We start from the raw sequence: 112,973 nt of genomic DNA, 5'->3' as shown, positions 1-112,973 counted from the left end.
AGTTCTTCAGCCTGAACGCCTCGTTCCATGAAATGCTGGCGCGCTTCTCGGGCAACCGCTACATCCTGCAGGCGGTGCAGCAGCAGAACCAGTTGCGCCGCCTGGAGGAACACGCCGCGTTCTACCGCGACGCGCGCTTCGTCAATTCCAGCAACGAGCACCTGCGGATCATCGAGGCTCTTGAAGCCGGCGACCAGGAATGGGCCTCGCAGCTCATGCGCCGCCACCTGAAGACCTCGCAGCAGCAATCCTGATCCGCGCCGCCGCCACGCGGCGACTTTCCCTGCCTTTGCCTCGCCATGCCCATTGACCGGGGTCGCTTTCTCGCGCCCATCGGCCTGGGAGGGTTTTGCCTTGAATTGTATTTTTATTCTTATTAATACAAAATAGGCGAACCCCAACTCCTCCCGACAGGACGCCCATGACCTCGCCCGCCCCCGCCACGCCGATCAACGCCGATGCCTTCTGGATGCCGTTCACCGCCAACCGGCGCTACAAGCGCGACCCGCTGCTGTTCAGCGCGGCCGAGGGCATGCACTACATCCGCCCGGACGGCCGTCGCGTGCTGGACGGCATCGCGGGCCTGTGGTGCGTCAACGCCGGCCATCGCCGGCCCGAAATCGTCGAGGCCATCGCGCGCACCGCCTACGAGCTGGACTACGCGCCGTCGTTCCAGATGAGCCATCCGCTGGCGTTCGAGCTGGCCGAAAAGCTGTGCGAGGAGGCGCCCGCCGGGTTTTCCAATGTATTTTTTTCCAACTCCGGATCCGAGGCCGTCGATACCGCCCTCAAGATCGCGCTGGGCTATCACCGCGCGCGCGGCGAAGGCCAGCGCGTGCGCCTGATCGGTCGCGAGCGGTCGTATCACGGCGTGGGGTTCGGCGGCCTGTCGGTCTCGGGCATCGGCGGCCATCGCAAGCCGTTCGGCAACCTGCTGCCCTACGTCGACCACCTGCCGCATACCTATGACCGCGAGCGCATGGCCTACACCCGCGGCCAACCCGACTGGGGCGCGCACCTGGCCGACGTGCTCGAACGCATCGTCGCGCTGCACGACGCCTCCACTATCGCCGCCGTCATCGTCGAACCGGTGGCCGGCTCGACCGGCCTGCTGGTGCCGCCGCGCGGCTATCTGCAGAAACTGCGGCAGATCTGCGACGCGCACGGCATCCTGCTGATCTTCGACGAGGTGATCTGCGCCTTCGGCCGCATCGACGGCGCCTTCGCTTCGACGCATTTCGGCGTCACGCCCGACCTCATCACCAGCGCCAAGGGGCTGACCAACGGCGCCATTCCGATGGGCGCGACGCTGGTGCGCCAGCATGTCTACGACGCCTTCATGCAGGGACCGGACAGCGCCATCGAGCTGGCCCACGGCTACACCTACTCGGGCCACCCGGTGGCCTGCGCGGCCGGGTTGGCGATGCTGGACATCTGCCGCCGCGACGGCCTGTTCCAGCGCAGCCGCGACCTATGGCGCTATTGGGAAGACGCGGCCCACGGCCTGAAGGGCCTGCCGCACGTGCTGGACATCCGCAACATCGGCCTGCTGGCCGCGATCGAACTGGCGCCGCTCGCGGGCAAGCCGGGGCAGCGCGGCTATGCCGTGCACCAGGCCTGCCTGGAACGCGGCTGCCTGATCCGCTCGGCGGGCGACACCATGCTGCTGTCGCCGCCGCTCATCATCGAGCCCGCGCAGATCGACGAGCTGTTCTCCGCGCTGGCTGAGGCGCTGCGCGCCGCGGACTGACGCGCCGCGTCGGCCTCATGTCGGCGTGGCCGGCCCCATGCGGGCCGGCCATGCCGCAGCCGCTCACCCCAGGTGGCGAGCGACGGCCTCGACCACCCGGCGCACGTCGGCGCTCGACACGTCCAGGTGCGTCACCAGGCGCGTCGGGCCGCCATAGACCGCGCGCATCAGGATGCCGTCGGCCGCCAGCGCGGCGGTCAGCGCCTCGCAACGCGCCGGCTCGAATTCCGCGAACACCATGTTGGTGTCCTGGCTCAAGACCGTCACGCCAGCAATGCCGCGCAGGCCGTCGGCCAGCAGGCGCGCGTTGGCGTGGTCTTCGGCCAGGCGCTCGACGTTGTGCTCCAGCGCATACAGGCAGGCCGCGGCCAGCACGCCCGACTGGCGCAGGCCGCCGCCCAGCACCTTGCGCCAGCGGCGCGCGCGGGCGATCAACTCGGCGCTGCCCACCAGCACCGAACCGACCGGCGCGCCCAGGCCCTTGGAAAAGCAGATCGACACGGAATCGAACGGCTGGCACATCTCGGCCAGCGGCTTGCCGCTGGCGACGGCGGCGTTGAACACGCGCGCGCCGTCCAGGTGCGTGGCCAGGCCTTGGCCGCGGGCCCAGTCGGTCGCGGCGCGCACGTAGTCCGCCGGGATCAGCTTGCCGTGGAAGGTGTTCTCCAGCGCCAGCAGGCGGGTGCGGGCGAAGTGCGGATCGCCTTCGGGCTTGACCGCCGCCGCCAGCTTTTCCAGCGGCAGCGAGCCATCCTCGGCGTGTTCAATGGGTTGGGGCTGGATGCTGGCCAGCACCGCCGCGCCGCCGCCCTCGTACTTGTAGGTGTGGGCTTGCTGGCCCACCAGGTACTCGTCGCCGCGCTCGCAATGGGCCATCAGGCCGGCCAGGTTGCTCTGCGTGCCCGACGGGAAGAACAGGCCCGCGGCCTTGCCCGCGCGCTCGGCGACCGCCTGCTGCAACTGGATGACGGTGGGGTCGTCGCCCATCACGTCATCGCCCAGCGGCGCGCTGACCATGGCCTGCAACATGGCCGGGGACGGCCGGGTGACGGTATCACTGCGCAAATCGATCATGAAGCTTCCTTGAAGGAAAACGGAATCCGGTAAGCGGGCCGGTCAGCCCGCGCGCGCGGCGGGCGCCGCGCGGCTCACGACAAAAATACCGGCGAGGATCAGGGCCATGCCGCCCAGCTCGACCGGCGACGGGCGTTCGGACAGCACCGCCCAGGCCATCAGCATCGCCACCACCGGCACGCCCAGGCTCGACAGGCCCGCGATGGAGGCCGGCACGCGCCGCACCACCTGCAGCCACAACAACCAGCCGGCGGCGGTGGCGATCAGCACGATATAGGTCATGCCGGTCCACAGCTGCCAGCCCCATTGCGGCGCGATCTGCGGCACCAGCCAGGCCACCGGCGTCATCACCAGGCCGCCGAACAGCATCTGCCAGGCGGTGAACGTCATCACGTCGGGCGCGTGGCGCTCGAACATGCGCTTGGACAGCACCGTGCCCACGCCCCAGCACAGGCCGCTGCCCAGCCCCAGCAGCACCGGCCGCATTTCGCCCACGCCATGCCAGGGTTCGATGAACAGCACCAGGCCGATCGCGGCCAGGCCAATGCCGATGCCATGGCGCGCCGTCGGCCGCTCGCCCAGCAGGCCCCAGGCGAACAGCACCACCCAGAACGGCATGGTGTAGGCCATCAATGACACCTTGCCGACGCCGCCGGACACGAGCGCCGTCTGCACGAAGCCCTGGAAGCCCGCGGTCTGGGTCAGGCCGATCAGCAGGGTCAGCTTCCAGGGCGGCAGGGCCAGCGGCCGCCGGGTCGCGGCCGCCAGCGCGAACAGCACCAGCGCGCCGGTCACGTAGCGCAACGCCACGAAATCGAAGGGGCCGATGTAGGGCACGATCAGCTTCATCGCGATCCAGCTGCCCGCCCAGACGACGATGGTGCTGAACATCAGGGCAAGCCCTGCGCGATCGAAACTGCTGCGGCTCACGGCGGCGTCTCCGGTGGAAGTGGGAAAGGAAAAACGACGATGCCCATGCCGGCAAACCGGCATGGGCATCTCGCATTATGCTCCCGTCGGGCCGGGAACCGTCCACGCCGTCCGCATGACGGACGGCGCGCGCCGCATTACAACGGCTTGGACAGCTGTTCCAGGATCGCGGGGTTTTCCAGCGTCGACACGTCCTGCGTCACTTCCTCGCCCTTGGCCACCACGCGCAGCAGGCGGCGCATGATCTTGCCGGAACGGGTCTTGGGCAGGTTGTCGCCGAAGCGGATGTCCTTGGGCTTGGCGATCGGGCCGATCTCCTTGGCGACCCAGTCGCGCAGCGTCTTGGCGATGGCCTGCGCTTCGGCGCCTTCGGGACGGGCGCTCTTGAGCACCACGAAGGCCACCACGGCCTCGCCGGTGGTGTCGTCGGGACGGCCGACCACGGCGGCCTCGGCCACCAGTTCGTGCGCGACCAGCGCCGATTCCACTTCCATCGTGCCCAGGCGGTGGCCCGACACGTTGAGCACGTCGTCGATGCGGCCCATGATCCAGAAGTAGCCATCCGCGTCACGCTGCGCGCCGTCGCCGGCCAGGTAGTAACCGCGCAGTTCCGGCGGGAAGTAGCTCTTCTTGAAGCGTTCCGGGTCGCCCCAGATGTTGCGGATCATCGCGGGCCACGGACGCTTGATCACCAGGAAACCGCCGTTGCCCTGGTCGACGTCGCCGCCGGTCTCATCGACGATGGCGGCGGCGATGCCCGGCAGCGGCAGCGTGCACGAACCCGGCTTGGTCGGCGTGGCGCCCGGCAGCGGCGTGATCATGTGGCCGCCGGTCTCGGTCTGCCACCAGGTATCGACGATCGGGCAGCGCTCGCGGCCGATGTTCTTGTGGTACCAGATCCAGGCCTCGGGGTTGATGGGCTCGCCCACCGTGCCGATGATGCGCAGGCTGTCCAGGTCGTACTTGGACGGATGGGTCTCGGGCGCCGCCTCGGCGGCCTTGATCAGCGAGCGGATCGCGGTCGGCGCGGTGTAGAAGGTGGTGACCTTGTGGCGCGCGATCATGTCCCAGAAGCGGCCGGCGTTGGGGAACGTCGGCACGCCCTCGAACACCACCTGCGTCAGGCCGGCGGCCAGCGGGCCGTAGGTGATGTACGTGTGGCCGGTGACCCAGCCCACGTCGGCCGTGCACCAGTAGACGTCGTCCTTGCGCGCGTCGAAGGTCCACTTGACCGTCAGCAGCGCCCACAGCAGGTAGCCGGCGGACGAGTGCTGCACGCCCTTGGGCTTGCCGGTGGAACCCGAGGTGTACAGGATGAACAGCGGGTGCTCGGCGTTGACCGGCACCGGTTCGCAGGTGTCGGCCTGGCCGGCCTCGACGTCGTGCATCCAGAGGTCGCGGCCTTCGTTCCAGGCGACCTTGCCGCCGGTGCGGCGATAGACGATGACGTGCTTGATGGCTTCGCAGCCGCCCATGGCGATGGCTTCTTCCACCGCCGGCTTGAGCGGGATGGTCTTGCCGCCGCGCACCTGCTCGTCGGCGGTGATGACCAGCGAGGCGCCGACGTCGACGATGCGCTCCTGCAGGCTCTTGGCCGAGAAGCCGCCGAACACCACCGAGTGCGTCACGCCCAGGCGCGCGCAGGCCTGCATGGCCACCACGGCTTCGATCGACATGGGCATGTAGATGATGGCGCGGTCGCCCTTCTTGTAGCCCAGCTTGGCGATGCCATTGGCGAAGCGGCACACGCGCGCCAGCAGTTCGCGGTAGGTGACCTTGTCGACCTTGCCATCATCGGTTTCGAAGATGATGGCGGTCTTGTCGGCGTTGCCGTTGGTCAGGTGCACGTCCAGGCAGTTGGCCGAGACGTTCAGTTCGCCGTCGCCGAACCAGCGGTAGAACGGCGCGTTGGATTCGTCCAGCACCTCGGTGAACGGCTTGGTCCACTGCAGGTTGTCGCGGGCCTGGCCGGCCCAGAAACCGTCGAAGTCCTTCTCGACCTGCGCGCACAGCGCGTTGTACGCGTCCATGCTGGGAATCGCGGCGCCCTTCGCCGCGCGCTCCGGCGGCGGGAAGACCCGGGTTTCCACCAGTACGGACTCAATAGCATTCGACATGATCTTGTCTCCAATCTGTGATTCTGTTGTTGATGCCGTTTTTATCTAACTGCCCACTCGCAACCGTATCGCCACGCTCTTACGGGCACCTTACGCAAAATACGGGCCATAAGCCCGTATTCCGCAAGAACGTGCGCCAATCGTGGCGGCAACGGCATCGACAACTGACAGCGCAATACGCAACCCGCCGGCCTTCGCCCGCCGGCAGGCGGCGCGGCGATGGTCGGGACTTCATAAGAATATCAGTTGCCACGGCCGCACGCGCCCTTACGCCGTGCGGCGCGCCAGGCCGCGCGCCATGTCCACGCGCGACAGCAGGATCAGGCCGCCGACGAAGAACAGCCCGGTCACCAGGATCGCCAGGCGATGGTTGCCGTGCGTGGCCCAGGTCACCAGGCCATAGGTCAGCGGGCCGATGACCGCCGCCAGTTGCACCGCGAAGGTCCAGAGCGAGAAGAATTCCGCCAGGCGTCCGGCCGGCGCCAGCGCGCCGGTCATGGCGCGGCCCGCGCTCTGGGTCGTGCCCATGCACAGTCCGGCCAGCGTCGCGGCCACCCAGAACACCGGCGCGGTCACGGCCGCATAGGCCACCAGCACCATCAGGATCCAGCCACACAGCGTGATCGCCAGCGCCGGCTTGTGGCCGATGCGGTCCTGCACGTAGCCGAACGAGAACGCGCCCGCCGCCGCGCCGATGTTCACGGTGAACACCAGCAGCATGATCTGCGGCGTGGTGAAGCCCATGACCTCGGAGGCATACACCGCCGCCAGCGTGATCACGACCGAGATGCCCGCCTGATAGCAGGCGATGCACATCAGCAGCCGGCGGAACTCGGGAAAATGCTGGCCGGTCTCGCGCCAGGCGTAGGCCAGCCGCTTGAGCATGGCCAGCGTCTCCTGCGCCTTGCCGGAAGGCCGGGCGCGCTCGCGCAACAGGAAGAACGACGGTAGCGCCGCCAGCGCGAACACCGCGCAGGTCACCAGGATGACGCGCGGCACGAAATGTTCGGCATCGAGCCCGTCGGCCTCGGCCAGCTTCACCACCACCAGCGACAGGCCCAGCGTCAGCATGCCGCCGCAATAACCGAAGCTCCAGCCCCAGCCCGACACCCGGCCCAGCGCCGACGGCTTGGCCAGTTCGGGCAGGAACGCCGCCACCACGGACTCGCCGACGCAATAGCAATAGTTGGACACGACGATGGCGGCCAGCGCCAGCCAGACGTCGCCCGGCCCGGCCTGCGTCAGAACCAGGGTGGCGGCCACGCAGCCGATGGTGCTGGTATAGAGCAGCCGCCGCTTGCCGGCGCGGGCGTCGGCGCGCGCGCCCAGCGTGGGCATCGTCAGCATGATGAGCAGATAGGACAGCGACAGCGCCGCGGTCCAGGCCAGCGTGGCCCACGGCGCGCGGCCGCCGACCACGCCGACGAAATAGGTGCTGAACACCGCCGTGAGGATCACGGTGGTGTAGCCGGAATTGGCGAAGTCGTACATGGCCCAGGCCCAGACTTCGCGTTTGGCCACGCCGGGGTTCAGCGGACTCCTGTCCGCCTCCCCGCCGGCGGACGCGGCGGCGCCTTCGGGCGCCGGCCGCGGCGTTTCCTGGCTCACAGGCCCAGCGCGGCGATGCCAGCCTGGGCGATCTGGGCGTCCTCGGTGGACTTCACGCCCGACACGCCGACCGCGCCGACCACCTGGCCGTTGACCGTGATCGGCACGCCGCCTTCCAGCATGCCTTCGATCAGCGGGGCCGACAGGAAGGAGTAGCGGCCATTGTTGATGATTTCCTCGTAGACGCGCGATTCACGGCGGCCCAGGGCCGCGGTCTTGGCCTTGGCCGGCGCGATGTGCGAGGAAATGGGCGCAGCGTCGTCCAGGCGCAGCATGCCCAGCAGGTGGCCGCCATCGTCCGACACGGCGATGGTGACGGCCCACTTGTTCTGCAGGGCGTGTGCTTCGGCCGCGGCCAGGATTTTCTTGACGTCTTCGGCGTTCAGCACGGGTTTGGTGTTCATTGCAGCGACTCCTTGATCTGTTCCAGGGCGGTGGGATCCTCGATGGTGGTCAGGTCGCCGGGATCGCGGCCTTCGCATACCGCGACGATCGCGCGGCGCAACACCTTGCCGGAACGGGTCTTGGGCAGCGCGCCCACGAACCGGATCCGGGCGGGTCGCGCCACCGCTCCCAGCTGATCTTCCACCAGCCGCATGATATCCGCTTCCAGCTGTTTTGCGCCTTCCGGCGTTTCCGCCGCGGCCGGATTCTTCAGCACCGCGAACGCCATCGCCACCTGGCCCTTGAGCGCGTCCGCCACCCCCACCACCGCGCATTCGGCGATGCCATTGTGGCTGTTGACGGACTCTTCGATCTCGCGCGTGCCCAGGCGGTGGCCGGCGACGTTGATGACGTCGTCGGTGCGCCCCAGGATGAACCAGTATCCGTCCGCGTCGACCAATCCCCAGTCGAAGGTGGAATACACCTGGCGGCCGGGAATCGAGGTGAAGTAAGTCTGCACGAAGCGCTCGTCGTCGCCCCAGATGGTCGACATGGCGCCCGGCGGCAGCGGCGGCACGATGGCCACCACGCCCTTCTGGTCCGCCCCCAGGTCCTCGCCGCTGGATTCGCTGACGATGCGCGCATCGAAGCCGTAGACCGGGAACGACGGGCTGCCGAAACGGGTCGGCACCTTTTCGACGCCGGGCTGGGCCGACAGGATCGGCCAGCCGGATTCGGTCTGCCAGTAGTTGTCGATGATGGGCTTGCCCAGCCCCTCCGAGATCCAGTGCGCGGTCGGCTCGTCCAGCGGTTCGCCGGCCAGGTATACCGCCCGCAGCGTGGACAGGTCGTGCTTCCTGAGCAAAGCCGGATCCTGGCGCTTGAGCACCCGCACCGCGGTCGGCGCCGAAAACAGCGTGTTGACGCCGAACTGCTCCACCAGCTTCCACAGGATGGCGCCGTCCGGGCGCACCGGCGTGCCCTCGTACAGTACCGTGGCCTGCCCGCCGATCAGCGGGCCATACACAATATAGGAGTGCCCCACCACCCAGCCGATGTCGCTGGTGCAGAAGAACGTATCGCCGGCCTTGCCGTTGAACAGGTATTCCATCGACGACGCCAGCGCCACCGCGTAGCCGCCGGTGTCGCGCTGCACGCCCTTGGGCTTGCCGGTGGTGCCGGACGTGTACAGGATGTAGCTGGGCTCGGACGATTCCAGCCAGGCCACCGGCACGTGGACGCCGCGCTGCGCCGCGCGCAGGGTGGCGTAGTCCAGGTCGCGGCCGGCGACCGGCTCGAACGGCGCCAGGCCGCGGTCGAACACCACCACCGAGGCCGGCGGCGTCTTGCACAACGCCAGCGCCCGGTCCAGCAGCGGCTTGTAGGGCACCACCTTGCCGCCGCGCGAGCCGCCGTCGGTGCACACCACCACCTTGGGCGCGGCATCGTCGATGCGCTGCGCCAGGTTGACCGAGGCGAAGCCGCCGAACACCACCGAATGCACCGCGCCAATGCGGGCGCAGGCCAGCATGGTGAAGACCGCCTCGGGCACCATCGGCATGTACAGCAGCACCCGGTCGCCGCGCCCCACGCCCAGGTCCTGCAGCATGGCGGCGGCCGCGTTCACTTCGTCATAGACGTCCTGGCGGGTGTAGACGCGCTCGCGCTCGACTTCGGTCGATACCCAGATCAGGGCCGGCTTGTCGGCCTGGGTCGGCAGCCAGCGGTCCACGGCGTTGTAACAGAGGTTGGTCCTGCCGCCCACGAACCATTTGGCGAAGGGCGGCCGGGAAAAATCCAGGACTGACTCGAACGGCGTCTCCCAGTGCACCCTGCCCGCCTCTTCGCGCCAGAAGGCGTCGCGGTCGTGCACCGAGCGGTAATGGAAATCCCTGGTTTTTTGCATTTTTGTCTCCTGTTATTGTGCATACGCCGTATGGCTGATTGCTTTCTTTTCGAATCCTTTGGTCATTCTGGTGGGCAAACCTTGCATGAGGCTTGCCGCAGGTCAAAAAATTCTGCCACGCGTCTACGCCGCACGGGCGCCGGACTGGTTACAGTAACGAACCAGTCTTAAAAGTTTGGTAGAATCCCCGCGAAGTTGTAGACAACATATCTGTTGGTTCGCTGCTTGATTCCCGCTATTCAGGTGTTTTTTAGCGTTTTTGACGCTTTATTTCCTGGAATGCGCGAAACAAGACGCAACCATCCCCAGGCGAATGCATCGACACTCCAAAAGCGCGCGACTGAATTCATCCTCTGGCCAGGCAAACCGCGGTCTGCGTTTGCTGGCGCTGGCGGCGTGCGTCGCGGGTCTGGCGGGTTGTGCGAACACCTCTCAAAAATCCACCGCCTATACGTCCGAGATCGATCCCTACGAGACGGAATGGGTCGCCACCGCCGATGATCCCATCGGCATGCTGGTGGTACAGAAATTCAAGCGCGACCGCCAGCGCAACCACAGCGAAGTCAGCAGCGACAACGCCATGGTCAGCGAAGCCCTGAACTACCTGGGCATCCGCTATCGCTTCGGCGGCAACTCCCCCGATACCGGTTTCGATTGCAGCGGCCTGGTGGCCTACACCGCCGAACGTTCGCTGGGCCTGAAGCTGCCCCGCAACGCCGCCGAAATCGCGCAGCAGGGCATTTCCGTCGCCAAGAACGAGCTCAAGGCCGGCGACCTGGTCTTCTTCAACACCCTGGGCCGCCGCTACTCCCACGTGGGCATCTACCTGGGCGACGACCGCTTCGTGCACTCGCCCAGCGCGGGCGGCGTGGTGCGGGTCGAAAACATGACCATGGCCTACTGGAGCAAGCGCTACAACGGCGCCCGCCGCCTGGACAACGGCCTGGTGGCCAGCGCCCGCGCGGCCAACTGACCTCCCGCAGTGTGACGCGCCGGCCGCGATGCGGCCATCCTCCAAACGGCGCGATCGTCACACGCAATCGGACACGGACAGCAAAACGCCGCCGGACTATCCAGTCCGGCGGCGTTTTTCATTCCTCTTCGCGGCCCTGGGGCCGCAGGCCGTTTCGGCCTCCCCAGTTTTCAGTGTTGGCGGCGGCGTGGCACGGCGGTGTCAGTGGACCGCGGCGCCCCGGCTGCACAGGCCGCACTGCTGCAGGGCCTGCTGCATGCTGCACACCGAACGGCGACAAGCCACGACGCGGATGCCACCGCGCTGCGCCGCGTTGCGGAAGGTCTTCATGACGTTGTGGCCCAGGAAATCGGTCAGCAAAATGACCAGCTGGGTGCCCGAGGGCAGTTGCAACGTCTTCTTCTGATGCGAGGGATCACGGCCACTGATGTGGTGCGTGATCGAGATGTTGTGTCCTTTAAGCAGATCCGGAATGTTGCCGAGCCTGTCGGCGCCCACTACCACTGCACTCAATCCTGCCGTCATGTTTAACCTCACTGGGTCGTTGAGACTGGATGTAATGATAATGATTCCTATTTTTTAGTCAACTCAAATGAGATCAGTTCTTATTTAATATTTTTTATGAGCTTATGGAAAGGGATAGCGAGACACCCTGCGCGCGCCCTTCCCCGCCCCCGTGCCTCCAGAAAAAAAGCGGCTCCCCGCCAGGGGAACCGCTTCCTCTCGTCCGACTGCGACGGCGCTCGTCATGGGCCCGCCTACTTCGGCGTTCCCTGCACGGCCTCGGTCACGACCGCGCGCGTCAGGGACGGCGCCAGCATCTCCAGGAACGTGTAGACGTAGTCGCGCAGGAACACGCCGGCCTTCACGCCGACGCGGGTGGTATGGGTGCCGAACAGGTGCCCCACCGGCAGGCCCACCAGGCTCGAATCGCGCCGCGGATCGTAGGCCACGCCGGCGATGATGCCGATGCCCAGTCCGACGTCGACGTAGGTCTTGATCACGTCGGCGTCGATGGCTTCCAGGACGATGTCCGGATGGATGCCCTGGTTGGCGAAGACCTCGTCGATCGTGCTGCGGCCGGTGAAGGCGCGGTCATAGGTCACGATGGGGTATTCCGCCAGCTGCGCCAGCGACAGGCGCTTGGCGGCGCTGGAGGTCAGCTCGGCCAGCGGGTGGTCGGGCCGCACCACCACGGTGTGCTCCCAGGCGTACACGGGCAGCGTCGCCAGGCCGGGCGTCAGGGCCAGCGACTCGGTCGCCAGGGCCAGGTCGGCCTGCTCGTGCAGCACCATTTCGGCCAGCTGCGCGGGGCTGCCTTCGGCCAGCGACAGGTGCACCTTGGGGAATTGCTTGCGGAACGCCGGGATCACGCGCGGCAGCAGGTAGCGCGCCTGGGTGTGGGTGCAGGCGATCACCAGGCCGCCCTCGTCGCGGCGGGCGAATTCGTCGCTGACCTTCTTGAGGTTGTCGACTTCGCGCATGATGCGGTCGATCACCTGCGACACGGCCAGGCCGGGCTTGGTCAGGCCCTTGATGCGTTTGCCATGGCGTTCGAAGATCTTGATCCCGAGTTCGTCCTCGAACTCGATGATGGCCTTGGACACGCCCGGCTGGGAGGTATAGAGCATCCGGGCGGCTTCGGTCAGGTTGAAGTCGCGCCGGATGGTTTCGCGCACGAAACGAAATTGCTGCAGGTTCATGAATTGGCCCCTGATAGACGGGCCAATTATAAGTAATAAGGACACCTTGTTATATGACTTATTTGTATAAGCTTAGGACAAGGCGTCCCTCTTTCAGCGCATCGAGATCGTGGTGTTCACGGTCTTGGCATGGGCCGACCAGCGCGCCGTGACGGTCTTGGTCTGCGTCCAGAACTGCACCGCCTGCTTGCCGTTGGGACCCAGGTCGCCCAGCTTGGAGCCGCGCGAGCCGGTGAAGCTGAACCACGCCACCGGCACCGGGATCGGCACGTTGATGCCGACCTGGCCGACGTCGATGTTGTTCTGGAAGTAGCGCGCCGCGCCGCCGTCCTGCGTGAACAGGGCGACGCCGTTGCCGTTGGGGTTGCGGTTGATGAACTCCACCGCCTCTTCCAGCGTTTCCGCGCCCACCACGCACAGCACCGGGCCGAAGATTTCCTCGGTGTAGATGGTCATGTTCTCGGTCACGCCGTCGAACACGGTCGGGCCGACGAAGTTGCCCTGCTCGAAGCCCGAGACCTTCAGGTTGCGGCCGTCCAGCAGCAGCTTGGCGCCTTCGTCCACGCCCTTCTGGATCAGGCTTTCGACGCGCTTCTTGGCGTTCGGCGAGACCAGCGGGCCCAGGTCGGCGGCGCGGTCCATGCCCGAATTGACCTTGAGCTTCTTGGCGCGCTCGACGAAATCGGGCAGCCAGTTGCGGGCTTCGCCCACCAGCACGGCCACCGACGAGGCCATGCAGCGTTGGCCGGCGGCGCCGAACGCGGCGCCCAGCAGCTGGTTCAGCGCCACGTCCGGATCGGCGTCCGGCAGGATCACGCAGTGGTTCTTGGCGCCCATCATCGACTGGCAGCGCTTGCCGGCGGCCGAGGCGCGGTTGTAGATCTCGGTGCCGACGCGGGTCGAACCGATGAACGACACCGCCTTGATGTCGGGATGCTCGCACAGGCCGTTGGCCGTTTCCGGGCCGCCATGCACCACGTTCAGCACGCCCGGCGGCAGGCCGGCTTCCAGCGCCAGCTGGGCCAGGAACAGCGACGAGGTCGGATCCTGCTCGGACGGCTTGAGCACGAAGGTATTGCCGCAGGCCACCGCGATCGGGAACATGAAGCACGGCAGCATCACCGGGAAGTTGAACGCGGTGATGCCCGCGCACACGCCCAGCGGCTGGATCAGGGTGTAGACGTCGATGCCGGAGGCGGCGTTCTCGGCGTATTCGCCCAACTGCAGATTGGCGATCGAGCAGGCGTGCTCGACCACTTCCAGGCCGCGGCCGACTTCGCCTTCGGCGTCCGGCAGGGTCTTGCCATGCTCGCGGGTGATCATCTCGGCCAGCTTGCCGGTGTTGGCGCGCAGCAGTTCCTGGAACTTGAGCATGACGCGCATGCGCAGGCCCTGGCCGCTGTTGCGCCAGGTCTTGAAGGCCTCCTTGGAATTGGCGATGGCCTCGTCCAGTTCGTCGCGCGTGGCGAACGGCACCTTGGCCACGACCTCCTGGGTGGCGGGGTTGATCACGTCGCGCCATTCGGTGGTCTTGGACTGCACGAGCTTGCCGCCGATCAATAGCGGAACGCGGGGGACTTCACTCATTTGATGCTCCTCACACTGCATAGTCGATGCGGATGGAATCCGCGTTCTTGGATCTCGCGCGCGCGCCGCCGGGCTCCGCCGGCGGCGCACCGCGCCTTACTTCTGCACCAGCGGGCAGGCCGAATCGGCCAGCGGCTGGAAGGCCTCGGCCGCCGGGATGGTGGCCACCAGCTTGGAATAGTCCCAACCGCCCTTGGATTCGGACGGCTTCTTCACTTCATACAGGTACATGTCGTGGATCACGCGGCCATCGGGCCGGATCGAGGCGTTGCGCATGATCGGATCCTTGATCGGCAGCTCGCGCATCTTGTCGGCCACCACCTTGCCGTCGGTGCTGCCCGAGGCCGCCACCGAACGCAGGTAGTGCAGCACGCTCGAATACACGCCGGCCTGCGTCATGGTCGGCTTCAGGCCGCGGAAGGCCTTCTCGAAGCGCGTCGACCACTGCCGCGTGGCGTCGTCGTAGTCCCAGTAGAAGCCGTCCACGTACGACAGGCCCTGGGCGCTTTCGAGCCCCAGCGCGCGCAGGTCGGACAGGAAGATCAGCAGCGACACCAGGCGCTGGCCGCCGGCCACGATGCCGAACTCGCGCGCCTGCTTGACCGCGTTGACCGTGTCCTGGCCGCCGTTGGCCAGCGCCACCACCTGCGCCTTGGAGCTTTGCGCCTGCAACAGGTACGAAGCGAAGTCCGGCGCGTTGAGCGGATGACGCACGCTGCCGGCGACGGTGCCGCCCAGCGCCTTGACCGCCTTGGCCGTGTCGGCCTCGAGCGAATGGCCGAAGGCGTAGTCGACGGTGATGAAATACCAGGACTTGCCGCCCGCCTTGACCGTGGCCTTGGCGCCGCCGGCGGACTGCGAATAGGTATCGAACATCCAGTGGAAGCCGACCGGCGAGCATTCCTTGTTGGTCAGCGCCGTGGTGGCCGGGCCGGAGAACATCACGACCTTGTTCTTTTCGCGCGCGATGCCCTGCACCGCCAGCGCCACCGCGGAATTGGTCAGGTCGGCGATGGCGGTGACGCCGTCGCGGTCGAACCACTCGCGCGCCTTGGCCGCGCCCACGTCGGCCTTGTTCTGGTTGTCGGCCGACACCAGCTCGATCTTCATGCCCTTGCACTCGGCCGCCAGGCAGTCATCGATGGCCAATTGCGCCGCCGCCACCGAACCGGGTCCGCCCATGCCGGCATAGGTGCCCGACATGTCCGTCAGGATGCCGATCTTCACTGGCGGCTTATCCGCCGCGTACGCCTGACCCACCAGCGCTGCGCCCAGACACAAGCCTGCGGCCAGCCCGCGTGCGTGCAATTCCATGGATTTGTCTCCTGAGTGTTATGCGTTATGGCGCCGTCTTCGCGGCCCGCGGCTCCTGGAGCATTCCCCCAGGGCTGCCGACCCAGTGTAGATGTGTGAAAATCAACAAGCAACACCAGAAATGCACATTCCTTGTGCATCAATGCACAAGCCTGTCGGGAGCGAAAAACGTGCTGGATTGGGACAGTCTGCGGTATTTCCTGGAGGTCGCGCGGACCCAGCGCGTCAGCGCCGCGGCGCGCAGGCTCGGGGTCGAGCACACCACGGTGTCGCGCCGCATCCGCGCGCTCGAAACAGAGCTGGACACGCTGCTGTTCGAGAAATCGCGCAGCGCCGGCTTCGTGCTGACCGAGGACGGCCAGCGCCTGTTCGTGCATGCGGAGCAGATGGAAAGCACGGTGCACAGCGCCCGCGAGACGCTGTCGGGGATCGGGCAGGCGCTGTCCGGCCACCTGCGCATCGGCGCCACCGAGGGCTTCGGCAGCTACGTGCTGACGCCGCTGGCGGCCGACTTCCAGCGGCGCTATCCGCACATCACGCTGGACATCCTGCCGGTGCCGCGCTTCGTCAGCCTGTCCAAGCGCGAGGCCGACCTGGCCATCACGATCGAGCGCCCCCAGCGCGGCCCCTACGTGTGCAGCAAGCTGTGCGACTACACGCTGCGCCTGTATGGCACGCCCGAGTACCTGGCGCGCCATCCGCCGATCCGCGGCCGCGCCGACCTGGCGGGCCACAGCTTCATCGGCTATGTCGACGAACTGCTGTTCAGCGAGCGGCTGCGCTACCTGGAAGACCTGCTGCCGGCCAGCCGGGTGGTGTTGCGCAGCACCAGCGTGGTGGCGCAGTACCACGCGGCGCTGCAGGGCCAGTCGCTGGCCATCCTGCCCTGCTTCATCGCGGCGCAGGACCCGCGGCTCAAGCCGGTGCTGGAAAAGGAAGTGGAGATCACGCGCTCGTTCTGGATGTACTGCCACGAGGACCTGCGCAAGCTCAAGCGCGTGACGGTGCTGTGGGAGTTCATCCGCAAGTCGGTGCTGAAGAATGCCGACCTCTTGGCCGGCAAGCGCGGGACGATGAAATACCTGCCCTGAAGACGGCGGTGGCGGCGCGGTCAGGCGCCGCCGGGGGCCGGAGCCAGAGGCCCGGCTCACCTATCCCGCGCCCCTGGATCGGGCGCGGGCCGGGCCGCTAGCTGTTCTTGGGCGCCTTGACGCGCAGGCGGCGCATCAGCAGGAATGCCGTGAAGGCGGCCACCACCAGGTGGATCGCCACGGTGCCGACGCCGAAACTGAGCTTGCCGTTGGAAATCCAGGCGCGCGACAGGTTGATCAGGTTCATGTACAGCAGGCCCACCAGGCCGGCGATCAGCAGGTCGCCGGAACGGCCCAGGCGCGGGTTGACGGCGCCCAGCGGGATCGCCAGCAACGCCAGGTTCAGCGCGGCCAGCGGCAGCGAGACGCGCCACATCACCTGCGACCAGCTGCTGGTGGTGTTGTCGGCCATCAGCTGCGGCGTGGTGCGCGCCTTGGCCGAGCGTTCGGCGGCGGCGCGCGCGGACGCGACCGGGTCGTCGCCGCCCTTGCTTTCCAGGCGCAGGCCGTATTTCTCGAAGTGCACCAGGCGGATCTCGGGCGTGCCCGGCTTCAGGTCGTAGCGATGCCCCTCGCCCAGCACCAGGAAGCGGTCGCCGTTGGGCAGGGTTTCGCTGTGGGCGCTGCTGGCGGTCAGCACGCTGAGCCATTCCGGCCCGGTTTCGCGCGCGAACACGTTGCCCAGTTCGTCGGTCGGCTTGGCCGGATCCTCGGCGAAGAACACGCGGTTGCCGCCCGCCGATTCCGCGAACTGGCCGGCCGTGACCTTGGACAGGTCGGAGCGCTGCTCGAAGCGTTCGTGGTATTCGCCGATCTGGCGATAGGCCCAGGGCGCGGCCACCAGCGTCAGGCCGGCCACCGCGATGGCCACGGGAATGGCGACGCGCAGCACCGGCTTGAGCCAGTCCGCCAGCGACAAGCCGCTGGCGAACCAGACCACCATCTCGGATTCCCGGTAATTGCGCGTGACGGTGGTGAGCACCGCGATGAAGACCGACACCGCCAGGATGGTCGGCAGCGCCGTGATGGTGGACAGCGCGGCCAGCACGAGCACGACGTCCGCCCCGATGTTGCCGCCCGCCGCTTCACCGAGCAGGCGCACCAGCAGCACGCTGAGCCATACGATGAGCAACGTGGAAAAGACAACGCCAGCGTGACTGGTGATCTCGCTGACGACAGAGCGTTTGAATAGAGACATGGGAGAATATGCGGGATAATCGACCGCATCATACAGACGCACACGGGAAACCCTCATGGAATTTAGCACACAGACCACTGCTTCCCTGCACCAGATCAAAACCGCCGCCCTGGCGGTCGGGGTCTTCGCCGACGGCGTGTTGAGCCCCGCCGCCGACCTGATCGACCGTGCCGCCAACGGCGCCGTGCGCGCCGTCACCAAGACCGAATTCCGCGGCCGCGCCGGCAGCACGCTGGTGCTGCGCGCGTTGCCGGGCGTCGCGGCCCAACGCGTGGTCCTGGTGGGCCTGGGCAAGCAGGATGAATACTCGGCCCGCGCCCACGCCTCGGCCGAACAGGCCTTCGCCGCCGCCTGCGTCTCGGCCCAGCTGACCGAAGGCGTGTCGACCCTGGCCGCCAACCCGATCGCCGACGTGGCCATCATCGCCCGCGCCCGCAGCGCCGCCATCGCGGCCGGCAGCGCCACCTATCACTACGACGCCAGCTTCGGCAAGCCCGACCGCGACGCCCGCCCCAAGCTCAAGAAGATCGTCCAGATCGTCGAGCGCGCCGACGCCGCGCAGGCCCAGAAGGGCCTGCGCGAAGGCGCCGCCATCGCCAACGGCATGGAACTGACCCGCACCCTGGGCAACCTGCCGGGCAACCTCTGCACCCCCACCTACCTGGGCGAGACCGCCAAGCGCCTCGCGCGCGAATACAAGTCGCTCAAGGTCGAGGTCATGGACCGCAAGCAGGTCGAGGCCCTCGGCATGGGCTCGTTCCTGTCGGTGGCGCGCGGCTCCGAGGAAGCGCTGCGCTTCATCGTCCTGCGCCATGCCGGCAAGCCGGCCAAGAAGGGCGCCAAGGCGTCCGACGGCCCCATCGTGCTGGTCGGCAAGGGCATCACCTTCGACGCCGGCGGCATCTCGCTCAAGCCCGCCGCCACCATGGACGAAATGAAGTACGACATGTGCGGCGCCGCCAGCGTGCTCGGTTCGTTCCGCGCCCTGGCCGAACTGGAACTGCCGCTGGACGTGATCGGCCTGATCCCGGCCTGCGAAAACCTGCCGAGCGGCAAGGCCAACAAGCCGGGCGACGTGGTCACCAGCATGGCCGGCCTGACCATCGAGATCCTCAACACCGACGCCGAAGGCCGCCTGGTGCTGTGCGACGCGCTGACCTACGCCGAGCGCTTCAAGCCCTCCGCCGTCATCGACATCGCCACCCTGACCGGCGCTTGCGTGGTGGCCCTGGGCCACGTCAACACCGGCCTGTTCAGCAAGGACGACGCGCTGGCCGAGGCCCTCTCGTCGGCCGGCCGCCAGGCCCTGGACACCGCCTGGCGCATGCCGATGGACGATGCCTACCAGGACCAGCTCAAGTCCAACTTCGCCGACCTGGCCAACATCGGCGGCCCCCCGGCCGGCGCCGTCACGGCCGCCTGCTTCCTGTCGCGCTTCACCAAGTCGTACCGCTGGGCCCACCTGGACATCGCCGGCACGGCCTGGAAGAGCGGCAAGGACAAGGGCGCCACGGGCCGTCCCGTGCCGCTGCTGATGCAGTTCCTGCTGGACCAGGCTTGAACGGCCGCCCACGGACCCCGGCATGACGCGCATCGACTTCGCCTTTGGCGCGCCCGACCGCTTGCGCATGGCCTGCCAGGTCGTGCGCAAGCGCTACCTGGCGGGCCAGCGGCTGGTGGTGTATTGCCGCGAGGGTTCGCGCCTGGCGCAGTTCGACCGCATGCTGTGGGCCTTCGACGACACCTCGTTCGTGCCGCACGTCCTGGCCAATGACCCGCTGGCGGCCGAGACGCCCGTCGTCCTGACCGCCGGCGATCCGCAACAGGCCGCGCAGGCCGCCGGGGACGGCCCGAACCCGCCCTGGCTGCTCAATCTCGACGACGACTGCCCGCCGGGCTTCGAGACCTTCGAACGGCTGCTCGAGATCGTCTCGGACGATCCCGAGGACAAGCAGGCCGCGCGCCAGCGCTGGCGCGTCTACCAGGGCGCCGGCCACACGCCGCAAAGCCACGACCTGAGCCAACGGCAGCCAGGCGCCTGATCGCCCTCCCCGCATCCCGCGCCGCCCCCCCCCCCTGGCGGCGCCATCCAGACCCTCGGGAGCCTCCATGCCCCACCGCCCCTCCGACCCCGGCATCCCCACCCTGACCCAGCGGGCCGAACCCACGCTGTCCCCGTCCGCGCCGCTGCCGGACGCGCCGCTGCTGACCGAGGTGGCGCAGGACGATGCGCCGGCCTTTGCCGACGACGCCTTTCCGCTGCTGACGGACGTCGCGCAGGACGACGACGTCCCGCTGCTGACCGAGACCGCCGATGCCGTCGCCGTGCCGCCGTCTGCCGCCGTGGCGGTTAGCGGCGCCCGGGAGGACGCCATCCCCCCGGTGGAGGCTGTCGCCCCGGCCGCGGCCGACGCATCGCCGCAAGCCTCGGTGCTGGCGGCCCGCCTGCAGGCGGAGGTCGAGCAGGTCATGCGCCAGGCCCTGGCCGACGCCATCGAACAGATCCAGGCCCGCATGGACGAGGAACTGCCGCGTATCGTGGCGCGCGTGCTGCAGGACGTCAGGCCCGGTTGAAACCGGCTTGACCATCCCCATAACAGGGTCATGCCTGCCCACCCTGCGCGCTAATTCTTCCGAAAACTAGATTCTTCAGGGAACTGTAAGGTATCCTTGGCATCTAAGCCTTCTAGGCAAATCAATTTCTGCCGTACACAGGAGTCCTCCATGAACGAATATCGTCCGTCCCCCTTTAACCGTTCTGGCACCCTCGCCGGCGCGCCGGGCGAGGTCGTGCGCAACAAAGTGCTGCGCAACACCTATTGGCTCCTGGCGCTCTCGCTGATCCCGACCGTGCTGGGCGCGGCCGTCGGCCTGTACACCGGCATCAACCGCGTCATGGGCGCCAGCCCGGGCCTGTCCGCCATCGTGTTCCTGGTGGGCGCCTTCGGCATGATGTTCGCCATCGAGAAGAACAAGAACAACTCGCTGGGCGTGGTCCTGCTGCTCGTCTTCACGTTCTTCATGGGCGTGATGCTGTCGCGCCTGCTCGGCTTCGTGATGGGCTTCAGCAACGGCTCGCAGCTGGTCATGACGGCGTTCGGCGGCACCGCGATCGTGTTCGGCACGATGGCCACGCTGGCCACCACCATCAAGCGCGACCTGTCCGGCCTGCAGAAATTCCTGTTCATCGGCGCGGTCGTGATCCTGGTGGCGGCCCTGGCCAACATCTTCCTGCAGCTGCCCGCGCTGATGCTGACCATCTCGGTGCTGGCCATCGTGATCTTCTCGGCGTTCATGCTGGTCGACCTGCAGCGCGTCGTGAACGGCGGTGAAACCAACTACGTGTCCGCCACGCTGGCCATCTACCTGGACGTCTACAACGTCTTCTCGAACCTGCTGATGCTGCTGGGCATCTTCGGCGGCAACCGCGAGTAAACGCGCACCGCTGTTACTGTCACAAGGGCCTGCATGAACAATGCAGGCCCTTTTTCATTGGAGCCAGCCATGCCCGACCGCCGCCGATTCCTGCAAGCCGCCGCCTGCGCCCCGCTGCTGGCCCAACCGTGGACCGCGAGCGCCCTGACCACCCGGCAGCCGATGCTGGCGCGCACCATCTGGTCTTCGGGCGAAATGCTGCCGGTGGTCGGGCTGGGCACGGCCGACACCTTCAACGTGTCGCCGTCCGACGCCGCCGCGATGGCGCCCCTGGCGCAGGTCGTGGATGCGCTGCTGGACGGCCGCGGCTCGCTGATCGACACCGCCCCCAGCTACGGCCAGGCCGAGGCCGTCACCGGCGCGCTGCTGGCGCGCGAACCGAACCGGCGTCCGCAGGTGTTCCTGGCCACCAAGATCAGCGTCCAGGGCCACGAGGCGGCCATGCGCCAGATCGAGCAGTCGCGCCGCGCGCTGCGCACCGACAAACTCGACCTGATCCAGGTCCACAACCTGATCGACACCCGCAACCAGCTGGCGCTGCTGCGCGACCTCAAGCGGCAAGGGCAGACGCGCTATATCGGCATCACCCACTACACCGATGCGGCCCATGACGAACTGACCGAGCTGGTCGAGCGCGAAAAGCCCGATTTCGTGCAGATCAACCTGTCGGTGGGCGCGCGCAACGCCGAAAAGCGCCTGCTGCCAGCCTGCCAGGCCAATGGGGTGGCGGTCCTGATCAACCGTCCGTTCCAGGACGGCGCGCTGTTCCGCCAGGTCAGGGACCGGCCGCTGCCCGGCCTGGCCGCCGACATCGGCTGCACCTCGTGGGCACAGCTGTTCCTGAAATTCATCATCGGCCACCCGGCCGTGACCGCGGTCATCCCCGCCACCTCCAAGCCGGCCAACATGGTGGACAACGCGCGGGCCGGCTTCGGCCAACAACCGGACGCGGCCCTGCGCGAGCGCATCGCCGCCCTGCTGGGCTGACGCCATGCCCGCCGCCGGCACCTGGCGCCAGCGGGCGGCGCAAGCGCTGGGGATCCAGCCCGGCGAACTGGTCGCGGGCGCCTGCGGCTTCGCCTTCTTCTTTTTCCTGTTCTGCGGCTATTTCATGCTGCGGCCGATCCGCGAGACCCTGGGCATCCAGGCCGGCGTCGACCAGCTGCAATGGCTGTTCACCGCCACCTTCCTCGCCATGCTGGCGGTGGTGCCGCTGTTCGGCTGGCTGTCGGCCCGGGTGCCGCGCGCGACGCTGGTGACTTGGGCCTACACGGTGTTCGCCGCCACCATGGCCGGCTACGCGGCGCTGTTCCACTGGCAACCCGATGGCGTCTGGGCGGCGCGCAGCTTCTACGTGTGGCTGTCGGTCTTCAATCTGTTCGTGGTGTCGCTCGGCTGGAGCCTGATGGCCGACGTCTTCCGCATGGAGTCGGCCAAGCGCCTGTTCGCCTTCATTGCCGCCGGCGCCAGCGCCGGCGGCCTGTGCGGCCCCTTGCTGGGCGGCCTGTTGGCGGGCACGCTCGGCGCGGCGGGCCTGCTGCTGCTGTCGGCGTTGCTGTTGACGGCCACGCTGCCGCTCAAGCGCTGGCTGCTGCGCTGGCGCGCCGCGACCCGCCCCGAGGCCGAGACCGCCGAACTGGCGCGTCCGATCCCGGGCGCCATGCTGGCGGGGCTGTCGCGCGTGTTCCAGTCGCCCTACCTGCTGGGCATCGCCGTGCTGGTGCTGCTGCTGGCCACCCTCAGCACCTTCCTGTACATGGAGCAGGCGCGGCTGGTGGCCGATACCTTCCCGGACAAGGCGCAGCGCATCCGCGTCTTCGCCACACTGGACTTCATCGTGCAGGCCCTTGCGCTGCTGTCGCAGCTGTTCCTGACCGGCCGCGTCGCCGCCTGGCTGGGCGTGCGCTTCCTGATGGCGGCGGTGCCGCTGGCAATGGCGCTGGCGTTCCTGGCGCTGGCGGCCTATCCGGTGTTCGCGGTGCTTGCGGTAGCCATGATCCTGCGGCGCGCCGGCGAATACGCCCTGGTCAAGCCGGGACGCGAGATGCTGTTCACTGCGGTCCCGCCCGAGGACAAGTACAAGACCAAGAACGCCATCGACACGGTGGTCTATCGCGCCGGCGACGCGGCCAGCGGCTGGGTCAAGGCCGGGGTCGATGCGCTGGGCCACGTCGTGGCGCTGATCGCCCTGCTGGGCGCGCTGTGCGCGCTGGCGGCGGCGGCGCTCGGCTACGGACTGGGGCGCAAGGCCGACCGGCAGGCGCCGCCCCAGCCTTAGCTTTCACCGAACAACCATCTTAGAAAACCAAACGGATTCCCGACGCGGCCGCCGCACAATAGCGCAGCCCTCAACGTTCCGGGAATCGTCATGAAACGCTCCGCCAGCCTTGCCGCCCTGTTGCTCTGCCTGACCGCGCAGCCCGCGCTGGCCGAATACCCGGAACGGGCGATCACGATGATCGTGCCCGCCGCCGCCGGCGGCAACGCCGACATCACCGCCCGGCTCGTCGGCCAGGAAATGAGCCGCGTGCTGGGCCAGCCGGTGGTCATCGAAAACCGCGTCGGCGCCGGCGGCCGCATCGGCACCCAGGCGCTGGTGCGCGCGGCGGCCGACGGCTACACCATCGGCTACGCGCATGTCGGCACGCTGGTGCTGCACCGCTACCTCTTCAAGCAGCAGCTCTACGACCTGGACCGCGACATCACGCCGATCGGGCTGGTGGCCGAAACCCCCAACGTCATCGTCGTCAACGCCGCCTCGCCCTATCGCGACCTGAAGAGCTTCATCGACGCCAGCCGCGCCCAGCCTGACCGCCTGACCATGACATCGGCCGATCCCGGCACCACCAGCGAAGTCGGCGTCAAGCTGTTCATCGCCCAGACCGGCGCGGCGGTGCGGCAGATTCCCTACAAGGCCACCGCGGCGCAACTGGCGGACCTGCTGGGCGGCCACGTCGATTCGATGATGGAGAACCTGCCGCCCCTGATCGGCAACCTGAAGGATGGCCGCCTGCGCGCGCTGGCGGTCACCACCAAGGCCCGCGCCGCCTCCAACCCGGACGTGCCGACGGTGGCCGAGCAAGGCTATCCCGACTACGAGCAATCGGCCTGGAGCGCGCTGGTGGCGCCGGCCGGCACGCCGCCCGCCGTCATCGCGCGCCTGAACGCGGCGATGAATGCCGCGCTGCGCGCCGAGCCAATTGCCCGCGAGCTGCGCAGCCGCTCCCAGGAACCGCTCGGCGGCACGCCCGCCGACGTCCAGACCCAGATTCAGAAGGAACTGCCCAAATGGGAACACCTCATCAAGGCCGCCGGCACCACGCTGGATTGACGCCCCATCGCCCGCAACCGGAAGGCACGCCATGATCAAGGTGAGCCGCGAAGACTTCACCTGCGCCGCGGCGACCAACGCCTCGGCCTATCGGCGCGTCACCATCCCGGTGCTGAAGATCGAGGCCGGGCCCGGCCCGGCCGTGGCGCTGATGGCCGGCGTGCATGGCGACGAATGGGAAGGCCAGGCGGCCATCCTGCAACTCTGGCAGTTGCTGCCGGGCGTCCTGCAGCGCGGCACGGTCTACCTGCTGCCCGCCGCCAACGCCGAGGCCTCGCTGGCCGGCACCCGCCTGTCGCCCTCCGACGGCGGCAACCTGAACCGCGCCTTTCTCGGCGCGCCAGCGCGCGGCTATACCGAAAGCGTGGCCGCCGCCCTGGAGGCCCGGCTGCTGCCGCGCATCCAGGCGCTGGTGGACGTCCACAGCGGCGGCGCGTCGCTGCGCTACCTGCCGTCGTCGGTCATCACCCGCTACGGCGACGACGCCTATGACGAACGGCTGCCGGCGCTGGCCCGCGCCTTCGGCATGCCGCATTGCGTGTTCTTCCGAGGCGGCGAATCCGGTTCCATGCCCGCCGCCGCCAGCCGCCTGGGCGTGCTGCGGCTGAGCGCGGAAATCGGCGGCGGCGGCGAAACCTCCCGCGCGCTGGTGGAACGCTGCCGCGACGGCCTGCTCGGCTGCCTGGCGCAGCTGGGCCTGCTGGCCGCCGCCGCGCCGCGCCAACCGGCCCCGTCGCTGCACGACCTGGACGCGCCCGCCGCCACCCTGCGCGGCCGCGAGCCCGGCGTGTTCATTCCCGCCGTCGACCTCGGCCAGACCGTGACCGCCGGCCAGACCATCGGCCAGCTCATCGAACCCGCTCGCCCCGACCTGCCGGCGCGCGCCCTCGCCAGCCCGCAGGCCGGCACCGTCGTCTGCCTGCGCGCCATCGCCCGCAGCGACGACGGCGACTGCCTGCTGCAGGTGGCGCCCGCCCTTCCCCTGGACTCCCTTGCCTCGTTGTACTGACCCATGCAGATGAATCCCCGCTTGTCCGGCCTGCGCTGCATCCGCTGCGACAGCCACCTGCCGCCCGCCGACTATCCCGAAGGCTGCCCGCACTGCCTGGAGGCCGGCCATCCCGCGACGCTGGAATGCCAGTACGACGCGATGCCCGGCGACGTGATCGACCTGCCCGTGCTGGACGCCGTCACGCTCGGCGAAGGCGCCACGCCCTGCCTGGAGGCGCCCGCGCTGGCGCAAACCGAAGGCGTCGGCCGGCTCTGGCTGAAATGCGAAAGCGCCAATCCCACCGGCAGCCACAAGGACCGCATGGCCGCGCAACTGGTGTCGCGCGCCCGGCTGGCCGGCGCCACGCGCGTGGCCGCGGCCTCCAGCGGCAACGCCGGCGTCTCGCTGGCCGCTTACTGCGCCGCCGCCGGCCTGCAGGCCGACATCGCCATCACCCGCAACTGTCCGCCATTGCAGCGCGAAGCCATGCAGCGCTTTGGCGCCCGCCTGACCGCGTTCGACGACAGCCTGGGCCGCTGGCCCCACGTCGCCGACCTGTGCCGCAACCAGGGCGCCTTCGCCGGCACCAACTACCTCAATCCGCCGGTTGGCACGCACGCCTACGGCGTCGAGGGCTACAAGCCCATCGCGCGGGAATTGTTCGACCACAGCGGCCTGCCCACCGACATCGTCGTGCCGACCGCGCGCGGCGACCTGCTGTGGGGCATCTTGCTGGGTTGGCAGCAATTGCTGCGCGCCGGCCGCATCCCGCGCCTGCCGCGGCTGCATGCGGTGGAACCGTACGCCCGGCTGTCGCGGGCGCGCGGCGCGGGCGATGCGCGCGGCTTGTGGGAAGGCACGACCGACCAGTACTCGATCGCCGGCGGCACGGTCACGCTGCAATCGCTGGAGGCGCTGGCGCGCTCGGGCGGTTCGCCGGTCGAGGTCACCGATGCCGCCGCCGCCCAGGCGCAACAGCGCCTGGAACGCCTCGGGCTGGCCACGGAGCTGTCATCGGCCGCCGCGCTGGCGGCGGTCACGCGGCTGCGTAGAGCGGGCCAGCTGGATGCGGAATCATCGGTGGTGCTGATCCTGACGGCGGACGGCCGCCGCGGCTAACGCCTGCTCGCACGGAAAGGAACCCGGCCCAAGGCAAGAGGCAAGACAACGACAGCCCGAGGCGCGCCCGTCAGCCGCGCTTGACGCCGTAGCGCTCCACCAACGGCGCCAACGCGGCGCGCAGGCAGGTCGCCCAGTACTTGCCGGCCTCCGACAGCGGCCGGCTGCCATGCAGGATCATGTGGCATTCGAAATGCACCGGCGCCGCCAGCGGCCGGTGGCACAACCCGGCGGCTTCCAGTCCCACCGCGGTGGCGGGATTGGCGATGCCGACGCCATGGCCCGCCAGCGCCAGCTGGCACACCGTGCTCGAATACGGCGTCTCGATCGCGACGCGCAGGCTGAGGCCGGCCTGCAGCACCAGCGCGTCAAGCCGCAGGCGCGAGGCATCCTCGGCGTTCAGGGCGATCACGTCCACTTCGGCCAGTTGCGCCAGGCCGACCTGCTCCAGGCGCGCCAGCGGATGGCCCTCGGGAAATACCGTCACGGCTCGCAGGCTGGCCAGGCGGTGGCCGCGCAGGCCCTCCAGTTCCGACTCGTCGGCCACGGCGGCCAGATCGAGTTCGCCCGACACCACCATGTCGCGCAGCGTGTTCGAATCCCGGATCTGCAGATACAGCGGCGTGTCCGGATAACGCTCGCGAAAGCGCGCGATGGTGCCGCTGACGACCGCCCCGCTGTAGGCGTGGATGCAGCCGATGCGCAGGCGCGGCTGGGCGGCGCCGCGGATCGCGCGGATCTTGCGGCCCAGGCTTTCCAGGCCGACGTTCAGGCGACGGATTTCCTCGTACAGCAGCGTGGCCTCGGGCGTGCGCTGCATGCGCTGGCGCACGCGTTCGAACAGTCGCAATTCGATGCTGGCCTCGAGCGCGGCCAGCGTGGCGCTGACGGTGGCCGGCGACACGTCGAGCCGTCGGGCCGCGGCGGTCACGCTTTCCGTTTCATAGACGGTGCGGAAGGTCTCGACCTGTTTGAGCGTGAAGGTCATGGCCGGACGCGCCGCGGCTTCAGATGCGCTGCAGGTCCATCAGCACCCGGCGCGTGGCCAGGGGCCGGCCCGCCAGGTTCTCGGCCAGGCGTTCGCGCAGGTCGCGGCGCAGCGCCGGCTCGATGACGGGATCGTCGAAGTCGGGTTCGGCCTCGTCCACGCCGTAGCCGGTTTCGCGCAGCAGCGTCCACTCGAAGCGGCGCAGGGCGCCGGCCGCGCGCGTGCCGCCCGACAACTGCTGCAGCGCCATGTCATAGGCATCGAACAGCAGCGGATGGGCGTCTTCGCGCGGCAGCAGCCGCAGCAGCAGTTCATTCATGTACCACGCCGACATCAGCGCGGTGCCGCTCAGGGCGCGCACGCCCATGATCTCGGCGCGGGTCAGGGTCTTGACCTCGCCGTTGCCGGTCCAGGACAGCAGCAGCGGCTGGAACGCCGACAGCACCGGACGCAGCACGGAATACGGGCGCTTGGCGCCCTTGGCGACCATGGCGACACAGCCGTGGTCACGGGAGAAAGTCTGAACGATGAGGGACGTCTCGCGCCACGCCGTGGCGTGGAGCATGTATCCCGGGCGATCCTGGACGCGAGGCGCCCGTCTACTCATAGCCCAGGTCGCGCAGCGCACTCTCGCGGTCGGACCAGCCCTTGCGCACCTTGATGTAGATCTCCAGGTGCACCGGCTTGTCCAGCAGCTTGGCGATGTCCTGCCGCGCCTCGGAGGCGATGCGCTTCATGTGCATGCCGCCGGTGCCCAGCAGGATGGGCTTGTGGCTGTCGCGCTCCACCACGACGCAGGCGGCGATGCGCGCGCCCTTGTCGGTCTCTTCCCACTGCTCGATCACGACCGTACAGCCGTAGGGCAGTTCATCGCCCACCAGGCGGAAGATCTTCTCGCGCACCAGCTCGGCGGCGATGAAGCGCATCGGCCGGTCGGTCAGGGTGTCTTCCTCGAACATCGGCTCGCCTTCCGGCAGGCGCGCCGCGATTTCCTGCAGCAGCTGGTCGAGCTGCTGGTTCTTGGTGGCGCTGACCGGCACCACGGCGCCGAACGGATGCAGCGCCATGATCTTCGAGACGAAGGCGAACAGCTCGTCGCGGTTCTTGAGCGCGTCGATCTTGCTGACGACCAGGATGGTGCGTTCCGGCGCCGGCAGCAGCGGCAGCAGCTTGGCGTCGCCCTCCGACCACTTGCCGGCCTCGACCACATGCACCACCACGTCGACGTCGGCCAGCGCCTGCGTCACGACGCGATTCATCATGCGGTTCATGGCGCCGCCGTGGCGCGTCTGGAAGCCGGGCGTATCGACGAACACGAACTGCTCGTGGTCGCGCGTCAGCACCCCATGGATGCGGTGGCGCGTGGTCTGCGCCTTGCGCGACACGATGGAAATCTTGGAACCGATCAGCGCGTTCGTCAGCGTGGACTTGCCCACATTGGGGCGGCCGACGATGGCCACGAAACCGGTACGGAAAGGGGTATCGCTCATTTAGTCTCTTGGGACACTGCCACGGGCAGCGACAACTGCGCGGTCTTGCGCGCCTTGCCCGACTTGCGGGCGGCCTTGGACGCCGGGCTGATGGCCTGCGCCGCCTCCAGCGCCAGCTTGGCGGCCGACTGCTCGGCCGCGCGGCGGCTGGCGCCGGGCGCGTTCACCTTGATCTCCAGCGCCGGAATGGCGCATTCGACCTCGAACTGCTGGCTGTGGGCGGCGCCGTGCGTGGCCACCACGGTGTACACGGGCAAGGCCAGCTTGCGGCCTTGCAGGAATTCCTGCAGCAAGGTCTTGGCGTCCTTGCCCAGGGTCTTGGGATCGACCGAGGCCAGCACCGGCTGGTACTGGCGCACGATCACGCGACGGGCGGCGTCGAAGCCGGCGTCCAGGAACACGGCGCCGAACAGGGCTTCGACCGTGTCGGCCAGGATCGACGGACGGCGGAAACCGCCGCTCTTCAATTCGCCTTCGCCCAGGCGCAGGTATTGGGACAGCTCCAGGCGCTGGGCGATATCCGCCAGCGAGGCCTGCTTGACCAGGTTGGCGCGCAGGCGCGACAGGTCGCCCTCGTCGATTTTCGCGTAACGCTCGAACAGCATCGCCGCGACGACAAAGTTGAGCACGGAATCCCCGAGGAATTCCAGGCGCTCGTTGTGGCGCGCACCATGGCTGCGATGGGTCAACGCCTGTTCAAGCAGTGCTGAATCACTGAAGTGGTGATCCAGCCGGTTTTCTAGCGTGGCTAGCGACATAATCAGTGGAACCGGCCGATGCGGCTGAGATCGCTGAAATTCATCCAGATGAAGAAGGCCTTCCCGACGATATTGGATTCCGGCACGAAACCCCAGTATCGGCTGTCGGCGCTGTTATCCCGATTATCGCCCATGGCGAAGTATTGCCCCTCGGGTACTTTGCAGCGTACCCCATCGCGGGAATATTGGCAGTTCCCGAGGTTGGGAAATTGGTACTGCGGACGATATTCCTGCGGCCGGCCTTCATCCAACAGGATATTGTGGCTAACTTCGCCCAATTTCTCTTTATATTGTGCGATATACGAGACACGGTCGGGTTCGAAATAGTCGCCGGCGCGCTCATGCGGCACCAATTGACCGTTCACGTACAGTTTTTTGTCGATGTAGGCGATTTCATCACCGGGCAGGCCGACCACGCGCTTGATGTAGTCGACGTCCGGATCCACGGGATAGCGGAACACGAACACATCGCCGCGCTGCGGCTCGCCGATCCCGACGACCTTCTTGTCGATCACCGGCAGGCGCAGGCCATAGCTGAACTTGTTCACCAGGATCAGATCGCCGGATTGCAGCGTCGGCAGCATCGAGCCCGACGGAATGCGGAACGGCTCCACCACGAACGAGCGCAGCACGAACACGAACAGGATCACCGGGAAGAAGCTGACCGCGTATTCGATCCACCACGGCACGCGACGGGCCTTGTCGCCGGCCTCGCGGCGCAGGCGCTCGGCTTCTTGCGCGTCTCCGACCAGCGCCGCGTCGTACTGCGCCATCGCCTCTTGCGCCCGACGCTCGCGGCCGCGTCGCAATACGGCCAGATCGAGCGCCCAGATAATGCCGGTCAGCACCAGCAGAACAAACAGGATCAGGGCAAAGTTCCAACTCATCAGCTAACCGCCTTCTTTGGTTCTATTTGTCTTCCACTTGCAGGATGGCCAGGAAGGCCTCTTGCGGAATTTCCACCGTGCCGACCTGCTTCATGCGCTTCTTGCCGGCCTTCTGCTTTTCCAGCAGCTTCTTCTTGCGCGAGATGTCGCCGCCGTAGCACTTGGCCAGCACGTTCTTGCGCAACGCCTTGACGTTCTCGCGGGCGATGATTTCGGCGCCGATGGCGGCCTGGATCACCACGTCGAACATCTGGCGCGGAATCAGGCCGCGCATGCGCGTCACGACGTCGCGGGCGCGATGGCGGGCGTTGCTGCGGTGAACGATCACGGCCAGCGCGTCGACGCGGTCGTTGTTGATCAGCAGGTCCACGCGCACCACGTCGGCCGAACGGTACTCGAGGAACTCGTAGTCCATCGAGGCGTAGCCGCGCGACACCGACTTGAGCTTGTCGAAGAAGTCCAGCACGATCTCGGCCAGCGGGATCTCGTACACCAGGTGCACCTGGCGGCCGTGATAGCTCATGTTGATCTGCACGCCGCGCTTGTTGTTGCACAGCGTCATCACGGGACCGACGTAGTCCTGCGGCATGAACAGCGTGACCTTCACGATCGGCTCGCGAATGTCGGCGATCTTGCCGATCTCGGGCATGCGCGACGGGCTTTCGACGGTGATCACCGAGCCATCGCGCTGCTCGACTTCGTACACCACCGACGGCGCGGTGGTGATGATGTCCATGTCGAACTCGCGCTCCAGGCGCTCCTGCACGATCTCCATGTGCAGCAGGCCGAGGAAGCCGCAGCGAAAGCCGAAGCCCAACGCCTGCGACACTTCGGGTTCGAACATCAGCGCGGCGTCGTTCAGCTTGAGCTTCTCGAGCGAATCGCGCAGCTGGTCGTATTCGGAGCTTTCGACCGGGTACAGGCCGGCGAACACCTGCGGCTTCACTTCCTTGAAGCCAGGCAGCGGCGCGGCGGCAGGCTTGTTCGCCAGCGTCACGGTGTCGCCGACCTTGGCGTCTTCGAGCTGCTTGATGCCGGCGATGATGAAGCCCACCTCGCCCGCCGACAGGTGCGGACGCTGCTGCGACTTGGGCGTGAACACGCCGGTCTGCTCGCACAGGTGGGTGGCGCCGGAGGCCATCAGCAGGATCTTGTCCTTGGGCTTGAGCACGCCGTTGACGATGCGCACCAGCATGACCACGCCAACGTAGTTGTCGAACCACGAGTCGATGATCAGCGCCTGCAGCGGCGCGTCGGGGTCGCCCTTGGGCTGCGGCACGCGCGCGACGATGGACTCGAGGATCTCGTCGATGCCCATGCCGGTCTTGGCGCTGGCCAGCACCGCGTGCGAGGCGTCGATGCCGATGACGTCCTCAACTTCCTGGCGCGCGCCTTCGGGATCGGCCTGCGGCAGGTCCATCTTGTTCAGCACCGGCAGCACTTCCACGCCCAGCTCGATGGCGGTGTAGCAGTTGGCCACGGTCTGGGCCTCGACGCCCTGCGAGGCGTCGACCACCAGCAGCGCGCCTTCGCAGGCCGACAGCGAGCGGCTGACTTCGTACGAGAAGTCGACGTGCCCCGGGGTGTCGATCAGGTTCAGGTTGTAGACCTTGCCGTCCTGCGCCTTGTAGTGCAGGGCCGCCGTCTGGGCCTTGATGGTAATGCCGCGCTCGCGCTCGATCTCCATGGAGTCGAGCACCTGGGCCGACATTTCGCGATCCGCCAATCCGCCGCAGCGCTGGATCAGGCGATCGGCCAGGGTCGATTTGCCGTGATCGATGTGGGCAATGATGGAGAAGTTGCGAATATGCTGCATGCTTGAATTTAAAAGGGACGGAACATTCGGCAAACTGCCGGAAGACGCCGCCACCAGGGTAGGCACGGCTGACGGGTTAGGGCCACTCGGCCGGAACGCCTGCCGCCGGGCCACGCTTGCGGCGGGCTGCGGGCGGCATCTGGCGGGGGTCCGGGCAAAAACGAGGGGGCGCCAGGCGCCCCCTCTTGCGGCAACCAGCCATTTTAGCCGGTCTTGGGCCTTATTTGCTTGCGGGCACCGCCACCCACTGGGTCTGCTCGCCACGACGCACCAGCAGGCCGACCGCGCGGCCCTTGTCCAGCTTGCCGACCAGCTCGGCGAACTGCTTGGCGCCAGTGACGTCGGTGTCGTTCAGGGCCAACACAATGTCGCCTTCCTGCAGGCCGGCCTTGGCCGCGGCGCCTTCGGCGACCTTGACCTGCACGCCGCCCTTGATGCGCAGCTTCTTCTGCACGTCGGCGGGCACGTCGATCACGCCCAGGCCCAGCGCGTTGGTGACTTCCGGCGCCGGCGGCGTACCCTTCTTGCCCGGGGCGGCCTTGTCGACCGGAATCTCGCCGACCTTGACCGACAGGGTCATCTTCTTGCCCTTGCGCCACACTTCCATGTCGGCGCGCGTGCCCGGCTTGGTTTCGCCGACGATGCGCGGCAGATCGGACCAGCGCTTGATCGGTTCCTTGTTGAAGGTCAGGATCACGTCGCCGGGCTGCACGCCCGCCTGTTCGGCCGGACCGTCCGCCTCGACGCTGCTGACCAGCGCGCCTTCGGCCTTGGGCAGGCCGATGGCCTCGGCCACGTCCTTGCCGACTTCGCCGATCTGCACGCCGACGCGGCCGCGCGTGACCTTGCCGGTGGCGCGCAACTGGTCGACCACCCGCATCGCTTCGTCGATCGGGATGGCCAGCGAGATGCCCATGAAGCCGCCGCTGCGCGAGATGATCTGGGAGTTGATGCCCACGACCTCGCCCGCCAGGTTGATCAGCGGACCGCCCGAGTTGCCCGGGTTGACCGCCACGTCCGTCTGGATGAACGGCAGGTATTCACCGGTATCGCGGCCGATGGCGCTGACGATGCCCGAGGTCACGGTGGAATCCAGGCCGAACGGCGAGCCGATCGCCAGCACCCACTGGCCCTTCTTCAGTTTCTTGGGATCGCCGATCACCAGCGGCGTCATGTCCTTGGCTTCGATCTTGATCAGCGCCACGTCGGTGCGCTCGTCGGTGCCGATGACCTTGGCCTTGAACTCGCGGCCGTCAGTGAGGGTGACATAGATGTCGGTTGCATCGCTGACCACGTGATTGTTGGTCATGATGTAGCCGTCATCCGAGATGAAGAAGCCCGAGCCCACGCCGCGCGGCACGGTGCGCTCTTCGGGCTGCTGCGGCTGCGGACGCTGGCGCGGATTGGGCGACTGCTGGCCCGGCGGCTGGAAATCGGGGCCGAAGAACCAGCGGAACAGCTCCGCCGGGTCGTTGCCGCCCGGACCCACGCCACGGATCGGCACGGTGGCGGTGGTGCGGATGTTGACGACCGCCGGGTCGGCTTTTTCAATGATGCCGGTGAAGTCAGGCAACGCCACCGTCGGCGTGGGCGTTTCGGCCGCGGGGGTCTGCGCCTGCGAGACGGGCGCGAAGGCGGCCGACATCAAGAGCCCCGCCGTCGCGGCCGCCAGGAAGCGGCGCAGGCCGGGGTTCGACACCATCATTGCTTTCATAGATTGCTCCGAAATCACTTCTTGCCGCAGAGGCCGCTCACTGCTTGGAGCCGGCCGCCGGAGCGTTCGCCACGGGTACGTATTCAGTCGCTTCCGCCAATTGTTCCAGCGTCGCCACGGGCACTTCGCCCACGGCCGTCAGCCAGTAATCGGCGATGCGGGTGCCATAGACGGTAATCGATCCACGCTGCGCCGCGCCAGGGGGCGGATGATGGCCGCGCTGGCTGTCGTAGGGTTCGATGAACACCGAGATGGCCGCCAGGCCATCGGACAGCACCATCTGGTTGACCGTCGCGCCGCGCCCCATCGAGCGCGCCACCTGCATGACCACCGTGAATCCCTTGGGCGCCGGAATGCGCCATCCCAGGGCCCCCAGGTCGACCGTCTTCATGGAGGGCTCGAGCACCTTCCAGTCGCGCGTGTTCCAGCGCGACGACAGCGACTTGGGATCGACCTCGGCGCCCAGGCGCAGCGAGGTGAACGACACCTGCTCGACCACGCCGCGGGCGGCGTTGAGGGTCTGGGCCTTCAGCAGGAGATTGGTTTCGACGTCGGCACAGAGGCGATAGCCATAGCGCAACTTGTCCAGCGGCTCGATAGTGATCAGGCGGCATTCACGCCCGGCGACGCGGTGCAGCGCCGACTCGGTGCGGATCTTGTAGTGCTCGGTCAGGTTGGCCGGGTCGCCCAGCAGCAGGCCGGGAAAGCGGTCGCCGCGGCGACGCTCGATCAGGACCGTCTTGCGCTCGGGGATCAGGCACTGCACGTCTTCGTTGTGCCGCAGGTATTCGCGCGGCTGCCCGTCCAGGATCTCGAGACGCTCGCGCTCGCCGGTGCCGTCCAGGACGTGCACCAGGCGCGACGACTGGATCATCTCGCCCTGTTGATACATGAACACGCCGGCGTAGTCCTGCTTGCGCGCGGCCTGCTGGATGCGCGAAAGCAGTTGCACCACGTCATCGCCCTGCTGGGCGGGGGCGGCGTCGGCGGCGCGCGCGGGATCATGCGCGGCCAGGAATGCGGTCAGGAGCGTAGCGGCGAACCAGCCGGCGCGGTGGGCTTGCCACGAGGCAGCCCGTCCCAGCACCGGCCAACGGGTCGGAAGCACCAGGGCCATCAGCGCCCCGCCCCGACGTCGAACGACACCTGACGGACCGCGCTGGGGCCGGCCATCTGGCGATGGGCCTCCAGGTAGTCGCTCAGGCCCGACGTATCGGCGTTGCCGCTCAGGCTGGCGTCGGCCAGCACGCGCGTCTCGGTGCCGGGGGAACCGCCCGCCAGATACGGCTGGGCGACCCAGGCCACCGTGGCGACCGCGGCCGCCACCGCCAAGCCGGACAGGCCCAGGCGCAGCGGCGAACGGCGCCGCGGCGCGGCCACGATCGGCAGTTCGGCATCCAGCGCCCGCGACAGGCGGGCGTGGAAGTTCGCGCTGGGCGTCAGCGCCAGGTCGGTGTTGCGCAGGGCATCACCGATCAGATGATAGGTATCCCAGGTCTGTCGCCCTTCGCGGGTCAACAGGCCGGAGAGAATATCGTCGGTTTCTTCCCCGTCCATCCAGGCGGAAACGGATTCCTCCCAGGCGGCTTCGGAAGAAACGACGGACTTGGCTGCTGTAGTCTGCATGACTGCCACTCCTTACCAGCGACGCTCGGCATCGGTGCCAAGCAATGGGCGCAACTTGGTCGCGATGGCTTCTCGCGCACGGAAAATGCGGGAGCGCACCGTACCAATGGGGCAGTCCATGCTCTGGGCGATGTCTTCGTAACTCATACCTTCGATTTCACGCAGGACGATTGCGGTGCGCAATTCCTCGGGCAATTCCTCGATGGCCGCGTTCACCGTCTCGGCGATCTCGCGGCTGGCAACCATGGACTCCGGCGTGCTTATATCGGTTAGGTTGTCGGTTTCGTTAAAAGTTTCACCGTCTTCCGTTTCTATCGCGTTGGGCGCGCTCGGCCTGCGCCCCTGGGAGGCGAGCCAATTGCGGGCCGTATTGATGGCGATACGATACAACCAGGTGTAGAACGCGCTCTCGCCCCGGAACTGGGGCAAGGCCCGGTAGGCCTTGATGAACGCTTCCTGGGCCACGTCCTCGATCTCGGCGGGGTCGCGGATCATGCGGGCCAGCAGACGGAGAATCTTGCGCTGGTACTTGAGCACCAGCAGGTCGAAGGCCTTCTTGTCGCCCCGCTGGACGCGCGCGACAAGCTCGGCGTCGACTTCGCGCTCGCTCATGTGGCCTCCCGCAGGCGGACCGTCGGGGGCGTTCGCCGCGCCGCGCCGGCCAGCAGGCACAGGCGCCGCCAGTCGTCGGATCGCAACGTCGGTTGCCAGACGGTGAAAGTTACATTGTGGTCGTTAAAGGCCATACTCCCGGGGGGCAAGGGCTGCAGGGTGAGCGAAAGCCACGCCGGTCCGCGTCGCTGTTGCACCAGCGCCGCATCCCGCCAACCGCCCGGCAGGCGCACCTGCCAGCGGCCGCCACCGGCCGCCGTGCGCAGGGCCGATACCGGGGACAGGCTGCGACGGGTCGAGTGTAACAGCCCCGCCGCCAGCGCCAATGACATCAGCACGGCGCCGGCCGTCCAGGCCGTGCCGTGCCAGGAGGCGGCGGTGACGAGGCTGGCAGCCGCGGCGGCCAGCCCCAGGCCCGGCAACGCCACGACGCCGCGTGGCCGCAGGACGGGCACGCGAAACGTCCAGCGCCCCTGGCCCGGGCCTTCCAAATCAGACCCGGCGAACGGCCATCGAGCCGTTGGTGCCGCCGAAGCCGAACGAGTTGGACAGGCCGACGTCGATCTTCATCTGCCGCGCCTCGTTGGCGCAGTAGTCCAGGTCGCATTCCGGATCCTGGTTGAAGATGTTGATGGTCGGGGGCGAGACCTGGTTGTAGACCGCCAGGGTCGTGAACACCGCCTCGATCCCGCCAGCCGCGCCCAGCAGGTGGCCGGTCATGGACTTGGTCGAGTTCACCACCAGCTTCTTGGCATGGTCGCCGAACGCCAGCTTGAGCGCGTCGCTCTCGTTCTTGTCGCCCAGGGGCGTCGAGGTGCCGTGCGCGTTGACGTACTGGATGTCTTCCAGGTTCAGGCCGCCGTTGCGCAGCGCGTTGACGATGCCGCGGCGCGGGCCGTCCTTGTCGGGAGCCGTGATGTGATGCGCGTCGGAGCTCATGCCGTAGCCGGCGAACTCGCCATAGATGCGCGCGCCGCGCTTCTTGGCGTGTTCGTATTCTTCCAGCACCAGCACGCCGGCGCCCTCGCCCAGCACGAAGCCGTCGCGGTCGCGGTCCCAGGGACGCGAAGCCGTCTGAGGATCATCGTTGCGGGTCGACAGCGCGCGCATCGCGGCGAAACCGCCGATGCCCAGCGGCGACACGGTCGACTCGGCGCCGCCGGCCAGCATGACGTCGGCATCGCCGTACTCGATCAGGCGGGCCGCGTCGCCGATGCAGTGCAGGCCCGTGGTGCAGGCCGACACGACGGCGTAGCTGGGACCCTTCATGCCATAGGCGATGGACAGGTGGCCGGAGATCAGGTTGATCAGCGAACCCGGCACGAAGAACGGCGAGATCCGGCGCGGACCCTTGGCCATGTATTCGACCTGGGTTTCCTCGATGCGCGGCAGGCCGCCGATGCCCGAGCCAACGATCACGCCGATGCGCTCGGCGTTGGCTTCGGTGACTTCAAGGCCGCTGTCGCGCCAGGCCTGCATCCCGGCGGCCAGGCCGTAATGGATGAAGGTATCCATCTGGCGGGCTTCTTTGCTCGAGATATAGGCGCTGACGTCGAAGTCCTTGACTTCGCCGGCAATGTGCGTGGTGATGGCCGAGGGATCGAAACGGGAGATGCGGCTGATGCCAGAACGTCCGTTGACGATATTGTCCCAAGCGGTGGTCAGGTCGTTGCCAACGGGCGAAACGATACCAAGGCCAGTGATGACGACACGTCGCTTCACGGATGACTCCTCAAACAGACAAAAGAAAGGCGGTTTTCGGGATGCACTGCGCGTGCGGAACACGCAATAGCGGGATGGGCGTCAATGCCCTTCCCGCGCGTGGACCACACGGCAAATTCCTGAAACCGCCCCGGTTCCCGGCTGGCCCCGGACGTGGGGCAACCGGAAGGATATAGGCTGAGCTTACTGCTTACCGTTCGAATTGATGTAATCAATCGCTTGTTGCACGGTCGTGATCTTTTCGGCCTCTTCGTCGGGGATCTCGGTCTCGAATTCGTCTTCGAGCGCCATGACCAGTTCGACCATGTCGAGCGAATCGGCACCGAGGTCGTCAAGGAAGGAGGATTCGTTCTTGATCTCGGCTTCGTTCACGCCAAGTTGTTCAGCGACGATCTTCTTGACGCGCTGTTCGATGCTTTCCATGCAGATCTCCAAATGGGAAAAATCCCGCGAATTATAGCCAAGCGCAGAGTACTGCAAACGCCAGGCCGTGACAAAAATAACACCGCGCACTTTGATCTGTCGCCCGCCGGGCGCAGGAAAACCGGTGTGCGGCGTTTCCGGATGAACCGCGCGTTGCCGTGCCGGTATCCCGGCGCGAGCGCGCGTTTCGTGACTTATTGCATGTACATCCCGCCGTTGACGTGCAGGGTGGTGCCGGTAATGTAACCCGCCTGCGGCCCGGACAAAAAGGCCACCGCATGGGCGATGTCCGTGGGCGAACCCAGCCGGCCCAGCGGAATCTGCTGCAGCAGCGCGGCGGTCTGGTTCTCGCCCAGCGCGCGCGTCATGTCGGTATCGATGAAGCCCGGCGCGACGCAATTGACGGTGATGTTGCGGCTGCCCAGCTCGCGCGCCAGGGCGCGCGACATGCCGGCGACGCCAGCCTTGGCGGCGGCGTAGTTGGCCTGGCCGGCATTGCCGCTGGAACCCACCACGGAGGTGACGTTGATGATGCGTCCCCAACGGGCCTTCATCATGTTGCGCAGCACGGCGCGCGACAGGCGAAAGACCGATGCCAGGTTGGTGTCGATGACGGCGGACCAGTCGTCGTCTTTCATGCGCATTGCCAGCGTATCGCGGGTGATGCCTGCGTTATTGACGAGGATGTGCGGACCGCCGCCTTCCTTGCCGAGCGCGTCGATGAGCGCGTCGCAGGCTTCGGCGTTGGTCACGTCCAGCACCACGCCACGGCCGCCGAACGGCGCCAGCGCTTCGGTGATGGCGGCGGCGCCGGATTCGGAGGTGGCGGTGCCGACGACCACCGCGCCACGCGCGGCCAGTTCCTGGGCGATGGCGCGGCCGATGCCGCGCGTCGCGCCGGTGACCAGGGCGATCTTGCCCTGCAGTTCGATCGAGGTGTTTTCCATGGTCTTAATTTCCGTTGACCGCGGCCAGCGCGGCCTCAAGCGAGGCCGGATCCGTGATGGCCAGGCCGGTGAGCTCGGGGTCGATGCGTTTGGTCAGGCCGGTCAGCACCTTGCCGGGACCGCACTCGATGACGTGGGTCACGCCCTGCGCCTTCATGGCGCGCAGCGTTTCGACCCAACGCACAGGATGCCATGCCTGGCGCACCAGCGCATCCCGGATTGCCCCGGGTTCCACCGGCGAGGCGACATCGACGTTGTTGATGACCGGCACCTGGGGCGCCGAGACCGTCACCGCGGCCAGCGCGCCGGCCAGCACATCGGCGGCGGGCTTGAGCAGGCTGGAGTGGAACGGCGCGGACACCGGCAGCAGCAGCGCGCGCTTGGCGCCCGCGGCCTTGGCCAGTTCGCAGGCGCGCTCGACCGCGCCCTTGTGGCCGGCGATCACGACTTGCGCCGGCGCGTTGTAGTTGACGGCTTCGACCACTTCGCCCTGGGCCGCGGCGGCGCAAGCGGCGCGCACGGCATCATCGTCCAGGCCGAGAATGGCGGCCATGGCGCCAGTGCCGACGGGCACCGCGGCCTGCATGGCGTCGGCGCGCACGCGCACCAGGCGCACCGCGTCTTCCAGCGCCAGCGAGCCGGCGGCCGTCAGCGCGGCGTATTCGCCCAGGCTGTGGCCGGCGACGACATCGGGATTGCGGCCGCCCGCCGCGCGCCAGGCCGCGAAGAACGCGGCACCGGCCGTCAGCATGGCGGGTTGGGTGTTGGTGGTCAGGTTGAGCTGTTCGATCGGGCCCTGCGCGATCAGCGCGCCCAGGTCCTGGCCCAGCGCCTGCGAGGCGCGCGCCACGGTATCGGTCACGGCGGCGACGTCGGCCCAGGCATCCAGCATGCCGACTGCCTGCGAACCCTGGCCAGGAAAGACAAAAGCGATTTTCATGTTCGACCGTGTGGAGTGATTCTGAGTCTGTGGAATGTCGGGCGCGACATCCGGGCGGGCGCGGCGATCCGCGTCCCGGCCGGACACGCCCTTACATGCGGGCCAGTACCGAACCCCAGGTGAATCCGCCGCCCACGCCCTGCATCAGCACGAGCTGGCCCGGCTTGACGCGGCCATCGCGGCGCGCGGCGTCAAGCGCCAACGGCACGCTGGCAGCGGAGGTATTGGCATGGCTGTCGACGGTGATGACCACCTTCTCGACCGGCACGGCAAGCTTGCGCGCCAGGAAATTCAGGATGCGGACGTTGGCCTGGTGCGGCACCAGCCAATCGACTTCGCTGATATCGACGCCGGCTTCGGCGCAGGTATCGCGGGCGGAGCGGTCCAGCACCGTGACGGCCTGCTTGAACACGGCCTGGCCGTCCATGCGCAGGAACGGATCGCCGGTGACGTCGCCATAGGCCACGTTGCCCGCGGCGCTGAGGATCTTCATCTGGCTGCCGTCGGCATGCAGCTGGGCGGCCAGGATGCCGGGCTTGTCGGAAGCCTTGAGCACCACCGCGCCGGCGCCGTCGCCGAACAGCACGCAGGTGCTGCGGTCGTTCCAGTCGAGGATGCGCGAGAACACTTCGGCGCCGATCACCAGGGCGCAACGCGCGCGGCCGGCACGGATGAAGCTGTCGGCGGTGGTCAGGGCATAGACGAAGCCGCTGCACACGGCCTGCACGTCGAAGGCCGCGGAGCCCTTGGCGCCCAGGTTGGCCTGCACCAGGCAGGCGGTGCTGGGAAACACGAAGTCGGGCGTGGACGTGGCCAGCACGATCAGGTCGACCTCGGAGGCGTCGACACCCGCGTCGGCCAGCGCGCGGCGCGAGGCCTCGGTCGCCAGCTGGCTGGTGGTAACGCCGCGCTCGGCCAGGTGGCGCTGGCGGATGCCCGTGCGCTCGACGATCCACTCGTCGGAGGTGGCGATATCGCGCGTCGCCAGTTCCGCAGCCAGGGCGTCATTCGAAACCACGCGTTCCGGCAGGAAGCTGCCGGTGCCCGCGATCACGGAATATTTCATTGCGGTATCCATCAAGCGGTGTCTCCAGCCGCGCCCGGCTCGAGCGCCGGAGCACCCGAGGCAGACTGGACGCGCTGGTTGAGCTGCGCGACCGTCTGTGCGGTGCGCTCCAGCAGTTTACTCACGACGGCTTCGCGCGCCCGTTGCAGCGCGAAGCCGAAGGCGTAGACATCAGCCGAGCCGTGGCTCTTGATGACCACGCCACGCAGGCCCAGCAACGCCGCGCCGTTGTAGCGGCGGTTGTCGACTCGGTTGCGCAAGCGGTTCAGCACCGGCTTGGCCAGGGCGCCGGCCAGCAGCGTGATCAGGTTGCGTTTGAACTCTTCGCGGATGACGCTGGACAACATCTTGGCCAGGCCTTCCACGGACTTGAGCACGACGTTGCCGACGAAACCGTCGCAGACGACGACGTCGACCGTGCCCTTGAAGATGTCATTGCCTTCCACGTTGCCGTAGAAGTTCAGGGGACTGGCGCGCAGAAGCTCGGCGGCTTCCTTGACGACCTCGTTGCCCTTGATGACCTCTTCGCCGATGTTGAGCAAGCCCACGGTGGGGTTGTCGCGATGGTCCACCGCCTGCGACAGCGCGGCGCCCATGATGGCGAATTGCAGCAGGTGCTCGGCCGTGCAGTCCACATTCGCGCCGAGGTCCAGCACCGTGGTGGCGCGGCCCGTCTGGTTCGGTATGGACGTGGCGATCGCGGGCCGGTCGATGCCGTCCAGCGTCTTGAGCACATAGCGTGAAATGGCCATCCACGCGCCGGTGTTGCCCGCGGAAACGCAGGCGTCGGCGTTCCCGTCCTTGACGGACTGGGCGGCCAGGCGCATGGAGGAGTCTTTTTTGCGGCGCAGGGCGACCTCGACCGGGTCGTCCATGGTGACGACTTCGGAAGCCGCCACGATCTCGAAGCGATCACGCTCGACGCCGCGGTGCTCGGAGAGCGCCGCTTCGATGGCGTCGGGAAGCCCGACCAGCAATAGCCGGGTATCCGGAAATTGCCGGGCGAACTCGATCGCAGCCGGAATCGTGACGGGCAGACCGAAGTCTCCGCCCATACAGTCTATGGCGATGCGTATCACGGGTGCCAGGTATCAGCGCTCAGCCGAATTGGTCCGAGTACGAGTTCGGCCCGGGGGCCTTATTCGTCGGCCTTGGTCTTCAGGACCTTGCGGCCACGGTAGAAGCCGTTGGGGCTGATGTGGTGACGCAGGTGCGTTTCGCCCGTGGTCGGTTCGATAGCCGTCGACGGATTCACCAGAAAATCGTGCGAGCGGTGCATACCGCGCTTGGACGGGGACTTCTTGTTTTGTTGAACAGCCATGATGACTCCTAGAAACGGGGCGCATTGTACGCGATGCGGCCCGATGTTGATCTCAATCTTTGTGCTTCAGTTGTTCCAGCACCGCAAACGGCGACGGACGCTTGACAACGGGCTCTTGGGGAGCTTCGTTGTCCTTGGCCTGCGCGCCCGGGCATACATCATGCTTGGGCACATACGGAACGCTCAGAATGAGCTCATCTTCGATCTGGGCCAACAGATCGAAATGATGCGAACCCACCACCTTTTCAGGCTGGTTGGACACAAAACCTTCTCCTGCGTTTCCTGCTTCCTCGCCGTCCTCATCCTCGTCGTCGATACCCGCGGCGTGATCGCCGGAGGCAAAGCCGTCGTCGAGGTCGGCTTCGGACTTGACCAGTTGCAGCAGGACCTCGCTGTCCACCGGATAGGCGAACGGCTCATTGCACCGCTGACACACCACGACCGGATTCGCCTGCACATGAATGCGCAGGAGCGGCTGACCCAGCAGCAGCCCGGCCCTGCCCATCTCGCCGCGCACGGACCACGTCACGAGGCCGGCCTCACCCGCCGGTTGCTCGGGAAGTCCGTCAACCGCGCGCGTCAACCGCACAAGAGGTATGGTGCCTTGCGCTTCCTTGCCCGAATGGGCGAATGCGAATGCGTCGATGGGCTTGATGTTCTGTCCTTTCGCACGAGGCCGCCGGGCATGCGCATTCGCGCACAACCTGCTCATCCCGTGCATTCGCGGCCATCCCAGGGCGTCAAACCGATGACTGACGCGGGGTTGCGCCCCGCCCCTTAAGTGGGGGTTGCGCCCCGCCCAAAAGTCATGCTGCCCTGCAAAAATGCCGCAAAACGTTAGATAATACTGTGACTTAAGTCCCAGCGTCAAATATCGCATGCCCTCACAACCCAGCCTGATCCTCGCTTCCAGCTCGCGCTACCGCAAAGAACTGCTCAGCCGCCTGCGCCTGCCCTTTACCGCCATTTCGCCGGATGTGGACGAAACGCCACAACCGGGCGAATCCCCCGAGGCGCTGGCGCTGCGCCTGTCGGTCGCCAAGGCCATGGTGGTGGCGTCCGCGCACCCGGGCAGCATCGTGATCGGCTCGGACCAGGTGGCGACCGTGGACGGCCAGCCCATCGGCAAGCCCGGCGATTTTACGCGCGCCCAGGCGCAATTGCGGGCACTTTCCGGGCAGATCGTGGAATTTCACAGCGCGTTGGCGGTCACGGACGGCCAACGGGTGGAGAAAGCCGACATCGTCACGCGCTGCCGTTTCCGGCGCCTGTCCGACCACGCCATCGACGCCTATCTGCGCGCCGAGGAACCCTACGATACCGCAGGCAGCGCCAAGGCGGAAAGCCTGGGCATCGCCCTGATGGAAAGCATCCAGAGCGACGATCCGACCGCCATCATCGGCCTGCCGCTGATCGCCCTGACCACCATGCTGGCCGGGTTCGGACTCGACCCGCTGGCGGCGCCGGGAGCGCCCGCATGAGCGGCTCGCTGCACCTGATCCCCGTCGGGCTGGGCGAGGCCGCCCCGGAAAGCTGGCTGCCCGCCGACGCACGCGCCCGGGCCGGCAGCCTGGACACCTATATCGCCGAGAACGCCAAGACGGCGCGCGCCTTCCTCAAGCAGGTGGGCACCACCCGGCCGCTGCAGGAAATCACCATCCACACACTCAGCGACAAGACCGACGCCGCCGAGATCGGCGCCTGGCTCGAGCCGGTGCGCCGTGGCGCCGACATCGGCCTGGTATCCGAAGCCGGCTGCCCGGCGGTCGCCGACCCCGGCGCCAAGGTGGTGGACGCCGCCCACCGGCTCGGCATCACCGTCAAGCCCTGGGTCGGCCCCTCTTCCATCCTGCTGGGCCTGATGGCCAGCGGCCTGGACGGCCAGCGCTTCGCCTTCCACGGCTACGCGCCCGTGGACGCCGGCGAACGCGCCAGGCAGCTCAAGGCCTGGGAACAGCACTCCGCCCGCCACAACCAGACGCAGTTGCTGATCGAGACCCCCTACCGCAACGCCGCCATGTTCGCGACGCTGCTGGCCAGCCTGAAGGGCGACACCAAGCTGTGCGTGGCCCGCGCGCTGACCACCGCCGACGAATGGATCGCCACGCGCACCATCGCCGACTGGAAAAAGCAGCCCGCGCCGCAGCTGGACAAGATGCCCACCCTGTTCCTGTACCTGGCGCGCTGACCATGATCCGATTTGCCGCAGTATTCCTGGCCCTCGCGGCCCTGGCCGGGTGCGCCCAGCGCGGCCCCGCGGGCCTGGACCTGGACACCTCGGTCACCGCGGTCAGCCAGAGCAGCCGGGTGCGTTTCGTCGTGGTGCACTACACCTCGACCGACGACGCCGTGTCGATGAAGCTGCTGTCGCAGGGCAAGGTCAGCGCCCACTACCTGATCGACACCTCCGGCCGCGCCCACCGGCTGGTCGACGAGACCCGCGCCGCCTGGCACGCCGGCGAAAGCGCCTGGTATGGCCTGAACGCCATGAACAGCACCTCGATCGGCATCGAGATCGTCAACCCGGGCTGGACCGATGGCACCGACGGCAAGCCGCAGTGGCATGCCTACGGCGACCGGCAAATCCGCGCCCTGACCCTCCTGCTGCGCGACGTCATCCAGCGCAACGGCATCACGCCCGAGAACGTGGTCGGCCACAGCGACATCGCGCCCCAGCGCAAGGTAGACCCGGGCCCGCTGTTCCCCTGGAAGCAACTGGCCGCGGCCGGCATCGGCCGCTGGTACGACGAAGCCGGCGCCGCCGCGCACCTGGCGCGCCTGCAGGCGCAGGGCACGCCCGAGGTCGCCTGGTTCCAGCAACAGCTGCAGCGGCTGGGCTACACCACGCCGCGGAACGGCACGCTGGATCGCGCCACCATCAATGTGCTGGCGGCGTTCCAGATGCACTACCGCCCCGCCCTGCACGATGGCCAGCCGGACGCCGAGACCGCGGCGATCATGCTGGCCATGCTGTAACCGGACGGCGCGCGCCGCTCACCCGGGGCGGCGGCGCCACCAGGCGGCCAGCCGCCAGCCCAGCAGCAGCGCCAGCACCGCGGCATACAGGATCGGCTGCGACAGGTCGTTCTTGCCGGCCTTGTGCCACCAGTAGTGCAGCACCGCCAGCAGGCCGATCAGGTAGATGGCGCGGTGCAGTTGCTGCCAGCGCCTGCCCATCTTGCGCATGGCCCACTGGGTGGAGGTGGCCGCCAGCGCCGCCATCAGCACGAAGGCGGCGAAGCCCACGGTGATGAAGGGCCGTTCGCCGATGTCCTGCAGCATGGCGGCCGGATCGAAGCCGCGGTCCCACCAGACCCAGGCCATGAAATGCATGGCGCCATAGAAAAACGCGAACAGGCCGCACATGCGGCGCAGGCGCACCAGCGCCGGCTGGCCGGTCAGGCGCCGCAGCGGCGTGATCGCCAGCGTCACGAGCAGGCACACCAGCGTCCAGGTGCCCGACGAGCGCGTCAGGAATTCCACCGGATTGGCGGTCAGACCGTTGGTGAAGCCCAGCCAGACCCAGCGCGCGAACGGCGCCAGGCCCAGCAGGAACAGCCAGGGCTTGACGCGTCCGACCGCGCGCGCCGACCACTGCGGCTTGCGCGGCGCGGCCACGGCGACGCCATCAGCCACGGGCGGCTTCAATAGTTGGCCTTCAGGTCCATGCCCTGGTAGAGCGACGCGACCTGATCGGCATAACCGTTGAACATCAAGGTCTTGCGCTTGGGCGTGAACAGGCCGTCCTCGCCGATGCGGCGCTCGGTGGCCTGGCTCCAGCGCGGATGCGGCACGGTCGGATTGACGTTGGCATAGAAGCCGTATTCCTGCGGCGCGGCCTTGATCCACGAGGACACCGGCTGCTTTTCCACCAGGCGGATCTTGACCAGCGACTTGCCCGACTTGAAGCCATACTTCCAGGGCACGGCCAGCCGCAGCGGCGCGCCGTTCTGGTTGGGCAGCACCTTGCCGTAGACGCCGAACACCAGCATGGCCAGCGGGTGCATGGCTTCGTCGATGCGCAGGCCCTCGACATAGGGCCAGTCGAGGATGGCGGCGCGCACGCCCGGCATGTTCTCGCGCTGCACGGCGGTGACGAATTCCACGTACTTGGCATTGCCGGTGGGCTCGACCTGCTTGAGCAGCGCCGACAGCGAATAGCCGACCCACGGGATGACCATGGACCAGCCCTCGACGCAGCGCAGCCGGTAGACGCGCTCTTCCATGGGCGCCAGCTTGAGCAGCTCGTCGATATCGAAGGTGCGCGGCTTGCCGACTTCGCCCTCGACGCTGACCGTCCAGGGGCGGGTCTGCAGTTTGCCGGCGTTGGACGCGGGCTCGCCCTTGTCGACGCCGAATTCGTAGTAGTTGTTGTACGACGTGATATCAGCGAAGGACGTCTGCTTGTCCATGACGCTGAGCGCGGCGTTGGACTGGCCCGCCAGGGCGCCAGCGCCCGCGCCCTGGGCGAAGGCGGAGCGTGCCGCCCAGCCCGGCAGCCCCAGCCCCGCCGCCGCCACGCTGGCGCGCAGGATCAGGTCGCGGCGCGACCGCCAGACGGCCTCGGTCGTGATGTCGGACGGAACGATGTCATCGGGCTTGCGTATCAACATGGGAATCTCCTGGGGGCCGGCGCGTGGATCCGCATCGCGACGACGCCCACGCCTGAACGGTAGACGTTTCGCGACCCCATGATATTCCGCCGGCCGCGCCGGCGGCGATCAGCAATAGACCGCCTCGCCACCTCGGCGTTCCCGGCGAGGCCAGCGCCCCGGCCGTCAGGCGGCGGCCGCCAGGGTCCGGCTGAGCAGCCAGTCGCGCACCAGCGGCACGCTGTCCAGCACCGCCTGCGGGCCACAACCCTCGAGTTCCTTCAGGGTGTGCGCGCCGTAGGTCACGCCCAGGCCGTGCACGCCGGCGTTGGTGGCCATCTGCAGGTCGTGGGAGGTGTCGCCCACCATCACCACGCGGGCCGGAGCGACGTCCAGTTCGGTCATCAGTTCGTGCAGCATGGCCGGATGCGGCTTGCTGAAGGTCTCGTCGGCGGTGCGGGTGGCGTCGAACATGGGGCCCAGGCCGGTCGCGGCCAGGGCGCGGGTCAGGCCGACCCGGCTCTTGCCGGTGGCGACGGCCAGGCGCACATCGCGCTCGGCCAGGGCCGTCAGCAGCTCGGGGATCCCGTCGAACAGGCGCAGCTCGGGGTCGCGCAGCAGGTAATGGGTGCGGTAGCGCTCAAGAAAGCGCGGCAGCATCGCCTGGGTCAGCTGCGGCACGGCGCGGCGCAGTGCGCTTTCCAGCGACAGCCCGATCACCCAGCTGGCGTCGGAGGCCGACGGCACGGGCAGCTCCAGGTCACGACAGGCGCCCTGGATGGCGGCCACGATGCTGTGCGTGGAATCCATCAGGGTTCCGTCCCAGTCAAAAACGACCAGCGAATACGACATATCAGACCGACTCCAGTTGTTTCAGTATTTTCCGGCAAGCGGGCGGCAATTCGGCCGTCAGCGTCATCGGCTCGCCCGTCAGCGGATGATTCAGGGTCAATTGATGCGCATGCAGGAACATGCGGCCAAAGCCCATGCGCGAGAACTCGGCGCGGACCTCGTCGTGGCCGTACTTGTCGTCGCCCACGATGGGAAAGCCGCTGGCCGCCAGGTGCACGCGGATCTGGTGGGTGCGTCCGGTGCGCAGTTCGGCGTCCACCAGGCTATAGCGGCCGAAGCGCTGCTTGAGCGTGATGATGGTGTGGGCGGTCTGGCCGTCGGGATCGACCTTGACGCGGCGCTCGCCGGACTGGGTGGTCCACTTGGACAGCGACAGCTTGATGTGCTGGCGATCGTTGACCCAATCGCCCTCGACCAGCGCGTAATAGTGCTTGTCGCTGCGCCCCTCGCGCAGCATGGCGTGCAGGGCCAGCAACGCGCTGCGTTTCTTGGCGACCATCAGCAGGCCGGAGGTCTCGCGGTCGAGCCGGTGCACCAGCTCCAGGAACTTGGCCTCGGGGCGGGCGGCGCGCAGTTGCTCGATCACGCCGAAGGACACCCCGCTGCCGCCGTGGACCGCCACGCCGGCGGGCTTGTCCACCACCAGCATCGCGTCGTCCTCGAACACCACCGGGAATTCGGCGGCCGGCACCGGCTTGGGCTTGCCCGGGTCGGGCAGGCGCAGCGGCGGAATGCGGACCATATCGCCTTCCGCGACCCGATAGTCGACCGAGATGCGTCCCTTGTTTACCCGGACCTCGCCGCCACGGATGGCCTTGTAGATGTGGGTTTTGGGGACGCCCTTGCACAGGCGCATCAGGTAATTATCCAGGCGCTGGCCGGCGTGTTCGGCGCCCACTTCGACCATGCGGACGGAGGGGGTGGCCATAGGGGAGGAAGTTTCTTTGCGCATTGCGGAAAGCGACATATAATCGGGACAGCCTTAAGGGGCTGAATCAGCCGCTGGCGTAGAGATGCAACTCAAGTACGCAACTCCGTCGAGCGCGTGGGCCGCCATTGTACTGCCTGCTCATTCAACCCCTGGGTCATTTGGTCGCCGGCGCAACCGCGCCCTGCCGGATAGTGGTGTGGCATTCATTTTGCCCGCTGTCCCAGCAGGTCCGTTGCCTGCCGCAAGCGGCTTGAAGCACTGCAAGAATCGTCGCATATTTAAAGCACCAGCTGCGCGTCGGCAACCAATCCGGCCGCAACTGCCGTTCACAGCACATTTCCGTCAAACCACATTCAGTGAAGCTGACCCTCCTGCTGAAAGAACCCCGTGCCCCACGGCACGACGTGCCCGCCTGACCCGCGGCGGATACGCCTGGGCGCCGCCCAGGTACGGTCCGCATCTTCTTGCCCGCTTCAGCCGCAGCCCGAGTGGCCCGAGGTCACGCGCCGATATCGGCGCGTCATGACAACGGAGAAACCCTCTCATGAAGCGCATGCTGTTCAATGCGACGCACCAGGAAGAATTACGCGTCGCTATCGTCGATGGGCAAAAACTCATCGACCTCGACATCGAGACTGCCGGCCGCGAACAACGCAAAGGCAACATCTACAAAGGTGTCATCACCCGGATCGAACCCGGCCTCGAAGCCTGCTTCGTCAACTACGGCGAAGACCGCCACGGCTTTCTTCCCTTCAAGGAAGTTGCGCGCAGCTTCTTCAAGGAAGGCGTCGACGTCCGCACCGCCCGCATCCAGGACGCCCTGCGCGAAGGCCAGGAACTGATCGTCCAGGTTGAAAAGGAAGAGCGCGGCAACAAGGGCGCCGCCCTGACCACGTTCATCTCGCTGGCCGGCCGCTACCTGGTCCTGATGCCCAACAACCCCCGTGGCGGTGGCGTTTCGCGCCGCGTCGAGGGCGAGGACCGCCAGGAACTGCGCGACACGATGGAGCAGCTCGAGCTGCCCCAGGGCATGAGCATCATCGCCCGCACCGCCGGCATCGGCCGCAACGTCGAAGAACTGCAATGGGACTTGTCGTACCTGTTGCAGCTCTGGACCGCCATCGACGGCGCCGCGCGCGACAACTCCGCGCCCATCCTGATCTATCTGGAATCGAGCCTGGTCATCCGCGCCATCCGCGATTACTTCTCGCCCGAGATCGGCGAGATCCTGATCGACACTGACGAGATCGCCGACCAGGCCACCGCGTTCATGAGCGTGGTGATGCCGGACAACGTCCAGCGCGTGAAGCGCTACCGCGACGACATCCCGCTGTTCTCGCGCTTCCAGATCGAACACCAGATCGAAACGGCCTACTCGCGCACGGTCACGCTGCCCTCGGGCGGCGCCATCGTCATCGATCACACCGAAGCGCTGGTGTCCGTGGACGTCAACTCGGCCCGCTCGACCCGCGGCGCCGACATCGAGGAAACCGCCCTGCGGACCAACTCGGAAGCCGCCGACGAAGTGGCCCGCCAGCTGCGCTTGCGCGACCTGGGCGGCCTGATCGTCATCGACTTCATCGACATGGAAGACAGCAAGAACCAGCGCGCCGTCGAACAGCGCCTGCGTGATGCCCTCCATTTCGACCGCGCCCGCGTCCAGATGGGCAAGATCTCGCGCTTCGGCCTGATGGAACTGTCGCGCCAGCGCCTGCGTCCGGCCCTGAACGAAGGCTCGCACATCACCTGCCCGCGCTGCAACGGCACCGGCGTGATCCGCGACGCCGAATCCAGCGCCCTGCACGTCCTGCGCCTGCTGCAGGAAGAAGCCATGAAGGAAAACACCGCGGCGGTCCACGCCCAGGTGCCGGTCGACGTGGCGACCTACCTGCTGAACGAAAAGCGCGCCGACATCACCAAGATGGAAGCCCGCCTGAAGGTCAACCTGGTGCTGATCCCCAACAAGCACCTGGAAACGCCGCACCACCACATCGAGCGCCTGCGCCACGACGATCCGCGCCTGGAAGAAGTGAAGACCAGCTTCGAGCTGGTCGAGGCGCCCGCCACGGACGCTCCGTGGCAGCCGCGCGAAAACGAGATCAAGGCCCGTCCGGAAGCGCTGGTCAAGGGCATCACGCCCTCGCAGCCGGCTCCCGTGTCGACCCCTGCCCCGGCGCCCGCTCCCGCGGCCGCGCCGGCGCAGTCGGGCGGCCCCGGCCTGCTCAAGCGCCTGTTCGGCTGGCTGACCGGCAACGCCGAGCCCGCCAAGGCCGCGCCCGCCGCCCAGGAAGAGGCTGGCGCCAAGCGCGCCGCGTCGCCGGCACGCGGCAAGGGCCGCGGCGGCCACGACGGCCAGGAACGCCGCGGCGAACGCCACGGTTCCGACCGCAACCGCAATCGTCGCGGTGAGTCCCGCGCCGAAGGCGCCGAGGGCAGCGAAGGCGGCCGTCCGCACATCCGTGGCAACCGCCGCCCCGAAGGCGAACGCGGAGAACGCCAGGAACGCGGCGAGCGTCACAACCGCAACGAGCGTGGCGACCGCGATCAGGCCGTCCAGGCCGCGCAGGCCTCGAACCGTCCCGACATCGCTCCGGAAGCCGGTGGCGATGACGCCGGCGCCGGCCGCAATCGCCGTCGCGGCCGTGGCCGCAACCGCCGCGAGGAAGGCCAGGCCGACGCGCCGATGAGCGATCAGGAAAGCATGGTGGCCGCACTGGCCCAGACGGTCGCCACGGCGCTGCCTGAAGCCAAGCTTCCCGCCGCCGACGCCACGGCCGAGCAGGCCGATGCCGCCGAACAGACCGCCGATGGCGTGCCCGCCGCGGAAGGCGCCGAAGCCGGCGCCGATCCGGAGCGCAAGCGCCGCCGCCGCCGCAGCCGTCGTGGCCGCCGCAGCCCGGACGAAGCCGGCCTGGCTGGCAGCGACGAGCTGCAGGAAGATGGCATCGACGACGACGCCGGCGAACCGGCCTCGGACGAGACCGCCGCGCCCGCGCCGGTGGCCGCCGCTCCGGTGACGCCGCAAGCCGAGACGGCACCGGTCGAGGCGCAAGCCCCGGCCCAGCCGGTCGAAGCCGCCCCGGTGCAGGCCGCGCCGGTTCAAGCCGAGCAAGCCCCCGCTCCGGTGGCCGAGCCCGTGGTTGAACCGCAGCCCGTGCAAGCCTTCGCGCCCGAAGTGACCGCGCCGGTGGCCGTCGAGCCCGCCAGCCAGGTCTCCGAGCCCGCCGCGCCCGTCACGGCGCCGGTGGAAGCCGCCGCGGCCGAACCGGTCGTCGAACCCGTCGTGACGGCCGCCCCGGCCACGCCGGCCGAACCGGTTGCCGCGCCGGCGCCCGCTCCGGCTCCGGTGGCCGCGCCCGTGGCCGCCACCCCGGCCAGCGCCCAGCCCATCGTGGTGCCGGCAACGGCCCCCTCGGCCAAGGCCCAGGCCCTGCACGAGGTGGTCAACGCCGCCGGCCTGCAGTGGGTTGAAACCGACCCCGAGCGCCACGCGCAAACGCAGCTGCGCATCGCCGCCGCACACACGCCGGTGCGTCTGGGCCGCGAGCGCAAGCCGGTGGCCCAAGTCTCGAACGAACCCCTGGTTCAGGTCGAAACCCGCCACTAAGCCGCCCGCGCGGACAAAAAGCCCCCATCGCTCGATGGGGGCTTTTTTTATTCCCGCCCGCGGCGTCGCGAACGGCTTTCCAGGGACGAAAAAAAACCCTCGTCGCCGAGGGTTCTTTCATCAGGCCGGATCGCGCAGCGATCAGAACTGGTACGTGTAGGTCAGCTGCACCATGTCCAGGCCCGGGTTCGGGCGCTTGATGCTGGCGTTGGAGAAGTGCGAGTAGCGTACGCCGATGCGGTTGTTCGGCGTCAGCAGGAAGCCCAGGCCGACGTGGTCGCCGAACTGGAAGGCGGTGCTGATGTTCTCGTCGGCGAAGCGGGTGCGCGAGAACACGGTGGCGCCGATACCGGCTTCGAGGTAGAAGCGCTCGCCAGTCCACCAGCGGAACATCGGGATGGCGTTCAATTGCCAGACGCTGCTCGGCGAACGATCGCCGTCGGCCCACCAGTACGACGCGCCGAATTCGGGCGTCAGGTCGAGGCGGCCCCAGTTGCCACCGAACTGGTACGTCCAGATCGACGGGGTTTCGTAGTTCAGCGTCAGGCGCTGATAGTGGTCACCGATACCGTAGTGCAGGCTCACGCCGCCCTGGGTGCCTTGGGAGGATTGCGCGCTAGCGATGGTAGCGCCACAGGCCAGGGCCAGACCGACAAGGCGGACGAGCATTTTCTTCTTAGTCGACTGCATTGGGAGCAACTCCGTATTTTGTTGGGACGAACACCCGGCAAAAATCACGAGTGACATCCAGTACTACAGAACATAGCAAAAACCGGGCCAGAAGGCTCGCAATATGTCGCAATAAGGCAACACAATCGATGGAAAACACTGTTCCGCACGACAGACGAAATGGTGTGGTCACCCTTTGGCCGCCGCGCCTGTGAAAACGCCGCCGGCCCAACGGCGCGGCGGCGTCTTCGCGAGCCCGCCCCGGAAGGCGCGGGCCAGCATGTGGATGGCGATCAGGCGGCGGTGACGACATCGGCCGGCTGGTTGGTCAGCAGCGCCAGCAGGCGGGCGATTTCCTCGCGCAGCTGGCGGCGATCCACGACCATGTCGATGGCGCCCTTCTGCAGCAGGAACTCGGCGCGCTGGAAGCCTTCGGGCAGCTTCTCGCGCACGGTCTGTTCGATCACGCGCGGACCGGCGAAGCCGATCAGGGCCTTCGGCTCGGCGATGACCACGTCGCCCATGAAGGCGAAGCTGGCGGACACGCCGCCCATGGTGGGATCGGTCAGCACGCTGATGAACGGCAGGCCGGCCGCCGACAGGCGCGTCAGCATGGCGTTGGTCTTGGCCATCTGCATCAGCGACAGCAGGCTTTCCTGCATGCGCGCGCCACCCGAGGCGGCCACGCAGATGAAGGGCGTCTTGTTCTCGAGGGCGGCCTGGGCGCCGCGCGCGAAGCGCTCGCCGACCACCGAGCCCATGGAACCGCCCATGAACTCGAATTCGAAGCAGGCCAGCGTGGCAGGCACGCCGCGGATGGAACCGCTGACCACCACCAGCGCGTCGGTCTCGCCCGTCTGCTTGACGGCTTCGGCCAGGCGCTCGGGGTACTTGCGGGTGTCCTTGAACTTCAGCGTATCCACCGACCGCGTCGACTGGCCGATCTCGACCCGGCCTTCGAGGTCGAGCAGCGACTCGATGCGGGCGCGGGCGCCGATGCGCATATGGTGGTCGCACTTGGGGCAAACGTGCAGGTTGGCCGCGAGATCTTCGCTGTACAGCACCGTTTCGCACGACGGGCATTTCACCCACAGGCCTTCAGGCACGCGGCGGGCGCCGCTGTCGCTGGTCTTGTTGATGCGAGGCGGCAGGAGTTTTTCGATCCAGCTCATTGTTTGTTCATCCCGTAAGGAGGTCGCGCCAGGCCGCTCAGGCCGACGCGCTTTGTCGTTTTACTTGGTCCAGCGCCTGCCGGATGGTGTGCAGCCAGCCGCTGGCGGCGGCGACTGCGGCGTCGGTTTGCTGGGCGGCGGGGGCGTTCGCCACCGCCTGCTCCATGGTTTCAATCAGTTTGCTGCCGATGACGACCGCGTCGGCCACGGCGGCCACGCGCTGCGCGCTGTCGGCGTCGCGGATGCCGAAGCCCACGCCAACCGGAATGTCGCGCACGTGGCGGCGGATCACGGCCACGCGTTCCGCCACATCGTCGGTGTTGAGCGAGCCGGCGCCCGTCACGCCCTTGAGCGACACATAGTAGACGTAGCCGCGGGCCACCTTGGCCACGGCCTGGATGCGGTCCTCGGTGGAGGTCGGCGCCAAGAGGAAGATCGGGGCGATGCCGTGGCGGCCGAGGGTCTCGGCGAACTCGACGACCTCTTCGGGCGGATAGTCGACCACCAGGACGCCATCGACGCCGGCGGCTTCGGCGCGGCGGGCGAATTCAGCCTGGCCCATGCGCTCGATCGGGTTGGCATAGCCCATCAGCACCACGGGCGTGGCCGTGTCGCGCTGGCGGAATTCGGTGACCAGTTCAAGCACGCGGCTCAGGCCCACGCCCTGGGCGATGGCACGGTCGGCGGCGCGCTGGATCACCGGGCCGTCGGCCATGGGATCGGAGAACGGCACGCCCAGTTCCAGGACGTCGGCGCCGGCTTCGACCAGCGCGTGCATCAGGGGCACGGTGGCGGCGGGCGAAGGATCGCCGGCCGCGATGTAGGGGATCAGCGCCGCGGCGCGGCCGGATTCGGCGGTGCGCGCAAAGGCGGCGGCGATGCGATCGGAGCGGGATGTCGTCATATCAGAGTTCGATACCGGCGCGTTCGGCGACGGTATGCATGTCCTTGTCGCCACGGCCCGACAGATTGACCAGGATGACCGCGTCGCGCGGCAGCGTGGCGGCCATCTTCACGGCCTGGGCGATGGCGTGGGAGGATTCCAGCGCCGGCATGATGCCTTCGATGCGGCAGCAGTCGTGGAACGCCTTGAGGGCTTCATCGTCGGTGATGCCGACATACTCGGCGCGGCCGGAGTCCTTGAGCCAGGCATGCTCGGGGCCGACGCCGGGATAGTCCAGCCCGGCCGAGACCGAGTGGGTTTCCTGGACCTGGCCGTCGGCGTCCTGCATGACGTAGGTGCGGTTGCCGTGCAGCACGCCGACCTGGCCGGCGGCCAGCGACGCGGCGTGCTTGCCGCTGTCCATGCCCTCGCCGGCGGCTTCGACGCCGATCAGGCGCACGTTCTCGTACGGAATGTAGGGATGGAAGATGCCCATGGCGTTGGAACCGCCGCCGACCGCGGCCACGACGTAGTCGGGCTGGCGGCCGATGGCCTCGGGCATCTGCGTCAGGCATTCATTGCCGATGACGGTCTGGAAATCACGCACCATGCGCGGATAGGGGTCGGGACCCGCCACCGTGCCGATGATGTAGAAGGTGTTCTCGATGTTGGTGACCCAGTCGCGCATGGCTTCGTTGAGCGCGTCCTTCAGGGTGCGCGAGCCGGACGTGACCGGCACCACCGTGGCGCCCAGCAGCTTCATGCGGTAGACGTTGGAGGCCTGGCGGCGGACGTCTTCGCTGCCCATGTAGACCACGCATTCCATGCCGTAGCGGGCGGCCACCGTGGCCGAGGCCACGCCGTGCTGGCCGGCGCCGGTCTCGGCGATGACGCGCGGCTTGCCCATGCGCTTGGCCAGCAGGGCCTGGCCGATGCAGTTGTTGACCTTGTGCGCGCCGGTGTGGTTCAGGTCTTCGCGCTTGAACCAGATCTGGGCGCCGCCCAGCAGTTCCGACCAGCGACGGGCGTGATAGACCGGGCTGGGACGGCCGACGAAATGCTTGAGTTCGTAGTTGAACTCTTCCAGGAAGGCGGGATCGGTACGGTAGTGGTCATAGGCGGCGCGCAGCTCGTCGAGCGCGTGCATCAGCGTTTCCGCCACGAAAACACCGCCATAAGGGCCGAAATGGCCCTGGGCATCCGGAAAATCGTAAGGTTTCACCAAGCATCTCCCCCGGTATCGCGGCCAACCTCTGCCGGCCGCAAATCCGGTTTGCAACCCGTCATTTTACCTGACGCCGGCCACGGCGGGGGTTGCACCCCGCCCTGGCCGGGCGTCCTCGGGCGGGCGCCCCGGCCAGTTGCCTCAGAGCGACTGGCCCATGCGGCGCAGGAAGGTTTCGCAGGCGGCCAGCTGGTCCAGCGCGACGAATTCGTCGGGCTTGTGCGCCTGCTCGATGTGGCCGGGGCCGCAGACCACGGTGGGGATGCCGATGCCCTGGAACAGGCCGGCCTCGGTGCCATAGGCCACCTTGCGGGTGGCGCGGTCTTCGGTCAGGGCGCGCACCAGCTGGGTGATGGCGGCTTCCTCGGAGGCTTCCAGGGCGGGCGCGGCGGCGCCGGTCTCGATCTCGATGCTGGCGCCGTCGAATTCGGCCTTCATGCGCGGCAGGAGCTCATCACGCACGTATTTTTCGACTTCGGCCTGGATCTGGTCGGGTTGCATGCCCGGCAGATTGCGGAATTCATAGGTGAATTCGCACAGCTCGGGGATGGTGTTGACCGCGATGCCGCCCCGGATCTGGTTGGTCGTCATGGTCGAGAACGGCACGTCGTAGAACTGGTCGTACGGGCCGTTGGCCTTGAAGCTGTCGGCCAGGTCGCGAATGCGGCAGATCAGGCGGGCGGCGTATTCGATGGCGTTGCAGCCGCGCGGGGTCAGCGACGAGTGGGCCGCCTTGCCGTGCACCTTGCAGCGGAACAGGTTGATGCCCTTGTGCGCCACCACCACCTGCATGCCGGTGGGTTCGCCCACCACGCAGCCCTCGGGGCGGATGCCGCGTTCGAGCAGGTCGGCCAGCATGTAAGGAGCGCCGGCGCAGCCGACTTCCTCGTCGTAGGAGAACGCCAGGTGGATCGGCTTCTTGCGCGGCATGGCCAGGAATTCCGGCACCAGCGCCAGCGAACCGGCAATGAAACCCTTCATGTCGCAACTGCCGCGGCCGTACAGCAGGCCGTCTTTTTCGACCAGCTTGAACGGATCGGTGCTCCAGTCCTGGCCGTCGACCGGCACCACGTCGGTGTGGCCCGACAGGACGATGCCGCCCTGCTGGTTGCCGTCCTGCGCCGGCAGGGTGGCGAAGAGATTGGCCTTGGTGCGCTCGGGATTGTGCGCCAGCCATGCCTCGACGCCCTGGCCCTTGAGCCAGTCACGGACGGTCTCGATGAGGGCAAGATTGGAATTTCGGCTGGTGGTGTCGAAACCGACCAGCGTCTCCAGCCAGGTGCGCGCGTTCATGTAGCAACTCTCTCGGGGAAAAGAGTGAGTGTAAAGCCAGGACGCGTCCGCGTCGCGCGGCCGCGGGCTGGCACGCGGCGGACACAGGCCTAGAATGACGCCATTCCAGCCCTAAACCCCCAAGGAGAATCCGTGCAGCACAAAGCAGTTCCCACGCGCAACATCGTGGCGGCAGTCATCGGCAATGCCCTCGAATGGTATGACTTCCTGGTGTTCGCGTTCATGACGCCGATCATCTCGAAATTGTTCTTCCCCACCGATCCCAGCGTTCCCGGCAGCGAACTGAACGCCATCCTGATGACCACGGCGATCTTCGGCGTCGGATTCTTCATGCGCCCCGTGGGCGGCATCATCCTGGGCCTGTACGGCGACAAGAAGGGCCGCAAGGCCGCGATGGTGATGGTGACCTCGCTGATGGCGGTGTCCATCGCCCTGATCACCGTGGCGCCGACGTATCACGCGGCCGGCATCCTGGCCCCGATCTTCATCCTCATCGCGCGGCTGCTGCAGGGCTTCTCGGCCGGCGGCGAATTCGGCACCTCGACCGCCCTGCTGATCGAGATGGCGCCCAACGGCAGGCGCGGCTTCTACGGATCGTGGCAGATGGCCGGGCAGATGCTGGCGCTGCTGCTGGGCGCGGCCTGCGGCACGCTGATCACCGAGTTCTTCACGCAAGAGCAGATCGCGGCCTGGGCCTGGCGCCTGCCGTTCGCCTTCGGCCTGGTGATTGTGCCGATCGCCATCTATATCCGCCGCAACATCGACGAAACCGACGCCTTCAAGCAGATGAAGGAAGACGAGCGCCAGGCCGCCGCGCGCGGCGAGGTGCAGCGCCTGAGTCTGGGCGAGATGGTGCGCGCCCACACGCGTGAGACCTTGATCGGCGTGGGCCTGGTGGTGACGGCGACGGTGTCGATCTATATCACCTTCACCTACCTGGTGACCTACTCGACCCAGATCCTGAAGCTGCCGCTGAACCAGACCTTCCTGGTGCAGATGGCGGGCGCCGCGCTGATGGTGCTGCTGACGCCGTTCATGGGCGCCTGGTCCGACCGCATCGGCCGCCGCCCGCTCGTGATCGGCTCGCTGATCGGCTATCTGCTGGTGCTGTACCCGCTGTATCACTGGCTGTCGGACGCGCCGTCGATCGGCCGCCTGCTGACCGTGCAGATCGTGGTGTGCTTGTTCGTGTCGGCCTTCTTCGGCGTTTTCAGCACCGTCATGGCGGAGCTGTTCCCGGCGCGGGTGCGCTCGGTGGGCCTGTCGCTGGCCTATAACGTGGCGGTGATGATCTTCGGCGGTTTCGCCCAGTTCATCGTGACCTGGCTGATCAAGACCACGGGTTCGCCGATGGCGCCGGCCTACTACGTGATGTTCGGCGTGGCGCTGGGCCTGGTGGCGTCGTTCTTCATGCGTGAACGCGCCCACGAGAACCTGGATCACTGAGATCCGCCGGCATGACCCCGGGCCGCGATGGCCCGGGCAGCCGCTTGCGCGGTTCTGGCCCGCCCCGGCTAGCGGCGCGCCGCCGACGACACGCCCGGCACCTCGGCCAGCGCATCCAGCGCGCGCGCCAGCGACTCGCCGCCGCGCACTTCCACCGTGAACACCATGTGGGCCAGCGACTGCCGGCTCTGCGTGTTCACGCCCACCACGTTCAGGCGCAGGCGCGCGAATACTTCGGACAGGTCGCGCAGCAGGCCGGAGCGGTCGTGCGCGCGCACGCTGATGTCGACCGGGTAGAACGTGTCGGCCGGGGTCTCGCCCCAGGCCACCTCGATCACCCGTTCGGGCTCGCGCGCGGCCAGCGCCAGATAGCTGTGGCAGTCGCTGCGGTGGATCGACACGCCGCGCCCGCGCGTGACGAAGCCGGCGATGGCATCGGGCGGCGCCGGACGGCAGCAGCGCGCCAGCTGCGTCAGCAGCGAGCCCACCCCCACCACCAGCACCCCGCTCTTGCCGCTTTTCTCGGCGCTGCCGGCGCTGGCGTGGCGCAAGGCCGCCGGCTGCGGCTCGACGGCCGGCCCGGGCTGCTGGAACACGGCATCGATCTGCCGCAGGCTGAATTCTTCCTTGGCCGCGGCCACATACAGGTCGTCGGCGCGGGCGAACCCGAGGTTCTGCGCCAGCTGTTCGAGATTGACGGCGGTCTTGCCGAGCCGCTGCAATTCCTTTTCGACCAGCGCCTGGCCTTGCGTGATGCGCTGCTGCAGTTCGATGGCGTTGAACCACATGCGCACCTTGGCGCGGGCCCGCGGGCTGGCCAGGAAACCCAATTGCGGGTTGAGCCAGTCGCGCGACGGCCCGCCCGACTTGGCCGAGATGATCTCGACCGTCTGGCCGGTGGCCAGGCGCGTCTGCAACGGCACCATCTGGCCGTCGACGCGCGCGCCGCGGCAACGATGGCCCAGATCGGTGTGCAGGTGATAGGCGAAGTCGACCGGCGTGGCGCCGGCTGGCAGTTCGATCACGCGGGCCTGCGGCGTCAGCACGTAGATGCGTTCGTCCGTCGGCGCGGGCGTGACGGCGGCCTGGCGGCTCTTGCCTGGGCCGGATTTGGCGGCGGGCTTGGCCGCGTCCGGCTTGTCGGCGGCGGGCTCATCGCCCGCCTCGACGTCGCTGTTCCAGGCCAGCAGCTGGCGCATCCAGGCCAGCTGCCGGTCGTATTCGCTGGAGGCGGCCACCTGCCCGCCCTTGGCGCCGGCCTCCTTGTAGCGCCAGTGCGCGGCCATGCCGTATTCGGCGAACTGGTGCATCTCGCGGGTGCGGATCTGCACCTCGAACGGGCGGCCGTCATCGTCGGCCACCACGGTATGCAGCGAACGGTAGCCGTTGGGCTTGGGCCGCGAGATGTAATCGTCGAACTCGTCGGACAGCGGCGTCCACATCTCGTGGACCATGCCCAGCGCCGTGTAGCAGGCGCGCACGTCGTCGACGATGATGCGCAACGCGCGCAGGTCGTACATCTGCGCGAAGTCGAGGCGCTTGACGCGCATCTTGTTCCAGATGCTGTAGATGTGCTTGGGCCGGCCGCTGACCTCGGCCTCGATGCCATGCTTGGCCAGCGCCGTCTGCAGGCGCTCGATGGCGCCGGCGATGAAGGCTTCGCGCTCGACCCGCTTTTCCTCGAGCAGGCGGGCGATCTGCTTGTAGCGGTCGGGCTCCAGGAAGCGGAACGCCAGGTCTTCCATTTCCCACTTGATCTGCCAGATGCCCAGGCGGTTGGCCAGCGGCGCGTACAGGTCGAGGGTCTCGCGGGCGAAGTCGGTCGAACAGGGGGTCTTGCTTTCGGCGTGCCAGCGCAGGGTCCGCAGGCGCGAGGCCAGGCGCATCAGCACGATGCGCAGGTCGGCCGCCATGGCCAGCAGCATCTTGCGCTGCATTTCCTTCTGCGAGCCAGTTTCCGCCACCGCGTCACTGGCCTGCCGCGCCACCACGCCCAGCCGCAGCAGGGCCCGGGTGCCCTGCACCAGGCGCGCGACCTCGGCGCCGAAGGCCGTGGCGACCGGGTCGTTGCGCAGCGCGGGCGCCGGCACGGTCAGGTCGGTCGGCAAGGCGGCCAGCAGGGCCGCGGCGCGCGTGGCCGCATCGGTATGCAGGCCCGCCAGGATCCGCGCCACGCCGGCGCCGTGCGAGGCCAGCGGTTCGCCCGTCAGGGCCTGCTGGCCCTCGAAGCGGGGAACCGACCAGGCCACCGCCTGGTCGATAAGCGCAAGGCCGTCGGCGTCGAGCCCCGCCCCCGCCTCCTGTCGCCAGGAAGCGTCGAAAGGCGAAGGCGCATCAGGAACGGGCGGGGCGGACATCGCGGGAGTATTGCGGTTACGGTAATCGAGGATTCCGACACTCTACACTAGGAATCAACGCTGAAAACCCTGGTGAACGCCAGGCACATATACAAGGAACCCAAGCTTATGTTGCGCTGGCTCAAGGGCCGGGGTGTGCGCGCCGCCGAGGTGGCGCAGATGCAGGCCCGGATCGCGCCTGAACTCTGGCGGCAGGTGCTGGACGCCCACCCCTTCCTGGCGGCGCTGGACGCCGACGAAACCGCGCAGTTGCTGGCGCGCTCGGCCTGGCTGCTGGCCAGCAAGACCATCAACGGCGCCCGCGGCCTGGAGGTCACCGACTTCATGCGGCTGTCGATCGCCGCCCAGGCCAGCCTGCCGATCCTGAACCTGACGCCCACGCTGTACGAGGGCTGGGACGAGATCATCGTGTACCCCGCGGGCTTTCGCATCCCGCGCAAGCAGATGGACGAGGACGGCGTGATGCATGAATACCTGGAAGACGCCGCCGGCGAGGCCTGGGAAGGCGGCCCGCTGGTGCTGTCCTGGGAGGACACGCAGCTGTCCGAAGGCGGCTTCAACGTGGTCATCCACGAGTTCGCGCACAAGCTCGACCTGCAATCCGGCCTGGCCGACGGCATGCCGTCGCTGGCGGCCCACGGCGACCTCAAGCCGCGCGAGTGGCGCCGCATCCTGGACGACAACCTGGACCGCTTCATCGCCGCGGTGGACGCGGTCGAAGCCGCCATTCCGCATGACGTCGATCCCGAAAGCGCCGAGGCCGACGCCTGGTACGGCCGCCTGCCGCTCGACCCTTACGCCGCCACCGACGAGGCCGAGTTCTTCGCCGTCAGCTCCGAGCACTTCTTCGTCGATCCCTACCCGATGGCCGAGGCCCTGCCGGAATGGTTCGGCCTGCTGCGCGCCTATTACCGTCAGGATCCCCTGGCGCGCTACGCATGAAACGGCTGCTGATCGTGTGGCATTCCCGCACCGGCGCGGCCCGCCAGATGGCCGAGGCCGCCGCCCGGGGCGCGGCCGCGGCGGCGGCGCTGCTGGAACAGCCGGACGACTTGGTGGTGACGCTGCGCCGCGCCGCGCACGCCAGCGTGGACGAGGTGCTGGCCAGCGATGGCTTCCTGTTCTGCGCGCCGGAGAATCTGGCCAGCCTGAGCGGCGAAATGAAGGAGTTCTTCGACCGCTGCTATTACGGCGCGCTCGACCGCATCCCCGGCCGCCCCTACGCCTGCCTGGTCAGCGCCGGCAGCGACGGCGCCGGCGCGGCGCGCCAGGTGGAGCGCATCTGCACCGGCTGGCGCCTGCGCGCCGTGGCCCCGGCCCTGATCGTCAACCTGGGCGCGCAGACGCCGCAACAGATCGCCGCCCCCAAGACCGTGGCCCCGTCCGAGCTGGCGCGCTGCGAGGAGGCCGGCGGCCTGCTGGCGGGCCTGCTGCTGACGGCGGCTTGACGCGGGCGTGCCGCCTGCAGCCGGTCAGCGCGGGCCTCGCAGAGCCCCCCAGGACCGGCAATCCTTCCCCGCGCTCACGGCGCCGCAGCGCCACGCAAGGGATGCCCGGAAACAAAAAAGCCCTCCGACCGAGAGGGCTTTTTTCATCGTGCGGACGCGCCGATCAGGCGACGGCGGCGGTGACGACGATCTCGACCTTGAAGTCGGGGTTGGCCAGGCGGGCTTCGACGGTGGCGCGCGGGGGCGAGTTGCCGTCGGCGACCCAGGCGTCCCAGGCCTTGTTCATGCCGTCGAATTCCTTCATGTTGGCCACGTAGATCTGGGCCATCAGGATCTTGGTCTTGTCGGTGCCGGCTTCGGCCAGCAGGCGGTCGATGGTGGCGAGCACTTGCTCGGTCTGGCCGGTGATGTCCAGCGTGGAATCGTCCGGCACCTGGCCCGCCAGGTACGCGACGCCGTTGTAGACGGCCATGTCCGACAGGCGCTTGGCGACGTGGAAGCGCTTGATGCTGCTCATGAATATTCCCCTAATGACGAGTTGCGGGTTGAACGATGCGAAGAATGGCGAACTAAGAATGGCGAACTTTACCCTGCCCGGGGCCGGGCCCGCTAGGCGGGCGGCAGCTGGAACACCTGGCGCAGATAGGCCAGGTAGGCCGGATCGTCGCACATGGTCTTCTCGGGCGCGTCGGACACCTTGGCCACCGGCTGGCCGTTGCAGCGGACCATCTTCATGACGATCTGCAGCGGTTCGTGGCCCAGGTCGTTGGTCAGGTTGGTGCCGATGCCGAACGAGACCTTGCAGCGCCCGGCGAACTGGCGCGCCAGCTCGATGGCGCGCGGGAAGGTCAGCGAATCGGAGAACACCAGCGTCTTGGCGCGCGGGTCGACGCGGTTCTTGCGGTAGTGCTCGAGCAGCCGCTCGCCCCAGATGAAGGGATCGCCCGAGTCGTGCCGCGCGCCGTCGAACAGCTTGCAGAAATACATGTCGAAGTCGCGCAGGAAGGCGTCCATGCCATAGACGTCCGACAGCGCGATGCCCAGGTCGCCGCGGTATTCCTTGGCCCACACTTCCAGCGCGAACACCTGCGAATCGCGCAGCCGCGGGCCCAGCGCCTGGCAGGCCTGCAGGTATTCGTGGCCCATGGTGCCCAGCGGCAGCACCTCGTGCTGCTTGGCCAGCAGCACGTTGCTGGTGCCGGCGAAGTGCGGCCCCATCTGGGCCTTCATGGTCGAGACGATCTCTTCGTGCCAGACCTTGGAGAAGCGGCGGCGGGTGCCGTATTCGGCCACGCGGAAATCGGCCAGCGCCGGATCGTCCAGCACCAGGTGCATCTTCGATTGCAGGCGCTTGCGGCCCTCGGCCCAGTCCGGGTTCTTGCGCGTGTTGCGGAAGTAGACCTCGTTGACGATGGCCAGCACCGGGATCTCGAACAGGATGGTGTGCAGCCAGGGGCCCTTGACCTCGATGCTGATCTCGCCCGGTCCCTCGCCCTCTTCGATGCTGATGCAGCGCTCGGGCAGGTGGAACAGTTCGAGGAAATCGACGAAGTCGCTTTTGATGAAACGCAAGCCGCCCAGATATTTAAGTTCGTCCTCGGTGAAGCGCAGCTGGCACAGCTGGTGCACTTCTTCGCGGATCTCATCCAGGTACGGGCGCAGATCGATGCCCCGCGTACGGCACTTGTAACGGTATTCGACCTGGGCGGCGGGGAACTGATGCAGCACCACCTGCATCATGCTGAATTTGTACAGGTCGGTGTCGAGCAGCGAGGTGATTATCATGATTACGCGTATCGTTTCGCGACACCATAGCATAGCGGGGCTGCCCAAACCCCCGATGCGCCACGATGTCAACAGGGTATTGGCGGCGGATCGGCGCCGCATTGGGTAAAATTGGCGCAACAAGACACACATGCCGCCTGCCCGGAGTTCCTGAGAATGACCCACGTAGTCACCGAAAACTGTATCAAGTGCAAGTACACCGATTGCGTCGACGTATGCCCGGTGGACTGTTTTCGTGAGGGTCCGAACTTCCTGGTGATCGACCCCGACGAGTGCATCGACTGCGCCGTGTGCATCCCCGAATGCCCGGCCAACGCCATTTACGCCGAGGAAGACGTGCCGCAGGACCAGCTCAACTTCATCGCCCTGAACGCCGAGCTCTCGCCCGAGTTCGCCAGCATCAGCCGCGCCAAGAAGCCGCTGCCCGACGCCGACGACTGGAACGGCAAGCAGGACAAGCTGCAATACCTGGAAAAATAATCCGCGTGCGCGGGGCCGCCCCGGCCTCGCGACGCGCGATGCCCCGATGACCGACGATTCCAAATACACGCGCCAGACCGTTACCCACGTCCATACCTGGGTGCCCGACAAGCTGTTCTCGGTGCGCGTCACGCGCGACGACGCGTATGCCTTCCAGCCGGGCCAGTTCGCCCGGGTCGGTCTGCCTGGCGCCGAGGATCCCGCTGGCCCGCCCACGCTGTGGCGCGCCTACTCGATGGTCTCGGCGCCGCACCAGCCCTGGCTGGAGTTCTATTCCATCGTGGTCCCCGAGGGCCTGTTCAGCCCGCGCATGGCGCGGCTGCAGCCCGGTGATGCGCTCTACGTCGAAAAGGCCCCCTACGGCTTCCTGACGCTGGAACGCTTCGCGCCCGGCGGCGACCTCTGGCTGCTGGCCTCCGGCACCGGCCTGTCGGCCTACCTGTCGATCCTGCGCGATCCGGCCGTCTGGCGCGCCTATCGCCGCATCGTGCTGGTGCACGGCGTGCGCACCGCGGCGGAGCTGGCCTACCGCGAGGAAATCGAGGGCTGGCGCAATGATCCGTCCCTGGCCGACCTGTTCGCGGCCGACCCCGACAAGCTGACGTACCTGCCGATCGCCACCCGCGAGGCCTTGCCCGGCATGCCGCAGGCGCGCCTGACCACCTTGCTCGCCGACGGCGGACTGGAACGCCTGGCGGGCCTGCCGCTGGACCCGGAGCAAGCCAAGATCATGCTCTGCGGCAATCCGGACATGCTGGCCGATGCCCGCAAGTTGCTGGGCGAACGCGGCTTCAAGCCGGGCCGCCGCGGCATCCCCGGCAACCTGGCGGTGGAAAACTACTGGTGAGTCCCAGCCCCGTCCGGATCGGCCCCTGGCCCGTCCGGCCTAGGGCGGAAATCCCCCTTTTTATGCCGCCGGCACCCCTTGATTCCGCCCTAAACTGGTGCGCAAGGGATGACGGGTCGCATTTTCGCAACACAAAATCCGGTTTTCGGGCGCTTTCGTCAGACAAATTGGAAATACCGTTACTCCCCGGCGCAATAATCGGGGCACACGCACGACCCAGAAGGACTTCCCCAAATGCTGTACCAATTGCACGAAATGCAGCGCGCCTTCCTGACTCCGTTCGCTGCTTTCACGGATGCCGGTTCCCAGCTGTTCTCCAGCCCCTATAGCCCCCTCGCCTACACCCCGATCTCGCGCCAGATGGCCGCGGGATACGAGCTGATGACGCGCATCGGCAAGGAATACCAGAAACCCGCCTGGAACCTGCCCGCCACGGACATCAACGGCAAGTCGGTCCGGGTCACCGAATCGGTCGTGCTGGACAAGCCCTTCTGCCGCCTGGTGCACTTCCACCGCGACGTGCGCCAAGCGCCGCAGGACGATCCCAAGGTCCTGCTGGTGGCGCCGCTGTCGGGCCACCACGCCACCCTGCTGCGCGACACCGTGCGCGCCCTGCTGCCGGGCCACGACGTCTACGTCACGGACTGGATCGACGCCCGCATGGTGCCGCTGTCGGCCGGCCCGTTCCACCTGAACGACTACGTGCGCTACGTGCAGGACTTCATCCGCCACCTGGGGCCGGACGTGCACGTGATCTCGGTCTGCCAGCCCACCGTGCCGGTGCTGGCCGCCGTGTCGCTGATGGCCTCGGCCAACGATCCCCGCCAGCCGCGCAGCATGGTCATGATGGGCGGCCCGATCGATCCGCGCCAGTCGCCCACGCAGGTGAACCGCCTGGCCACCACCAAGCCCTATTCGTGGTTCGAGAACCAGGTCATCCATCCGGTGCCGCCGCGCTATCCGGGGTCGGGCCGCAAGGTCTACCCGGGCTTCCTGCAGCACGCCGGCTTCATGGCCATGAACCCCGATCGCCACATGAAGTCGCACTACGACTTCTACCTGGACCTGCTGCGCGGCGACGACAGCGACGCCGAGGCCCATCGCCGCTTCTACGACGAATACAACGCCGTGCTGGACATGCCGGCCGAGTTCTACCTGGACACGATCCGCATGGTGTTCCAGGAATTCGCGCTGCCCGGCGGCACCTGGGAAGTCGACGGCCAGCTGGTGCGTCCGGCCGACATCAAGAAGGTGGCGCTGTTCACCATCGAGGGCGAGCTGGACGATATTTCCGGCCAGGGCCAGACGCGCGCGGCCATCAAGCTGTGCAAGAACATCCCGGCCGACCGCAAGATGCATTACACCGCGCCCAACTGCGGCCACTACGGGATTTTCTCGGGCCGCCGCTGGCGCGAAATGATCTGTCCTAAAATCGCGGAATTCATCCGCCAGTCGGCCTAGGGCGATCCGTCCTTTCCGAACCGTAGTCCACGGGGCCCGAGCGGCCCCGTTTGTTTTCCCGCCCGCGCGGCCACGCCCGGTTTCGCGCCCGCGCGGCGCCTTACGTTTTTCACTGTTCGCCATGTCCTGTCGTTCACTCGCCGACCGCGTCGACGCCCTGCTGCCCCAGACGCAGTGCACCAAGTGCGGCTATGACGGCTGCCGGCCCTATGCCGACGCCATCGCCGCCGGCGACGCCCCCATCAACCGCTGCCCGCCGGGCGGCGACGAAGGCATCGCCTCGCTCGCCGCCCTGTTGCAGACGCCCGCCCTGCCGCTCGACCTGAGCCGCGGCGAGCCCGGCCCGCTGCTGGTGGCCCGCATCGACGAGGCGCACTGCATCGGCTGCACGCTGTGCATCCAGGCCTGTCCGGTCGACGCCATCGTCGGCGCCAACAAGCACATGCATACCGTGCTGGCCGACTGGTGCACCGGCTGCGACCTGTGCGTGGCGCCCTGTCCGGTGGACTGCATCCAGATGGTGCCCGCCGGCCGCGCCTGGAGCGCCGAGGACGCCGCGGCCGGCCGCCAGCGCCATCGCCGCCACCAGGCGCGCATGGAGCGCCTGGCCGCCGACAACACGCGCCTGATGGCGCCCGAACCCGCGGCCGTGGCCACGCCCGCCGCCACCGCCACGGACGACGCGCAGAACGACGACCGCAAGCGCGCCGCCATTGAATCCGCGCTGGCCCGTGCCCGCGCCCGTCGCAACACCCCGCGCCCATGAACGCCGCCAAACGCCGAGAGATCTTCGCCCGCCTGCAGGCGGCCAATCCGCATCCGACCACCGAGCTCGAATACGACACGCCGTTCCAGCTGCTGATCGCGGTGCTGCTGTCGGCCCAGGCCACCGACAAGTCCGTCAACATCGCCACCCGCAAGTTCTTTCCCGACTACGGCACGCCGCAGGCGCTGCTGGCGCTGGGCGAGGAAGGCCTGGCCGACTACATCAAGACCATTGGCCTGTATCGCACCAAGGCCAAGAACGCGATCGCCACCTGCCGCCTGCTGATCGAGCAGCACGGCGGCGAAGTGCCGCAAACGCGCGAGGCGCTGGAAGCGCTGCCGGGCGTGGGCCGCAAGACCGCCAACGTGGTGTTGAACACCGCCTTCGGCCAACCCACGATGGCGGTTGACACGCACATCTTCCGCGTCTCCAACCGCACCGGCCTCGCCCCCGGCAAGAACGTGCTGGAAGTCGAGCTCAAGCTCGAGAAATTCGTGCCGCGCGAATATATGCAGGATGCGCACCACTGGCTGATCCTGCAGGGCCGCTACGTGTGCGTGGCGCGCAAACCGAAATGCCCGCAATGCGGTATTTCCGATCTCTGCGAATACAAAGACAAGACCCCGGCCTGAAGCGCTTGTCGCGCACCGCGATATAACCGTGGCGGCAACTCGCGCATCGGCAAAACCGGGTTTTCCCCGATGCCCGCGGCGATGACGAATTGATGACGATCAATACGAATTTGCTGCAACGCATTTTGCACTCGCACGGCGCGCCAACCCAATGGCAATGCGAATTGTCCGCTATCCGACAATTCACCTTGCCGCACCGCAAAACCTATGACAAACCCTCATGGAATTTTGATGGAGAGGTGCGCATACTCGCCGGCAACTCTTATAGAAAACCGTGGAATTTCCATCGTTTTCAAAACCCCGCGGGGGCCTGGCCCATAACGCCAGGCAGGGTCCATATAAATACAACGCCGGTGCAGCGGACATGGACGACACGATCCTGGAGACAAAAGGCCTCACCAAGGAATTCCGCGGTTTTGTCGCGGTCAATGGGGTCGATTTGCGTATCAAGCGAGGCGAGATTCATGCCTTGATCGGGCCGAACGGCGCGGGCAAGACGACATGCTTCAACCTGCTGACCAAGTTTCTCGCTCCCACCTCGGGAAGCATCAAGTTCAACGGCATCGACATCACCGGCGAGCGCCCGGCGCAGATCGCGCGGCGCGGGGTGATCCGTTCGTTCCAGATCTCGGCGGTGTTCCCTCACCTGACCGTGCTTGAGAACGTGCGCATCGGCCTGCAGCGCAAGACCGGACTGTCGTTCCATTTCTGGCAGAGCACCAAGCGCCTGGCCGCGCTCGACGAGCCGGCCCGCGCGCTGCTGGAGCAGGTCGACCTGGGCGCGTTCGCCAACGAGACCACCGTGAATCTGCCTTACGGCCGCAAGCGCGCGCTCGAGATCGCCACCACGCTGGCGATGGAGCCCGAGCTGATGCTGCTGGACGAACCGACGCAAGGCATGGGCCACGAAGACGTGGACCGCGTCACGCAGCTCATCAAGCGCGTCAGCGCCGGCCGCACCATCCTGATGGTCGAGCACAACATGAACGTCGTGTCCTCCATCGCCAACACCATCACCGTGCTGGCGCGCGGCGCCGTGCTGGCGGAGGGTTCCTACGCCGAAGTGTCCCGCCATCCCGCCGTGATGCAAGCCTACATGGGCACCACTGACGGCGAACTGCAAGGAGCGCACGCATGAGCACCCCGGCACTGGAAATCTCGGGCCTGCAGGCCTGGTACGGGGAATCGCATATCCTGCATGGCGTGGATATGCGCGTGGGGCAAGGCGAGGTCGTCACGCTGCTGGGCCGCAATGGCGCCGGCCGCACCACCACGCTGCGCGCCATCCTCGGCCTGACCGGCTCGCGCAAGGGCTCGGTGCGCATCCATGGCACCGAAGCCATCGATCTGCCGACCTACAAGATCGCCCACCTGGGCGTGGGCTACTGCCCCGAGGAACGCGGCATCTTCGCCAGCCTGTCGTGCGAAGAGAACCTGCTGCTGCCCCCGGTGGTCGGCTCGCTCGGCGGCGGCATGTCGCTGGCCGAGATCTACGACATGTTCCCCAACCTGCTGGAACGCCGCCATTCGCCCGGCACGCGCCTGTCGGGTGGCGAGCAACAGATGCTGGCGGTGGCGCGCATCCTGCGCACCGGCGCCAACCTGCTGCTGCTCGACGAAATCTCGGAGGGCCTGGCGCCCGTCATCGTGCAGGCCCTGGCCCGCATGATCACCGCGCTCAAGCAGCGCGGCTACACCATCGTCATGGTGGAACAGAATTTCCGCTTCGCCGCGCCGCTGGCCGATCGCTTCTACGTCATGGAGCACGGCCAGATCGTCGAGCATTTCGAAGCGTCGGAACTTTCAGAAAAACAGGACACGCTCAACGAATTGCTGGGCGTCTAAAACAACCTGTCACCCGCCGGTTTCCCGGCATCCCATATACCAAAGGGAAGAGGAGTCATCCCATGAAGCTGCACACCATCACTGCTGCACTGGCCATGGCGGGCCTGGGATTTGCCGGGGCACCCGCCCAGGCACAAGGCATCTCCGACGATGTCATCCGCATCGGCTTCATCACCGACATGTCGGGCGTGTATTCCGACATCGACGGCAAGGCCGGCCTGGAAGCGATCCGCATGGCGATCGAGGACTTCGGCGGCAACGTCAACGGCAAGAAGATCGAAGTGCTGTCGGCCGACCACCAGAACAAGGCGGACGTGGCCTCGGCCCGCGCCCGCGAGTGGTTCGACCAGCAGAAGGTCGACGTGATCATCGGCGGCACCAACTCCGCCACCAGCCTGGCGATGGCCGCCGTCGCGGCGGAAAAGAAGAAGCCCTTCATCGCCATCGGCGCGGGCGCTTCCGACCTGACCAACGCCCAGTGTTCGCCCTATACCGTGCACTACGCCTACGACACCGTGGCGCTGGCGCGCGGCACCGGTTCGGCGGTGGTGAAGGACGGCGGCAAGAGCTGGTTCTTCCTGACGGCCGACTACGCCTTCGGCCACGCGCTCGAGCGCGACACGATGGCGGTGGTCAAGGCCGCCGGCGGCGAGGTCAAGGGCCAGGTGCGCGCACCGCTGGGCGCTTCCGACTTCTCGTCGTTCCTGCTGCAGGCGCAATCGTCCAAGGCGCAGATCCTGGGCCTGGCGAACGCGGGCGGCGACACCATCAACTCGATCAAGGCCGCCAACGAATTCGGCGTCACCAAGACGATGAAGATGGCCGGCCTGCTGGTGTTCATCAACGACGTGCACTCGCTCGGCCTGGAAGCCACCCAGGGCATGTACCTGACCGACGGCTGGTACTGGGATCAATCCGACGCCTCGCGCGCCTGGGCCAAGAAATTCGAAGCCAAGGTCGGCCGCAAGCCCTCCATGCTGCAGGCCGGCGACTACTCGTCGGTCACGTTCTACCTGAACGGCGTGAAGGCCACCGGCACCGATGACGCCGACGCGCTCATGAAGTGGATGAAGTCGAACAAGATCAACGACTTCTTCACCCAGGGCGGCTACGTGCGCGAAGACGGCCGCATGATCCATGACATGTACCTGATGCAGGTGAAAACGCCGGCCGAATCGAAGGCCCCGTGGGACTACTACAAGGTCGTCGCCACGCTGCCGGGCGACGAGGTCTACACCAAGCTGTCCGAGTCGACCTGCAAGCTGGTCAAGAAGTAATTTCCGTCGATGCGACCCCTTGATGCGATCTGGCCCGCGCGGCCAGGTCGCATCTTGAATTTGCCCGCTTCCCTTCGTACGCGCAGGATTTTCACAAGATGACTGATATTTTCGGCATCCCCATACAGGCCTTGTTCGGCCAGTTGCTGCTGGGACTGGTCAACGGTTCGTTCTACGCCATGCTGTCGCTCGGCCTGGCGGTTATCTTCGGACTGCTGAACGTCATCAACTTCGCGCACGGCGCGCTTTACATGCTGGGCGCCTTCGTCGCCTGGATGGGGCTGTCGTACCTGGGGTTGAATTACTGGGTCATGCTGATCCTGGCGCCGCTGGTCGTCGGGCTGTTCGGCATCCTCATCGAGAAACTGCTGCTCAAGCACCTGTACAAGCTCGACCACCTCTATGGGTTGCTGCTGACCTTCGGCCTGACGCTGCTCATCGAGGGCCTGTTCCGCAGCTTCTACGGCGTGTCGGGCCAGCCCTATCCCACGCCCGAGGCGCTGCGCGGCGCCACCAACCTGGGCTTCATGGTGCTGCCGAACTACCGCGGCTGGGTGGTGGCGGCATCGGTGGTGGTGTGCCTGGCGACCTGGTTCGTGATCGAGCGCACCCGCCTGGGCGCGCTGCTGCGCGCCGGCACCGAGAACCCGCGGCTGGTCGAGGCCTTCGGCGTCAACGTGCCGCGCATGATCACGCTGACCTACGGCTTCGGCGTGGCGCTGGCCGGCTTCGCCGGCGTGCTGGCGGCGCCGGTGCTGCAGATCTCGCCGTTGATGGGCTCCAACCTCATCATCGTGGTATTCGCGGTGGTCGTGATCGGCGGCATGGGGTCCATCATGGGCGCCATCGTCACCGGACTGGGCCTGGGCGTGATCGAAGGCCTGACGAAGGTGTTCTGGCCCGAGGCGTCCAGCACGGTCGTCTTCATCATCATGGCCATTGTCCTGTTGCTGCGCCCGGCCGGGCTGTTCGGAAAAGAGAAATGAATCGTCAATTCCTGGGCTATGCCGTCCTGGCCGTCGTGGTGGCCATTCTTCCTTTCGTCGGGGTGTATCCGATCTTCGCCATGAAGATCATGTGCTATGCCCTGTTCGCCTGCGCCTTCAACCTGCTGCTGGGCTTCACCGGCCTGCTGTCGTTCGGCCACGCCGCCTTCCTCGGCAGCGCCGCGTACGCGGCCGGTCACGCGCTCAAGGTATGGGGCGTGCCGACCGAGATCGGCCTGCTGTTCGGCGTCGCGGTGGCCGCGCTGCTGGGCCTGGCGATGGGCGCGCTGGCGATCCGCCGCAGCGGCATCTACTTCGCCATGATCACGCTGGCGCTGGCGCAGATGGTGTTCTTCTTCTTCCTGCAGGCCAAGTTCACCGGCGGCGAGGACGGGCTGCAGAGCGTGCCGCGCGGCACGCTGCTGGGGATCATCGACCTGTCCAAGGACCTGAACCTGTACTACCTGGTGATGGGCGTGTTCATCATCGGCTACTTCATCATCTGGCGCACGGTGCACTCGCCGTTCGGCCAAGTGCTGCAGGCGCTGCGCGAGAACGAGCCGCGCGCGATCTCGCTGGGCTACGACGTCGACCGCTTCAAGCTGCTGGCCTTCGTGCTGTCGGCCGCCATCGCCGGCCTGGCGGGCGCCACCAAGACGCTGGTGTTCGTGTCGGCCACGCTGTCCGACGCGACCTGGCAGATGTCGGGCCTGGTGATCCTGATGACGCTGATCGGCGGGCTCGGCACGCTGACCGGGCCGATCCTCGGCGCCTTCATCGTGGTGCTGCTGGAGAACAAGGTGGGCGACTTCGGCCAGATGATGGCCAACCTGACCGGCGTCGACTGGTTCCTGCGCCTGGGCGAATCGGTCACCATCGTGATCGGCCTGATCTTCGTGATCTGCGTGCTGGCGTTCCGCCGCGGCATCGTCGGCGAGATCGGCGCGTTGATCGAGAAGCGGCGCGCGGCGCGCGCCTGATGCGCGCGGCCGCCGGCCGCGTCGCCTGCCTGACCCTCGGGGCCGCTGAACGCGGCCCCGATTGCATGGCGCCTTTACAATGACCGGCACGCAATCAGAAAGGTGCTCCATCATGCGCATGAAGCCTTTGCTCGCCGGCGCCCTGGCGCTGACCGCCGCCCTGCTCGCGCCCGCCGCGGCCCATGCTGCCAAGCCGGTCTGCGAAGTCGACCGCCCGGTCCGTTTCAGCGGCCTGAACTGGGAATCCAATCTGGTGCTGGCCGGCATCGAGCGCTACGTGATGGAACACGGCTACGGCTGCAAGACCAGCGTCGAGATCGGCGAGACGCTGCCCATGCTGGCCGCCCTGCAGCGCGGCGACGTCGACGTCACGCCCGAAGTGTGGCCGGGACAGATCGAGGTGGCCTGGAAGAAGGCCCTGGCCAGCGGCCGCGTGCAGGGCCTGGGCCACGTCTACGACGCCGGCGAAGGCTGGTACGTGCCGCGCTATACCGTGCAACGCCATCCCGACCTGAAGTCGGCGGCGGACCTGGCGCGCTTCAAGGAAGTCTTCGCCGACCCGGAAGACCCGGGCCGCGGCCGCATCTACGGCTGCCCCGCGGGCTGGGCCTGCGGCACGCTGAACGACAACCTGCTGCGCGCGCTCGACCTGGACCGCGACTACAGCCTGTTCGCGCCGGGTTCCGGCGCGGCGCAGAAGGCCGCCATCCTGTCGGCCTACAAGCGCAAGCGCGACATCGTCTTCTACTACTGGACCCCCACCGCGCTGGTCGGCGCGCTCGACCTGGTCAAGCTGGAACTGCCGGCCTTCGACCAGACCGCCTATACCTGCCTGACCGATCCCAAGTGCGCCAAGCCCGTGGCCACCGAATTCAAGCCCAACCCCGTGGTCACCGGCGTCAACAGCGCCTTCGCCAAGGACGCGCCGCAGCTGGCCGCGTTCCTGGCCAAACTCACCATTCCCAGCGACGCCATCGATGCCACGCTGGGCTGGCTGGAGACCGAAGGCAAGGAACCCGAGGAGGCGGCGCGCTACTTCCTCAAGCAATACGGCCCGGTCTGGCGGCAATGGATGCCGGCCGACGCGGCCGAACGGGTGCAGGCGGCGCTCGACAAGGAGTGAGGCGGTCCGCGCCTCATGTATCCTGACGTTTCGGCGCCGCTGACGCGCCCACCCGATACCCCCGAAGGAAACCCATCATGGACGCCCTGTTCTGGCACAACGGTCACTGGACCCCCGAAAACCCCAAACTGCTCGGCCCCGCCGACCACGCCTTCTGGATGGCCAGCATGGTCTTCGACGGCGCGCGCGCGTTCCGCGGCCTGACGCCCGACCTCGACCTGCACTGCCAGCGCGTGGTGCGCTCGGCCGAAAAGATGCTGATGAAGCCGCAGATCACGTGGCAGGAAATCCAGTCGCTGTGCCTGCAGGCCGTGGCCAAGTTCCCCGAGGGCAGCGAGCTCTACATCAAGCCGATGTTCTTCTGCGCCGACGGCTTCCTGCTGCCCGACGCCGACAAGACCCAGTTCGTGCTGCACGTCTTCAAGGTGCCGATGCCGGGCGAACAGGGCTTTGCCGCCTGCTTCTCCAGCTTCGCGCGTTCGTGGCCCAACATGGCGCCGACCGACGCCAAGGCCTCGTGCCTGTATCCCAACGGCCAGCGCGCCATCCGCGAAGCCATGGACAAGGGCTTCGACAACGCCATCATGCTGGACGGCGCCGGCAACGTCGCCGAGTTCGCCTCCAGCAACCTGTGGATCGCCAAGGACGGCGTGGTCTCGACCCCGGTCGACAACGGCACCTTCCTGAACGGCATCACGCGCCGCCGCGTGCTGGCGCTGCTCAAGGCCGATGGCGTGGACGTGCAGGAACGCAGCCTGACGCGCGCCGACATCGAGGCCGCCGACGAAGTGTTCTCGTCCGGCAACTACGGCAAGGTGGTGCACGTGAACCGCGTCGAGGACCGCGCGCTGGAATACGGCCCGCTGGCGCGCCGCGCCCACAAGCTGTACATGGACTACGCCGAAAGCACCCGCAAGCAATAACCCCCGCGGCCGCGGCGCGGCGGACCGCGCCGCCCGCCCCGGGCGGCGCCGCATGACAAGGAAGATTCCGCATGCATTCCCGACGCGAGTTCCTGCGTAGTGGCGCCGCGATCGCCGGCGCCGGCAGCGCCCTGGCGCTGCTCCCGGCCTCCATCCGCCGCGCGCTGGCGATTCCCGCCAACCGCCGCAAGGGCACCCTCGAGGACGTCGAGCACATCGTCATCTTCATGCAGGAAAACCGTTCGTTCGACCATTACTTCGGCGGCCTGGCCGGGGTACGCGGCTTCGGCGACCGCTTTCCCATCCCGGTGCCCGCCAGCCCCGATTTCGAACGCCGCACGGTCTGGGCGCAGTACAACGGCCGCCCCGATGAAGGCGCGCCGCGCAGCGTGCTGCCATTCCGGCTCGACACGCGCGAGGCCTATGAAGCCATGCGCGTGGCCAGCACCCCGCACACCTGGTCCAACGCCCAGGACGCCTGGGACGCCGGCCGCATGGGCCAATGGCCGGCCGCCAAGAAGAACCATTCGATGGCGTACTACACCGAGGCGGACATGCCTTTCCAGTACGCCATGGCGCGCGCCTTCACCGTGTGCGACGCCTACCACTGCTCGTTCACCGGCGGCACCAACGCCAACCGCCTGTTCGTCTGGAGCGGCACCAACGACGGCCTGGGCCGCGGCCACGGCCCGGCGCTGGGCAATACCTACAACAAGCTGGGGGGCGGCGATCCGGCCGGCGCCTACACCTGGACCACCTATCCCGAACGCCTGGAGCGCGCCGGCATCCGCTGGCGCATCTACCAGGACATGGCGGACAACTACTCGCTCAACCCGACCGCCGGCTTCAAGGCCTACCGCGACGCCTTCCACGGCCTGCCCGGCTCGCTGGCCGCGCTCAAGGACAAGGCGCTGACCACCCGCGGTCTGGACCTGCTGCGCCAGGACGTGCTCGACGGCACCCTGCCGCAGGTGTCGTGGATCTGCGCCACCAAGGCCGGCTCCGAGCATCCCAGCCCCTCCAGCCCGGCGCAGGGCGCCGACTACACCGCTCGCGTGCTGGACGCGCTGACCGCCAATCCCGAGGTCTGGAGCAAGACCGTGCTGCTGCTGATGTTCGACGAGAACGACGGCTTCTTCGACCACATGCCGCCGCCCGCCCCGCCCTCGCGCGGCCGCGATGGCCGGCTGGCGGGCACGTCGACCGTGGACACCGCGGGCGAATACCACGAGCTCGTCACCGGCGCCGAGAAGGACGACACGGCCGCGCACCTGCACGGCGTCTACGGCCTGGGACCGCGCGTGCCGATGTACGTGCTGTCGCCCTGGACCAAGGGCGGCTGGGTCAATTCGGAAGTGTTCGACCACACCTCGGTGCTGCGCTTCGTCGAGCGCCGCTTCGGCGTCGCCGAGCCCAACATTTCGCCCTGGCGCCGCGCGGTCTGCGGCGACCTGACCTCGATCTTCGATTTCGCCACGCCCGACCAGGCCGACCTGACGCGCGGCCTGCCGGCCACCGCCGCGCGCGCGGCCCAGGCCGCCGCCCTGCCCGGCACCATCACGCCGCCCGCGCCCGAACGGCCCGCGCTGGCGCGACAGCAGCCCGGCACCCGGCCATCGCGCGCGCTGCCCTACGCGCTGTCGGTGCAGGCCCGCGCCGGCCACGACAGCATCGCGCTGCGCATGGACAACACCGGCGCGGCCGGCGCCGTGCTGCACGTGTACGACCGCCTGCGCCTGGAGGACGGCCCACGCCGCTATACCCTCGAGTCGGGCAAGCATCTGGAAGACAGCTGGCCAGTGGCGGGCAACGACGGCCGCTACGATCTGTGGGTCCTCGGCCCCAACGGCTTCCATCGCCACGTGGCCGGCCGGCTGCACGCCGACGCCGCGCCCCTGTCGGTCGAGGCCGCCTGCGATCCCGCCGGGCCGACCTTGCGCCTGAAGCTGCACAACCCGGGCGCGCTGGCGCGCGGCTTCCAGGTCGAGGCCAACGCCTATGGCCACGCCGGCCATCACGAACCGGCGCTGGAAGCGGGCGTCAGCGCCACCCTGGCCTGGGACCTGGCAGCCAGCGGCGGCTGGTACGACTTCAGCGTGCGCGCCGACGACGCGCCCGGCTTCATCCGCCGCGTGGCCGGACGCATCGAGACCGGCGCCCCCTCCACCTCCGACCCCGCGATGGGCCAGGAATTGATTCTGCATTGGACGCTACCGGCATGAAACCGCCCGCCCCCTACGAGAACGCCGTGACCTTCCAGTTCGGTGATTCGCCCGAACTGGCCGATGAACTGCTGGCATTGGTGTTGTCGGGCGCCAAGACCGCGACCTGCGGCGCGCTGCGCGACTTCGACGAGAAGGAACCGGTGCCCGGGCCGGGCCGGCGCGACGTGGTGCTGGACGGCCGCGGCCGCCCGGCCTGCGCCATCGAGACGCTCAGCATCGTGATCCAGCGTTTCGACGAAGTGGACGAAGCCTTTGCCTTGGCCGAGGGCGAAGGCCCCTACGACGTCTGGCGCTCGGAGCACATCGCCTATTTCGACCGCAATGGCGGCTATGCGCCGGACCTGCTGCTGGTGTGCGAGCGCTTCCGCGTGGTCGAGGTGTTCGAACGCGAGGCGGGCTGAGGCGCCCGCCTCGCGGCGTGGATCAGGCCTCGGCCTGCTCCGCGCCCTTGCCCAGGCCGAGATAGCTCTCGATCACCTTGGGATCGCCGGCCAGCTCGCGCGCCGGGCCGTGCAAGATGACTTCGCCGGTTTCGAGCACGTAGCCGTAGTCGGCCACTTGCAGCGCCGCGCGCGCATTCTGTTCCACCAGCAGGATCGCCACGCCGGTTTCGCGCAGGCGCGCGATGATGTGGAAGATCTCGCGCACGATGCGCGGCGCCAGGCCCAGGCTGGGCTCGTCCAGCATCAGCAGCGCCGGCTTGGCCATCAGCGCGCGGCCGACCGCCAGCATCTGGCGCTCGCCGCCCGACAGCGTGCCGGCCTGCTGGGCGCGGCGCTCACGCAGGCGCGGGAACAGGTCGAAGACTTCGTTGAGCGTGTCGCGCCAGCCGCTTTCACGGGCGCGGTAGCGGCGGAAACCGCCCAGCAGCAGGTTGTCTTCCACCGACATGCTGCCGAACAGCTCGCGCCGTTCGGGCACCAGCGACATGCCGGCGGCGACGCGGCGCTCGACCGGCCAGCTCGACACATCGGTGCCGGCGTACTGCACGGAGCCGGCCGCGTGGCCGGTCTGGGGCAACGCGCCCATCATGGCGTTCAGCATGGTCGACTTGCCGGCGCCGTTGGCGCCGATCACGGTGACGATGCTGCCGGCCGGAACCGTCAGCGTGGCGCCGGCCAGCGCGCCGACCTTGCCGTAGCGGGCCGACAGGTTGGTGACTTCGAGAACGGGCTTGGACGTCGTCATTGCACGCCTCCCGCGGACACCGGCTTGGCCTGGTCGGCTTCGGGCAGGTCGTCGTCGATGCCGCCCAGGTAGGCTTCCAGCACCGCCGGGTTCTGTTGCACTTCGGCCGGCACGCCTTCGGCCAGCTTGGTGCCGAAATCCATCACCACCAGGTGGTTGGTCAGGCGCATCACAAAATCCATGTCGTGTTCAACCAGCAGAATGCTCATGCCCTCGGCGCGCAGCTGTTCCAGCACGCGGGCCAGGTCTTGCTTTTCCTTGTAGCGCAGGCCGGCGGCCGGCTCGTCCAGCAACAGCAGCACCGGATCGCTGGCCAGGGCCCGCGCGATTTCCAGGATGCGTTGCTGGCCCAGCGCCAGGTTGCCGGCCTGTTCGTACAGGTATTCGCCCAGGCCGACGCGCTTGATCTGCTCGGCGGCCTCGTGCAGCAGCTGCGCCTCGCGCGCCCGGTCGGTGTGCAAGGCGCCCGCCCACACGCCCACGTCGGAGCGCAGGTGCGCGCCCAGCGCGACGTTTTCCAGCACCGTCATGCCCGGCAGCAGTTGCACGTGCTGGAAGGTGCGGCCCACGCCCAGCTTGGCGATCTCGCGCGCCGAGCGGCTGTCGATGCGCTCGCCCATGAACGTGACCTGGCCGCGCGTCACCGGCAGCACGCCGCTGATCAGGTTGAAGGTGGTGCTCTTGCCGGCGCCGTTGGGGCCGATCAGGCCCATGATCTCGCCGGAGCGGACCTTGAAGCTGATGTCGTTGACGGCGACCAGGCCGCCGAATTCCTTGCGGATGGCGTCCACTTCCAGCACCACCTGCCCGGCCTGCGGCCGCGCGCGCAGCGGCAACGCCGGCGCCGGCTTGGGCGGCGCCAGGTTGCGGCGCGAACCGTCGGCGCCGGTGAGGCTGCCCCACCAGCCCGCCAGGATCGGCCAGAGGCCGTTGCGGGCGTATTGCAGCATCAGGATCAGCAGCACGCCGAAGACGATCATCTCGAAGTTGGCGTTGGTGTCCAGCAGCTTGGGCAGCAGGTTCTGCAGCTGGTCCTTCAGCACCAGGATGACGCTGGAGCCGAGCAGCGCGCCCCAGACGTAGCCGGCGCCGCCGACCACGGCCATGAACAGGTACTCGATGCCGTAGTTGATGCCGAACGGGCTGGGGCTGACGGCGCGCTGCATGTGCGCGTAGAGCCAGCCCGAGACGCAGGCCAGCAGCGCCGCCCAGACGAAGATCACGACCTTGTACGCCGCAGTGTTCACGCCCATCGACTCGGCCATGCCGGCGCCGCTCTTGAGCGCGCGGATGGCGCGGCCCGGACGCGAGTTCAGCAGGTTGCGGGTGGCCCACAGCGCCAGCAGCACGAATACCCAGATCAGGTAATAGATGTGGCGGCCGCTGGCCAGCGACATGCCAAAGAGGCTGATGGGCTCGATGCCGGCGATGCCGTCATGCTTGCCCAGCCAGTCCAGGTTGCCGAACAGGAAGTACAGCGACAGGCCCCAGGCGATGGTGCCCAGCGGCAGGTAGTGGCCCGACAGGCGCAGCGTGATCGCGCCCAGCAGGTAGGCCACCACGGCGGTCAGGATCAGGCCGGCGGGCAGCGCCAGCCACGGCGACACGTCGTATTGCGTGGTCAGGTAGGCGGTGGTGTACGCGCCCAGGCCGACGAACGCGGCCTGGCCGAACGAGGTCAGGCCGCCGACGCCGGTCAGCAGCACCAGCCCCAGCACCACCAGGCTGGCCAGCCCGATGTAGTTCAGTTGCGTCACCCAGAACTCGGGCGTGACCGGCAGCAGCGGCAGCCCCGCCAGGACGACGATGAAGAGGACAAGCAGAATGCGGTTCATGGCGTTTATTCCTCTTCGTCCACGTGATGGGTGCTGAACGAACGCCAGACCAGAACCGGGATAATCAAGGTGAAGACGATCACTTCCTTGTAGGCGCTGGCCCAGAAGGACGAGAACGATTCCAGCACGCCCACCAGCAGCGAGCCGGCGGCCGCCACGGGGTAGCTGGCCAGGCCACCGATGATGGCGCCGACGAAGCCCTTCAGGCCGATCAGGAAGCCGGTGTCGTAGTAGACCGTGGTGATGGGCGCGATCAGCATGCCGGACATGGCGCCGATGGCGGTGGCCAGCGTGAAGGTCAGGCTGCCTGACATGGTGGTGCTGATGCCGACCAGGCGCGCTCCGCGGCGGTTGACAGCGGTGGCGCGCAACGCGCGGCCGTACAGCGTCTTGCCGAAGAACAGCCACAGCGCGATGATCAGCAGCGCGCAGGTCGCGACCACGAACAGGCTCTGCGCCGACCAGGTGGTGAAGCCCAGGTCAACCTGGCCGCTCACGAACGCGGGCGTGCGCCAGCCTTCGGCGCCGAAGAACACCAGGGCCAGGCCGGTCAGCGCGAAGTGCACCGCCACCGACACGATCAGCAGCACCAGCACGGTGGCCTCGGCCAGCGGCTGGTAGACGATGCGATAGACCATCGGGCCCATCGGGATCACCAGCAGCAGCGTCAACAGCATGTTGAGCCACAGGGAATTGCCGGCCGCGGTGTAGGTGACCGTCAGCCACAGCAGCGCGAGCGGCAGGACGAGACAGGTCAGCACGGCCTTGGGCAGGCCTGCCGCGCTGCGGGTCCGCAGCGCGCGCAGCAGTTCAAGCGCCAGGCAGACGACGCCCAGCAGCGGCAGGAGATAGGCGGTGCCGGGCACCTTGCCGTCCACCAGCATCGCGAGCGTCAGGGCGCCGAACGCCACGAACTCGCCCTGGGGAATGAAAATGACGCGCGTAACGGCGAATACCAGCACCAGCGCCATGCCCAGCAGGGCATAGATGGCGCCGTTGACGATACCGTCTTGCAGCAGAATCAGCGCAATTGAGGAATCCATCTAACAACCTTATTGATTCTTGGTGTTCCGACCCCGCCCGGAACACTGATACGACACACCGGCCGGAGAGGCCGGTGCGAAGCATTGCTCGGGCACCACGAAAGGTGCCCGTGGATCGGGCAATCCAGGGGAATTACAGGCCGGGCTGGTAGACCCACTTGCCGCCTTCCACCTTGACGATGACGCGCGAACGCTCGTCGAAACCGGCGTGGTCGGTCGGCGACATGTTGAACACGCCTTGCGACGCGGGCAGGTCCTTGATGTTTTCCAGGGCGTCGCGCATGGCGGCGCGGAATTCCGGCGTGCCGGGCTTGGCGCCGGACTTCAGGGCCACGGGCAGCGCGGCCACGACCAATTGGCCGGCATCCCACATGTGGCCGCCGAAGGTGTTGGTCGAACCGGCGCCGTTGGCCTTCTCGTAGGTCTCGACGTAGGCCAGGGCCGACTTCTTGACCGGGTTGCTGTCGGGCAGCTGGGCGGCGACCAGCAGCGGGCCGGCCGGCAGGTACATGCCGTCGCAGTCCTTGCCGCAGACGCGCAGCACGTCGTTGTTGGCGGCGCCGTGGGTCTGGTAGATGGTGCCGCCGTAGTTGCGGGCCTTCAGTTCCTTTTGCGGCAGCGCGGACGGGGTGCCGGCGCCGGCGATCAGGATGGCGTCGGGCTTGGCGCCGATCAGCTTGAGCACCTGGCCCGTCACGCTGGTGTCGGTGCGGCTGTACTTTTCGATGGAGACGATCTCGATGCCCTTGGCCTTGGCGGCCTTCTGCATCACGTCCAGCCAGCCGTCGCCGTAGGCGTCGGCAAAGCCGATGAAGCCCAGCGTCTTGACCTTGGACTTGGCCATGGCGTCAGCCAGCGCGCCGGCCATCAGGGCGTCGTTCTGCGGGGTCTTGAAGACCCAGCGGCGCTTGTCGTCCACGGGCTCGACGATCTTGGCGCTGGCGGCCACGCTGATCATCGGCACCTTGGCTTCGGCGGCCACGTCCACCATGGCCAGCGAGCCCGGCGTGACCGACGTGCCGATCAGCACGTCGACCTTGTCGTCGGACGCCAGCTTGCGCGAGTTCTTGACGGCTTGGGTCGTGTCGGTGGCGTCGTCCAGGACGATCCACTCGATCTTCTGGCCGGCCACTTCCTTGGGCAGCAGCGCAACGGTGTTGCGCTCGGGGATACCCAGCGACGCGGCGGGGCCGGTGCTGGACACCGTCACACCCACCTTGACCTGGGCGCTGGCCAGCAGCGGCAGGGTCAGGGCAACGGCGGCGGCGGCCGCGGACAAGCCGAAGTGCTTGCGCATGTTTTGTCTCCTGTGGTGGCTCTTTTTTTGCCCCGGACGAGGCGGAAGCGAGCCTAGTTAAAGTTATACAGAAAAAAATATTATAGGGTTAAAACAGTATCAGATGACTTCGCGCAACTACGGTAAATCCCTGACGTGCTACAGAAACCACAATTCAGCAAACGCATTCGTTAATGGCGAACTTGTACTTGAAAGGCTCGCGGGCGTCAGTTGGGGGATTCCCTTGGACCACGGCCGCCCGCGCGGCGTTCACCGCCCGCGCATCGGCCAGACCCGCTCGACCCGCGTCGCCACCCATGCCGCCAGCGCGGCCTTGATCAGGTCGCCCGGCACGAACACCGCCACCGCCATGGTGGCCTTGGCCAACCCCATCTTGGTGACCGTCGCCAGCCACGGCACGCCGAACGCATAGACCACCACGATGCCGCCCACGACGCAGGCGATGGCGCAGCCAGCCAGTTGGCCGCCGAATCCCGCCGCCCTGCCCGCCAGGCGCCGCGCCAGCCAGCCGGTCACGAATGCGCCCGCCACCAGTCCGACCAGGAAACCGCCGGTCGGCCCGAAGAACGCCCCGAGACCACCGCGTCCGCCAGGCAGCACCGGCAGGCCGATGGCCGCCAGCGCCAGGTACAGCAGGCAGGCCAGCGCGCCGCGGCCCGGCCCGAGCATGGCGCCGGCCAGCATGGCGCCCAGCGTCTGCAGCGTGATCGGCACCGGAATGCCCGGCAGCGGAATCGGCGGAATCAGGCTCAGCACCACGATCAGCGCGGCGAACAGCGCCACCAGCACAGTGTTATTGGATTTCATTGCAATGCCCTTTCTATCTAGTGGGACGGAAGAATCTGGGATGGGGTCGACATGTCACAGGCTGCGGGCGTCGATGGCCTCGGCCACTTCCTGCGCCCGCTTCAGCGTCAGCACCACCAGCGGCACGATCAGCGCCACCGGATTGGCGCCCAGCCCTCGGGCCGCCTGGGCCTCGCGGATCTCGTGGAAATTGCGCCAGATCTCGGGCACGAAGCGCAGCGCCAGCGCCAATGCCAGCGAGACCTTGCCGGCGTCCAGCAGGCCGATGCGCTGCAACGGCATCAGCACCCGTTCGCACACGGCGATCAGGTCGGAACTGCGGGTCGACAGCGTCACCGCCAGCGCCAGCCCGACCATCGCGGCGATGCGCAAGAGTACCGCCAGCGCCTCGCGCCAGCCCTGGAACCAGGCCGTGAACGCGCCAACCGCCAGCAGCACCCAGACCAGGCCGCGCACCTGGCGCCAGACGCCGCCGGGCGTGGCGCCGGCGCACCACAGCAGCAGGCCGGCCACCGCGCAGGCGCCCGCCAGGATGGCGGGATCGCGCACCAGGAACAGCCCGGCGCCGGCCGCGGCCAGCGCCAGCAGCTTCAGGCCGGCGGGCAGCCGGTGCAGCGGCGAGTCGCCGGGAATATATAGGGGCTCGATCACGCGCAGTGATTCCGGTACCAGCGCAGCGCGGCGGCCGGCTGGTCGTCGGCGGCGATGGCGCCATCCTGGATCACCAGCACCCGCTCGAAGTCTTCCAGCAGCGCCAGGTCGTGGCTGACCACGATGGCGTCCTGCGGCATGGCGGCGATGGCGTCGCGCACCCGGTTGCGGTTGCGCAGGTCCAGCTGGGTGGTAGGCTCGTCGAACACCACCAGCCCCGGCCGCATCACCAGCACCGCCGCCAGCGCCACCAGTTGGCGCTCGCCGCCGGACAGGGTGTGGCTGGTGCGGTCCGCCAGGTGCGCCACGCCCAGGGCGGCCAGTTCGGCCTCGATGCGGGCCTCGCGCTGCGCGCGGTCGGGCTCCAGGTGCTTCAGGCCGAACGCCAGGTCCTCGCGCACGATCGGAAAGACGATCTGGTTCTCGGGGTTCTGGAACACGAAGCCGACCTGGCGGCGCACCGCCTTCAGTTCATGCCGGGTGTCCAGGCCGCCGACGCGCACGCTGCCGGAAGTCGGCAGCACCAGGCCGTTGACCAGCCGCGCCAGCGTGCTCTTGCCGGCGCCGTTGGGGCCGACGATGCCGACCCGGCGCCCGGCCAGCGCCACGCTCACCCCGCGCAACACTGTGGTCTGGGGCGTCGCTACAATCGCCTGGTCAAACTCGATTAACATGGGGCGGGATTATGCCCGAACCATTTCGGGCATCGGGACTCCACGAGCTGATATGGACAAAGTACGCAAAACCGACGCCGAATGGCGGGCCCAGCTGTCCCCGGAAGAATACGTCGTCACCCGCCAAAAGGGTACCGAACGCGCGTTCACCGGGCGCTACTGGAATACCTTCACCCCGGGCATTTACCGCTGCGTGGGCTGTGGCACGGCGCTGTTCGCGTCGGACACCAAGTTCGACGCCGGCTGTGGCTGGCCCAGCTATTTCCAGGCGCTCGACCCGGAACTGGTGCGCGAGGAACGCGACACCACCCACGGCATGGTGCGCACCGAAGTACTGTGCAATGTCTGTGACGCGCACCTGGGGCACGTCTTCCCCGACGGCCCCGAGCCCACCGGCCTGCGCTATTGCATCAATTCCCTGTCGATGACGTTCGAACCCATAGAAGAATGAAGAAGTTCCTGTTCGACCTCTTTCCGCTGTTCCTTTTCTTCCTGGCCTACCGGTTCACGGACATCTTCGTGGCCACCGGCGTGGCCATGGCGGCGGCCGTGCTGCAGATCGTCTGGCTCAAGGCCACCGGCCGCCCGACCGAGGCCATGCACTGGATCAACCTGACCGTGATCCTGGTGTTCGGCGGCGCCACCATCTGGCTGCACAGCGACGTCTTCATCAAATGGAAGCCGACGGTGCTGTACTGGCTGTTCGGCGGCGCCCTGGTGTTCGCCCGCCTGCTGTTCGGCCGCAACCTGATCCGCCGCCTGATGGAAAAGCAGATCCAGCTGCCGGACGCGGCCTGGGACAAGCTCAACCTGATCTGGGCCGGCTTCTTCCTGTTCGCCGGCGCCATCAATCTCTACGTGGCGTTTTCGGGGCATTTCACCGAATCCCAGTGGGTCAGCTTCAAGGCCTTCGGCCTGATGGGCCTGATGATCGTCTTCGTCATCGGCCAGTCCCTCTGGCTGGGCAAGCATATCCAGGCCGACGACAACACCCCGCCCAAGGCCTGAGGCCGCGGCGCCGGGGCCCCTCTCCCCCACGGCGCGCCTGCCGGCGCGCCGGAACTTTACGATCGACCTCATGTCAGAGACCACCGACCGCATCACCCTGATCCGGGAGCGCCTGGCCGTCCTGGAACCGGTTTCCCTGGACATCCAGGACGACTCGCATTTGCATGCCGGTCATGAAGGCAGTAAAAACGGCGCCGGCCATTATCGCGTCCATATCGTGGCGTCCTGTTTCGCAGGGCTGTCCGCCGTGGCGCGCCATAGGCTGGTGTATCATCATCTGCAAGATTTGATCCCCTATCCGATTCATGCGCTTGCGCTAGACGCCCAGGCTCCCAAATAGAAAGTAAAAGGATATTCATGAAACGCATCGTCATGCTGGCCGCCGCCTGCGTCATCGCCGTGCCCGCTTTCGCCCAGAACGTTGCCACCGTCAACGGCAAAGCCATTCCGCAGAAGAGCCTGGATCAATTCGTCAAGCTGCTGGTCAGCCAGGGCGCCACCGATTCGCCCCAGCTGCGCGAACAGGTCAAGCAGGAAATGATCAACCGCCAGGTCTTCGTGCAAGCCGCCGAATCCGGCGGCATCGCCAAGCAGGCCGACGTCCAGACCGAAATCGAACTGGCCCGCCAAGGCATCCTGGTCCGCGCCCTGATGGCCGACTACCTGGCCAAGCACCCGGTGTCGGACGCCAAGGTCACCGCCGAGTACGACAAGATCAAGAAAGAACAGGCCGGCAAGATGGAATACAAGGTCCGTCACATCCTGGTCGAAGACGAAAAGACCGCCAACGACCTGCTGGCCCAGCTCAAGAGCAACAAGGGCAAGTTCGACGACCTGGCCAAGAAGAACTCGAAGGACCCCGGCAGCGCCGAAAAGGGTGGCGACCTGGGTTGGGCGCCTCCCACCAACTACGTCCAGCCGTTCGCCCAGGCCGTGACCCAGCTCAAGAAGGGCCAACTGGTCGACAAGCCGGTGCAGACCCAGTTCGGCTGGCACATCATCATGGTCGACGACACCCGCCCGGTGGAATTCCCGCCGCTGGACCAGGTCCGTCCGCAACTGGAAGAAATGCTGCGCCAGCAAACCCTGGCCGACTACCAGAAGGAACTGCGCGAAAAGGCCAAGATCCAGTAAATCTGGCGTCTTCCCGCGAAAAACTGCCCGCCCTGCGCGGGCAGTTTTTTTTCGCCCGCGCAGGACGCCATGGCAGGACGACGGGCACACCCGCAACGAAGGCAGCCATGCCGGAAATGAAAACAGGCCGCGCGCCTGGAGGCGGGCGGCCTGTTCGACGGGCCTGGGAGCGACGGACCGGCTGACGCGGCCCCGGCGCGATCAGGACGCGCCCAGCAACGCCTTCAGCGCATCCTCGTCCAGCACCGTCACGCCCAGTTCCTGCGCCTTGGTGAGCTTGCTGCCGGCGTCTTCGCCCGCCACCAGATAGGCGGTCTTCTTGGACACCGAGCCGCTGACCTTGCCGCCCGCGGCTTGGATGCGCATGGAGGCTTCCTCGCGCGTCCAGTTGGGCAGCGTGCCCGTCAGCACGAACGTCTTGCCGGCCAGCGTGGTGTCCTGCGGCACGGCTTCGGCCACCGGATGCACGCCCTGCGCCTTGAGCTGGTCGATCACGTCGCGGTTGTGCTGCTCGGCGAAGAAGCGGCGGATCGAGCCCGCCACCACCGGCCCCACGTCGGGCACCGAGGACAGCGCGTCCTCGTCGGCGTCCATGATGGCCTCGATGCTGCCGAAATGCCGCGCGACGTCGCGCGCAGTGGTCTCGCCCACGTGGCGGATGCCCAGCGCGAACAGCAGGCGCCCCAGCGCCGGCACCCGCGCCTTGTCGATGGCCTCGACCAGGTTGTCGGCCGACTTCTGGCCCATGCGGTCCAGCCCCACCAGCTCGAGCGGACGCAGGCTGAACAGGTCGGCCAGCGACTTGACGCGGCCGCTGTCGACCAGTTGCTCCACCAGCTTCTCGCCCAGGCCCTCGATGTCGAGCGCCTTGCGGCTGGCGGCATGCCACAGCGTCTGCTTGCGCTGCGCGGCGCAGAACAGGCCGCCGGTGCAGCGGGCGATGGTTTCGTCTTCCAGGCGCTCGATCGCCGAGCCGCAGACCGGACAGGCCTTGGGCATGACGAACTCGCGCGCGTCGGCGGGGCGCTGATCCAGCACCGCGCCCACCACCTCCGGGATCACGTCGCCGGCGCGGCGCACGATGACCGTATCGCCGATGCGCACGTCCTTGCGGCGGATCTCGTCCTCGTTGTGCAGGGTGGCGTTGGTGACCGTCACGCCGCCCACGAACACCGGCTTGAGCCGGGCCACCGGGGTGATCGCGCCGGTGCGGCCGACCTGCACCTCGATGTCCAGCAGCGTGGTGGTGGCCTCTTCGGCCGGGAATTTGTGCGCCAGGGCGAAGCGCGGCGCGCGCGCCACGAAGCCCAGCAGCTTCTGCGCCGGCAGCGAATCCACCTTGTAGACCACGCCGTCGATGTCGTAGGGCAGGTCGGGGCGCAAGGCGCCGACCTTGGCGTAGAAGGCCATCAGGCCCTCGGCGCCGGTGGCCCGGTGGTTGTGCTTGACGTTGACTGGCAGGCCCAGCGCGGCCAGCCAGTCGAGCATGGCGCCATGCGATTTCTCGGGCAGGGTCGCGGCGGCGGCATCGGTCGCGCCGGCCGGGGCCTCATCGAACAGCCCGCTCTGGGCGCCCGGCAGGCCCTGCACCTCGCCCCAGCCATAGGCGAAAAAGCGCAGCGGCCGCTTGGCGGTGATGCGCGGGTCGAGCTGGCGCAGGCTGCCGGCGGCGGCGTTGCGCGGATTGACGAAGACCTTCTCGTCGCGCTTGGCCTGGGCGGCGTTGAGCTTCTCGAAATCGGCGCGGTTCATCAGCACCTCGCCGCGCACCTCCAGCACTTTGGGCGCCGGGCCGGTCAGCTGCAGCGGGATCGCCTTGATCGTGCGGATGTTGGAGGTGACGTCCTCGCCCGTCTGGCCGTCGCCGCGGGTGGCGGCCTGGACCAGCCGGCCGTCCTCGTAGCGCAGGCTGATCGCCAGGCCGTCGAGCTTGAGTTCACAGAAATATTCGGCTTGCTGCGCCGGACCCAGCAGGCCTGCGCCGCGCAGCGTGTCGGTGACGCGGCGGTCGAACGCCACCACGTCTTCTTCGTCGAAGGCGTTGCCCAGCGACAGCATCGGCACCGCATGGCGCACGCTGCCGAAGGCCGACACCGGCGCCGCCCCCACCCGCTGGGTCGGGGACTCGGGCGTGACCAGTTCTGGATGGGCGGCTTCCAGGTCCTGCAGCTCGCGCATCATGCGGTCGTACTCGGCATCCGAGATCGACGGGTCGTCGTAGACGTAATAGCGGACGTTGTGCTGCTCGATTTCCGCGCGCAGGCGCGCCGCGGTTTCCGCCGCGGGGATCCTTCCGGCCTTGCTCATTATGCAAACACCCGCTGGGCGCGCTCGCTGCCGGCCGGCAGGCCGGCCTGCTCCAGCTGGCCGAACAGCACCTGCAGGCGTTCGTCGATGACGCTTTCCGAGCCGTCGGCCAGGGGCTTGCCCTGGTCGTCGACCAGATCGGCGCGCAGGCGGGCGGCGAGCTCGCGGCCCACGTCGACCATGCGGCCGAAGGCGCGGCTGTCGGCCGGGCTGCAGGGCACGTCGAGCAACAGGTACAGGCGCTCGATGCCGCCCATGCCGGCGTCGAAGGCGGCGCCGTCGGCGCGCGCCAGGGTGAAGCGGGCCACGCCGTTCTCGGCCGGCCACGCCAGGCGGTTGCCATCGGCGACGAAGCCGGCGTCGCGGGCGACGCTCAGGACCTCGGCGGCCGGCTGGGCGGCGCCCAGCAGCAGCGTCAGGCCGACCTGGGTATCCAGCGCGGCGCAGGTATCGTCCAGGCGCGCGGCCTGTTCCAGCACGGCCTGCTGGTCGGGGCCTTCGATGGTGGCGTCGAAGCGCTCGGCCATGTCCTGGGCGCGGGCCCAGGCCTGCGACCATTCGATGGCGGTCAGCGGGCCGCTGCGGTTGGCCAGCAGCACGGCCAGCTGCATCGAGGCATACGACTCGCCGGTGTGCACGCGCGCGCGGTGGCGGCGCTGGTCGGTCTCGGCGAACACGCGCATGGGCTTGCGGCCCACCTGGCGCAGGCTCTGCATGTAGGGCAGCAGGTCGGCGCCGCGCACCGGCTCGGCGAAGTTGATCTCGATGACCACCTCGCAGGCGGGATCGGGTTCCTCGGCGTCATCGGCATCGCTGCCCGGATCGACCGGCTTGGGCTGCTCGGGGTGCGCCTTGGGCGCGTCGCCCATGCCCGGCTCACGGCGCACGGACGCACCGCCCGCGGCGGCTGTCGCGCCCGTCGCGGCTCCCGCGCCCAGCAGCGGATCCTGCTCGGAGGTGGGGAAATGGCTTTGCATCTTGCGGCGGACGCGGCGGTCCTGCCACCAGTTGAAGCCCAGCACCAGCAGTATCAGCAAGACGCCCAGGGCAATCAGCCCGATCTGCAAATCACTCATGTGTAAATCCCGCGCCATGAAGCCGGCGCCATTCTGAATATTGGTTTATGCCGCTTCGGAGGCCATCATCTGGACGGCCGAATCTATGTCTACCGCAACGATACGCGAAACCCCCTGCTCTTGCATGGTGACGCCGATCAGCTGCTTGGCCATCTGCATCGCGATCTTGTTGTGCGAGATGAACAGGAACTGGGTCTGCTCGCTCATGTTGGCGACCAGGTTGGCGTAGCGTTCGGTATTGGCGTCGTCCAGCGGCGCGTCCACCTCGTCCAGCAGGCAGAACGGCGCGGGGTTCAGCTTGAACAGCGCGAACACCAGCGCGGTGGCGGTCAGCGCCTTTTCACCGCCCGACAGCAGGTGGATGGTGCTGTTGCGCTTGCCCGGCGGCTGCGCCATGACCTGCACGCCGGCGTCGAGGATTTCCTCGCCGGTCATGGTCAGCTTGGCCTCGCCGCCGCCGAACAGCTTCGGGAACAGCTCGCCGAAGTGGCCGTTGACGACGTTGAAGGTCTCTTGCAGCAGGTCGCGGGTTTCGCGGTCGATCTTGCGGATCGCGTCTTCCAGGGTCTCGATGGCGGTCATCAGGTCCTGGTGCTGGTCGTCCAGGAACCCCTTGCGCTCGCGCGAGGTGTTCAGTTCGTCCAGCGCGGCCAGGTTGACCGAGCCGAGCGACTCGATCTGGCGCGAGATGCGCGTGACTTCCGATTGCAGCCAGCTGGCGCGGCGCCATTCGTCGGGCTGGTTGGCCAGGTCCTGGGCCAGGGCCTCGCGGTCGACCTCGCGGGCGTTGAGCTGCTCGGTGAATTGTTCTTCGGCCAGGCGCGCGGCCTGTTCCTGCAACTGCAATTCGGTGATGCGGGCGCGGCGCGGCTCGAGCGTGCGCTCCTGTTGCATGCGGTCTTCGTCGGCGCCGCGCAGCAGGGCCGCCAGGTTTTCCATCTCCTGGCGGGCGCGCGACAGCGCTTCCTCGCGCTCGGCGCGCAATTCCAGGGCGTCCTGCAGGCCGGCCTGGGAGGCCGAGGCGTCCAGGTCGACCAGGTCGGCCAGCAATTGCTCGAGCTCGACCTCGCCGCGCTGGCTCTGGTCGGCCGCCAGTTGCCGGTTGCGCTGCAGGTCGGTGATGCGGACCTGGATGCCGCGCTCGGCGAACTCGGCTTCCTGGGCGGCGCGTTCGAGCTCGCGCAGGCGGGCGCGGGCGGCCTCGGCCTGGGCGGCCAGGGTCTCGCCGTCCATTTCGGCGTCGGCGAAGCGCGACTGGTGTTCGGCCAGTTCCTCGTCGAGCGCCTCGAAGCGGGCTTCGGCCTCTTCGCGGGTGGCGCGCAGGTCTTCCTCGTGCGCCGAGATCTCTTCGAGGTCCTGGCGCAGGCGCGAGGCGTGCTGGCCGGACTGCTCGGCCTGCTGCTGCAGGCGCGAGTGTTCCAGCTGGATGTCGTGCACCCGGCGGGTGACTTCGGCGACCCGCTGGCGGGCCGGCGCGATGGCCTGGCTGACCTGCTGCCAGGCGACCTCGGCGCGGGCGACGGCGGCGCGGGCCTGGTCGGTGATGAGCTGCTGGGCCTTGATCTCGCGCTGCAGGTTCTCGATTTCCTGCTGGCGCGCCAGCAGGCCGGCCTGCTCGGAATCCGGGGCGTAGAAGCGCACGCTGTGCGCATCCACCAGGTGGCCCGCCTTGACCACGCAGGCGGCGCCGGCCGGCAGCGTGGCGCGGGTGGCCAGGGCCTGGGCCAGGTCGGTGGCGGTGTAGATGCCGCCCAGCCAGTCGTTGAGCAGCGTGCGCAGGTCCGGATCGGTGATGCGCAGCAGGCTGGCCAGCGGCGTCAGCCCGGCCGGGGCCGCCGGCGCGGGGGCCGCGGCCGGCAATTGGTAGAAGGCCAGACGCGCGGGCGGCGCGTCCTCGGAGAAGGCGCGGGCCCAATCCAGGCTGCGCACCTCGAGGGACGCCATGCGCTCGCGCAGGGCGGCCTCCAGGGCGGTTTCCCAGCCCGGTTCGATATGCAGTTTCTGCCACAGGCGCGACAGCCCGGCCAGCTCGTGCTTTGCCAGCCACGGTTCCAGCGCGCCCTGCTTCTGCACGTCTTCCTGCAGCTTCACCAGCGCCGACAGGCGGGCCTCCAGGCGCGCCAGGTTCTGCGCGTCGGTCTGGGCGGCGGCCTGGGCGCGGCTGCGCTCGGCGTCGGCATCCGGGACCTGGCCTTCGAGGGTGGCCAGCGCTTCCTGGGCCTCCTCGAGCTGGTCTTCGCCGGCGACGCGGTCGCCGGCCAGTTGCTCCAGGCGCACCGGATCGGGGCTGTGCAATTCGCGCAGTTCCTGCTGCAGGCGCTCGCGGCGCTGCTCCAGGGTCTGCATCTGGCGGTCGGCGTCGCGCTGGGTCTGCGCCACCAGGGCCAGGTTCTGCTCGACCCGCGCCAGGGACGCGCGCATCTCGTCGCGGCCGGACGCGGCCTCGCGCACGCGCTGCTCGACCGCCGGCAACGCCGCCTGGGCGTCCTCGGCGGCGGCGCGCGCCTCTTCGGTGCGGGCGGCGCCGGCGGCCAGGTCTTCCTCGGCCTGCGCGATCTGCTCGGTGCAGTGCTCGCGCTGGCTGGTCCATTCGGCGATCTGCTGCTGCAGCTGGTCGCGGCGGGCCTGCAGGCGGTTGCGGGAATCCACCACGTGGCGGATTTCGGCCTCCAGGCGGCTGACCTGGGCGTTGGCCTCGTACAGGGCGCCCTGGGAGGTGTGGACCGCGTCGCTGGCGGCGTAATGGGCCTGGCGGCGGGATTCGAGCGCGGCCTCGCCGGCGCGCAGGCCGGCGATGGCGGCTTCCAGCTCGTTCTGGGCCTGCGCCATCTCCTGGGTTTTCCTGGCGCGCTCTTCGCGCGCGCCGGTTTCCTTCAGGAACCACAGGGCGTGCTGCTTCTTTTCGCCGTCGGCCTGCAGCTCGCGGTAGCGGGTGGCGACCTCGGCCTGGGCCTCCAGCTTTTCCAGCTGGCTGTTCAGTTCGCGCAGGATGTCTTCGACGCGGGTCAGGTTCTCGCGCGTGTCGGACAGGCGGTTTTCGGTCTCGCGGCGGCGCTCTTTGTAGCGCGACACGCCGGCGGCCTCTTCCAGGAACACCCGCAGTTCCTCGGGGCGCGCCTCGATCAGGCGGTTGATCATGCCCTGGCCGATGATGGCGTAGCCACGCGCGCCCAGGCCGGTGCCCAGGAAGATGTCGTGGATGTCGCGGCGGCGGACCTGCTGGTTATTGACGAAGTAGCTGCTGGTGCCGTCGCGCGTCAGCACGCGGCGCACCGCGATCTCGGCGTAGGTGCTCCACTGCCCGGCGGCGCGGCCTTCGCTGTTGTCGAACACCATTTCGACCGACGCGCGGGCGGCCGGCTTGCGGTTGCCCGAGCCGTTGAAGATGACGTCCTGCATGGACTCGCCGCGCAGCTCCGAGGCCTTGGCCTCGCCGAGCACCCAACGCACCGCGTCGATGATGTTCGATTTGCCACAGCCATTGGGGCCCACCACGCCCACCAGCTGGCTGGGCACGGGAATCACGGTGGGATCGACGAAGGACTTGAAGCCGGCGAGTTTGAGCTGAGTAAGACGCACAGTACGATGACGACGGGGTGGGTTGAACGAAAGGCGTTAACGGACCTGCCGCACAGATTGCAAACCGGCCCGTGTAGGGCCGGCTTGCGTATGGGTCGTATGATACCGCAGGCAGTCTGTCCCCAAACGTGAGCAAAGGTCAAGCCGGGGACTGCCCGCCCCCTCGGGCGCCACGCGACTGACCCACCGCAACCCGCGGGCAAACGCTGAATAGCCCTCCCCCTGGCACGGGCTATACTCGCTGACACTTTTTCGCAAGACGCATAATTTTCACGCAGACCGACCGGGCTCAGGTCAAAGTACGGGGACATTCTTGAAACGAGGTTTCTATCTGGTCATGGCCGCGCAGGCCTTCTCGTCATTGGCGGACAACGCGCTATTCATCGCCGCGATCGCCCTGATACAGGAACTGCATGGCCCCGACTGGCTGGCCCCGATCATGAAATGGTCCTTCGCGCTGGCGTACGTGGTGCTGGCGGCCTTCGTCGGCGCCATCGCCGACTCCTACCCCAAGGGCCGCGTGATGTTCTCCACCAACGCCCTGAAGGTGGCCGGCTGTCTGCTGATGTTCTCGTACGCCAGCATCGGCGTGGCGCCTGAATACCAGACCTATCTGGTCTGCGGCGCCTACGCCGTGGTCGGCATCGGCGCCGCCGCCTACTCCCCCGCCAAGTACGGCATCGTCACCGAAATGCTGCCCCCCAGCATGCTGGTCAAGGGCAACAGCTGGATCGAGGGCCTGACCGTCTTCTCCATCATCCTGGGCACGGTGCTCGGCGGCCTGCTGATCTCGACCACCGTCTCCACGGCGCTGCTGCAACATTCCTTCATCGGCAAGCTGGTGCACACCCCGGCCGAGGCGGCCATCCTGGTGATCGCCTTCGTCTACCTGCTGGCGGCGCTGTGCAACCTGCTGATCCCGCACACCCACGTGCGCTATCCGCCGCAGCAGAAGAACCCGATCAAGCTGATGGGCACCTTCCGGGGCTACGTCCGCGTCCTCTGGAAGGACAAGCTGGGCCAGATCTCGCTGGCCGTCACCACCCTGTTCTGGGGCGCCGGCGCCACGCTGCAGCTGATCGTCATCGAATGGGGCCGCAGCCACCTGGGCTACCAGCTCGACAAGGCCTCCATGCTGATGGGCGTGGCCGCCCTGGGCACGGTGGTGGGCTCGATCCTGGCCGGCCGCATTCCGCTGCGCCGCGCGCTGTCGGTGCTGCCGGTGGGCGCGGCAATGGGCCTGGTAGTGCTGCTGATGCCGCTGGTCTATTCGCCCTGGAGCGTCTACCTGCTGCTGTTGCTGACCGGCGGGCTGGCGGGCTTTTTCGTGGTGCCGATGAACGCCCTGCTGCAGCATCGCGGCCACGTGCTGCTGTCGGCGGGCCACTCGATCGCGGTGCAGAACTTCAACGAGCAGCTCAACATCCTGCTGATGGTGGCCGTGTACACGCTGCTGCTGTGGCTGCAGCTGCCCATCAACATCATCATCGTGATCTTCGGCACCGTGGTCGCCGTGCTGATGGTGGTGTTCATGCGCTGGAGCAAGCGCAACCTGGCGGACAATCCCGAACTGCACGACCAGATCGGCCAGGAAGGCCACGGTCACGCGCTGGACTCGCACACCCCTCGCTGAGTCCGGCGGCCGGGCCGCCCGCGCGGCGGCCCCCGCCCTATCCCCCGCCCTGGGGGAGCAACGCCCGGCCTATGACTGCCGGGCCGCCAATTGCAGATCCTGCCAGGCCCGCGCCTTCTCTGCCGGGCTGCGCAGCAGGTAGGCCGGGTGGTAGCTCACCACCACCGGAATCTCGCGCCCCTCGTCCGTTTTCATCTGGTGCACGCGGCCGCGCAGGCTGCCGATGGTGGCATCCGTGCCCAGCAGCGTCTGGGCGGCGAAGCGGCCCAGCACCAGGATGCGCTCGGGCTTGAGCAGCGCGATCTGGCGCATCAGGTAGGGACTGCAGGCGGCGATTTCCTCGGGCTTGGGATTGCGGTTGCCCGGCGGACGGCACTTGATCACATTGGCGATGAAGACGTCGCGCTCGCGGCTCATGCCGACGGCCGACAGCATGGCGTCCAGCAATTGCCCGGAACGGCCGACGAAAGGCTGGCCCTGCCGGTCTTCCTGTTCGCCCGGCGCCTCGCCCACGACCAGCCAACGCGTGGGCTGACCGCCGTGGCCGAACACCGCGTGGCGCCGGCCGTTGCACAGGCCGCAGGCGGTGCAGGCCAGCACCTGCTCGCGCAGTTCATCCAGATTGGCGTTCCTGACTCTTTCGGCGACCGGAATGACCGCCGGGGCGGCCTGCTCGGCCTCGACCTTGGGCGCCGGCTTGGGCGGCGGACCATTGCGCAGGCCCGGCGCCGGGCTTGCCGCACGGGCGGCGGGCGCCTGTGCCGGGCTCTGCGCCGCCGCAGGCGGCGGCACCGCGATCGCATCGCGCGCCGGCGCGGGCGCCATGGCCCCGCCAGCCTGTTCAGCCGCCGGGGAATCCGTTTTGGAAACAACGACTTGCGGCGCGGGCGCGGCCACCGGCTGCGGCGCCGGCCGCAACCACAGGCGTTCCATGCCGAGCTCGCGCAGCCACAGGCGCTGCAGCGGATTGACGCGGGGCGCGGACGAGGCCGGCACGCTATTGGGCGCCGTCATGCCGACGCTCCCGCGGGGGCCGCGGCGGCAGCCGCGTCCAGGCGCTTCTGCATCACCAGCGCATCCTCGCGCCCGCCCTTCTCGGCCGGGTAATAACCGCGCCGCAAGCCGATCTGCAGGTAGCCGCGGGCCTTGTAGAACTCGACGGCCGACACATTGGACGGACGCACTTCCAGCAGCACGCCCTCGAGGCCGCGTTCGCGCGCCTGCTGCTCGCACCAGTCGAGCAGCACGCTGCCCAGCCCCTGCCGATGCAGGTCGCGGGCCACGGCGATCACCAGCAGGTGGGCCACGTCGGGCGCGAACATCAGGATGCAGAAGCCCGCCACCCGGCCCTCGCGCCGCAGCGTCCAGGCGCCATAGCCGGCCGCCAGCGCGTCGGTGAAATTGCCGCGGGTCCAGGGGAAGGCCTGCACGTTGGCCTCCAGGGCCACGACCTCGTCCAGGTCCGCGTCGGTCAGCGGTTGCGGGCAGACCGGCGCCAGCGTCGACTGCGCCTTGGGGTTGCCGCCCTCGCCGCGCAGGCGTTCGGCAGTGGTGAAGGCGACCTTGTCGCGCACATACAGCGGCGCGGCCAGCTCCGGCGGCACGGTTTCGCCGCGTTGCCAGGCCTGGCTAGCCAGGCGCGCCACGCTGGCGGCCTCGGGCCGCCGCGCCTCGGCGGCGCGGCGCCAGCCGGCGGGGATGGTCATTTCGGCGGCGTAGGCGTCCCAGGCGTCACCCGCCAGCAGCGCCTGCAGCGGCCTTCCCGCGGCGCGCGACCAGGCCGGCAGGTGATGCGCCGTCCAGGGGGCCACCTCGGCGGCCGCGATCAGCAGCGGCGCCTGCAGCGTGTCCCAGGCGGGCTCGCCCGTGGGGCCGGTGCCCTGGCGGTAGACCGCCAGATAGACTTCGTTCATGCGGGCGTCCAGCGCCACCACGATGGCATCGTCCGGCCCGCCGCCCGCCTGGGCGGCCACGGCCTGGTGCGAGACCACCGGCAATACCGGAATGCCCAGGCCCATGGCCATGCCCTGGGCCACGCCGCAGGCCACCCGCAGTCCGGTGAAGCCGCCCGGCCCCTGGCCGAACGCCACCGCCTGTAGGGCGGTGGGCGCCAGGCCGGCCTCGGCCAGCAGTTCGTTGGCCATCGGCAAGAGGCGTTCCGCGTGCTCCTGGGAGCCCTCGTGTTCGCGGACGGCGACCTCCAGCCGCCCCTCGGAGACGCGCAAAAGGGCCACGCCGCAACGCGACGAAGAGGTTTCCAGAGCCAGCAGGTTTAGTTCCATAGATGCAGATTGTACGAAATACCGGGGGATTCCCCCCGTATGTAAGGGGGATTTCAACCATGGTTCGCAATGTGTAATATCTTGTGAACGCCCACTAGCCGCTGGTTCTTGTCACTGTTACATTTCCGGCCATGAACACGCAAAACACCACCCCCACCCGAAAAATCCTCGTCGTTGACGATGATCCGCGCTTGCGCGATTTGCTGCGTCGGTATCTGTCCGAGCAGGGATTCAACGTTTTCGTTGCCGAAGACGCCAAAGAGATGGGCAAACTCTGGCAACGCGAGCACTTCGACCTGCTCGTGCTGGATCTGATGCTGCCCGGCGAAGATGGCCTGTCCATCTGCCGCCGGCTGCGCGGTGGCCACGACAATACCCCCATCATCATGCTGACGGCCAAGGCGGAAGAAATCGACCGCATCGTCGGCCTCGAGATGGGCGCGGACGACTACCTGTCCAAACCGTTCAACCCTCGTGAGCTGCTGGCCCGGATCAACGCGATCCTGCGCCGTCGCGGCACCGAGGAACATCCGGGCGCCCCCAGCCAGGAAAACGAGTCCATCGCCTTCGGCCCCTACGTGCTGAACCTGTCGACCCGCACGCTCACGCGCAACGGCGAACAGGTGCCCATCACGACCGGCGAATTCTCGGTGCTCAAGGTGTTTGCCCGCCACCCGAAGATTCCGCTGTCGCGCGACAAGCTCATGGAGCTGGCCCGCGGCCGCGAATACGAAGCCTTCGACCGCAGCCTCGACGTGCAGATCTCGCGCCTGCGCAAGCTGATCGAGCCGAATCCGTCCAAGCCCGTATTCATCCAGACCGTCTGGGGTCTCGGATACGTGTTTGTGCCGGACGGTGGTAGTTGATCGACACGCCCGCCCCGGGCAGGAGCGCAGCCTCGTGCCCCGCTTGCGCAAAACCTTCAGGAACCTGACTTCACGTCTGCGGCTCGGCTTGTTCGGCCGCACGTTCCTGCTGCTGGCCGCTCTCATGCTGGTCAGTCTTGGGGCGTGGCTACAAGTCTTCTTCAGCATGGAGCTGGGACCGCGCGCCAATCAGATGGCGCAGCGGGTGATCACGGCCGTCAATATCACGCGCACCGCGCTGATCTATTCCCATAACGGCGAACGCAGCAAGCTCCTGCTCGACCTGGCCACCAATGAAGGCATCCAGGTCTACCCGCGCGAGGTCACCGACTTCGCCGAGGCCCTTCCCGACGACGATTACTGGCAGCGAGTGGCGCAGCATATCCGCACGCGCTTCGGCCCGGAAACCCAGATTGCCTGGGGCGTGAACCAGGTGCCCGGGTTCTGGGTCAGCTTCCAGATCGAAAAGGATCTTTACTGGCTGGTGTTCGAGCGCGAGCAGATCGGGCTGACCGGCGGCATCGAATGGCTGGGATGGGGCGCCACGGCGCTACTGCTGTCCCTTGTGGGCGCGGCGGTCAGCGTCGGCTTCGTCAACCGGCCGCTGTCGCGGCTGGCGCGCGCGGCCCAGGTGCTGTCGCGCGGCGAGACGCCGGCGCCCCTGCCCGAGCAGGGGCCGCTGGAAATCCGCGACCTGAACGCCTCGTTCAACCGCATGGCCAAGGATCTGCGGCAAGCCGAGGCCGACCGCGAGCTGATGCTGGCGGGCATTTCCCACGACCTGCGAACACCGCTGGCGCGCATGCGCCTGGAAATCGAGCTGAGCGGCGTGTCGGAAGACGCGCGCCAGGCCATCGACGAGGACCTCGGCCAGATCGACCACAGCATCGGCCAGCTGATGGAGTACGCCCGCCCCGCCGGCACCCTGCCGCAACTGGCCACCGACATTTCCGCCGTGCTGGCCGAGCTGTACGAACGCGAGCGCAGCCACACCTCGTCGCTGGGCGGCGAGCTGGACGCCACGCTCGAACCCGGCCTGCGCGCCCGCATCACCGCGCTGGACCTCAAACGCATCGTCAGCAACCTGATCGAGAACGCGCGCCGCTACGGCCGCTCGACCGACGGCATGGCCCATCTGGTCATGACACTGCAAGCTGAGGGCGGCATGATCGTGATCGAGGTGTCCGACCGCGGTCCCGGCATCGCCCCCGAGGACGTCGACCGCCTGTTGCGTCCCTTCTCGCGCGGCGAGGCCGCCCGCACCGGCGTCAGCGGCGCCGGCCTGGGCCTGGCGATCGTCGAGCGCCTGCTCAAGCACGTCGGCGGCGCCCTGCGCATGCTGCCGCGCGAGGGCGGCGGCCTGACCGCGCGCATAGAGTTGCCCAAAGCGAAGTTTAGGAATTATCAATTAGACAACGATAATCCATAGCGTAGAATTTATGGTTTGAGGCACCGCCTTAATTCCACCAACAACTACTGGGAGTAAACATGAAAACTGTTGGCGACAAACTCGAGCCCTTCAAGGTTACCGGCGTCAAGCCCGGCTTCAACCAGCACGAAGAAAACGGCGTCTCGGCTTTCGAAGACATCACCGAGAGCTCGTTCCCCGGCAAGTGGAAGGTGATCTACTTCTACCCGAAGGACTTCACGTTCGTGTGCCCGACCGAAATCGTCGGCTTCAACAAGCTGGCCAAGGATTTCGAAGACCGCGACGCCGTCCTGCTGGGTGGCTCGAGCGACAACGAATTCGTCAAGCTGGCCTGGCGCCGTGAGCACCCGGACCTGAACAAGCTGGGTCACTACCAGTTCGGCGACACCACCGGCGCCCTGATCGACCAGCTGGGCGTGCGTGAAAAGGGTGCTGGCGTTGCCCTGCGCGCCACCTTCATCGTCGACCCGGACAACACGATCCAGCACGTTTCGGTGAACAACCTGAACGTCGGCCGTAACCCGGAAGAAGTCCTGCGTCTGCTCGACGGTCTGCAGACCGACGAGCTGTGCCCGTGCAACCGTACGGTTGGCGGCGCCACGCTGTAATTTCCAGCCCGGCCGGGGACCTGTCCGCAGGGCCTTCGCCGGGCTTTAACTGCGCTAGATTATAGGTAAAAACTATGGAATTTCTGACGACCATTAAGGAACAGCTGCCGGATTGGGCCAAAGACATCCGCCTGAATCTGGACGCCGTGATCGCCCGCTCGACCCTCGCCCCGGAAGACGCCATCGGCGCCGCCCTGTCGGCCGCCTACGCCGCGCGCAGCCCGGTGCTGGTCGAAGCCTTCAAGAGCGGCCTGTCGGAAGCCGACGCCAATGCCGCGCTGACCGCCTCGGCGCTCATGGGCATGAACAACACCTGGTACCCGTACGTCGAGATGACCGGCGACGCCCAGCTCAAGAGCCTGCCGGCCCAGCTGCGCATGAACGCCTACGCCACCCACGGCGGCGTCGACAAGAAGCGCTTCGAGCTGTTCGCGCTGGTGGCCTCCATCATCGGCAAGTGCCACTTCTGCGTCGCCTCGCACTACGAGAACCTGAAGAAGGACGGCCTGTCGACGGAGCAACTGCGCGACGCCGGCCGCATCGCCTCGGTCGTCAACGCCGCCGCCCTGGCGCTGACCGCGCAGGGCAAGTAAGCCCCGGCTGACGGCGCCAGAAAAAAACCCGCCTGTGCGAACAGGCGGGTTTTTTGTTGGGCGCGTCGCGACGGGCTTGCGGCGCCTACTTGTCCTGGGCGGACTTGACCTTCACCATCGGCAGGCCATTGGCGACCCAGGCCTCGATGCCGCCGCGGTACCAATAGGCCGGCCAGCCCAGCGTGCCGGCGCGCAGCGCGGCGTTGTAGGACGAGCGGTCGTTCATGCTGGCGCCCACGAACACCAGGGGAACGTTGTGTTCCTCTGCGGTGCCCGTCTTCTTGTGCAGCCAGCCGTCAAAGGCGTTCTGCATCTGGTCCGCGACGCTGCCGTCCGAGCCCGCGTCGACCAGCGGGAAGGCATCGGGCAGCGTCTCGTTCGAGCCGCTGGTGTCGATCACCAGCAGGTTCTTCTCGTTCTTGTACAGGGCCACCAGGTCGCGCGTCGTGATGATCTTGGCGCGCGGATGGTTGTTCGGCGTCGGCCCCTTGTAGGGCGACGAGAACAGCAACGTGGTCGGCGGCACGCCGAGGTCGCGCAGTTCATCGAAGCCGCCGCTGGGCGCGGCGCCGCCGGCAGGTTGCTGGCGCGGCTGTTGCTGCGGTTGCTGTGGTTGCTGCTGTTGCGGCGCGGCCCCGCCCCCCTGCTTGGGTTCGCCGCCGACCGTGCCCATCTCGATGTCCGACACCATCACCGCGATGTTCTCGATCAGCTCGTAGCACATGGTGATCGTGCCTTCGCGCGGGCTGTACCAGGCGTTGAGCTTGCCGCAGTCCTTGAACACCACGTTGACCGGCCGCGGCAGGACGTAGGTCTTGCCCAGCTCCTTGATGTTGTTGCCGATCGGCTGGGACAGGTTGTTGGCGAACATGTTGCCGATACGGCGCGACGAGGGCTCGAACACCACGTTGACCGGCGCGCCGGGCGCGTTGGCCGGCTGCTCGCCATCCGGCGTCCAGGCGCCGACGCGGGTGTGGGGCGCCAGGATCCTGCGCCAGGCGCGGTTCTGCTTGGCGTATTCATCCGCGCAACGCGCCTTGGTGCGGTCCTCGAAGCCAACCTGTTGCACCAGGGATTCGAACACGCCCGGGTTGCCGCCGTACATGATGCACAGCATGTTGCGGAAGCGCTTCAGGTCGCCGGTGTGCTCGTCCTGCCAGGGCGAATTGCCCGCGCCCTTGGCCTCGGCCAGCTTGCCGCTGTAGTACCACTGCAGCGCGGCGTAGGTCGCGCCGCCATTGACCATGGCGTTGGCTTCCTTGTCCTTGGACGGGTACATGGTCGGTTCGACGATCTGCAGCGCCGAATAGATGTCGACCGCGTCTTCCTCGGCGCCGGTCGACGGCAGTTCCAGCTCGCCGATCAAGGCGTGGCCGAACTCATGCAGGAAGATGCTGCGCATGATGCCGACGTAGACCGACACCATCCGCACCGTGTCCCCGCCGAATCGCGGCAGCGGCCCGGAGCCCTGCACGCCACTGTTCTCGCCGGATTGGGGCGCCTGCTGGGGCGCGCGCGGTGGCTGCTGGGGCGCGCCGCCCTGTTGCGGCGCGGCGCCGCCGGCCGGCTTGTTGGAATTCAGGTTCGAATTGATGGTGAAGTCGGCGATCCCGAAGGTGCCGACGTCATACGCCATGATGCCGAGTTCGGAACCCAGCGCCGGTTCGTCCTCGATGTCGCCGATCTTCTGGCCATTGACGATGAAGCGGGCCGCGCCCGGCACTTCGACGACCTTGATGCGGTCGGAGCCGTCCAGCTTGGCCACGTTGGGCACGTTGGCGATATCGCGGCGCTTGTCGCCGTTCAGACAGAACAGGATGGTCTGCTTGGCGGCCGTGAGTTCGAGCAGGGACAGGGCCTTGCGGGCGCGGTTGTTGAGCACCAGGCCGATCGAGGCCTTGGGGTTGGTCGAACTCAGGACCACGTTGACGTCGGTGATGCGGCCGTTTTCCGGCGCCTGACCCACGTTGAGATAGAACGTCTGTTCGCTGCCGGATGTCGCCCGGTTGCGCAGGGTGAACCAGCCATCCTCGACACCCGCGGTCCAGCCCTGCAGCATCTGGGATCGGACAGCCCCGGAAAGCGGGCCGAGCTGCTGCTCGAATTCTGCATGTGCAGGCGAACCGAAGGCGACCAGGGCCAAAAACAAGGCAGCGCCACGTACATGCATTTCCAGTGTCCCTATTATCCAGACGTTAAGTAGCGGCAGAGTATTCCAGTTCAAATGCACCCGCAAGACGAAAGCACGGCGTGTTCCGGGCGCTGGCGGCCGAAATCGCGGGCAATCTCCGTCAAACCGCAGCAGCGACGCGGCTCGCGGCTTTTCTTGCGTTTTGTTAATTTGTTATGGACATGTATCCGCGCGGATATCCGTGCGAATAAAACAACGCATGCACGCAAAAAAAAGGCGCGGGAGACACCCGCGCCATGCATTCAAAACGTCGGTCGGCCCGGCGACTTTCAGGCCCGCGCCAGCAGCGCCACCACGGTTGCCGCGATGCCTTCCTTGCGGCCCAGGTAACCCAGGCCTTCGTTGGTCTTGGCCTTGATGTTGACCTCGGTTTCGGCCAGGCCGGTGTCGGCCGCGATGTTCCTGACCATGGCCGGCGCGTGCGGGCCGATCTTGGGCGCCTGCGCATGCAGGGTCGCGTCGATGTTCACCGGCGTCCAGCCGGCCTGGCGCACCCGCGCCATGGCCTCGCGCAGCAGCACGCGGCTGTCCGCGCCCTTGAAGGCCGGGTCGGTATCGGGAAAATGGCGGCCGATGTCGCCCAGGCCGGCGGCGCCCAGCAAGGCGTCGGTGATCGCGTGCAGCAGCACGTCGGCATCGGAATGGCCCAGCAGGCCGTGGCTGTGGGGAATGGTCACGCCGCCGATGATCAGCGGCCGGCCCTCGACCAGCGCATGCACGTCAAAACCCTGTCCGACGCGGAAAGGAATACTCATAGCCATTTTTCCATCAGTTCGAAATCGTCCGGCCAGGTCACTTTGAAATTGCGCATCGCGCCGGGCACCAGCAGCGGCGCGTAGCCCGCGGCCTCGATCGCCGAGGCCTCGTCGGTCACCGCCACGCCGTTCACCGCGGCGGCCGTCAGCGCGTCGCGCAGGGCGCCGGCGCGAAACATCTGCGGCGTCTGCGCCAGCCACAGGCCGTTGCGGTCGAGCGTGCGCTCGACCCGCTCGTCGCCGCCCTTGACGGTGTCGGCCACCGGCAGCGCCAGCAGGCCGCCGACCGGGTCCGCCAGGCAGGCGTCGATCAGGCGCGCCAGCGCCGCGGCCGGCAGGCCGGGGCGGGCCGCGTCGTGCACCAGCACCCAGGTATCGTCCGGCACGCCGCTATCGGCCAGCGCGCCCGCCACGGTATCGGCGCGGGTGGCGCCGCCGCAGGCGCGCCAGACGGTGCGCGGCAGGCCGGCCACGGCCTGGTCGACCCAGCCGTCGCCCGGCGTCACCGCCACCCGCACCTGCGACACGCGGTCGTCGGCGAGCAAGGCGGCCACCGCGTGGCGCAGCATGGGCTGTCCGGCCAACGGACGGTATTGTTTCGGCACGCTCTCGGCGCCGGGGCGGCTGGCACGGGCGCCGACGCCGGCGGCGGGAACGATTGCGATGATTGAGTCAGACATGGTTCGGTGATTTTATAATCTTCCGCTTGATGCCTGCTCCCAGCCTGATGCCCGCCCTCACCTCCTCCGCCACGGCAGCGCCGCCCGTCCCCGCGACCGCCCCCACTCTTGCCGCGCTCAAAGCCGGCGCGCGCTATGCGCAGCCTCGTCCGCCGGGCTCCGGCGACGCCTGGCTGCTGGCCGACCTGGCCCGGCAGGCGGCGGCGCCCCTGGTGGTGCTGACCGCCGAGCCGCTGGAAGCCCAGCGCCTGGCCGAGGAAATCGCGCTGTTCGCGCCCGGCCTGCGCGTGCGCCAGCTGCCCGACTGGGAAACGCTGCCGTACGACGCCTTCTCGCCGCACCAGGACCTGATCTCCGAGCGCCTGCACACCCTGCATTCGCTGATGATGAAGACGGTGGACGTGCTGACGGTGCCGGTCACCACGGCGCTGTACCGGCTGGCGCCGCCCTCCTTCCTGGCGGCCTACACCTTTTCCTTCAAGCAGAAGGACAAGCTCAACGAGGCGGCGCTGCGCGCGCAGCTGACGCTGGCCAACTACAACCACGTCACCCAGGTCACCGCGCCCGGCGAGTTCTGTCTGCGCGGCGGCCTGATCGACCTGTTCCCGATGGGATCGGCGCTGCCCTACCGGCTGGACCTGTTCGACGACGAGATCGAGACCATCCGCAGCTTCGACGTCGACACCCAGCGCAGCCTGTATCCGGTGCGCGAGGTGCAGTTGCTGCCGGGCCGCGAGTTCCCCATGGACGAGGACTCGCGCAACCGTTTCCGCGCGCGCTTCCGCGAGATCTTCGAAGGCGACCCGTCGCGCGCCCTGCCCTACAAGGACATCGGCAACGGCATCCCCTTCGCCGGGGTCGAGTACTACCTGCCGCTGTTCTTCGACGAGACCGCGACGCTGTTCGACTACCTGTCCGAGGGCACCATCACCGTCACCGTCGGCGACATCGACGACGCCATGATGCGCTTCAGCCAGGACACCGGCAGCCGCTACGGCTTCCTCAAGAGCGACCGCGAGCGCCCGGTGCTGCCGCCGTCCGCGCTGTTCCTGGACGAACAGGCACTGTACGCCCGCCTGAAAGACTTCCGCCGCCTGGCGCTGGCCGCCGGCCAGCCGCACCCCGACTTCCGCGCCGCGCCCGACGTCAGCGTGGCGCGCCGCGCCGAAGACCCGATCGCCAAGCTGCGCACGCATGTCGGCAAGCCGCAAGGCCGCGTGCTGCTGTGCGCCGACTCGGCCGGCCGCCGCGAGACGCTGGTGCAGATGCTGAACGAGTTCGGCGTCACCCCCGATGCGCAGCCGGACAGCATCGAGGCCTTCCTGGCCTCCGACGCCCACTTCGGTATCGTCGCCGCGCCGCTGGCCACCGGCTTCGAGCTGCCGCAGGCCAACCTGGCGTTCCTGACCGAGAACGACCTCTATCCGGGGCTGACCAGCACCGGCCGGCGCGGCAAGCGCGACCAGGAACGCGCCAGCAACGTCGAAGCGATGGTGCGCGACCTGTCCGAACTGCGCGCCGGCGACCCGGTGGTCCATGCGCAGCACGGCATCGGCCGCTATCACGGCCTGGTCAACATGGACATGGGCGAAGGCGAGATGGAGTTCCTGCATCTCGAATACGCCAACGGCAGCACGCTGTACGTGCCGGTGTCGCAGCTGCACGTGATCGCCCGCTACAGCGGCGCCGATCCGGAAGTCGCGCCGCTGCACCAGCTCGGCTCGGGCCAGTGGGACAAGGCGCGCCGCAAGGCCGCCAAGCAGGTGCGCGACACCGCCGCCGAGTTGCTGGCGCTGTACGCCCAGCGCGCCGCGCGCGAGGGCTTCGCCTTCAACCTGCCGCTCAACGACTACCAGGCCTTCGCCGAGGGCTTCGGTTTCGAGGAAACCGCCGACCAGGCGGCCGCCATCGAGGCCGTGCTGGCCGACATGACCTCCGGCCGGCCGATGGACCGCCTGGTGTGCGGCGACGTCGGCTTCGGCAAGACCGAGGTGGCGCTGCGCGCCGCGTTCCTGGCGGTGGCCAACGGCAAGCAGGTCGCCCTGCTCTGCCCCACCACGCTGCTGGCCGAACAACATGCGCAGACCTTCTCCGACCGCTTCGCCGACTGGCCGGTGCGGGTGGTGGAGCTGTCGCGCTTCCGCTCGGCCAAGGAAGTATCGGCCGCCATCGAGGGCATCAACGACGGCCGCGTCGACATCGTCATCGGCACCCACAAGATCCTGTCCAAGGACGTGAAGTTCAAGCGCCTCGGGCTGGTCATCATCGACGAGGAACACCGCTTCGGCGTGCGCCAGAAGGAAGCGCTCAAGGCGCTGCGCGCCGAGGTCGACGTGCTGACCCTGACGGCCACGCCGATCCCGCGCACGCTCGGCATGTCGCTGGAAGGCATCCGCGATTTCTCGGTCATCGCCACCGCGCCGCAAAAGCGCCTGGCGATCAAGACCTTCGTGCGGCGCGAGGACGGCAGCACGCTGCGCGAGGCGCTGCTGCGCGAACTCAAGCGCGGCGGCCAGTGCTACTTCCTGCACAACGAGGTCGAGACCATCCACAACCGCCGCGCCCGCCTCGAAGAGCTGGTGCCCGAGGCCCGCATCGCGGTGGCCCACGGCCAGATGCCCGAGCGCGAGCTGGAACAGGTGATGAAGGGCTTTTACCAGCAGCGCTACAACGTGCTGCTGTGCACCACCATCATCGAGACCGGCATCGACGTGCCCAGCGCCAACACCATCGTGATCCACCGCGCCGACCGCTTCGGCCTGGCGCAGCTGCACCAGCTGCGCGGCCGCGTCGGCCGTTCGCACCACCAGGCCTACGCCTACCTGCTGACGCCGGGCGAGGACGCCATCACCAGCAACGCCAAGAAGCGGCTGGAGGCGATCCAGGCCATGGAGGAACTGGGCTCCGGCTTCTACCTGGCCATGCACGACCTGGAAATCCGCGGCACCGGCGAGGTGCTGGGCGACTCGCAGTCCGGCAACATCCAGGAAGTGGGCTTCTCGATGTACAACGAGATGCTGAACGAAGCGGTGCGCGCCCTGCGCGCCGGCGAAGAGCCGGACCTGGACGCGCCCTTCAACCTGGCCTGCGAGGTCAACCTGCATGCGCCCGCGCTGCTGCCGTCCGACTACTGCGCCGACGTGCACGCGCGCCTGAGCGTCTACAAGCGCCTGGCCCACGCCGCCGACGAAGACGACCTGATCCAGATCCAGGAAGAACTGATCGACCGCTTCGGCAAGCTGCCCGAAGCCGCGCAGACGCTGCTGACCACGCACCGCCTGCGCCTGGCCGCGCAGCCGCTGGGCATCGTCAAGATCGACGCCAGCGAAACCCAGGCGCTGCTGCAGTTCGGCCCCAAGACCAGCGTCGATCCGGCGAAAATCATCGAGCTGGTGCAGCGACAACGCCACATCAAACTCGCCGGACAGGATAAATTGCGGGTTGAGATCAAGGCTGCGCAGATCCCGGCCCGCGCCGATGCCGTGCGCGCCGTGCTGCGCGCCTTGAAGTAACCCGCCCCGACCTTCGCATTTTTATGACTATCCATCACCTCGTCGTCCAATCTCCCGGCCTGACGGTCGAACACGCCGAACAGATCGCCGCCCTGGCGCAGGCGCAGGGCGTGGCCCGCATCAGCGCGACGGCCGCCCGCCTGCTCGACGTGCAGCACGACGACGCCACCCGCGCCGACGTGGTGGCGTGGGCCGAGCGCCATGGCATCGACACCGCCTTCGTGCCGGCCGGCCTGAAGCTGGCGCAATGCAAGGTGCTGGCGATGGACATGGACTCGACGCTCATCAACATCGAGTGCATCGACGAGATCGCCGGCGTGGCGGGCGTCAAGGACAAGGTCTCGGAGATCACCGAGGCCGCCATGCGCGGCGAGATCAAGGACTTCTCCGAAAGCCTGCGCCGCCGCGTGGCGCTGCTCAAGGACGTGCCGGCCGAAGCGCTGGAGCAGGTCTACACCGAGAAGCTGCGCCTGAACCCGGGCGCCGAGCGCCTGATCACCACCGCCCAGGCGGCCGGCATCAAGGTGCTGCTGGTCTCGGGCGGCTTCACCTTCTTCACCGACCGCCTGCGCGAGCGCCTGCGGCTGGACAGCGCGCACGCCAACACGCTGGAGATCGACAACGGCGTGCTGACCGGCCGCGTGCTGGGCGACATCCTGGACGCCGACGCCAAGGCCGTCTACCTGCGCGAGTTCGCCCGCACCCACGGCGCCACCAAGGAACAGATCATCGCCATGGGCGACGGCGCCAACGACCTGAAGATGCTGGGCGCCGCGGGCTTCCCGGTGGCCTACCACGCCAAGCCGCTGGTGCGGCAGCAGACGCGCTACGCGCTGAATGTGTCGGGCCTGGACGGCGTGCTGAACTGGTTCGAAAGCTGATCTTCACGCGGGTACGCCGGAAGGCCATGGCATCGGCCTGACGCGGTACGACGTATCCGCAAGAAAAAAGGGCCGCCCGTTGCCGGGACGGCCCCACGGGGACCGCCTGGCGGGCGAAATCCCCCCGCCAGGCGGCGCTACGCCGTGTTACTCGGATGGGTTACTCGGACGGCTTCGAAGCATCCAGCTTCACCGCCCCGCACTCTTCGCCCGCGCACACGCTGACGTCCACCTCCTGAGCCGCCATCTGGTAGTGGCTGGCCGGCACCGCCGGTTCACCACTGACATGGAAGCCGCTCTGAGGCGCCTGGGTCTGGGCCGAGGTCTGGGCGTTGGCGCTGCTCTGTCCCTGCGTGACCACAGTCGCGCTCGTGACGAGCTTCGCATCCTCGGCCGTCAACTGCGGGAACGGACCGCGCACCTCATCGATCGGCTTCTCGGGCTCGGCCGGCTTCACCGGGTCGACGGGCTTCTCTACCGGGTCGACGGGTTTCTCCACCGGGTCGACGGGCTTCTCCACCGGGTCGACGGGTTTCTCCACCGGGTCGACGGGTTTCTCCACCGGGTCGACGGGTTTCTCCACCGGGTCGACGGGCTTCTCCACCGGGTCGACGGGTTTCTCCACCGGGTCGACGGGCTTCTCCACCGGGTCGACGGGCTTCTCCACCGGGTCGACGGGCTTCTCCACCGGGTCGACGGGCTTCTCCACCGGGTCGGCAGGCTTCTCCACCGGGTCGACGGGCTTTTCCGACGGTGCGGCAGGATCCTTACCTGGCAACGGTTCTACGGGCGTCTCCGACGACGGATCCGGATCCTTGACCGGCGGAGTGACTTCAGGCTTGTCCGTCGGCGTCGTGGTTTCCTTGTCGGAGGACGGATCCGTCGGCGTCTCCGACGGCGTGGCCGGCTCCTTGTCCGACGACGCATCTTCGGGCTTTTCCGACGGCGCGGCAGGATCCTTGACCGGCAGCGATTCCACCGGTGTCTCCGACGACGGGTCCGGATCCTTGACAGGCGGGGTACCTTCAGGCTTGTCCGACGGCGTCGTGGTTTCCTTGTCCGAGGACGAATCCACCGGCTTGTCCGACGGCGTCGTGATTTCCTTGTCCGGGGACGGCTCCACCGGCTTGTCCGACGGCGTCGCCGGATCCTCGCTCGACGACGCATCTTCGGGCTTTTCCGACGGCGCGGCAGGATCCTTGACCGGCAGCGATTCCACCGGCGTCTCCGACGACGGGTCCGGATCCTTGACAGGCGGGGTACCTTCAGGCTTGTCCGACGGCGTCGTGGTTTCCTTGTCCGAGGACGAATCCACCGGCTTGTCCGACGGCGTCGTGATTTCCTTGTCCGGGGACGGCTCCACCGGCTTGTCCGACGGCGTCGCCGGATCCTCGCTCGACGACGCATCTTCGGGCTTCGTCGACGGCGCGGCAGGATCCTTGACCGGCAGCGATTCCACCGGTGTCTCCGACGACTGGTCCGGATCCTTGACAGGCGGGGTACCTTCAGGCTTGTCCGACGGCGTCGTGGTTTCCTTGTCCGAGGACGAATCCACCGGCGTCTCCGTCGGCGTCGTGGTTTCCTTGTCCGAGGACGAATCCACCGGCTTCTCCGACGGCGTCGCTGGATCCTTCTCCACCGGCTTCACCGGCGTTTCCACGGCGGGCAGGTTCGTCACGCCTTCGGCGGAACCCGCGGCGCTGAGCACGACGTTCTTGGGGACGGCCAAACCTCCCTTGAGCGTATTGTTTTCCAGGGAAAATCCCATCCCCTTGTCCGTGGCGATGCCGTTGACCTCCAGGCTCGCGGCGGAGAGCGTGCTATCGGTCATCCTTACACCGATGATGCTCCGGGTCGTGCCCGTCAACAGGATCTTCCCTGCAGCGGCATCCGCCGTGATGGTGCTGCCCGCGATGGTCAGCGCATTGCCCGGGTTCTCGTTGGCGGGATCGGATCCCGACAATCCGGTCAACGTGACGTTGCCGCCAGACGTGAGACGGCTGTTCGTCAAAGTCACGCCGTTGGAGCCGGCACCGCCCACCATCTCGGTACTCAGCTTCTTGGCGATACCGGTGATGTCAATATTGCCCCCCGCCTTGAGCGTCACGTCGGACAACAGTGCGGCCTTGCCGAAGTACGTGAGGCCATCGAGTTTCGTGCTGCCCGCCGAGGTGATGTCCACGCTGCCGAGCTGGAGCCCGTTGGTGCCATCCTGGACTTTCCCGCCGAGGTTGACCGCACCGGCACTGCTGCTGATCGTGATGCCCTGCTTGGCGCGGTCCGCGACGCTCATCGCCAGATGGCCGCTATTCGCCTGT

103 protein-coding genes (2 of these 103 cut by a window edge) are annotated in these 112,973 nt (G+C 67.7%); 45 read left to right on the top strand and 58 right to left on the bottom strand.

Features of this window, described 5'->3' with window-relative positions; translation table 11 throughout:
• Both AC1HFW_RS00735 and aptA read left to right on the top strand, forming a co-directional pair.
• Positions 1-254: the final stretch of a GntR family transcriptional regulator gene (locus AC1HFW_RS00735; RefSeq protein WP_479281527.1), read on the top strand. It extends 628 nt beyond the left edge of the window; only the last 254 of its 882 coding nucleotides appear in the window; its start codon lies beyond the left edge, outside the window; its stop codon occupies positions 252-254.
• Between the two features lie 167 nt (positions 255-421).
• Positions 422-1,750: an omega-aminotransferase AptA gene (gene aptA, locus AC1HFW_RS00730; RefSeq protein WP_479281526.1), complete on the top strand. Its 1,329-nt coding sequence runs from the start codon at positions 422-424 to the stop codon at positions 1,748-1,750.
• A gap of 63 nt (positions 1,751-1,813) precedes the next feature.
• Here the strand turns inward: aptA and ltaE are convergent, their stop codons facing one another.
• The 6 genes from ltaE to AC1HFW_RS00700 form a co-directional block, all read right to left on the bottom strand.
• Positions 1,814-2,824 carry a low-specificity L-threonine aldolase gene (gene ltaE / locus AC1HFW_RS00725; RefSeq protein ID WP_061072152.1) on the bottom strand — a complete coding sequence of 337 codons (1,011 nt, stop codon included), beginning with the start codon at positions 2,822-2,824 and terminating at the stop codon, positions 1,814-1,816.
• 42 nt (positions 2,825-2,866) lie between these two features.
• Positions 2,867-3,754, bottom strand: a complete 888-nt coding sequence (locus AC1HFW_RS00720; RefSeq protein ID WP_085943745.1) for a DMT family transporter — start codon at positions 3,752-3,754, stop codon at positions 2,867-2,869.
• A gap of 137 nt (positions 3,755-3,891) precedes the next feature.
• Positions 3,892-5,871 carry an acetate--CoA ligase gene (gene acs, locus AC1HFW_RS00715; RefSeq protein ID WP_006393509.1) on the bottom strand — a complete coding sequence of 660 codons (1,980 nt, stop codon included), beginning with the start codon at positions 5,869-5,871 and terminating at the stop codon, positions 3,892-3,894.
• A 267-nt stretch (positions 5,872-6,138) separates the two neighbouring features.
• Entirely contained in the window at positions 6,139-7,479 is a 1,341-nt protein-coding gene (locus tag AC1HFW_RS00710; RefSeq protein WP_116520172.1) for an MFS transporter, read from the bottom strand.
• A complete protein-coding gene (locus AC1HFW_RS00705) occupies positions 7,476-7,883 on the bottom strand; it encodes a heme-binding protein (protein WP_006393507.1) in 408 nt (135 codons plus the stop codon). The genes AC1HFW_RS00710 and AC1HFW_RS00705 overlap by 4 nt, the downstream gene beginning before the upstream one ends.
• Entirely contained in the window at positions 7,880-9,769 is a 1,890-nt protein-coding gene (locus AC1HFW_RS00700) for a propionate--CoA ligase (RefSeq protein WP_479281525.1), read from the bottom strand. The genes AC1HFW_RS00705 and AC1HFW_RS00700 overlap by 4 nt, the downstream gene beginning before the upstream one ends.
• Before the next feature lie 313 nt (positions 9,770-10,082).
• On the opposite strand from AC1HFW_RS00700, the gene AC1HFW_RS00695 reads away from it, so the two are divergent.
• A complete protein-coding gene (locus AC1HFW_RS00695) occupies positions 10,083-10,742 on the top strand; it encodes a C40 family peptidase (protein WP_061072156.1) in 660 nt (219 codons plus the stop codon).
• A gap of 201 nt (positions 10,743-10,943) precedes the next feature.
• Here AC1HFW_RS00695 and AC1HFW_RS00690 read toward each other — a convergent pair whose 3' ends face one another.
• The 4 genes from AC1HFW_RS00690 to AC1HFW_RS00675 form a co-directional block, all read right to left on the bottom strand.
• Positions 10,944-11,267: a DUF2325 domain-containing protein gene (locus tag AC1HFW_RS00690; protein ID WP_035361296.1), complete on the bottom strand. Its 324-nt coding sequence runs from the start codon at positions 11,265-11,267 to the stop codon at positions 10,944-10,946.
• A gap of 233 nt (positions 11,268-11,500) precedes the next feature.
• Positions 11,501-12,445: a CysB family HTH-type transcriptional regulator gene (locus AC1HFW_RS00685; protein WP_006389315.1), complete on the bottom strand. Its 945-nt coding sequence runs from the start codon at positions 12,443-12,445 to the stop codon at positions 11,501-11,503.
• 93 nt (positions 12,446-12,538) lie between these two features.
• Entirely contained in the window at positions 12,539-14,032 is a 1,494-nt protein-coding gene (locus AC1HFW_RS00680) for a CoA-acylating methylmalonate-semialdehyde dehydrogenase (protein WP_035360083.1), read from the bottom strand.
• A 96-nt stretch (positions 14,033-14,128) separates the two neighbouring features.
• On the bottom strand, positions 14,129-15,346 hold the full coding sequence (locus tag AC1HFW_RS00675) for an ABC transporter substrate-binding protein (RefSeq protein ID WP_061072157.1): 1,218 nt from the start codon (positions 15,344-15,346) through the stop codon (positions 14,129-14,131).
• A gap of 170 nt (positions 15,347-15,516) precedes the next feature.
• Between AC1HFW_RS00675 and AC1HFW_RS00670 the strand changes: the two genes are divergently transcribed.
• Positions 15,517-16,437 carry a LysR family transcriptional regulator gene (locus AC1HFW_RS00670; protein WP_006393501.1) on the top strand — a complete coding sequence of 307 codons (921 nt, stop codon included), beginning with the start codon at positions 15,517-15,519 and terminating at the stop codon, positions 16,435-16,437.
• Positions 16,438-16,534: 97 nt separating this feature from the next.
• Here AC1HFW_RS00670 and lptF read toward each other — a convergent pair whose 3' ends face one another.
• Positions 16,535-17,635: an LPS export ABC transporter permease LptF gene (lptF, locus tag AC1HFW_RS00665; RefSeq protein ID WP_050813132.1), complete on the bottom strand. Its 1,101-nt coding sequence runs from the start codon at positions 17,633-17,635 to the stop codon at positions 16,535-16,537.
• Between the two features lie 55 nt (positions 17,636-17,690).
• Between lptF and AC1HFW_RS00660 the strand changes: the two genes are divergently transcribed.
• The 9 genes from AC1HFW_RS00660 to AC1HFW_RS00620 all read left to right on the top strand — a co-directional run bounded on the left by AC1HFW_RS00660 (position 17,691) and on the right by AC1HFW_RS00620 (position 26,511).
• The gene (locus AC1HFW_RS00660) at positions 17,691-19,196 is read left to right on the top strand and encodes a leucyl aminopeptidase (protein WP_006393499.1); all 1,506 of its coding nucleotides are present in this window, start codon (positions 17,691-17,693) and stop codon (positions 19,194-19,196) included.
• Positions 19,197-19,218: 22 nt separating this feature from the next.
• Positions 19,219-19,677 carry a DNA polymerase III subunit chi gene (locus AC1HFW_RS00655; protein ID WP_006393498.1) on the top strand — a complete coding sequence of 153 codons (459 nt, stop codon included), beginning with the start codon at positions 19,219-19,221 and terminating at the stop codon, positions 19,675-19,677.
• 67 nt (positions 19,678-19,744) lie between these two features.
• Positions 19,745-20,209 carry a hypothetical protein gene (locus tag AC1HFW_RS00650; protein WP_479281524.1) on the top strand — a complete coding sequence of 155 codons (465 nt, stop codon included), beginning with the start codon at positions 19,745-19,747 and terminating at the stop codon, positions 20,207-20,209.
• Between the two features lie 150 nt (positions 20,210-20,359).
• Complete coding sequence (locus AC1HFW_RS00645) at positions 20,360-21,070, top strand: Bax inhibitor-1/YccA family protein (RefSeq protein ID WP_479281523.1); 711 nt, start codon at positions 20,360-20,362, stop codon at positions 21,068-21,070.
• Between the two features lie 69 nt (positions 21,071-21,139).
• Entirely contained in the window at positions 21,140-22,057 is a 918-nt protein-coding gene (locus AC1HFW_RS00640; RefSeq protein ID WP_241069278.1) for an aldo/keto reductase, read from the top strand.
• 4 nt (positions 22,058-22,061) lie between these two features.
• Positions 22,062-23,348 carry an NTP/NDP exchange transporter gene (locus tag AC1HFW_RS00635; RefSeq protein ID WP_479281522.1) on the top strand — a complete coding sequence of 429 codons (1,287 nt, stop codon included), beginning with the start codon at positions 22,062-22,064 and terminating at the stop codon, positions 23,346-23,348.
• Between the two features lie 90 nt (positions 23,349-23,438).
• Positions 23,439-24,401 (top strand): Bug family tripartite tricarboxylate transporter substrate binding protein, encoded by a 963-nt coding sequence (locus AC1HFW_RS00630; protein ID WP_061072161.1) that lies wholly within the window; start codon positions 23,439-23,441, stop codon positions 24,399-24,401.
• 31 nt (positions 24,402-24,432) lie between these two features.
• Positions 24,433-25,410, top strand: a complete 978-nt coding sequence (locus tag AC1HFW_RS00625) for a M14 family metallopeptidase (RefSeq protein WP_006393492.1) — start codon at positions 24,433-24,435, stop codon at positions 25,408-25,410.
• Positions 25,411-25,413: 3 nt separating this feature from the next.
• The gene (locus AC1HFW_RS00620) at positions 25,414-26,511 is read left to right on the top strand and encodes a pyridoxal-phosphate dependent enzyme (protein ID WP_479281521.1); all 1,098 of its coding nucleotides are present in this window, start codon (positions 25,414-25,416) and stop codon (positions 26,509-26,511) included.
• Positions 26,512-26,581: 70 nt separating this feature from the next.
• Here the strand turns inward: AC1HFW_RS00620 and AC1HFW_RS00615 are convergent, their stop codons facing one another.
• The 19 genes from AC1HFW_RS00615 to AC1HFW_RS00525 form a co-directional block, all read right to left on the bottom strand.
• Positions 26,582-27,499: a LysR family transcriptional regulator gene (locus AC1HFW_RS00615; RefSeq protein WP_479281520.1), complete on the bottom strand. Its 918-nt coding sequence runs from the start codon at positions 27,497-27,499 to the stop codon at positions 26,582-26,584.
• 19 nt (positions 27,500-27,518) lie between these two features.
• A complete protein-coding gene (gene recO / locus AC1HFW_RS00610) occupies positions 27,519-28,106 on the bottom strand; it encodes a DNA repair protein RecO (protein ID WP_006393489.1) in 588 nt (195 codons plus the stop codon).
• A complete protein-coding gene (era, locus tag AC1HFW_RS00605) occupies positions 28,099-28,989 on the bottom strand; it encodes a GTPase Era (protein WP_006393488.1) in 891 nt (296 codons plus the stop codon). The genes recO and era overlap by 8 nt, the downstream gene beginning before the upstream one ends.
• Positions 28,986-29,747 carry a ribonuclease III gene (gene rnc / locus AC1HFW_RS00600; RefSeq protein WP_035360081.1) on the bottom strand — a complete coding sequence of 254 codons (762 nt, stop codon included), beginning with the start codon at positions 29,745-29,747 and terminating at the stop codon, positions 28,986-28,988. Before rnc ends, era begins: the two co-directional genes overlap by 4 nt.
• A gap of 2 nt (positions 29,748-29,749) precedes the next feature.
• A complete protein-coding gene (gene lepB, locus AC1HFW_RS00595) occupies positions 29,750-30,634 on the bottom strand; it encodes a signal peptidase I (RefSeq protein WP_061072165.1) in 885 nt (294 codons plus the stop codon).
• A gap of 22 nt (positions 30,635-30,656) precedes the next feature.
• The gene (gene lepA, locus AC1HFW_RS00590) at positions 30,657-32,450 is read right to left on the bottom strand and encodes a translation elongation factor 4 (protein WP_116520182.1); all 1,794 of its coding nucleotides are present in this window, start codon (positions 32,448-32,450) and stop codon (positions 30,657-30,659) included.
• Positions 32,451-32,670: 220 nt separating this feature from the next.
• A complete protein-coding gene (locus AC1HFW_RS00585) occupies positions 32,671-34,164 on the bottom strand; it encodes a DegQ family serine endoprotease (protein WP_061072167.1) in 1,494 nt (497 codons plus the stop codon).
• 37 nt (positions 34,165-34,201) lie between these two features.
• Positions 34,202-35,281, bottom strand: a complete 1,080-nt coding sequence (locus tag AC1HFW_RS00580; RefSeq protein ID WP_006393483.1) for a MucB/RseB C-terminal domain-containing protein — start codon at positions 35,279-35,281, stop codon at positions 34,202-34,204.
• The gene (locus AC1HFW_RS00575) at positions 35,281-35,790 is read right to left on the bottom strand and encodes a sigma-E factor negative regulatory protein (protein ID WP_479281519.1); all 510 of its coding nucleotides are present in this window, start codon (positions 35,788-35,790) and stop codon (positions 35,281-35,283) included. Before AC1HFW_RS00575 ends, AC1HFW_RS00580 begins: the two co-directional genes overlap by 1 nt.
• A 12-nt stretch (positions 35,791-35,802) precedes the next feature.
• The gene (gene rpoE / locus AC1HFW_RS00570; RefSeq protein ID WP_006389292.1) at positions 35,803-36,402 is read right to left on the bottom strand and encodes an RNA polymerase sigma factor RpoE; all 600 of its coding nucleotides are present in this window, start codon (positions 36,400-36,402) and stop codon (positions 35,803-35,805) included.
• Positions 36,399-36,857, bottom strand: coding sequence for a hypothetical protein (locus AC1HFW_RS00565; protein ID WP_241073860.1), 459 nt, complete (start codon positions 36,855-36,857; stop codon positions 36,399-36,401). Before AC1HFW_RS00565 ends, rpoE begins: the two co-directional genes overlap by 4 nt.
• 37 nt (positions 36,858-36,894) lie before the next feature.
• The gene (gene fabF, locus AC1HFW_RS00560) at positions 36,895-38,124 is read right to left on the bottom strand and encodes a beta-ketoacyl-ACP synthase II (RefSeq protein ID WP_006393480.1); all 1,230 of its coding nucleotides are present in this window, start codon (positions 38,122-38,124) and stop codon (positions 36,895-36,897) included.
• A gap of 183 nt (positions 38,125-38,307) precedes the next feature.
• Positions 38,308-38,547 carry an acyl carrier protein gene (acpP, locus tag AC1HFW_RS00555; protein ID WP_005012191.1) on the bottom strand — a complete coding sequence of 80 codons (240 nt, stop codon included), beginning with the start codon at positions 38,545-38,547 and terminating at the stop codon, positions 38,308-38,310.
• A 194-nt stretch (positions 38,548-38,741) separates the two neighbouring features.
• Complete coding sequence (gene fabG, locus AC1HFW_RS00550) at positions 38,742-39,494, bottom strand: 3-oxoacyl-ACP reductase FabG (RefSeq protein WP_006393479.1); 753 nt, start codon at positions 39,492-39,494, stop codon at positions 38,742-38,744.
• 4 nt (positions 39,495-39,498) lie between these two features.
• On the bottom strand, positions 39,499-40,434 hold the full coding sequence (gene fabD, locus AC1HFW_RS00545; RefSeq protein WP_198485141.1) for an ACP S-malonyltransferase: 936 nt from the start codon (positions 40,432-40,434) through the stop codon (positions 39,499-39,501).
• A gap of 91 nt (positions 40,435-40,525) precedes the next feature.
• Positions 40,526-41,512, bottom strand: coding sequence for a beta-ketoacyl-ACP synthase III (locus AC1HFW_RS00540; RefSeq protein ID WP_035360074.1), 987 nt, complete (start codon positions 41,510-41,512; stop codon positions 40,526-40,528).
• The gene (gene plsX / locus AC1HFW_RS00535; RefSeq protein WP_035360073.1) at positions 41,512-42,579 is read right to left on the bottom strand and encodes a phosphate acyltransferase PlsX; all 1,068 of its coding nucleotides are present in this window, start codon (positions 42,577-42,579) and stop codon (positions 41,512-41,514) included. Before plsX ends, AC1HFW_RS00540 begins: the two co-directional genes overlap by 1 nt.
• 59 nt (positions 42,580-42,638) lie before the next feature.
• Positions 42,639-42,821: a 50S ribosomal protein L32 gene (gene rpmF, locus AC1HFW_RS00530; RefSeq protein ID WP_006389284.1), complete on the bottom strand. Its 183-nt coding sequence runs from the start codon at positions 42,819-42,821 to the stop codon at positions 42,639-42,641.
• A gap of 52 nt (positions 42,822-42,873) precedes the next feature.
• Complete coding sequence (locus AC1HFW_RS00525; RefSeq protein WP_479286444.1) at positions 42,874-43,533, bottom strand: YceD family protein; 660 nt, start codon at positions 43,531-43,533, stop codon at positions 42,874-42,876.
• A gap of 166 nt (positions 43,534-43,699) precedes the next feature.
• On the opposite strand from AC1HFW_RS00525, the gene AC1HFW_RS00520 reads away from it, so the two are divergent.
• The 3 genes from AC1HFW_RS00520 to AC1HFW_RS00510 are packed head-to-tail and all read left to right on the top strand — an operon-like array spanning position 43,700 to position 45,797.
• Positions 43,700-44,302 carry a Maf-like protein gene (locus AC1HFW_RS00520; RefSeq protein ID WP_006393474.1) on the top strand — a complete coding sequence of 201 codons (603 nt, stop codon included), beginning with the start codon at positions 43,700-43,702 and terminating at the stop codon, positions 44,300-44,302.
• On the top strand, positions 44,299-45,009 hold the full coding sequence (locus AC1HFW_RS00515; protein WP_006393473.1) for an SAM-dependent methyltransferase: 711 nt from the start codon (positions 44,299-44,301) through the stop codon (positions 45,007-45,009). Before AC1HFW_RS00520 ends, AC1HFW_RS00515 begins: the two co-directional genes overlap by 4 nt.
• Positions 45,006-45,797, top strand: a complete 792-nt coding sequence (locus AC1HFW_RS00510; protein ID WP_479286442.1) for an N-acetylmuramoyl-L-alanine amidase — start codon at positions 45,006-45,008, stop codon at positions 45,795-45,797. Before AC1HFW_RS00515 ends, AC1HFW_RS00510 begins: the two co-directional genes overlap by 4 nt.
• 18 nt (positions 45,798-45,815) lie before the next feature.
• On the opposite strand, the gene msrQ is transcribed toward AC1HFW_RS00510, so the two are convergent.
• The 4 genes from msrQ to AC1HFW_RS00490 form a co-directional block, all read right to left on the bottom strand.
• On the bottom strand, positions 45,816-46,469 hold the full coding sequence (msrQ, locus tag AC1HFW_RS00505) for a protein-methionine-sulfoxide reductase heme-binding subunit MsrQ (RefSeq protein ID WP_479281518.1): 654 nt from the start codon (positions 46,467-46,469) through the stop codon (positions 45,816-45,818).
• Positions 46,466-47,434: a protein-methionine-sulfoxide reductase catalytic subunit MsrP gene (gene msrP, locus AC1HFW_RS00500; protein ID WP_479281517.1), complete on the bottom strand. Its 969-nt coding sequence runs from the start codon at positions 47,432-47,434 to the stop codon at positions 46,466-46,468. Before msrP ends, msrQ begins: the two co-directional genes overlap by 4 nt.
• Before the next feature lie 165 nt (positions 47,435-47,599).
• Positions 47,600-48,265, bottom strand: a complete 666-nt coding sequence (locus AC1HFW_RS00495) for an HAD family hydrolase (RefSeq protein ID WP_479281516.1) — start codon at positions 48,263-48,265, stop codon at positions 47,600-47,602.
• A 1-nt stretch (position 48,266) separates the two neighbouring features.
• Positions 48,267-49,232, bottom strand: a complete 966-nt coding sequence (locus tag AC1HFW_RS00490; RefSeq protein ID WP_100505113.1) for an RluA family pseudouridine synthase — start codon at positions 49,230-49,232, stop codon at positions 48,267-48,269.
• Between the two features lie 508 nt (positions 49,233-49,740).
• Between AC1HFW_RS00490 and AC1HFW_RS00485 the strand changes: the two genes are divergently transcribed.
• Positions 49,741-52,803 (top strand): Rne/Rng family ribonuclease, encoded by a 3,063-nt coding sequence (locus AC1HFW_RS00485; RefSeq protein ID WP_479281515.1) that lies wholly within the window; start codon positions 49,741-49,743, stop codon positions 52,801-52,803.
• Positions 52,804-52,944: 141 nt separating this feature from the next.
• Here AC1HFW_RS00485 and AC1HFW_RS00480 read toward each other — a convergent pair whose 3' ends face one another.
• From AC1HFW_RS00480 to argE, 5 genes are all read right to left on the bottom strand, one after another.
• Entirely contained in the window at positions 52,945-53,493 is a 549-nt protein-coding gene (locus tag AC1HFW_RS00480) for an acyloxyacyl hydrolase (RefSeq protein ID WP_061072175.1), read from the bottom strand.
• 272 nt (positions 53,494-53,765) lie between these two features.
• Positions 53,766-54,644 (bottom strand): acetyl-CoA carboxylase, carboxyltransferase subunit beta, encoded by an 879-nt coding sequence (gene accD / locus AC1HFW_RS00475; RefSeq protein WP_006393464.1) that lies wholly within the window; start codon positions 54,642-54,644, stop codon positions 53,766-53,768.
• A 37-nt stretch (positions 54,645-54,681) separates the two neighbouring features.
• Positions 54,682-55,548, bottom strand: a complete 867-nt coding sequence (trpA, locus tag AC1HFW_RS00470; protein ID WP_241073854.1) for a tryptophan synthase subunit alpha — start codon at positions 55,546-55,548, stop codon at positions 54,682-54,684.
• Between the two features lies 1 nt (position 55,549).
• Positions 55,550-56,749 carry a tryptophan synthase subunit beta gene (gene trpB, locus AC1HFW_RS00465; protein WP_241073853.1) on the bottom strand — a complete coding sequence of 400 codons (1,200 nt, stop codon included), beginning with the start codon at positions 56,747-56,749 and terminating at the stop codon, positions 55,550-55,552.
• A gap of 144 nt (positions 56,750-56,893) precedes the next feature.
• A complete protein-coding gene (gene argE, locus AC1HFW_RS00460; RefSeq protein ID WP_006393461.1) occupies positions 56,894-58,045 on the bottom strand; it encodes an acetylornithine deacetylase in 1,152 nt (383 codons plus the stop codon).
• 132 nt (positions 58,046-58,177) lie between these two features.
• Here argE and AC1HFW_RS00455 point away from each other — a divergent pair, with 132 nt between their 5' ends.
• Positions 58,178-59,491, top strand: a complete 1,314-nt coding sequence (locus AC1HFW_RS00455) for an MFS transporter (RefSeq protein ID WP_006393460.1) — start codon at positions 58,178-58,180, stop codon at positions 59,489-59,491.
• Between the two features lie 68 nt (positions 59,492-59,559).
• Here AC1HFW_RS00455 and AC1HFW_RS00450 read toward each other — a convergent pair whose 3' ends face one another.
• Entirely contained in the window at positions 59,560-61,848 is a 2,289-nt protein-coding gene (locus AC1HFW_RS00450; protein WP_479281514.1) for a RelA/SpoT family protein, read from the bottom strand.
• A gap of 108 nt (positions 61,849-61,956) precedes the next feature.
• Between AC1HFW_RS00450 and AC1HFW_RS00445 the strand changes: the two genes are divergently transcribed.
• Both AC1HFW_RS00445 and AC1HFW_RS00440 read left to right on the top strand, forming a co-directional pair.
• The gene (locus AC1HFW_RS00445) at positions 61,957-62,790 is read left to right on the top strand and encodes a M90 family metallopeptidase (RefSeq protein WP_479281513.1); all 834 of its coding nucleotides are present in this window, start codon (positions 61,957-61,959) and stop codon (positions 62,788-62,790) included.
• Positions 62,787-63,296: a flavodoxin family protein gene (locus AC1HFW_RS00440; RefSeq protein ID WP_479281512.1), complete on the top strand. Its 510-nt coding sequence runs from the start codon at positions 62,787-62,789 to the stop codon at positions 63,294-63,296. Before AC1HFW_RS00445 ends, AC1HFW_RS00440 begins: the two co-directional genes overlap by 4 nt.
• Before the next feature lie 163 nt (positions 63,297-63,459).
• Here the strand turns inward: AC1HFW_RS00440 and AC1HFW_RS00435 are convergent, their stop codons facing one another.
• Both AC1HFW_RS00435 and pncB read right to left on the bottom strand, forming a co-directional pair.
• A complete protein-coding gene (locus AC1HFW_RS00435) occupies positions 63,460-63,813 on the bottom strand; it encodes a RidA family protein (RefSeq protein ID WP_006389266.1) in 354 nt (117 codons plus the stop codon).
• Positions 63,814-63,905: 92 nt separating this feature from the next.
• The gene (gene pncB, locus AC1HFW_RS00430) at positions 63,906-65,081 is read right to left on the bottom strand and encodes a nicotinate phosphoribosyltransferase (RefSeq protein ID WP_006393455.1); all 1,176 of its coding nucleotides are present in this window, start codon (positions 65,079-65,081) and stop codon (positions 63,906-63,908) included.
• 156 nt (positions 65,082-65,237) lie between these two features.
• On the opposite strand from pncB, the gene fdxA reads away from it, so the two are divergent.
• The 14 genes from fdxA to AC1HFW_RS00360 all read left to right on the top strand — a co-directional run bounded on the left by fdxA (position 65,238) and on the right by AC1HFW_RS00360 (position 79,027).
• Positions 65,238-65,561, top strand: coding sequence for a ferredoxin FdxA (gene fdxA, locus AC1HFW_RS00425; protein ID WP_006218015.1), 324 nt, complete (start codon positions 65,238-65,240; stop codon positions 65,559-65,561).
• A gap of 46 nt (positions 65,562-65,607) precedes the next feature.
• Complete coding sequence (locus AC1HFW_RS00420; protein WP_006393454.1) at positions 65,608-66,408, top strand: ferredoxin--NADP reductase; 801 nt, start codon at positions 65,608-65,610, stop codon at positions 66,406-66,408.
• A 234-nt stretch (positions 66,409-66,642) separates the two neighbouring features.
• Positions 66,643-67,869 (top strand): polyhydroxyalkanoate depolymerase, encoded by a 1,227-nt coding sequence (locus tag AC1HFW_RS00415; RefSeq protein WP_479281511.1) that lies wholly within the window; start codon positions 66,643-66,645, stop codon positions 67,867-67,869.
• Between the two features lie 121 nt (positions 67,870-67,990).
• A complete protein-coding gene (gene rsxB, locus AC1HFW_RS00410) occupies positions 67,991-68,635 on the top strand; it encodes an electron transport complex subunit RsxB (protein WP_241073851.1) in 645 nt (214 codons plus the stop codon).
• Positions 68,632-69,267, top strand: a complete 636-nt coding sequence (nth, locus tag AC1HFW_RS00405; RefSeq protein WP_061072179.1) for an endonuclease III — start codon at positions 68,632-68,634, stop codon at positions 69,265-69,267. The genes rsxB and nth overlap by 4 nt, the downstream gene beginning before the upstream one ends.
• 364 nt (positions 69,268-69,631) lie before the next feature.
• Positions 69,632-70,405, top strand: coding sequence for an ABC transporter ATP-binding protein (locus AC1HFW_RS00400; protein ID WP_006393449.1), 774 nt, complete (start codon positions 69,632-69,634; stop codon positions 70,403-70,405).
• Positions 70,402-71,112: an ABC transporter ATP-binding protein gene (locus tag AC1HFW_RS00395; protein ID WP_006393448.1), complete on the top strand. Its 711-nt coding sequence runs from the start codon at positions 70,402-70,404 to the stop codon at positions 71,110-71,112. The genes AC1HFW_RS00400 and AC1HFW_RS00395 overlap by 4 nt, the downstream gene beginning before the upstream one ends.
• 62 nt (positions 71,113-71,174) lie before the next feature.
• A complete protein-coding gene (locus AC1HFW_RS00390; RefSeq protein WP_006393447.1) occupies positions 71,175-72,389 on the top strand; it encodes an ABC transporter substrate-binding protein in 1,215 nt (404 codons plus the stop codon).
• Between the two features lie 98 nt (positions 72,390-72,487).
• Positions 72,488-73,375, top strand: a complete 888-nt coding sequence (locus tag AC1HFW_RS00385) for a branched-chain amino acid ABC transporter permease (protein WP_006393446.1) — start codon at positions 72,488-72,490, stop codon at positions 73,373-73,375.
• Positions 73,372-74,355, top strand: coding sequence for a branched-chain amino acid ABC transporter permease (locus AC1HFW_RS00380; RefSeq protein ID WP_479281510.1), 984 nt, complete (start codon positions 73,372-73,374; stop codon positions 74,353-74,355). Before AC1HFW_RS00385 ends, AC1HFW_RS00380 begins: the two co-directional genes overlap by 4 nt.
• 112 nt (positions 74,356-74,467) lie before the next feature.
• Positions 74,468-75,478, top strand: coding sequence for an ABC transporter substrate-binding protein (locus tag AC1HFW_RS00375; RefSeq protein WP_241073850.1), 1,011 nt, complete (start codon positions 74,468-74,470; stop codon positions 75,476-75,478).
• A gap of 77 nt (positions 75,479-75,555) precedes the next feature.
• The gene (locus tag AC1HFW_RS00370; protein ID WP_479281509.1) at positions 75,556-76,401 is read left to right on the top strand and encodes a branched-chain amino acid aminotransferase; all 846 of its coding nucleotides are present in this window, start codon (positions 75,556-75,558) and stop codon (positions 76,399-76,401) included.
• Positions 76,402-76,472: 71 nt separating this feature from the next.
• Complete coding sequence (locus AC1HFW_RS00365) at positions 76,473-78,623, top strand: phosphocholine-specific phospholipase C (protein WP_479281508.1); 2,151 nt, start codon at positions 76,473-76,475, stop codon at positions 78,621-78,623.
• Positions 78,620-79,027 (top strand): ASCH domain-containing protein, encoded by a 408-nt coding sequence (locus AC1HFW_RS00360; protein ID WP_479281507.1) that lies wholly within the window; start codon positions 78,620-78,622, stop codon positions 79,025-79,027. Before AC1HFW_RS00365 ends, AC1HFW_RS00360 begins: the two co-directional genes overlap by 4 nt.
• Positions 79,028-79,049: 22 nt before the next feature.
• Here AC1HFW_RS00360 and AC1HFW_RS00355 read toward each other — a convergent pair whose 3' ends face one another.
• The 7 genes from AC1HFW_RS00355 to AC1HFW_RS00325 form a co-directional block, all read right to left on the bottom strand.
• Positions 79,050-79,814, bottom strand: coding sequence for an ABC transporter ATP-binding protein (locus AC1HFW_RS00355; protein ID WP_006393441.1), 765 nt, complete (start codon positions 79,812-79,814; stop codon positions 79,050-79,052).
• Complete coding sequence (locus AC1HFW_RS00350) at positions 79,811-81,649, bottom strand: branched-chain amino acid ABC transporter ATP-binding protein/permease (RefSeq protein ID WP_006393440.1); 1,839 nt, start codon at positions 81,647-81,649, stop codon at positions 79,811-79,813. Before AC1HFW_RS00350 ends, AC1HFW_RS00355 begins: the two co-directional genes overlap by 4 nt.
• 5 nt (positions 81,650-81,654) lie before the next feature.
• Complete coding sequence (locus tag AC1HFW_RS00345; protein WP_020924722.1) at positions 81,655-82,692, bottom strand: branched-chain amino acid ABC transporter permease; 1,038 nt, start codon at positions 82,690-82,692, stop codon at positions 81,655-81,657.
• A gap of 133 nt (positions 82,693-82,825) precedes the next feature.
• On the bottom strand, positions 82,826-83,989 hold the full coding sequence (locus tag AC1HFW_RS00340) for an ABC transporter substrate-binding protein (protein WP_006393438.1): 1,164 nt from the start codon (positions 83,987-83,989) through the stop codon (positions 82,826-82,828).
• Between the two features lie 249 nt (positions 83,990-84,238).
• Complete coding sequence (locus AC1HFW_RS00335) at positions 84,239-84,796, bottom strand: biotin transporter BioY (protein WP_006393437.1); 558 nt, start codon at positions 84,794-84,796, stop codon at positions 84,239-84,241.
• Positions 84,797-84,850: 54 nt separating this feature from the next.
• Complete coding sequence (locus AC1HFW_RS00330) at positions 84,851-85,447, bottom strand: energy-coupling factor transporter transmembrane component T family protein (RefSeq protein ID WP_006393436.1); 597 nt, start codon at positions 85,445-85,447, stop codon at positions 84,851-84,853.
• Entirely contained in the window at positions 85,444-86,121 is a 678-nt protein-coding gene (locus tag AC1HFW_RS00325) for an energy-coupling factor ABC transporter ATP-binding protein (RefSeq protein ID WP_035360069.1), read from the bottom strand. The genes AC1HFW_RS00330 and AC1HFW_RS00325 overlap by 4 nt, the downstream gene beginning before the upstream one ends.
• Positions 86,122-86,173: 52 nt before the next feature.
• Here AC1HFW_RS00325 and msrB point away from each other — a divergent pair, with 52 nt between their 5' ends.
• The 4 genes from msrB (at position 86,174) to AC1HFW_RS00305 (ending at position 88,263) form a co-directional block, all read left to right on the top strand.
• Positions 86,174-86,572 carry a peptide-methionine (R)-S-oxide reductase MsrB gene (gene msrB / locus AC1HFW_RS00320; RefSeq protein WP_054429633.1) on the top strand — a complete coding sequence of 133 codons (399 nt, stop codon included), beginning with the start codon at positions 86,174-86,176 and terminating at the stop codon, positions 86,570-86,572.
• A complete protein-coding gene (locus AC1HFW_RS00315; protein WP_006393433.1) occupies positions 86,569-87,129 on the top strand; it encodes a septation protein A in 561 nt (186 codons plus the stop codon). Before msrB ends, AC1HFW_RS00315 begins: the two co-directional genes overlap by 4 nt.
• 70 nt (positions 87,130-87,199) lie before the next feature.
• Positions 87,200-87,469 (top strand): BolA family protein, encoded by a 270-nt coding sequence (locus AC1HFW_RS00310; protein ID WP_006389240.1) that lies wholly within the window; start codon positions 87,200-87,202, stop codon positions 87,467-87,469.
• Between the two features lie 17 nt (positions 87,470-87,486).
• On the top strand, positions 87,487-88,263 hold the full coding sequence (locus AC1HFW_RS00305; protein ID WP_006393432.1) for a peptidylprolyl isomerase: 777 nt from the start codon (positions 87,487-87,489) through the stop codon (positions 88,261-88,263).
• Positions 88,264-88,464: 201 nt separating this feature from the next.
• On the opposite strand, the gene ligA is transcribed toward AC1HFW_RS00305, so the two are convergent.
• Genes ligA through smc form a run of 3 tightly spaced genes read right to left on the bottom strand, consistent with a single transcriptional unit; the run spans position 88,465 to position 95,225 of the window.
• Complete coding sequence (gene ligA / locus AC1HFW_RS00300; RefSeq protein WP_479281506.1) at positions 88,465-90,570, bottom strand: NAD-dependent DNA ligase LigA; 2,106 nt, start codon at positions 90,568-90,570, stop codon at positions 88,465-88,467.
• Positions 90,570-91,646: a cell division protein ZipA C-terminal FtsZ-binding domain-containing protein gene (locus tag AC1HFW_RS00295; protein WP_035360067.1), complete on the bottom strand. Its 1,077-nt coding sequence runs from the start codon at positions 91,644-91,646 to the stop codon at positions 90,570-90,572. Before AC1HFW_RS00295 ends, ligA begins: the two co-directional genes overlap by 1 nt.
• A gap of 45 nt (positions 91,647-91,691) precedes the next feature.
• A complete protein-coding gene (gene smc, locus AC1HFW_RS00290) occupies positions 91,692-95,225 on the bottom strand; it encodes a chromosome segregation protein SMC (RefSeq protein WP_479281505.1) in 3,534 nt (1,177 codons plus the stop codon).
• A 313-nt stretch (positions 95,226-95,538) separates the two neighbouring features.
• On the opposite strand from smc, the gene lplT reads away from it, so the two are divergent.
• The gene (gene lplT, locus AC1HFW_RS00285; protein WP_104021592.1) at positions 95,539-96,858 is read left to right on the top strand and encodes a lysophospholipid transporter LplT; all 1,320 of its coding nucleotides are present in this window, start codon (positions 95,539-95,541) and stop codon (positions 96,856-96,858) included.
• Positions 96,859-96,927: 69 nt separating this feature from the next.
• Here the strand turns inward: lplT and AC1HFW_RS00280 are convergent, their stop codons facing one another.
• On the bottom strand, positions 96,928-97,872 hold the full coding sequence (locus AC1HFW_RS00280; protein WP_479281504.1) for a uracil-DNA glycosylase: 945 nt from the start codon (positions 97,870-97,872) through the stop codon (positions 96,928-96,930).
• Positions 97,869-99,140 (bottom strand): bifunctional tRNA (adenosine(37)-N6)-threonylcarbamoyltransferase complex dimerization subunit type 1 TsaB/ribosomal protein alanine acetyltransferase RimI, encoded by a 1,272-nt coding sequence (locus tag AC1HFW_RS00275; RefSeq protein WP_035360064.1) that lies wholly within the window; start codon positions 99,138-99,140, stop codon positions 97,869-97,871. The genes AC1HFW_RS00280 and AC1HFW_RS00275 overlap by 4 nt, the downstream gene beginning before the upstream one ends.
• Before the next feature lie 131 nt (positions 99,141-99,271).
• On the opposite strand from AC1HFW_RS00275, the gene risA reads away from it, so the two are divergent.
• The 4 genes from risA (at position 99,272) to AC1HFW_RS00255 (ending at position 102,636) form a co-directional block, all read left to right on the top strand.
• Positions 99,272-100,006 carry a response regulator transcription factor RisA gene (risA, locus tag AC1HFW_RS00270; RefSeq protein ID WP_003813882.1) on the top strand — a complete coding sequence of 245 codons (735 nt, stop codon included), beginning with the start codon at positions 99,272-99,274 and terminating at the stop codon, positions 100,004-100,006.
• A gap of 34 nt (positions 100,007-100,040) precedes the next feature.
• Positions 100,041-101,435 carry a sensor histidine kinase RisS gene (gene risS, locus AC1HFW_RS00265; protein WP_006389232.1) on the top strand — a complete coding sequence of 465 codons (1,395 nt, stop codon included), beginning with the start codon at positions 100,041-100,043 and terminating at the stop codon, positions 101,433-101,435.
• A 59-nt stretch (positions 101,436-101,494) separates the two neighbouring features.
• The gene (locus AC1HFW_RS00260; RefSeq protein ID WP_006389231.1) at positions 101,495-102,043 is read left to right on the top strand and encodes a peroxiredoxin; all 549 of its coding nucleotides are present in this window, start codon (positions 101,495-101,497) and stop codon (positions 102,041-102,043) included.
• A 74-nt stretch (positions 102,044-102,117) separates the two neighbouring features.
• Entirely contained in the window at positions 102,118-102,636 is a 519-nt protein-coding gene (locus AC1HFW_RS00255) for a carboxymuconolactone decarboxylase family protein (RefSeq protein WP_006393423.1), read from the top strand.
• 85 nt (positions 102,637-102,721) lie between these two features.
• Here the strand turns inward: AC1HFW_RS00255 and AC1HFW_RS00250 are convergent, their stop codons facing one another.
• From AC1HFW_RS00250 to ispD, 3 genes are all read right to left on the bottom strand, one after another.
• Positions 102,722-104,695, bottom strand: coding sequence for a DUF4344 domain-containing metallopeptidase (locus tag AC1HFW_RS00250; RefSeq protein WP_479281503.1), 1,974 nt, complete (start codon positions 104,693-104,695; stop codon positions 102,722-102,724).
• Between the two features lie 401 nt (positions 104,696-105,096).
• On the bottom strand, positions 105,097-105,582 hold the full coding sequence (gene ispF / locus AC1HFW_RS00245) for a 2-C-methyl-D-erythritol 2,4-cyclodiphosphate synthase (RefSeq protein WP_006393421.1): 486 nt from the start codon (positions 105,580-105,582) through the stop codon (positions 105,097-105,099).
• Positions 105,579-106,262 (bottom strand): 2-C-methyl-D-erythritol 4-phosphate cytidylyltransferase, encoded by a 684-nt coding sequence (gene ispD, locus AC1HFW_RS00240; RefSeq protein ID WP_035360061.1) that lies wholly within the window; start codon positions 106,260-106,262, stop codon positions 105,579-105,581. Before ispD ends, ispF begins: the two co-directional genes overlap by 4 nt.
• A 47-nt stretch (positions 106,263-106,309) precedes the next feature.
• Between ispD and mfd the strand changes: the two genes are divergently transcribed.
• Complete coding sequence (gene mfd, locus AC1HFW_RS00235; protein ID WP_479281502.1) at positions 106,310-109,774, top strand: transcription-repair coupling factor; 3,465 nt, start codon at positions 106,310-106,312, stop codon at positions 109,772-109,774.
• Between the two features lie 23 nt (positions 109,775-109,797).
• Positions 109,798-110,655 carry a phosphoserine phosphatase SerB gene (serB, locus tag AC1HFW_RS00230; RefSeq protein WP_198485237.1) on the top strand — a complete coding sequence of 286 codons (858 nt, stop codon included), beginning with the start codon at positions 109,798-109,800 and terminating at the stop codon, positions 110,653-110,655.
• A 160-nt stretch (positions 110,656-110,815) separates the two neighbouring features.
• On the opposite strand, the gene AC1HFW_RS00225 is transcribed toward serB, so the two are convergent.
• Positions 110,816-112,973 carry the 3' portion of a two-partner secretion domain-containing protein gene (locus tag AC1HFW_RS00225; protein ID WP_479281501.1) on the bottom strand. 2,144 nt of this gene lie beyond the right edge of the window, so 2,158 of the gene's 4,302 nt are visible here — the last part of the coding sequence; its start codon lies off the right edge, out of view; the stop codon is at positions 110,816-110,818.

The sequence above is a fragment of the Achromobacter sp. ISS7 genome (assembly GCF_056523125.1).
Note: the sequence above shows the minus strand (reverse complement) of the source record. Positions and strands in the feature narration are given on the sequence as shown.

Excerpts from the sequence above, each read along its gene's own strand:
- aptA (WP_479281526.1), top strand. The coding sequence starts at position 422 with ATGACCTCGCCCGCCCCCGCCACGCCGATCAACGCCGATGCCTTCTGG.
- ltaE (WP_061072152.1), bottom strand. The coding sequence starts at position 2,824 with ATGATCGATTTGCGCAGTGATACCGTCACCCGGCCGTCCCCGGCCATG.
- acs (WP_006393509.1), bottom strand. The coding sequence starts at position 5,871 with ATGTCGAATGCTATTGAGTCCGTACTGGTGGAAACCCGGGTCTTCCCG.
- AC1HFW_RS00705 (WP_006393507.1), bottom strand. The coding sequence starts at position 7,883 with ATGAACACCAAACCCGTGCTGAACGCCGAAGACGTCAAGAAAATCCTG.
- AC1HFW_RS00700 (WP_479281525.1), bottom strand. The coding sequence starts at position 9,769 with ATGCAAAAAACCAGGGATTTCCATTACCGCTCGGTGCACGACCGCGAC.
- AC1HFW_RS00695 (WP_061072156.1), top strand. The coding sequence starts at position 10,083 with ATGCATCGACACTCCAAAAGCGCGCGACTGAATTCATCCTCTGGCCAG.
- AC1HFW_RS00690 (WP_035361296.1), bottom strand. The coding sequence starts at position 11,267 with ATGACGGCAGGATTGAGTGCAGTGGTAGTGGGCGCCGACAGGCTCGGC.
- AC1HFW_RS00685 (WP_006389315.1), bottom strand. The coding sequence starts at position 12,445 with ATGAACCTGCAGCAATTTCGTTTCGTGCGCGAAACCATCCGGCGCGAC.
- AC1HFW_RS00680 (WP_035360083.1), bottom strand. The coding sequence starts at position 14,032 with ATGAGTGAAGTCCCCCGCGTTCCGCTATTGATCGGCGGCAAGCTCGTG.
- AC1HFW_RS00675 (WP_061072157.1), bottom strand. The coding sequence starts at position 15,346 with ATGGAATTGCACGCACGCGGGCTGGCCGCAGGCTTGTGTCTGGGCGCA.
- lptF (WP_050813132.1), bottom strand. The coding sequence starts at position 17,635 with ATGTCTCTATTCAAACGCTCTGTCGTCAGCGAGATCACCAGTCACGCT.
- AC1HFW_RS00660 (WP_006393499.1), top strand. The coding sequence starts at position 17,691 with ATGGAATTTAGCACACAGACCACTGCTTCCCTGCACCAGATCAAAACC.
- AC1HFW_RS00655 (WP_006393498.1), top strand. The coding sequence starts at position 19,219 with ATGACGCGCATCGACTTCGCCTTTGGCGCGCCCGACCGCTTGCGCATG.
- AC1HFW_RS00650 (WP_479281524.1), top strand. The coding sequence starts at position 19,745 with ATGCCCCACCGCCCCTCCGACCCCGGCATCCCCACCCTGACCCAGCGG.
- AC1HFW_RS00645 (WP_479281523.1), top strand. The coding sequence starts at position 20,360 with ATGAACGAATATCGTCCGTCCCCCTTTAACCGTTCTGGCACCCTCGCC.
- AC1HFW_RS00640 (WP_241069278.1), top strand. The coding sequence starts at position 21,140 with ATGCCCGACCGCCGCCGATTCCTGCAAGCCGCCGCCTGCGCCCCGCTG.
- AC1HFW_RS00635 (WP_479281522.1), top strand. The coding sequence starts at position 22,062 with ATGCCCGCCGCCGGCACCTGGCGCCAGCGGGCGGCGCAAGCGCTGGGG.
- AC1HFW_RS00630 (WP_061072161.1), top strand. The coding sequence starts at position 23,439 with ATGAAACGCTCCGCCAGCCTTGCCGCCCTGTTGCTCTGCCTGACCGCG.
- AC1HFW_RS00625 (WP_006393492.1), top strand. The coding sequence starts at position 24,433 with ATGATCAAGGTGAGCCGCGAAGACTTCACCTGCGCCGCGGCGACCAAC.
- AC1HFW_RS00620 (WP_479281521.1), top strand. The coding sequence starts at position 25,414 with ATGCAGATGAATCCCCGCTTGTCCGGCCTGCGCTGCATCCGCTGCGAC.
- AC1HFW_RS00615 (WP_479281520.1), bottom strand. The coding sequence starts at position 27,499 with ATGACCTTCACGCTCAAACAGGTCGAGACCTTCCGCACCGTCTATGAA.
- recO (WP_006393489.1), bottom strand. The coding sequence starts at position 28,106 with ATGAGTAGACGGGCGCCTCGCGTCCAGGATCGCCCGGGATACATGCTC.
- era (WP_006393488.1), bottom strand. The coding sequence starts at position 28,989 with ATGAGCGATACCCCTTTCCGTACCGGTTTCGTGGCCATCGTCGGCCGC.
- rnc (WP_035360081.1), bottom strand. The coding sequence starts at position 29,747 with ATGTCGCTAGCCACGCTAGAAAACCGGCTGGATCACCACTTCAGTGAT.
- lepB (WP_061072165.1), bottom strand. The coding sequence starts at position 30,634 with ATGAGTTGGAACTTTGCCCTGATCCTGTTTGTTCTGCTGGTGCTGACC.
- lepA (WP_116520182.1), bottom strand. The coding sequence starts at position 32,450 with ATGCAGCATATTCGCAACTTCTCCATCATTGCCCACATCGATCACGGC.
- AC1HFW_RS00585 (WP_061072167.1), bottom strand. The coding sequence starts at position 34,164 with ATGAAAGCAATGATGGTGTCGAACCCCGGCCTGCGCCGCTTCCTGGCG.
- AC1HFW_RS00580 (WP_006393483.1), bottom strand. The coding sequence starts at position 35,281 with ATGGCCCTGGTGCTTCCGACCCGTTGGCCGGTGCTGGGACGGGCTGCC.
- AC1HFW_RS00575 (WP_479281519.1), bottom strand. The coding sequence starts at position 35,790 with ATGCAGACTACAGCAGCCAAGTCCGTCGTTTCTTCCGAAGCCGCCTGG.
- rpoE (WP_006389292.1), bottom strand. The coding sequence starts at position 36,402 with ATGAGCGAGCGCGAAGTCGACGCCGAGCTTGTCGCGCGCGTCCAGCGG.
- acpP (WP_005012191.1), bottom strand. The coding sequence starts at position 38,547 with ATGGAAAGCATCGAACAGCGCGTCAAGAAGATCGTCGCTGAACAACTT.
- fabG (WP_006393479.1), bottom strand. The coding sequence starts at position 39,494 with ATGGAAAACACCTCGATCGAACTGCAGGGCAAGATCGCCCTGGTCACC.
- fabD (WP_198485141.1), bottom strand. The coding sequence starts at position 40,434 with ATGAAAATCGCTTTTGTCTTTCCTGGCCAGGGTTCGCAGGCAGTCGGC.
- AC1HFW_RS00540 (WP_035360074.1), bottom strand. The coding sequence starts at position 41,512 with ATGGATACCGCAATGAAATATTCCGTGATCGCGGGCACCGGCAGCTTC.
- rpmF (WP_006389284.1), bottom strand. The coding sequence starts at position 42,821 with ATGGCTGTTCAACAAAACAAGAAGTCCCCGTCCAAGCGCGGTATGCAC.
- AC1HFW_RS00525 (WP_479286444.1), bottom strand. The coding sequence starts at position 43,533 with ATGAGCAGGTTGTGCGCGAATGCGCATGCCCGGCGGCCTCGTGCGAAA.
- AC1HFW_RS00520 (WP_006393474.1), top strand. The coding sequence starts at position 43,700 with ATGCCCTCACAACCCAGCCTGATCCTCGCTTCCAGCTCGCGCTACCGC.
- AC1HFW_RS00515 (WP_006393473.1), top strand. The coding sequence starts at position 44,299 with ATGAGCGGCTCGCTGCACCTGATCCCCGTCGGGCTGGGCGAGGCCGCC.
- msrP (WP_479281517.1), bottom strand. The coding sequence starts at position 47,434 with ATGTTGATACGCAAGCCCGATGACATCGTTCCGTCCGACATCACGACC.
- AC1HFW_RS00495 (WP_479281516.1), bottom strand. The coding sequence starts at position 48,265 with ATGTCGTATTCGCTGGTCGTTTTTGACTGGGACGGAACCCTGATGGAT.
- AC1HFW_RS00490 (WP_100505113.1), bottom strand. The coding sequence starts at position 49,232 with ATGTCGCTTTCCGCAATGCGCAAAGAAACTTCCTCCCCTATGGCCACC.
- AC1HFW_RS00485 (WP_479281515.1), top strand. The coding sequence starts at position 49,741 with ATGAAGCGCATGCTGTTCAATGCGACGCACCAGGAAGAATTACGCGTC.
- AC1HFW_RS00480 (WP_061072175.1), bottom strand. The coding sequence starts at position 53,493 with ATGCAGTCGACTAAGAAGAAAATGCTCGTCCGCCTTGTCGGTCTGGCC.
- accD (WP_006393464.1), bottom strand. The coding sequence starts at position 54,644 with ATGAGCTGGATCGAAAAACTCCTGCCGCCTCGCATCAACAAGACCAGC.
- trpA (WP_241073854.1), bottom strand. The coding sequence starts at position 55,548 with ATGACGACATCCCGCTCCGATCGCATCGCCGCCGCCTTTGCGCGCACC.
- argE (WP_006393461.1), bottom strand. The coding sequence starts at position 58,045 with ATGAACGCGCGCACCTGGCTGGAGACGCTGGTCGGTTTCGACACCACC.
- AC1HFW_RS00450 (WP_479281514.1), bottom strand. The coding sequence starts at position 61,848 with ATGTCCGCCCCGCCCGTTCCTGATGCGCCTTCGCCTTTCGACGCTTCC.
- AC1HFW_RS00445 (WP_479281513.1), top strand. The coding sequence starts at position 61,957 with ATGTTGCGCTGGCTCAAGGGCCGGGGTGTGCGCGCCGCCGAGGTGGCG.
- AC1HFW_RS00440 (WP_479281512.1), top strand. The coding sequence starts at position 62,787 with ATGAAACGGCTGCTGATCGTGTGGCATTCCCGCACCGGCGCGGCCCGC.
- AC1HFW_RS00435 (WP_006389266.1), bottom strand. The coding sequence starts at position 63,813 with ATGAGCAGCATCAAGCGCTTCCACGTCGCCAAGCGCCTGTCGGACATG.
- pncB (WP_006393455.1), bottom strand. The coding sequence starts at position 65,081 with ATGATAATCACCTCGCTGCTCGACACCGACCTGTACAAATTCAGCATG.
- fdxA (WP_006218015.1), top strand. The coding sequence starts at position 65,238 with ATGACCCACGTAGTCACCGAAAACTGTATCAAGTGCAAGTACACCGAT.
- AC1HFW_RS00420 (WP_006393454.1), top strand. The coding sequence starts at position 65,608 with ATGACCGACGATTCCAAATACACGCGCCAGACCGTTACCCACGTCCAT.
- AC1HFW_RS00415 (WP_479281511.1), top strand. The coding sequence starts at position 66,643 with ATGCTGTACCAATTGCACGAAATGCAGCGCGCCTTCCTGACTCCGTTC.
- rsxB (WP_241073851.1), top strand. The coding sequence starts at position 67,991 with ATGTCCTGTCGTTCACTCGCCGACCGCGTCGACGCCCTGCTGCCCCAG.
- nth (WP_061072179.1), top strand. The coding sequence starts at position 68,632 with ATGAACGCCGCCAAACGCCGAGAGATCTTCGCCCGCCTGCAGGCGGCC.
- AC1HFW_RS00400 (WP_006393449.1), top strand. The coding sequence starts at position 69,632 with ATGGACGACACGATCCTGGAGACAAAAGGCCTCACCAAGGAATTCCGC.
- AC1HFW_RS00395 (WP_006393448.1), top strand. The coding sequence starts at position 70,402 with ATGAGCACCCCGGCACTGGAAATCTCGGGCCTGCAGGCCTGGTACGGG.
- AC1HFW_RS00390 (WP_006393447.1), top strand. The coding sequence starts at position 71,175 with ATGAAGCTGCACACCATCACTGCTGCACTGGCCATGGCGGGCCTGGGA.
- AC1HFW_RS00385 (WP_006393446.1), top strand. The coding sequence starts at position 72,488 with ATGACTGATATTTTCGGCATCCCCATACAGGCCTTGTTCGGCCAGTTG.
- AC1HFW_RS00380 (WP_479281510.1), top strand. The coding sequence starts at position 73,372 with ATGAATCGTCAATTCCTGGGCTATGCCGTCCTGGCCGTCGTGGTGGCC.
- AC1HFW_RS00375 (WP_241073850.1), top strand. The coding sequence starts at position 74,468 with ATGCGCATGAAGCCTTTGCTCGCCGGCGCCCTGGCGCTGACCGCCGCC.
- AC1HFW_RS00370 (WP_479281509.1), top strand. The coding sequence starts at position 75,556 with ATGGACGCCCTGTTCTGGCACAACGGTCACTGGACCCCCGAAAACCCC.
- AC1HFW_RS00365 (WP_479281508.1), top strand. The coding sequence starts at position 76,473 with ATGCATTCCCGACGCGAGTTCCTGCGTAGTGGCGCCGCGATCGCCGGC.
- AC1HFW_RS00360 (WP_479281507.1), top strand. The coding sequence starts at position 78,620 with ATGAAACCGCCCGCCCCCTACGAGAACGCCGTGACCTTCCAGTTCGGT.
- AC1HFW_RS00355 (WP_006393441.1), bottom strand. The coding sequence starts at position 79,814 with ATGACGACGTCCAAGCCCGTTCTCGAAGTCACCAACCTGTCGGCCCGC.
- AC1HFW_RS00350 (WP_006393440.1), bottom strand. The coding sequence starts at position 81,649 with ATGAACCGCATTCTGCTTGTCCTCTTCATCGTCGTCCTGGCGGGGCTG.
- AC1HFW_RS00345 (WP_020924722.1), bottom strand. The coding sequence starts at position 82,692 with ATGGATTCCTCAATTGCGCTGATTCTGCTGCAAGACGGTATCGTCAAC.
- AC1HFW_RS00340 (WP_006393438.1), bottom strand. The coding sequence starts at position 83,989 with ATGCGCAAGCACTTCGGCTTGTCCGCGGCCGCCGCCGCCGTTGCCCTG.
- AC1HFW_RS00335 (WP_006393437.1), bottom strand. The coding sequence starts at position 84,796 with ATGAAATCCAATAACACTGTGCTGGTGGCGCTGTTCGCCGCGCTGATC.
- AC1HFW_RS00325 (WP_035360069.1), bottom strand. The coding sequence starts at position 86,121 with ATGTTAATCGAGTTTGACCAGGCGATTGTAGCGACGCCCCAGACCACA.
- msrB (WP_054429633.1), top strand. The coding sequence starts at position 86,174 with ATGGACAAAGTACGCAAAACCGACGCCGAATGGCGGGCCCAGCTGTCC.
- AC1HFW_RS00315 (WP_006393433.1), top strand. The coding sequence starts at position 86,569 with ATGAAGAAGTTCCTGTTCGACCTCTTTCCGCTGTTCCTTTTCTTCCTG.
- AC1HFW_RS00310 (WP_006389240.1), top strand. The coding sequence starts at position 87,200 with ATGTCAGAGACCACCGACCGCATCACCCTGATCCGGGAGCGCCTGGCC.
- AC1HFW_RS00305 (WP_006393432.1), top strand. The coding sequence starts at position 87,487 with ATGAAACGCATCGTCATGCTGGCCGCCGCCTGCGTCATCGCCGTGCCC.
- ligA (WP_479281506.1), bottom strand. The coding sequence starts at position 90,570 with ATGAGCAAGGCCGGAAGGATCCCCGCGGCGGAAACCGCGGCGCGCCTG.
- AC1HFW_RS00295 (WP_035360067.1), bottom strand. The coding sequence starts at position 91,646 with ATGAGTGATTTGCAGATCGGGCTGATTGCCCTGGGCGTCTTGCTGATA.
- AC1HFW_RS00280 (WP_479281504.1), bottom strand. The coding sequence starts at position 97,872 with ATGACGGCGCCCAATAGCGTGCCGGCCTCGTCCGCGCCCCGCGTCAAT.
- AC1HFW_RS00275 (WP_035360064.1), bottom strand. The coding sequence starts at position 99,140 with ATGGAACTAAACCTGCTGGCTCTGGAAACCTCTTCGTCGCGTTGCGGC.
- risA (WP_003813882.1), top strand. The coding sequence starts at position 99,272 with ATGAACACGCAAAACACCACCCCCACCCGAAAAATCCTCGTCGTTGAC.
- AC1HFW_RS00260 (WP_006389231.1), top strand. The coding sequence starts at position 101,495 with ATGAAAACTGTTGGCGACAAACTCGAGCCCTTCAAGGTTACCGGCGTC.
- AC1HFW_RS00255 (WP_006393423.1), top strand. The coding sequence starts at position 102,118 with ATGGAATTTCTGACGACCATTAAGGAACAGCTGCCGGATTGGGCCAAA.
- AC1HFW_RS00250 (WP_479281503.1), bottom strand. The coding sequence starts at position 104,695 with ATGCTGCAGGGCTGGACCGCGGGTGTCGAGGATGGCTGGTTCACCCTG.
- ispF (WP_006393421.1), bottom strand. The coding sequence starts at position 105,582 with ATGAGTATTCCTTTCCGCGTCGGACAGGGTTTTGACGTGCATGCGCTG.
- ispD (WP_035360061.1), bottom strand. The coding sequence starts at position 106,262 with ATGTCTGACTCAATCATCGCAATCGTTCCCGCCGCCGGCGTCGGCGCC.
- mfd (WP_479281502.1), top strand. The coding sequence starts at position 106,310 with ATGCCCGCCCTCACCTCCTCCGCCACGGCAGCGCCGCCCGTCCCCGCG.
- serB (WP_198485237.1), top strand. The coding sequence starts at position 109,798 with ATGACTATCCATCACCTCGTCGTCCAATCTCCCGGCCTGACGGTCGAA.